General features: G+C 41.1%; 104 protein-coding genes and 1 tRNA gene (2 of these 105 only partly in view). 45 read left to right on the top strand and 60 right to left on the bottom strand.

Annotated elements, in window-relative coordinates; all coding sequences use genetic code 11:
• Positions 1–1,739: the 5' portion of a hypothetical protein gene (locus tag AC1EU0_RS04325; RefSeq protein ID WP_480300698.1), read on the bottom strand. Its footprint begins 1,273 nt before the window's first position; 1,739 of the gene's 3,012 nt are visible here — the first part of the coding sequence; the start codon lies at positions 1,737–1,739; the stop codon falls past the left edge of the window.
• 251 nt (positions 1,740–1,990) lie between these two features.
• Here AC1EU0_RS04325 and AC1EU0_RS04330 point away from each other — a divergent pair.
• Positions 1,991–2,075 (top strand) — tRNA-Leu (locus tag AC1EU0_RS04330).
• 97 nt (positions 2,076–2,172) lie between these two features.
• Here AC1EU0_RS04330 and AC1EU0_RS04335 read toward each other — a convergent pair.
• Complete coding sequence (locus AC1EU0_RS04335) at positions 2,173–2,421, bottom strand: DUF4282 domain-containing protein (RefSeq protein ID WP_480300699.1); 249 nt, start codon at positions 2,419–2,421, stop codon at positions 2,173–2,175.
• Between the two features lie 371 nt (positions 2,422–2,792).
• On the opposite strand from AC1EU0_RS04335, the gene AC1EU0_RS04340 reads away from it, so the two are divergent.
• Positions 2,793–3,776: a hypothetical protein gene (locus AC1EU0_RS04340; protein WP_480300700.1), complete on the top strand. Its 984-nt coding sequence runs from the start codon at positions 2,793–2,795 to the stop codon at positions 3,774–3,776.
• A gap of 13 nt (positions 3,777–3,789) precedes the next feature.
• The gene (locus AC1EU0_RS04345) at positions 3,790–4,350 is read left to right on the top strand and encodes a sigma-70 family RNA polymerase sigma factor (protein WP_480300701.1); all 561 of its coding nucleotides are present in this window, start codon (positions 3,790–3,792) and stop codon (positions 4,348–4,350) included.
• Between the two features lie 15 nt (positions 4,351–4,365).
• Here AC1EU0_RS04345 and AC1EU0_RS04350 read toward each other — a convergent pair whose 3' ends face one another.
• The 8 genes from AC1EU0_RS04350 to srmB all read right to left on the bottom strand — a co-directional run bounded on the left by AC1EU0_RS04350 (position 4,366) and on the right by srmB (position 15,299).
• Complete coding sequence (locus AC1EU0_RS04350) at positions 4,366–4,695, bottom strand: 5-carboxymethyl-2-hydroxymuconate Delta-isomerase (RefSeq protein ID WP_480300702.1); 330 nt, start codon at positions 4,693–4,695, stop codon at positions 4,366–4,368.
• A gap of 15 nt (positions 4,696–4,710) precedes the next feature.
• On the bottom strand, positions 4,711–5,826 hold the full coding sequence (locus tag AC1EU0_RS04355) for a site-2 protease family protein (protein ID WP_480300703.1): 1,116 nt from the start codon (positions 5,824–5,826) through the stop codon (positions 4,711–4,713).
• The gene (locus AC1EU0_RS04360) at positions 5,826–6,845 is read right to left on the bottom strand and encodes a methyltransferase (RefSeq protein ID WP_480300704.1); all 1,020 of its coding nucleotides are present in this window, start codon (positions 6,843–6,845) and stop codon (positions 5,826–5,828) included. The genes AC1EU0_RS04355 and AC1EU0_RS04360 overlap by 1 nt, the downstream gene beginning before the upstream one ends.
• 89 nt (positions 6,846–6,934) lie before the next feature.
• Positions 6,935–9,187 carry a PAS domain S-box protein gene (locus AC1EU0_RS04365; RefSeq protein ID WP_480300705.1) on the bottom strand — a complete coding sequence of 751 codons (2,253 nt, stop codon included), beginning with the start codon at positions 9,185–9,187 and terminating at the stop codon, positions 6,935–6,937.
• A 135-nt stretch (positions 9,188–9,322) separates the two neighbouring features.
• Positions 9,323–9,454 carry a hypothetical protein gene (locus tag AC1EU0_RS04370; RefSeq protein ID WP_480300706.1) on the bottom strand — a complete coding sequence of 44 codons (132 nt, stop codon included), beginning with the start codon at positions 9,452–9,454 and terminating at the stop codon, positions 9,323–9,325.
• 105 nt (positions 9,455–9,559) lie between these two features.
• Positions 9,560–12,691, bottom strand: a complete 3,132-nt coding sequence (locus tag AC1EU0_RS04375; RefSeq protein ID WP_480300958.1) for an efflux RND transporter permease subunit — start codon at positions 12,689–12,691, stop codon at positions 9,560–9,562.
• A gap of 2 nt (positions 12,692–12,693) precedes the next feature.
• Positions 12,694–13,854 carry an efflux RND transporter periplasmic adaptor subunit gene (locus AC1EU0_RS04380; protein ID WP_480300707.1) on the bottom strand — a complete coding sequence of 387 codons (1,161 nt, stop codon included), beginning with the start codon at positions 13,852–13,854 and terminating at the stop codon, positions 12,694–12,696.
• A 221-nt stretch (positions 13,855–14,075) separates the two neighbouring features.
• Positions 14,076–15,299, bottom strand: coding sequence for an ATP-dependent RNA helicase SrmB (gene srmB, locus AC1EU0_RS04385; protein ID WP_480300708.1), 1,224 nt, complete (start codon positions 15,297–15,299; stop codon positions 14,076–14,078).
• Positions 15,300–15,409: 110 nt separating this feature from the next.
• Between srmB and AC1EU0_RS04390 the strand changes: the two genes are divergently transcribed.
• Complete coding sequence (locus AC1EU0_RS04390; RefSeq protein WP_480300709.1) at positions 15,410–15,847, top strand: nuclear transport factor 2 family protein; 438 nt, start codon at positions 15,410–15,412, stop codon at positions 15,845–15,847.
• 59 nt (positions 15,848–15,906) lie between these two features.
• Here AC1EU0_RS04390 and AC1EU0_RS04395 read toward each other — a convergent pair whose 3' ends face one another.
• The 6 genes from AC1EU0_RS04395 to AC1EU0_RS04420 all read right to left on the bottom strand — a co-directional run bounded on the left by AC1EU0_RS04395 (position 15,907) and on the right by AC1EU0_RS04420 (position 24,633).
• Entirely contained in the window at positions 15,907–17,448 is a 1,542-nt protein-coding gene (locus tag AC1EU0_RS04395; protein WP_480300710.1) for an HD domain-containing phosphohydrolase, read from the bottom strand.
• 9 nt (positions 17,449–17,457) lie between these two features.
• Positions 17,458–19,071, bottom strand: a complete 1,614-nt coding sequence (locus AC1EU0_RS04400; RefSeq protein WP_480300711.1) for a sensor histidine kinase — start codon at positions 19,069–19,071, stop codon at positions 17,458–17,460.
• Between the two features lie 309 nt (positions 19,072–19,380).
• Positions 19,381–20,445: an efflux RND transporter periplasmic adaptor subunit gene (locus AC1EU0_RS04405; RefSeq protein ID WP_480300712.1), complete on the bottom strand. Its 1,065-nt coding sequence runs from the start codon at positions 20,443–20,445 to the stop codon at positions 19,381–19,383.
• The gene (locus AC1EU0_RS04410; protein WP_480300713.1) at positions 20,442–23,537 is read right to left on the bottom strand and encodes an efflux RND transporter permease subunit; all 3,096 of its coding nucleotides are present in this window, start codon (positions 23,535–23,537) and stop codon (positions 20,442–20,444) included. The genes AC1EU0_RS04405 and AC1EU0_RS04410 overlap by 4 nt, the downstream gene beginning before the upstream one ends.
• 124 nt (positions 23,538–23,661) lie before the next feature.
• Positions 23,662–23,919, bottom strand: coding sequence for a hypothetical protein (locus tag AC1EU0_RS04415; RefSeq protein ID WP_480300714.1), 258 nt, complete (start codon positions 23,917–23,919; stop codon positions 23,662–23,664).
• Between the two features lie 60 nt (positions 23,920–23,979).
• Positions 23,980–24,633 carry a tRNA1(Val) (adenine(37)-N6)-methyltransferase gene (locus AC1EU0_RS04420; protein WP_480300715.1) on the bottom strand — a complete coding sequence of 218 codons (654 nt, stop codon included), beginning with the start codon at positions 24,631–24,633 and terminating at the stop codon, positions 23,980–23,982.
• Positions 24,634–24,881: 248 nt separating this feature from the next.
• Between AC1EU0_RS04420 and brnQ the strand changes: the two genes are divergently transcribed.
• The 4 genes from brnQ to recJ all read left to right on the top strand — a co-directional run bounded on the left by brnQ (position 24,882) and on the right by recJ (position 29,802).
• Entirely contained in the window at positions 24,882–26,192 is a 1,311-nt protein-coding gene (gene brnQ / locus AC1EU0_RS04425; RefSeq protein ID WP_480300960.1) for a branched-chain amino acid transport system II carrier protein, read from the top strand.
• 62 nt (positions 26,193–26,254) lie between these two features.
• Positions 26,255–27,163, top strand: coding sequence for a site-specific tyrosine recombinase XerD (gene xerD, locus AC1EU0_RS04430; protein WP_480300716.1), 909 nt, complete (start codon positions 26,255–26,257; stop codon positions 27,161–27,163).
• Positions 27,164–27,251: 88 nt separating this feature from the next.
• Positions 27,252–27,977 (top strand): bifunctional protein-disulfide isomerase/oxidoreductase DsbC, encoded by a 726-nt coding sequence (gene dsbC / locus AC1EU0_RS04435; protein ID WP_480300717.1) that lies wholly within the window; start codon positions 27,252–27,254, stop codon positions 27,975–27,977.
• A gap of 100 nt (positions 27,978–28,077) precedes the next feature.
• Complete coding sequence (gene recJ / locus AC1EU0_RS04440; RefSeq protein ID WP_480300718.1) at positions 28,078–29,802, top strand: single-stranded-DNA-specific exonuclease RecJ; 1,725 nt, start codon at positions 28,078–28,080, stop codon at positions 29,800–29,802.
• Positions 29,803–29,834: 32 nt separating this feature from the next.
• Here recJ and AC1EU0_RS04445 read toward each other — a convergent pair whose 3' ends face one another.
• Entirely contained in the window at positions 29,835–31,184 is a 1,350-nt protein-coding gene (locus AC1EU0_RS04445) for a hypothetical protein (RefSeq protein ID WP_480300719.1), read from the bottom strand.
• Positions 31,185–31,357: 173 nt separating this feature from the next.
• Positions 31,358–33,442, bottom strand: coding sequence for an elongation factor G (gene fusA / locus AC1EU0_RS04450; RefSeq protein WP_480300720.1), 2,085 nt, complete (start codon positions 33,440–33,442; stop codon positions 31,358–31,360).
• A 630-nt stretch (positions 33,443–34,072) separates the two neighbouring features.
• On the opposite strand from fusA, the gene AC1EU0_RS04455 reads away from it, so the two are divergent.
• The 3 genes from AC1EU0_RS04455 to AC1EU0_RS04465 all read left to right on the top strand — a co-directional run bounded on the left by AC1EU0_RS04455 (position 34,073) and on the right by AC1EU0_RS04465 (position 36,296).
• The gene (locus tag AC1EU0_RS04455) at positions 34,073–34,489 is read left to right on the top strand and encodes a hypothetical protein (protein WP_480300721.1); all 417 of its coding nucleotides are present in this window, start codon (positions 34,073–34,075) and stop codon (positions 34,487–34,489) included.
• A 179-nt stretch (positions 34,490–34,668) separates the two neighbouring features.
• Positions 34,669–35,202, top strand: a complete 534-nt coding sequence (locus AC1EU0_RS04460) for a DUF2878 domain-containing protein (protein ID WP_480300722.1) — start codon at positions 34,669–34,671, stop codon at positions 35,200–35,202.
• Positions 35,203–35,405: 203 nt separating this feature from the next.
• A complete protein-coding gene (locus AC1EU0_RS04465; protein ID WP_480300723.1) occupies positions 35,406–36,296 on the top strand; it encodes a hypothetical protein in 891 nt (296 codons plus the stop codon).
• Between the two features lie 72 nt (positions 36,297–36,368).
• Here AC1EU0_RS04465 and AC1EU0_RS04470 read toward each other — a convergent pair whose 3' ends face one another.
• Positions 36,369–40,919 carry an ATP-binding protein gene (locus AC1EU0_RS04470; RefSeq protein WP_480300724.1) on the bottom strand — a complete coding sequence of 1,517 codons (4,551 nt, stop codon included), beginning with the start codon at positions 40,917–40,919 and terminating at the stop codon, positions 36,369–36,371.
• Positions 40,920–41,079: 160 nt separating this feature from the next.
• On the opposite strand from AC1EU0_RS04470, the gene AC1EU0_RS04475 reads away from it, so the two are divergent.
• Positions 41,080–41,991, top strand: coding sequence for a LysR substrate-binding domain-containing protein (locus tag AC1EU0_RS04475; protein ID WP_480300725.1), 912 nt, complete (start codon positions 41,080–41,082; stop codon positions 41,989–41,991).
• A gap of 9 nt (positions 41,992–42,000) precedes the next feature.
• On the top strand, positions 42,001–43,155 hold the full coding sequence (locus tag AC1EU0_RS04480; protein ID WP_480300726.1) for a hypothetical protein: 1,155 nt from the start codon (positions 42,001–42,003) through the stop codon (positions 43,153–43,155).
• A gap of 59 nt (positions 43,156–43,214) precedes the next feature.
• On the opposite strand, the gene AC1EU0_RS04485 is transcribed toward AC1EU0_RS04480, so the two are convergent.
• From AC1EU0_RS04485 to AC1EU0_RS04585, 21 genes are all read right to left on the bottom strand, one after another.
• Complete coding sequence (locus tag AC1EU0_RS04485) at positions 43,215–44,126, bottom strand: alpha/beta hydrolase (protein ID WP_480300727.1); 912 nt, start codon at positions 44,124–44,126, stop codon at positions 43,215–43,217.
• A gap of 107 nt (positions 44,127–44,233) precedes the next feature.
• Entirely contained in the window at positions 44,234–45,097 is an 864-nt protein-coding gene (locus AC1EU0_RS04490) for a hypothetical protein (protein WP_480300728.1), read from the bottom strand.
• A gap of 20 nt (positions 45,098–45,117) precedes the next feature.
• Entirely contained in the window at positions 45,118–45,579 is a 462-nt protein-coding gene (locus tag AC1EU0_RS04495; RefSeq protein ID WP_480300729.1) for a hypothetical protein, read from the bottom strand.
• Positions 45,572–45,973 carry a hypothetical protein gene (locus AC1EU0_RS04500; RefSeq protein ID WP_480300730.1) on the bottom strand — a complete coding sequence of 134 codons (402 nt, stop codon included), beginning with the start codon at positions 45,971–45,973 and terminating at the stop codon, positions 45,572–45,574. The genes AC1EU0_RS04495 and AC1EU0_RS04500 overlap by 8 nt, the downstream gene beginning before the upstream one ends.
• Before the next feature lie 13 nt (positions 45,974–45,986).
• A complete protein-coding gene (locus tag AC1EU0_RS04505; protein ID WP_480300731.1) occupies positions 45,987–47,324 on the bottom strand; it encodes an EscN/YscN/HrcN family type III secretion system ATPase in 1,338 nt (445 codons plus the stop codon).
• A 13-nt stretch (positions 47,325–47,337) separates the two neighbouring features.
• Positions 47,338–49,395, bottom strand: a complete 2,058-nt coding sequence (locus AC1EU0_RS04510; RefSeq protein ID WP_480300732.1) for an EscV/YscV/HrcV family type III secretion system export apparatus protein — start codon at positions 49,393–49,395, stop codon at positions 47,338–47,340.
• Positions 49,392–49,754, bottom strand: coding sequence for a type III secretion apparatus (locus tag AC1EU0_RS04515; RefSeq protein WP_480300733.1), 363 nt, complete (start codon positions 49,752–49,754; stop codon positions 49,392–49,394). The genes AC1EU0_RS04510 and AC1EU0_RS04515 overlap by 4 nt, the downstream gene beginning before the upstream one ends.
• Before the next feature lie 84 nt (positions 49,755–49,838).
• Complete coding sequence (locus tag AC1EU0_RS04520; protein ID WP_480300734.1) at positions 49,839–50,864, bottom strand: TyeA family type III secretion system gatekeeper subunit; 1,026 nt, start codon at positions 50,862–50,864, stop codon at positions 49,839–49,841.
• A 23-nt stretch (positions 50,865–50,887) separates the two neighbouring features.
• The gene (locus tag AC1EU0_RS04525) at positions 50,888–51,601 is read right to left on the bottom strand and encodes a type III secretion protein (RefSeq protein WP_480300735.1); all 714 of its coding nucleotides are present in this window, start codon (positions 51,599–51,601) and stop codon (positions 50,888–50,890) included.
• Complete coding sequence (locus AC1EU0_RS04530; RefSeq protein ID WP_480300736.1) at positions 51,598–52,257, bottom strand: type III secretion system domain-containing protein; 660 nt, start codon at positions 52,255–52,257, stop codon at positions 51,598–51,600. Before AC1EU0_RS04530 ends, AC1EU0_RS04525 begins: the two co-directional genes overlap by 4 nt.
• A gap of 29 nt (positions 52,258–52,286) precedes the next feature.
• Positions 52,287–53,012: a type III secretion system inner membrane ring lipoprotein SctJ gene (gene sctJ, locus AC1EU0_RS04535; RefSeq protein WP_480300737.1), complete on the bottom strand. Its 726-nt coding sequence runs from the start codon at positions 53,010–53,012 to the stop codon at positions 52,287–52,289.
• Positions 53,009–53,368 carry a type III secretion system inner rod subunit SctI gene (sctI, locus tag AC1EU0_RS04540; protein WP_480300738.1) on the bottom strand — a complete coding sequence of 120 codons (360 nt, stop codon included), beginning with the start codon at positions 53,366–53,368 and terminating at the stop codon, positions 53,009–53,011. The genes sctJ and sctI overlap by 4 nt, the downstream gene beginning before the upstream one ends.
• A gap of 12 nt (positions 53,369–53,380) precedes the next feature.
• Positions 53,381–53,686: an EscG/YscG/SsaH family type III secretion system needle protein co-chaperone gene (locus AC1EU0_RS04545; RefSeq protein WP_480300739.1), complete on the bottom strand. Its 306-nt coding sequence runs from the start codon at positions 53,684–53,686 to the stop codon at positions 53,381–53,383.
• A gap of 32 nt (positions 53,687–53,718) precedes the next feature.
• Positions 53,719–53,934: a type III secretion system needle filament subunit SctF gene (gene sctF / locus AC1EU0_RS04550; RefSeq protein ID WP_480300740.1), complete on the bottom strand. Its 216-nt coding sequence runs from the start codon at positions 53,932–53,934 to the stop codon at positions 53,719–53,721.
• A 12-nt stretch (positions 53,935–53,946) separates the two neighbouring features.
• The gene (locus tag AC1EU0_RS04555; RefSeq protein ID WP_480300741.1) at positions 53,947–54,645 is read right to left on the bottom strand and encodes a helix-turn-helix domain-containing protein; all 699 of its coding nucleotides are present in this window, start codon (positions 54,643–54,645) and stop codon (positions 53,947–53,949) included.
• A 102-nt stretch (positions 54,646–54,747) separates the two neighbouring features.
• Positions 54,748–55,323 (bottom strand): type III secretion system translocon protein SseB, encoded by a 576-nt coding sequence (gene sseB / locus AC1EU0_RS04560; RefSeq protein WP_480300742.1) that lies wholly within the window; start codon positions 55,321–55,323, stop codon positions 54,748–54,750.
• Between the two features lie 66 nt (positions 55,324–55,389).
• Entirely contained in the window at positions 55,390–55,800 is a 411-nt protein-coding gene (locus AC1EU0_RS04565) for a hypothetical protein (protein WP_480300743.1), read from the bottom strand.
• 2 nt (positions 55,801–55,802) lie between these two features.
• A complete protein-coding gene (locus AC1EU0_RS04570) occupies positions 55,803–56,027 on the bottom strand; it encodes a hypothetical protein (protein ID WP_480300744.1) in 225 nt (74 codons plus the stop codon).
• A gap of 10 nt (positions 56,028–56,037) precedes the next feature.
• Complete coding sequence (gene sctD / locus AC1EU0_RS04575; protein ID WP_480300745.1) at positions 56,038–57,246, bottom strand: type III secretion system inner membrane ring subunit SctD; 1,209 nt, start codon at positions 57,244–57,246, stop codon at positions 56,038–56,040.
• 7 nt (positions 57,247–57,253) lie between these two features.
• Positions 57,254–58,726 (bottom strand): EscC/YscC/HrcC family type III secretion system outer membrane ring protein, encoded by a 1,473-nt coding sequence (locus tag AC1EU0_RS04580; RefSeq protein WP_480300746.1) that lies wholly within the window; start codon positions 58,724–58,726, stop codon positions 57,254–57,256.
• Positions 58,723–59,121 carry a hypothetical protein gene (locus AC1EU0_RS04585; RefSeq protein ID WP_480300747.1) on the bottom strand — a complete coding sequence of 133 codons (399 nt, stop codon included), beginning with the start codon at positions 59,119–59,121 and terminating at the stop codon, positions 58,723–58,725. The genes AC1EU0_RS04580 and AC1EU0_RS04585 overlap by 4 nt, the downstream gene beginning before the upstream one ends.
• A gap of 278 nt (positions 59,122–59,399) precedes the next feature.
• On the opposite strand from AC1EU0_RS04585, the gene AC1EU0_RS04590 reads away from it, so the two are divergent.
• The gene (locus AC1EU0_RS04590; RefSeq protein ID WP_480300748.1) at positions 59,400–62,099 is read left to right on the top strand and encodes an ATP-binding protein; all 2,700 of its coding nucleotides are present in this window, start codon (positions 59,400–59,402) and stop codon (positions 62,097–62,099) included.
• Between the two features lie 4 nt (positions 62,100–62,103).
• Here the strand turns inward: AC1EU0_RS04590 and AC1EU0_RS04595 are convergent, their stop codons facing one another.
• The 4 genes from AC1EU0_RS04595 to AC1EU0_RS04610 all read right to left on the bottom strand — a co-directional run bounded on the left by AC1EU0_RS04595 (position 62,104) and on the right by AC1EU0_RS04610 (position 66,670).
• Positions 62,104–62,748, bottom strand: coding sequence for a two component system response regulator (locus tag AC1EU0_RS04595; protein ID WP_480300749.1), 645 nt, complete (start codon positions 62,746–62,748; stop codon positions 62,104–62,106).
• A 351-nt stretch (positions 62,749–63,099) separates the two neighbouring features.
• Complete coding sequence (locus tag AC1EU0_RS04600) at positions 63,100–63,960, bottom strand: MaoC/PaaZ C-terminal domain-containing protein (RefSeq protein WP_480300750.1); 861 nt, start codon at positions 63,958–63,960, stop codon at positions 63,100–63,102.
• A 110-nt stretch (positions 63,961–64,070) separates the two neighbouring features.
• Complete coding sequence (locus AC1EU0_RS04605) at positions 64,071–65,672, bottom strand: methyl-accepting chemotaxis protein (protein ID WP_480300751.1); 1,602 nt, start codon at positions 65,670–65,672, stop codon at positions 64,071–64,073.
• A 14-nt stretch (positions 65,673–65,686) separates the two neighbouring features.
• Positions 65,687–66,670, bottom strand: a complete 984-nt coding sequence (locus AC1EU0_RS04610; RefSeq protein WP_480300752.1) for a cytochrome-c peroxidase — start codon at positions 66,668–66,670, stop codon at positions 65,687–65,689.
• A gap of 457 nt (positions 66,671–67,127) precedes the next feature.
• On the opposite strand from AC1EU0_RS04610, the gene AC1EU0_RS04615 reads away from it, so the two are divergent.
• Together AC1EU0_RS04615 and AC1EU0_RS04620 are read left to right on the top strand one after the other, a co-directional pair.
• Positions 67,128–68,135 carry an NAD(P)H-quinone oxidoreductase gene (locus AC1EU0_RS04615; protein WP_480300962.1) on the top strand — a complete coding sequence of 336 codons (1,008 nt, stop codon included), beginning with the start codon at positions 67,128–67,130 and terminating at the stop codon, positions 68,133–68,135.
• A 304-nt stretch (positions 68,136–68,439) separates the two neighbouring features.
• Positions 68,440–68,850 carry a hypothetical protein gene (locus AC1EU0_RS04620; RefSeq protein ID WP_480300753.1) on the top strand — a complete coding sequence of 137 codons (411 nt, stop codon included), beginning with the start codon at positions 68,440–68,442 and terminating at the stop codon, positions 68,848–68,850.
• A gap of 4 nt (positions 68,851–68,854) precedes the next feature.
• On the opposite strand, the gene AC1EU0_RS04625 is transcribed toward AC1EU0_RS04620, so the two are convergent.
• The 5 genes from AC1EU0_RS04625 to AC1EU0_RS04645 form a co-directional block, all read right to left on the bottom strand.
• The gene (locus tag AC1EU0_RS04625; protein ID WP_480300754.1) at positions 68,855–69,886 is read right to left on the bottom strand and encodes an aldose epimerase family protein; all 1,032 of its coding nucleotides are present in this window, start codon (positions 69,884–69,886) and stop codon (positions 68,855–68,857) included.
• Between the two features lie 41 nt (positions 69,887–69,927).
• Complete coding sequence (galK, locus tag AC1EU0_RS04630; protein ID WP_480300755.1) at positions 69,928–71,085, bottom strand: galactokinase; 1,158 nt, start codon at positions 71,083–71,085, stop codon at positions 69,928–69,930.
• 146 nt (positions 71,086–71,231) lie between these two features.
• Positions 71,232–72,698 (bottom strand): solute:sodium symporter family transporter, encoded by a 1,467-nt coding sequence (locus AC1EU0_RS04635; protein WP_480300756.1) that lies wholly within the window; start codon positions 72,696–72,698, stop codon positions 71,232–71,234.
• An 84-nt stretch (positions 72,699–72,782) separates the two neighbouring features.
• A complete protein-coding gene (locus AC1EU0_RS04640) occupies positions 72,783–75,968 on the bottom strand; it encodes a glycoside hydrolase family 2 TIM barrel-domain containing protein (protein ID WP_480300757.1) in 3,186 nt (1,061 codons plus the stop codon).
• 53 nt (positions 75,969–76,021) lie between these two features.
• Positions 76,022–76,936 carry a TolB family protein gene (locus AC1EU0_RS04645; protein WP_480300758.1) on the bottom strand — a complete coding sequence of 305 codons (915 nt, stop codon included), beginning with the start codon at positions 76,934–76,936 and terminating at the stop codon, positions 76,022–76,024.
• Positions 76,937–77,109: 173 nt separating this feature from the next.
• On the opposite strand from AC1EU0_RS04645, the gene AC1EU0_RS04650 reads away from it, so the two are divergent.
• Positions 77,110–78,144: a hypothetical protein gene (locus AC1EU0_RS04650; protein ID WP_480300759.1), complete on the top strand. Its 1,035-nt coding sequence runs from the start codon at positions 77,110–77,112 to the stop codon at positions 78,142–78,144.
• A gap of 65 nt (positions 78,145–78,209) precedes the next feature.
• Here the strand turns inward: AC1EU0_RS04650 and AC1EU0_RS04655 are convergent, their stop codons facing one another.
• The gene (locus AC1EU0_RS04655) at positions 78,210–78,623 is read right to left on the bottom strand and encodes a GNAT family N-acetyltransferase (protein WP_480300760.1); all 414 of its coding nucleotides are present in this window, start codon (positions 78,621–78,623) and stop codon (positions 78,210–78,212) included.
• Between the two features lie 65 nt (positions 78,624–78,688).
• On the bottom strand, positions 78,689–79,783 hold the full coding sequence (locus tag AC1EU0_RS04660; protein ID WP_480300761.1) for a branched-chain amino acid aminotransferase: 1,095 nt from the start codon (positions 79,781–79,783) through the stop codon (positions 78,689–78,691).
• A 236-nt stretch (positions 79,784–80,019) separates the two neighbouring features.
• Between AC1EU0_RS04660 and AC1EU0_RS04665 the strand changes: the two genes are divergently transcribed.
• A complete protein-coding gene (locus tag AC1EU0_RS04665; protein WP_480300762.1) occupies positions 80,020–80,370 on the top strand; it encodes a hypothetical protein in 351 nt (116 codons plus the stop codon).
• Here AC1EU0_RS04665 and AC1EU0_RS04670 read toward each other — a convergent pair.
• On the bottom strand, positions 80,367–81,233 hold the full coding sequence (locus AC1EU0_RS04670; RefSeq protein WP_480300763.1) for a hypothetical protein: 867 nt from the start codon (positions 81,231–81,233) through the stop codon (positions 80,367–80,369). The two genes, AC1EU0_RS04665 and AC1EU0_RS04670, sit on opposite strands and share 4 nt — an antisense overlap.
• Positions 81,234–81,354: 121 nt before the next feature.
• On the opposite strand from AC1EU0_RS04670, the gene AC1EU0_RS04675 reads away from it, so the two are divergent.
• The 6 genes from AC1EU0_RS04675 to AC1EU0_RS04700 all read left to right on the top strand — a co-directional run bounded on the left by AC1EU0_RS04675 (position 81,355) and on the right by AC1EU0_RS04700 (position 85,127).
• The gene (locus AC1EU0_RS04675; RefSeq protein ID WP_480300764.1) at positions 81,355–81,954 is read left to right on the top strand and encodes a hypothetical protein; all 600 of its coding nucleotides are present in this window, start codon (positions 81,355–81,357) and stop codon (positions 81,952–81,954) included.
• 81 nt (positions 81,955–82,035) lie between these two features.
• Positions 82,036–82,380 carry a DUF3630 family protein gene (locus AC1EU0_RS04680; protein ID WP_480300765.1) on the top strand — a complete coding sequence of 115 codons (345 nt, stop codon included), beginning with the start codon at positions 82,036–82,038 and terminating at the stop codon, positions 82,378–82,380.
• Positions 82,370–83,410, top strand: coding sequence for a serine/threonine protein kinase (locus AC1EU0_RS04685; protein ID WP_480300766.1), 1,041 nt, complete (start codon positions 82,370–82,372; stop codon positions 83,408–83,410). Before AC1EU0_RS04680 ends, AC1EU0_RS04685 begins: the two co-directional genes overlap by 11 nt.
• Before the next feature lie 95 nt (positions 83,411–83,505).
• Positions 83,506–84,117, top strand: a complete 612-nt coding sequence (locus tag AC1EU0_RS04690) for a thiol:disulfide interchange protein DsbA/DsbL (protein ID WP_480300768.1) — start codon at positions 83,506–83,508, stop codon at positions 84,115–84,117.
• Between the two features lie 67 nt (positions 84,118–84,184).
• Positions 84,185–84,775 (top strand): thiol:disulfide interchange protein DsbA/DsbL, encoded by a 591-nt coding sequence (locus AC1EU0_RS04695; protein WP_480300770.1) that lies wholly within the window; start codon positions 84,185–84,187, stop codon positions 84,773–84,775.
• A gap of 127 nt (positions 84,776–84,902) precedes the next feature.
• Positions 84,903–85,127, top strand: coding sequence for a DUF1107 family protein (locus tag AC1EU0_RS04700; protein ID WP_480300771.1), 225 nt, complete (start codon positions 84,903–84,905; stop codon positions 85,125–85,127).
• Positions 85,128–85,198: 71 nt separating this feature from the next.
• On the opposite strand, the gene AC1EU0_RS04705 is transcribed toward AC1EU0_RS04700, so the two are convergent.
• On the bottom strand, positions 85,199–85,405 hold the full coding sequence (locus tag AC1EU0_RS04705) for a cell division protein ZapB (protein WP_480300773.1): 207 nt from the start codon (positions 85,403–85,405) through the stop codon (positions 85,199–85,201).
• Positions 85,406–85,556: 151 nt separating this feature from the next.
• Between AC1EU0_RS04705 and AC1EU0_RS04710 the strand changes: the two genes are divergently transcribed.
• The 3 genes from AC1EU0_RS04710 (at position 85,557) to aroQ (ending at position 88,226) form a co-directional block, all read left to right on the top strand.
• The gene (locus tag AC1EU0_RS04710; protein ID WP_480300774.1) at positions 85,557–87,044 is read left to right on the top strand and encodes a Na+/H+ antiporter NhaC family protein; all 1,488 of its coding nucleotides are present in this window, start codon (positions 85,557–85,559) and stop codon (positions 87,042–87,044) included.
• Between the two features lie 9 nt (positions 87,045–87,053).
• A complete protein-coding gene (arfB, locus tag AC1EU0_RS04715; protein WP_480300776.1) occupies positions 87,054–87,470 on the top strand; it encodes an alternative ribosome rescue aminoacyl-tRNA hydrolase ArfB in 417 nt (138 codons plus the stop codon).
• Positions 87,471–87,788: 318 nt separating this feature from the next.
• Positions 87,789–88,226, top strand: coding sequence for a type II 3-dehydroquinate dehydratase (gene aroQ / locus AC1EU0_RS04720; protein WP_480300778.1), 438 nt, complete (start codon positions 87,789–87,791; stop codon positions 88,224–88,226).
• A 13-nt stretch (positions 88,227–88,239) separates the two neighbouring features.
• On the opposite strand, the gene AC1EU0_RS04725 is transcribed toward aroQ, so the two are convergent.
• From AC1EU0_RS04725 to AC1EU0_RS04735, 3 genes are all read right to left on the bottom strand, one after another.
• Positions 88,240–89,280: an MJ1255/VC2487 family glycosyltransferase gene (locus AC1EU0_RS04725; RefSeq protein ID WP_480300780.1), complete on the bottom strand. Its 1,041-nt coding sequence runs from the start codon at positions 89,278–89,280 to the stop codon at positions 88,240–88,242.
• A gap of 16 nt (positions 89,281–89,296) precedes the next feature.
• Positions 89,297–89,812, bottom strand: coding sequence for a phosphatase PAP2 family protein (locus tag AC1EU0_RS04730; protein WP_480300782.1), 516 nt, complete (start codon positions 89,810–89,812; stop codon positions 89,297–89,299).
• A gap of 203 nt (positions 89,813–90,015) precedes the next feature.
• Positions 90,016–90,267 (bottom strand): YgjV family protein, encoded by a 252-nt coding sequence (locus tag AC1EU0_RS04735; RefSeq protein ID WP_121838178.1) that lies wholly within the window; start codon positions 90,265–90,267, stop codon positions 90,016–90,018.
• Between the two features lie 430 nt (positions 90,268–90,697).
• On the opposite strand from AC1EU0_RS04735, the gene rraA reads away from it, so the two are divergent.
• Positions 90,698–91,183, top strand: a complete 486-nt coding sequence (rraA, locus tag AC1EU0_RS04740) for a ribonuclease E activity regulator RraA (RefSeq protein WP_480300784.1) — start codon at positions 90,698–90,700, stop codon at positions 91,181–91,183.
• Between the two features lie 232 nt (positions 91,184–91,415).
• Here rraA and glnE read toward each other — a convergent pair whose 3' ends face one another.
• Positions 91,416–94,292: a bifunctional [glutamate--ammonia ligase]-adenylyl-L-tyrosine phosphorylase/[glutamate--ammonia-ligase] adenylyltransferase gene (gene glnE / locus AC1EU0_RS04745; protein WP_480300786.1), complete on the bottom strand. Its 2,877-nt coding sequence runs from the start codon at positions 94,290–94,292 to the stop codon at positions 91,416–91,418.
• A 158-nt stretch (positions 94,293–94,450) separates the two neighbouring features.
• On the opposite strand from glnE, the gene AC1EU0_RS04750 reads away from it, so the two are divergent.
• From AC1EU0_RS04750 to AC1EU0_RS04805, 12 genes are all read left to right on the top strand, one after another.
• Positions 94,451–95,401 (top strand): hypothetical protein, encoded by a 951-nt coding sequence (locus AC1EU0_RS04750; protein ID WP_480300787.1) that lies wholly within the window; start codon positions 94,451–94,453, stop codon positions 95,399–95,401.
• Between the two features lie 11 nt (positions 95,402–95,412).
• Positions 95,413–96,312: a DUF350 domain-containing protein gene (locus AC1EU0_RS04755; protein WP_480300788.1), complete on the top strand. Its 900-nt coding sequence runs from the start codon at positions 95,413–95,415 to the stop codon at positions 96,310–96,312.
• Between the two features lie 89 nt (positions 96,313–96,401).
• A complete protein-coding gene (locus AC1EU0_RS04760) occupies positions 96,402–98,135 on the top strand; it encodes a polyamine aminopropyltransferase (RefSeq protein ID WP_480300790.1) in 1,734 nt (577 codons plus the stop codon).
• A 75-nt stretch (positions 98,136–98,210) separates the two neighbouring features.
• Positions 98,211–98,624 (top strand): YjfI family protein, encoded by a 414-nt coding sequence (locus tag AC1EU0_RS04765; protein WP_121838173.1) that lies wholly within the window; start codon positions 98,211–98,213, stop codon positions 98,622–98,624.
• Positions 98,625–98,635: 11 nt separating this feature from the next.
• Positions 98,636–99,325 (top strand): PspA/IM30 family protein, encoded by a 690-nt coding sequence (locus AC1EU0_RS04770; protein ID WP_480300791.1) that lies wholly within the window; start codon positions 98,636–98,638, stop codon positions 99,323–99,325.
• A 125-nt stretch (positions 99,326–99,450) separates the two neighbouring features.
• A complete protein-coding gene (locus AC1EU0_RS04775; RefSeq protein WP_480300792.1) occupies positions 99,451–100,083 on the top strand; it encodes a hypothetical protein in 633 nt (210 codons plus the stop codon).
• A 71-nt stretch (positions 100,084–100,154) separates the two neighbouring features.
• Positions 100,155–100,496: a hypothetical protein gene (locus AC1EU0_RS04780; RefSeq protein WP_480300793.1), complete on the top strand. Its 342-nt coding sequence runs from the start codon at positions 100,155–100,157 to the stop codon at positions 100,494–100,496.
• A 21-nt stretch (positions 100,497–100,517) separates the two neighbouring features.
• Positions 100,518–101,342 (top strand): potassium channel family protein, encoded by an 825-nt coding sequence (locus AC1EU0_RS04785; RefSeq protein ID WP_480300795.1) that lies wholly within the window; start codon positions 100,518–100,520, stop codon positions 101,340–101,342.
• A gap of 165 nt (positions 101,343–101,507) precedes the next feature.
• Entirely contained in the window at positions 101,508–101,912 is a 405-nt protein-coding gene (locus AC1EU0_RS04790; protein ID WP_480300797.1) for a curli production assembly/transport protein CsgE, read from the top strand.
• Between the two features lie 15 nt (positions 101,913–101,927).
• Entirely contained in the window at positions 101,928–102,320 is a 393-nt protein-coding gene (locus tag AC1EU0_RS04795) for a curli assembly protein CsgF (RefSeq protein WP_480300798.1), read from the top strand.
• Between the two features lie 9 nt (positions 102,321–102,329).
• Complete coding sequence (locus AC1EU0_RS04800; protein WP_480300800.1) at positions 102,330–103,112, top strand: CsgG/HfaB family protein; 783 nt, start codon at positions 102,330–102,332, stop codon at positions 103,110–103,112.
• Between the two features lie 180 nt (positions 103,113–103,292).
• Positions 103,293–103,958, top strand: a complete 666-nt coding sequence (locus tag AC1EU0_RS04805; protein WP_480300801.1) for a helix-turn-helix transcriptional regulator — start codon at positions 103,293–103,295, stop codon at positions 103,956–103,958.
• Between the two features lie 677 nt (positions 103,959–104,635).
• On the opposite strand, the gene AC1EU0_RS04810 is transcribed toward AC1EU0_RS04805, so the two are convergent.
• Positions 104,636–106,165 (bottom strand): curlin, encoded by a 1,530-nt coding sequence (locus AC1EU0_RS04810; protein WP_480300803.1) that lies wholly within the window; start codon positions 106,163–106,165, stop codon positions 104,636–104,638.
• A gap of 14 nt (positions 106,166–106,179) precedes the next feature.
• Positions 106,180–106,566, bottom strand: a complete 387-nt coding sequence (locus AC1EU0_RS04815) for a curlin (protein WP_480300805.1) — start codon at positions 106,564–106,566, stop codon at positions 106,180–106,182.
• Positions 106,567–107,042: 476 nt separating this feature from the next.
• Between AC1EU0_RS04815 and AC1EU0_RS04820 the strand changes: the two genes are divergently transcribed.
• Entirely contained in the window at positions 107,043–109,568 is a 2,526-nt protein-coding gene (locus AC1EU0_RS04820; protein ID WP_480300807.1) for a S8 family serine peptidase, read from the top strand.
• Between the two features lie 60 nt (positions 109,569–109,628).
• Here the strand turns inward: AC1EU0_RS04820 and AC1EU0_RS04825 are convergent, their stop codons facing one another.
• Positions 109,629–110,249, bottom strand: a complete 621-nt coding sequence (locus AC1EU0_RS04825) for a CYTH domain-containing protein (protein ID WP_480300808.1) — start codon at positions 110,247–110,249, stop codon at positions 109,629–109,631.
• Positions 110,250–110,541: 292 nt separating this feature from the next.
• Here AC1EU0_RS04825 and AC1EU0_RS04830 point away from each other — a divergent pair, with 292 nt between their 5' ends.
• From AC1EU0_RS04830 to putA, 4 genes are all read left to right on the top strand, one after another.
• A complete protein-coding gene (locus tag AC1EU0_RS04830) occupies positions 110,542–111,222 on the top strand; it encodes a TIGR00153 family protein (RefSeq protein ID WP_480300810.1) in 681 nt (226 codons plus the stop codon).
• A 24-nt stretch (positions 111,223–111,246) separates the two neighbouring features.
• On the top strand, positions 111,247–112,515 hold the full coding sequence (locus tag AC1EU0_RS04835) for an inorganic phosphate transporter (RefSeq protein WP_480300812.1): 1,269 nt from the start codon (positions 111,247–111,249) through the stop codon (positions 112,513–112,515).
• Between the two features lie 114 nt (positions 112,516–112,629).
• A complete protein-coding gene (locus tag AC1EU0_RS04840; RefSeq protein ID WP_480300814.1) occupies positions 112,630–113,238 on the top strand; it encodes a TIGR04211 family SH3 domain-containing protein in 609 nt (202 codons plus the stop codon).
• 299 nt (positions 113,239–113,537) lie between these two features.
• A protein-coding gene (putA, locus tag AC1EU0_RS04845; RefSeq protein WP_480300815.1) for a bifunctional proline dehydrogenase/L-glutamate gamma-semialdehyde dehydrogenase PutA crosses the window boundary here: on the top strand, positions 113,538–115,343 show its 5' portion. The gene runs 1,374 nt beyond the window's last position; 1,806 of the gene's 3,180 nt are visible here — the first part of the coding sequence; its start codon is at positions 113,538–113,540; its stop codon lies off the right edge, out of view.

Here is a 115,343-nt window from a genome sequence, read left to right on the forward strand (position 1 = left end):
TTTTCTTGTTCAAGCTGAGGCAGTTGTCGGAACAGAATGTTGGCTAGGGGAGAAGGTATAAGCTCAAGAATAGCTTGCTGTTTTTGCGTATTAACTTGCTGAAGAAGTTGTATAGAGTATTCTTCAGATACCTCTTGAATCACTTTAGCTTGAGCCTCAACGGAAACCCTCTGAAATAATTTGTTTCCGAGTTTTGGCTTACTAATAAAATATTTATCAATCAATCTCGATATGTTTGGGGCATTAGTGACAAATACCCCTAGCATTGCCCTTTTGGACTCTGGATCGGTTTGTTTTTCGATACATGCCACTAACCCATTTGGTGACACTACCTGAGCAACAATAACCACAACTTCCAAATTTTTTAAGCTAGTTGCATATCGCTCAAGAAACTCAGGGTGATTACAAATAGTGAATTGGAATAAATCCTTGTTAGGTCGCTCCTCTTTTAAATACCCTAAAAATGCTTCTTTTGGCAGAAGGAACATAAGCCTTGGTAATTCTTCTTGGCTAATTTCATCCAGAGCATAACCAAGCACGGACTTATCTAAATTCAATAAAATAACTTTCGCTAGAGCTAAATCATTTTGAGCTAAACATTCTTGCAATAAGCTAGCAATGTGCGCACTAGAAATACCTTTTGTATTGATTAAGTAGATAGCAGCATTGCTATCAAGGCTACTAAGCAACTGATACAATTCAATCGTGGTCGCATGTTCGATAATTTGTTTTTTTACTATCTTAACTTCCTTAGGAAGTTGTGGTTGCCACTTAAAGCAGGCTAAAGTCAAACTTTTCAGCATATCTGACGTACATTGAGGGAGCATCACCGCACCTATGCAATTAATCTTTTCAGCAGCTTTTTCATCGTTTGGAAATAGCATTATCAACAAATAGAAAAACTCTGGGGATTGATGAGCAGACTCTAATAACAACAGTCGATCGACACAGTGTTTGGCAAATTGATTTTTGGTCTGAGTTGTGTCTTCTGCGTCTTCCACAAGCTTATCAATTAAGCTATCAAGCCATTGGCATTTTACTATCACGTTCGAGGACTCTTGAGCCAAAGTGAATCGACGCTCGACAGAGAAAAAAGAACTAAAAATTTCTCTTCTAGATTCGGCATATTTGAGTAGCGCATCAATTTTGTATTTCGATAACTGATGACATGCCGCTTCAAGTGCACGCTGCACCCGAGCTGTATCACTCGATCTACACATGCTGTCAAGCCCATATTGCCGAACTCGTTGTATGGTTTTTAACTGAACACTAAAAGGATCATGGCTTAAAGCTTCTATGCTTTCCCGACAATTGAAAAACTCACACAACATACTAATCAATCGTCTTTTTTCACAATAATGAAAAAGTAATGCGGTCTGCTCTACTTTCCCCCACGCCATACTCTTCACCGCCCACTTGAGTGGCACATACGAAGAACAACAAGCGGCCACGTGTACATGGGGCTCAAATTTACGAGCCTCATAAGCATCTCTGTCCGAGGGTGAAACCGGGAAAATCCAAGCAAGACGGAATTTACATATACTTGTTATCAGTTTTTCATCTGTTGATACGCACACTTTATAACCTGCATGCGAGCCATAAGGGAAATAGATATAGAATATTTGGTCGTTTTGCTTCAACTCTTTGAGTTGCGGCTCAAATTTCTGCCAAGCATCTAACGTCCTGAGCTGTAATTCATCAGCACTATAAGAATAACTAGGACTAGGTATATGAAACATAAATAACTAACACGATTAGTTTAAAATATGTTCTAATTATTTTAAGCACAGAAAAAACTTAACAAAAGTGAATCTTTATTTATCTGAAGAGCCTTTAAAGAATAACGACAGCGATTAAAAGTAAAGTTTATGAATAAATTTCGTGCACTTAACGGGCATTTTGATAAATCCACCTGTAAAGCACTTGCCATTCATTCATCTGTGGGTATAATTCGGTTCCACTGTTAAGGCAAAGCCTTAGTAGACATAATGCCAGAGTGATGGAATTGGTAGACATGACGGATTCAAAATCCGTTTCCTTCGGGAGTGTGGGTTCAAGTCCCACCTCTGGTACCATCATCTTTAAGATGATATAAACCGGCGCAAGTCGGTTTTTTTGTGTCTGAAATAAAAAAGCGCAGATGATTGTCTACGCCTTTGAGTTCAAAAAAAGCTATTCTGATTTATTAGCGATTTTGTTTAAATTTTCATGGATCTTAAACAGTACAATCAGCAATTCGCACCAAATCCTTGTGGCGATTACACCGCCTATCAATGCCATCAACCCGTAAAAGAAGCCACCACCGTATGACGCAAACATAATACCTAAACTAGAAATTACGGTTCCCAATAACATCAACCAATAAACAAAGGTGATGATCTTAGGGGTTAACATTGAGTCAAAAAAGAAGATTTCTCTCATTACAGTTCCTTGTTATTGTTAAACTACTCTTTTTATATATTCGTGATACTTAAAAATACTGAAACCCTGCATCTTTAGGAGTCACGAATACAGATGAAGCCCTATTGCTTCATTTGATGAAATTGATGTGTTGATAACAGATGACAACTTAGCACATAAGTACATAAAAAACATTGAAAATCAAGATGTAACGTTGGTATCAGTGACCATTGAATAAAGCCATTAAATAGTAAGCTAGAATTAGCTCAAATTACAATAAATCTAACAAATTGAACCAACTCTGAATAGAGTTTCATCATTAAAGATATCCGTTGAAGATAAAACCCAATTCTATTAACGTTAAATTAAGCAAGGTATTGGAGATAAACACTTTGATTGATACAAACACTCAAGTAGATTTGTCTATACCACATCGACAACTTTCCCCAATCACCTCCTATACATCACAAAATGGAACCTTTTTTGAAGGCATTTTCTCAATCAATAACTACCAATTTAAAATAACTTTTGCTCCAAACGGCACCGTAAAAAACATTCAGCCTAGTTATCTAAATCAAAATAACGATACCTCCTCAGCTCAACTACCTAGTTGTATGGGACGGCAAGCAAAGCATGTAAGAGACACATACCAAAGTTTTTTAGCAGGCTTATCGTTTTCAAAATACGTACAAGAAGCAACTAATAATACAGAGGTTCAAGCCGATCTCGAATTATTCCACGCTCAAGAACAAATAGATGGGCAAAACTGTCATCGGTATTTAGTAAGCTACACTAAGCCAAGCACACCTAGAGAAGAGTCAAATGAAAATGAACCCATAACAATTGGACTTAGCATTTCTCCTCCAGTTTCCCCCGAGCAAGTAAGCACATTAATACCGTCTAATGTTACAGGTATTGCAGAAATGCTTTCTAGACAAAACTCTAGGCAAAACAATGAGCCAAAAGATGAAGTCGTGATCAGTTGTTTACAAAATACAATGACGCCATTATCAGTTGAGACTACACCTTCTAATGTTGATGGTATAGCCCAACAGGAAGTTGAAATTGAATCCTTAACTCGTAACCTTCAAGAACTTAAAGAAAGACTAGAAAAAAAAGAACAAGAACTAAATGATGCATTTTTAAAACTTGAAGTTGAAAAAAATAAATTCGAAGCCAAAAGAAAGCAAGTTGATACTCAAATGCAAGTTAACGAGACAGAAAAACAAAGATTGATTATGCTCGCAAACGAGCTTTTAAGGCGTGAAAAAAAAGTAACAACAACAAATGCCAGTTTAGAGAGGATTAAATCACAACACGGTCAGTGTAAAGAAAAGCAATCTGCACAGCTCGGCTTCCAACGTACCATAGTGTAATGTATTACTAATAATGAAAGTAGAACAAATCTGGACACAGTATCGCGCCAGTCTATATCAATTCTTATTATCAAAAGTATCCTCGCCGGAGGACGCTCAAGACATTCTGCAAGAGGTGATAATAAAAAGTATTAAAACCATTGAGCAATTAGAGGACAGCACTAAAGTAAAAAGTTGGTTATATCAGATAGCGAAAAACAGCGTCATCGATCACTACCGAACTAAGGCTAAATTCAATAAAAAATTAGACTCTTTATCTGACTCAGAAGTCTTGCAAAAATGGAATCAAGATCAGAAAAATATCTATATTGAACTCGAAGCTTGTGTTGAGCCATTTATTCAAGCTTTGCCCCCAGCACAACAATTAATGCTTACCGAGATAGATATCAACGGTTTGTCTCAAAAAGCTTTCGCTGAGCGTCAACAGCTTCCATATTCCACACTGAAGTCCCAACTCAAACAAAGCCGCTTAGCCTTAAAGCAGCTTTATTCCCAATGCTGTCAGTTTGAAACCAATAACAAAGGTGAATTATTGGATTATATGCAGCATAAATCTGATTGTGGTCACTGCTAAGCTCATTATGGGCGATCAGCTTAATGCCTTAGAGTAACTCTCTCGATCGATATCCACCACTTCTGCCGTAATTGATACGGCATCATACCCAAGGCTCAAAAGCTGCTCTAACACCACCTCGGATAGACCCAACTTTTGCCCTTGAGTTCTTCCAGAGATAATTTTCAAGGTGACATGAATAAAAGCGGAGCGTTTAAAGCCTACTTGGTAGTATTGATAAGGTAAGGCTCGTATTTTAATCGCCTTGCTTTCAAACAGGCGTGAACTTAATGCACCTTTAAAAACGGCTTCCATCAATATGTCAGCATTAAACTCATTAGAGTGTTCAATAATAATATGAGGCACAGATATACCCTTTACTTACGATTGTAAAATTGTCATCGGCAAGGATAACAAAGTATCACCGCTTTTGGCTGTCAACCAAATTACAGCCATTAATCCTGCTACCGTTACCCCATACCATACAAAGGAAAAAATTTGCCCATAGCGATCTAAGGGTAATAGATGGGTGTGATGTCGGCTTCGCCACTCTAAAATGATTTCAATCGACCCTATGGCTAATAAAAAACCAAATAATGTCATGCCAAAGTAATAGCTGATCGCTACTCCAAAAACTGCACCCGCAATGCAGATAAGTAAACCGGCCACACTGTTCATTGAAAAACTAACGCTTTTTATGATGTGACCGCCATCAAGGGGAAGTATGGGCAGTAATTGAAAAAGGTTGATCAAGGCACTGAGCGATGCCAATCCGGCAAACAGCATATTATCGGTAACCCAATAGGCAATCAAACACAGCCACGCCATGATCATGCCAAATGTTGGTCCCATTATGGAAATCACAACATCTTGCCAGCGGGTATTAATTTTTTGATCCGTGAGTGCAAGACCTCCCATAAATGGGATCAAATAAAAACCTTTAGTCTTCATACCAAAGTATTTCATGGCCTTTACATGACCATATTCATGCACCACCAACACCGCAATCAAAGCAAGCGCAAACTGAAAAGAAAACAACCATGAATAGGCGGCTAAACTGGCTCCCGCTAACACTACTTTTATGACTTTGGCACTTTTTAATAATTTAAAGCCTAAAGACATTAAGCCTAATACTCCCGGCTTTCGTACTTCTTGTTTGGATGATTCTACAGGCGTTTGTTGCTCAATATCTTTTGTATTTCGCTGCCCATCTGCCAGCATCTGACCATCCACTTGCAGTTGGTAATCCAAATCAAACGGCTGCCACTTCAGATCAATATCCAACTTTACTTTAATGGTTTGTGGCTCAAGCTCTACCTCTGGCTCAGTTTGTGGCTGAGTGCTCAGTTCGAATTCATGGCAAAATTGCCCTTCATAGCGCTCACTGGCAGGGCAACCCGCTACCGGTGTGTTATCCCAATACAATTGTTGCCAACCCGCTAATGAGGCTTCCAAGCGGAGTTTTTTACCTAAACAATCAATGTTTAAAATTTCCATTAGTTTCGATAAACCTTGTATTTATTATTCTCAGCGGTGGTATTTACTTTACCAAAGTACGTTTGCAGAGCATCAGAGTATGGAAGATGACGATTAGCAACAATTTGAAATACGCCTTTGCCTGTTAAGGCATTAGCACTATCTTTTACGAATCGCTCTGCAATATCAGTAGTTGCCATTAAGCCGTCGTGAAAGGGCGGATTAGAAATGATTCCATCTAACTTACCTTCAACCTGCTCCAAACCATCAGAAGCATATACTTTAGCATTGAGTTCATTGGCTTTAAGGGTGAGTTCACAAGACAACAAAGCCATAGCATTAATGTCAACACATTCCATTTTCAGTTCCGGTTGTGCTTTTAATATCGCCGCAGAGATCACCCCTGCACCACATCCGAAATCCAGCACCCGCCCTTGAAATTCTTGCAAATGTTCAAGCAGTAACGCCGTTCCGAAATCTAATTGTTTTTGACTGAACACCCCAACCATATTACAAATAGTAACGTCCCCTTGTGGGGTTGGTAATACATATTGGCTGCACCAATCTGAAATCAATAATTCAGGAGCAGGCTCCAATAGCTCACTCGCAAACAATAAGCAGTGACGAGCATTGTCGAGCTTACTGGCTTTGGAAAAGTAATTGGGTAAAGTTTTAGGTGCCGATTTGATGCCACCTTTATTCTCACCGACGAGAAATACACTACCACCAACAGCTAAATACTGAGCGGCTAACTGATATAAATATCCTGCTAATGGCTTTGCTTTTGGAAAATAAATAACAACGCTATCAAACGTCTTTACTTGAGATAATTGATGACCAAACTGTACTGAAAGCTTATCACTCTGTAGCGGTTTAAGCTGCTGGTAATGGTTATAATCTAGTGCTAAAGCTGTTACCGATTGTGCTGAATCCAGCAACTCTTGTGCTAAGTGGTCGGCTTCGATATTTAGTAGCAATACTCGTTGTTGGGAAAAATAATCTTGATTACGAAGCACTAATTGCGATGGGTTCGTTAACACTGTCTATTCCATTTAATTATTCTAAAACTAGAAAAAGTATTGGGGGGCAAAGCATCGCTTTCCACCCACATTTCGATTCAAATATTGTATCAAGACTCTTCACTAGGCACATCAAAGCGAGTAAAAGCTTGGCAAATATTTTGGTCCGCATTTTGTTTAGCACGCTGCAAGGCAATTTCGGCATTATCCATGAACACTTTTAAGGATTGGCCTTGATGATATGACACTATGCCAACACTTATCCCCTCAGCTAGGCCAAAGTCATCAAGTCGATTATAAATATCAACAGCAAACTGGTGTGCTTCATCTGAACTGGTATTGGGCAGCATTACCATCAGCTTACCTAACTGACATTGAGCCAATTGATAGGCCTTCGGTAATTCAAGCAGTAACCGAATTTCAATGTCATGCTGTCTATTTTCTAATTTATCAATATCACTCATATGACTAAATACGCCAACAGGTGTGATATCCAAAAGCATCATACTTGCGTACAAACGTTTATCATCGTCAAGGCCGGAAAAGTAGTGTTCAACCTCATCGTACCCCATTAAAATTCGGCTACGATGTGGGATCATTTGTTGTTTTTTAGTCGCATAAGAGGTCGTCGGTGGTACCAAACTACACACAAACAAATCAGATTCACTCATTTCAGCATCGACATTATTGATCATCACCATAAAGTGAGTGTGCTGACCGCCATAATAATGTTGAATACATCCCTGCCACTGCCCTTGCAACGTCAGTTGCTGCTGAATGTGTCCCCATTGGTTTTCAATTTCCGGCCCTAACAAATAGGATAAACTCTCGGAGCTAGATTTAGTTTTAAATGTCTGCTCAAACTTACGATTCGATTGCTGAATTGTGCCTTTAAGATCAATTAAAGCCACAGGAATTGCCGATTCACTAGCCTGATAAAACATTGCCGCTTGCTCTTGTGCCTCCCTTAACTCTGTAATATCACTGATACTGAATAAGAGATATTCACCTTGAGTGTCACTGACTTGCTGAGTTAAAGGCAAAGGAGAAAGCGTTATTCTTAACAGCCCTTGACCTGCTTGACGAAAATCTAATTCGTGCAGATGATGACCGTTTTCGTGATACGACGTCATCATCTGTTGGTATTGCTGATGCTCCAATTGAAAAATCCGCATAACATTGCGATCAATCAACTCTTCTCGTGCTGTAGCTAACATCGAAGCGGCTGTTGAATTGGCAGCGATGACCCGTCCCTCGTCCGTAGCTATAAGCAAACCACGAGAATCATTAAATAACTGGTTCACTAACTCAACATTAAAAAATCTAGCTCGGCGTTCTAAAGTAAATCGATGCAATATCACAATAAAACTGGCAACAAGTATGGTCACCAATATAGAGAAGCTGACTAGAATTATCTGTCGATGTGCGAACTGCTTTTTAATCTCTTTGTCATGAATTTCCGATAAAAAGAAATAGGGGTAGTTACTGATGCTGCTTTCACCAAAGTCGACTTTTAAGAACACATAGGTTGAGTCATTTCCGTAAAACTCACCGAATTTTTTCAACGTAATCGCATTCCAAAGATCAGGAAACTGGTTACTCAACAGCATGCTACTATCATCATTTGCGCTTCTGGTAGCGCTAATGAATTTGTTGCCATCAAACACACTGCCTTTAGAATCCAATAACACCAGTGGTGTAGAGTTACTCCCCAGATGTGGCTTAATGGACTGTAAAGTTCGATTAATTGAATTAAAGGTGACAAAGAATCCAATTAATTGGTTTTGAGGGTTCACCACTTTGATGATTTGAAACTGATACGGCTCTAGAACGCCATTGATGGCTATCTTATGGATCTGCGAAGAATATACCTCATTTTCTTTTAGCAAATACAATTTAGCTAATAGAGATTGCGATAAGATTGGCATGATCTTTTGGTTTTCCGTCACCAATCTTCGATACCCACCAGCATCGTAAAAGGCAACCGATAACAACTCCGGAATGTCATCAGTGAGATCGGCCCAGTGTTTGATCAATTGTTGATGACGCGCTTTAGTTGGGCTTTGTAAAAAGTGAGTAAAGCTCTCACTCGAAGCAAAAGTTTGGATTCGAAAGTTTTGAAATGCCACCTGATCGGCAAGCAAAGTACTGAAAGTTTGCAGCTCACTGAATCTTTGCGTAGCCCATTCTCTTTTAATTTGCTTTTGACCCAAGCTGATTGCGATATTGGTCAGCAACACCATCGCGATTAATAGCATCAGCAATTGACTGGCTAAGCCAAGCTTTCTTTTATAGGACCAATGTATACCCTGAGCAGAAAATAACGGTGAGGTTAATTGAGAAAATAGGCTGAGTTTAAGCATGTAATCTTAGCGGCATAAAAACAAAAGCCAATGTTATACCATTAAGTTAGTGATTGGGAATTTATTACACCTGAAAGCATAGGGATCCATTTTCGGAGTGTTATTTTATTTGTCTAATGGTGTATCACTGGTATTCTAGGCAGCATCACCTATTGCATCTATTGTGGAGTCTAAGCTGTCTGATGGTAATTCTACATCAACATAATCTTTATCAGTAGACAGCAATAAGAAACCATAATCGACTATTTCATCTACCCCAAGTGTCACAATAAACCTAAAAAAATGGTGTTGTTTGTTAAGTTTAAAACTTACGCCATTTTATTACTGCTTTACAAATAAAAATTCATGATTTATTCATAAAGCAGCACGGTATTAAAAGGATGGCTTTGGCTGCCACCACCATTTAAATGCCTTTTGCAAATGACCACGAATATCCTCATGAATCACATACAATGCTGGCATTAATATCAAAGTGACCACTGTGGCAAAGGCAATGCCAAAGGCTAACGAAATTGCCATTGGGATCACAATTTTTGCTTGCAAGCTGGTTTCAAACATAATGGGGATCAAGCCAACGACCGTGGTTAATGAGGTCAACACAATCGCTCTGAAGCGACGACATCCAGCATTTATAGCCGAATCAATCACGGCAATACCTTGCTGGCGAGACTTGTTGATGTGATCCATCATAACCAATGCATCATTCACCACTACACCAAATAACGCCAAGATGCCGTATTGGCTAAGTACACTTAAAGGTACACCCAGCAGCCAATGTCCAAATACAGCACCGATTACTGAAAACGGGATCACAGCCATGATCAACAAAGGTTGAGTGTAAGACTTTAGCGGTATAGCTATCAAAGCAAAAATGACTAATGCGACAAATACCATGCCTTTTTTAAAAGCGGCATCGGCATCAGCGGCTTCTTGGCTTCTACCATCCAAAGATGTCGTTAACTCACGGTATTTTTGAGTAAGAGCAGGAATAAATTGACCATTAACCTCAGCAACAATTTTTCCGGGTTCAGCAATGGTTTTATCAACATTAGCCGTAACCGTAATGGCTCTGTGTCCATCTGTGCGGTTAATGGCTGACAAGGATTCACCAAACTCAATATTTGCCACTGAGCCAAACGGCACCATTTGTCCATCCTGAGTCCGGATCATCATCTGTTCAAGATGACCTAACGTTCGACGTTGCTCAGCAGGGTAACGCACCATAACTTTAACTTCTTCACGGTTACGTAAAATCCTTTGCGCCTCATAGCCGTAAAAACCATAACGCACCTGACGTGCTAAATCAGCTAAGGTTAACCCTAGCGCTTGAGCTTCAGGACGAATTTGTAATCGTACTTCTTTACTGCCTGACGAAAAGTTATCGCTGATCCCATATACCCCCTCATAACTCGCCAATTTTTGCTTTAACTCTTTGGCTGCATCAGTGAGTTCATCAAGGTTCGTTGCCATCAATCTAAAGGCAACATCGGATGAGGCTCCAGCTTGAGTGCTACCATCTACCGTGAGCTTTTTGACATCACTGAATGATGGGAGCTCTTCACGCCATGCTCGAGCAATAGCCGCGCCATCAATTTCTCGATCTTCACCCTTAGTCAATTCAGCAAAAATAAAACCTTTAGTACGATTAAGCACATCCAGTTGACTATTTTCTAAAATCGAATAACCGAGTTGCTGCTGCATTTTTGCATCAACACGATAGAGGGCTTGTTCAATTTCCAGCGTCGTTTCTAGCGTTTTTTGCTCCGAAACGCCTTTGTTCATCTCAAGGTTAACTTGTATAAAGTCCGATGGCACATTTGGGAAGAACACTTGCCTTACCGAGCCACCATCGACCATACCTTTCGATAATATGAGCAAACCTACAAAAACAGCCACCACAGCATAACGCCATGACACACAAGCTTTGATAAAAGGCTGGTAAAAGTTTTGGATAAAACTGTGCATGCCTTGATTGAACTTGGCTTTAAGCCCTAAAATCCCAGATTGTGGCTTGGTTTTAGGTTTTATTTTTAAGTGACGTAAATGCGCAGGTAAAATCCATTTAGATTCAACGAGAGAAAATATCAAACATAAAATCACTACCCAAGCGATGGATTTGAAGATCTCTCCAACAAAACCTTGAGCGGCATATAAGGATGGAATAAAGGCTACTATGGTGGTCAGCACCCCAAACGTCGCGGGCATAGCCACTCGCTTGGCTCCAGCAATGACGTTTTCAATACCAGAACCTTTCTCTTCGACTTCGGTATAGACACTTTCTCCGATAACAATAGCATCATCCACCACTATCCCAAGCACCAGTAAGAAACTGAACAAGGTGATCATATTGATAGACAATGAAAACGGCTCAAAAGGCATGATAAATAATGCGCCTAGGAATGAAATCGGGATCCCTAGCATCACCCAAAATGCCAGCTTTAAATCAAGGAAAAATGCCAATAACAAAAATACAAGCAGTGCACCTAACCACATATTCGATAGCATCATATTTAAACGACCATCGAGATAATGGGTTAAATCGCCCCAATAATTTACTGTAATTGACTGCGGCAATTGTGGCTGCTTGGTAGCAACATAATTACGAACTTGCTCACCAATCTTAATCGCATCTTCATCATCGATGCTTGAAACTTCAATAATTGCCGCTGGTTTGGCATTAAAGCGGGTGTAAAATAAGCCCTCTTGCAAACCGTCTTTTATATTAGCCAGTTGCGATAATAAAATTCGACTCCCATCTTGTGTGGTAGCCACAAGAATATTGCCGAACTCTTCAGCATTATAAGCTTGGCTTTGAGTACGCAATAATATATCACCATCACTGGCACGAATCGCACCACCGGGTAAGTCAAAAGACGAGTTTTGTACTGCTTGAGCGACATCATTGAAGCTCAAGCCATATTCTCTTAATTTATTTTCTGAAACTTCGATGGCGATTTCATTATCAGGTTGATCCCTCAATTTTACTTGGGTCACTCCTGACAAATTAGCGATATCTTCTCGCACTTCTTTGGCGATTTTTTTCAGTTCAAATTTCGATACGTCACCCGATACCGCCACCCAGATCACACTGTTAGGTACAGTAGGGTGAGTGATTATTGGCTTTTCTATGTTAGCCGGAAACGTCGAAATGGTATCAACCTGTAACTTCACCTTATCCAGAACATCTTGCGGATCATAACCAGACGCAATTTCTATGCTGACATTGCCAATACCATTCCCTGAATTGGAAGTGAGCTTTTTCACACCTCTGATATTTTTAACAGCTTCCTCAATTTTAATTACAATGCCTTCTTCAATCTCTTGCGGTGCAGCCCCTGGGTAAGCCACTATAACTTGAAGTGTGTTATTTTCCTCGGTGGGAAACATTTCCTTTTTGATGGAAAAAGCACTGAATATGCCGCCAATCAACAACACCCACATCAGCAAGTTGGCCGCCACCGAATTATGGGTAAACCACGCAATCAATCCTTTGGGTTTCTCCATCATTATTTACCTAGTGCCAGTTGAGTCGATATTGACTGTGTTACCTCAACCCCTTGGCCATTAGCCAAGCGTTCAAAACGTGTGAGAGATACACGCTCTTCATGATTGATACCACCATTGATATAAACCCAAGACTCATCTTTATAGATGACATGTAAATCACGAATATCCACTTTATCGTCGGTATCAATTAACGCGACAAATTCATCACGAACTAAGTGTCTAGGTAAACGGATCAGGTTTGAATATGCTCGACCTTGAATATCAGCATTGACGAAACTACCAAACTGTAATGGCATACCTTGCTCTGAATCTTGATAAGGTTTTTGGACTTCCGCAACCAGATAAACCATGCGATTCTTGGTATCTACTACACCTTCACTTCGAATAATTTTTGCAGGCCAGTGATAATGTTTACCACCAAGTTCAAGTGTCAGTTTTACCTTAGCAGTCGGATTGGTCATTGAGGTTAGGTGGATCAAATCATCACTTGCAACAGGTAGTCGCACTTCTGCACGACTGATATCTAGCACTTCGCCTACAACGTTACCTTTAGTAACAAACTGACCTAAATTAATTTCACGGCTTTTCACAATGGCATCATAAGGGGCTCGTATTACTGTGCGTTCAAGATTACGCTGAGCTCTTGATAACGTCGCTTTTGCCGATTTAACGTTGGCTTTTTCTTGTTCAAGTTGCGGAATACGCAAGCCTAGACTCGGTGCCTGACTGTGACCTTTAAATTCAACCTTTGCCACTTCTCCACGCGCTTTTTCAGCATCCAATTCTGCATTAGCTTTAGCAAGGTTGGCTTGTGCTTGTAATAGATCGGCTCGGTAATCAGCATCGTCAATTTTGGCTAATACTTGCCCTTGCTTGACCATACCACCACGCACAAATACATCTGCAAGCTCTACGAGTCGCCCACTCACTTCGGCCGCAAGTCGAGTTTGATTTTTGGGTTGTACGATTCCATACGAATCCAGCACAATCGCTTGAGACTGTGCTTCAACTGTCATGACCTCAACAATAGGTAAAACAGGAAGTGGTGGAGCTTGTTCTGAAACTGCTGGCTTTTGAGTTAATAAAAAATATAAGCCAATAAAACCTAAAATTATCATTGGTGGAGCCACACGTCTCACCAATACTGCACTGTCATTCATAGCGCCATGTTTTCCTTCTCAGGGCAAAATCTGGCACACATTAACAAATAATTTGTTAATTATAAACAACTAATGTAAATGAATTGTTAGTCAAAATTTTGACATTACTTATATAAATTCAATAAGTTACATATATCAACCGCTTTAAGCAAGTGCTCACTAACGCTAAATGACTTATAAAACAAAGGCCGCTTCCTGCGGCCTTTGTTTTATATAGAAAATTACTTCTTCTTTTTCTTCGCCTTAGCCTTGGCTTTCATCTTCACTTTATCTTTTTTCTTAGATGGCGCTTTGGCTTCTTTGTTTTTAGGACGCAAGCCTTCAATCACACGGCGTTTCAGCTTTTGCTCAGTAAAACGTTCAATCTTGCCAAGAATACGAACATCATGAGCTTCAACGAGTGAAATTGCCGTTCCTTTTGCACCAGCACGTCCGGTACGACCAATGCGATGAACATAAAGATCGGACGTGCGTGGCATATCATAGTTGATCACATGAGTGATACCTTCAACGTCAATACCACGAGCGGCTACATCAGTACAAAGCAATACATTCACTTCGCCTTTGGTGAATCTCCCCAGCGCTTGGAAACGTTGTTTTTGCTCCATGTCGCCACGTAAAAATGCGCTACGGATGCCTGCTTGTTGCAATAAGCCCTCAAGACTTGCTACCACTTCACGGGTTTTCACAAACACGATAGTGCGTTTTACATCTTCACTATTTAGTAATGCGCAAAGTAAATTGAATTTATGATTACTGTCATCCGCTAAGTGAACCCATTGATGAATTTTGGCTTTTTCTGAACGTGGTGCATCGTCAACATTGACCGTCAAAGGATCAGTGAGGAGTTCATTAGCAAATTTACGCACGCCACCAGTCTCTAACGTAGCTGAAAACAACATATTTTGTTTACGCCCTTGAGCCTCAGTCGCAATGCTCTTTACAACGGTAGCAAAGCCCATGTCTAACATACGGTCAGCTTCATCGATGATAAGCACTTCGACCATCACGGCTGAAAATTGCCCTTTATCGAGATATTCAAGCAAACGTCCCGGTGTCGCCACTAAAATGTCTACGTTTTCTTTTAGTGCAGCCTCTTGTGGTGCATACGGCACCCCACCGGTAATAATGTTGATGTTTAAATCTAATTCATTAGCAAGGTGTGAAGCATAACGATGGACTTGGCTGGCAAGTTCTCGAGTAGGGGTAAGAATAAGTACTCGTGCCGAACCTGAATAACGACGAGGAAAATCGATAAGATGCTGTAATGCAGGCAATAAAAATGCCGCTGTTTTCCCCGTTCCTGTAGGTGCCATCGCCAAGATATCGCGCTGCTCCATTGCCATTGGAATGGTCTGCTGCTGCACGCTGGTTGCCGCTTTATGCCCCATATTTTTTAAGGAGTTAAGTAAACTGGGATCTAAATCGAATTCTTCAAATAACATAGTGACACTCTAGGCAGGCGGGAATAGGACGCGAATTATACCCGTGATACTAATGGATGCAAATATTCGGTAAAATACATCACCGCCATTTACATTGAAACAGAGCTTTTATGTCCAAAAGTCAACTCATCGCACTTGCTAATGAATACATGCATCAGCATTCAGCAAAAAATGCTGAAGCTATTGCAAGCCTTTTCGTTCAACATGGTTCAATCCAATGTTGGGGAACCAGCTCAGATGAAGAAGTGCATTCATTAGCTGAACTAAAAACTATGGTCCAACTGGATTATGACGCTACACAAACCTTATCAATATCATGTGACGATTTAGAAGTATTCCATACTGAAGCTTCTGGTATTGCATTTGGTAATTGGAAAGCAGAGTACCAACTGATAGGGGAAAATATGACTCACGAGTTGATGCTTAGAACGACACTTTACGCCGAAAAGATCAATGATAAATGGCAAATCAAACATGCTCATTGGTCGGTAGCGGCGGATAATCAAACACTAGCAGCGGATCTGCCGATTGAAATAGATATTCAGTAACTTGAGCTTACCTGATATCAACATCAGGCGAACTCACTACTACTTGTAAAGATAAGAAATTATTGATCAGGATGCGCTTCTAAGATCCTTCTAAACTTATCAAAATGCTGCTCAAATACCGTCACTAGTTCAGGATCAAAATGAGTTCCGCGACAATTGATAATTTCCTGTTTTGCATCCTCTACAGTCCATGCAGGTTTATAGCAACGCTTACTGCACAAGGCATCAAAGACATCTGCTAATGCCGTAATGCGTCCTTCTATCGAAATATCGCTACCCACTTTGGCATTGGGATAACCCGTGCCATCCCAACGCTCATGATGATCTCTGGCCAGATTTGCCGCCATTTGAAACGTGGAGTTATGGTTCCCACTTAAGATATCCCAGCCTTTTTCAGCATGTTGTTGCATGGTTTGCCATTCTTCTCGAGTCAATTTTCCTGGCTTATTAAGCACACTATCAGGGATGCCAACCTTTCCGACGTCATGTAATTGCGCCGCCAGACGAATGGTTTCACAAAACGCTGTTGATTGACCACTGAGCTCAGCGAGAGTTTTAGCATACAAACCCACGCGAATAACGTGTTCTCCGGTTTCTTTTGAGCGTGATTCCATTGCTCCGCCCATCAATGAGATGCTCATTTCTTGGGCTTCTTTTAGCGAGTTATTTAACAGTAGATTCTCGTAACTGAGCATGACGTTTTTCAGGTAGAGATCGATCATTTCTATGCCCTGAAAATCAATCTCTTCTGAAGCAGAAAACGCAAATACGGTATCGTGTTCATTATCCGATTTGTGGTAATAAACGTAGTAATTATCTTCTCTAAAGCTTTCTTTAATCTCGAGGGCCTTTGAAAACAGCGCCTTGTATTTAAAGTTCAACTCTTCAACATTACTGCGGGTGATCACCTCAACCTGTGAGCCTTTACCCGAGAACATTTTTAAATGGCTGTCCATTTTGGAAATGCCAAAACTATCTGCAACGTCAATATACATTTTGGTATTAGTGATATTGAGAACTAATTTCAACTGCTCCAATACGGCCTCAGCAAAGGTGCGAAGATTGCTAAACTCGCAAACATTGGTGATCGAAGCGATCACTTGTTTAAGCACTTTGCGATGTTGCTGTAATAAGCAAATGTCACGATAAGCACGTAAAGAGATGAAAAAGGTGGTTTCCAAATCACTGCGACGAAGCTCAGTTTTCGCTTTGTAGCCATCAATATCATAGTCACGGATCACACTTTGCTCGGGGGCAATTCCCGGTTGCCCTGTACGCAAGATAATTCGAGAGTAACTATTGTTCAGCTGTTTGCGAATAAATTTGGCAAGATCCAGCCCCGCACTATCGCTTTCCATAACCACATCTAACAAAATTAAACTGAATTGTTGCCCTTGCTCCAAGATCACTTGTGCTTGCTCTCCCGAGTAGGCGCTGTGGAATTTAACCACCTTATTTTCAAATTCAAACCCACTCATAATGAGCTTTGTTGAAGCATGAACATCTTTATCATCATCAACAATGAGAACATTCCAAACAGCTTGTTCTTGTGCAGGTTCATTATTCGAAGTGTCTTCTCTATCGTCTTCTAACCAGTCCATTTTGAACTCCTAAACATTGTCTATTGCTAGCGGTAGCAAGATGGTGAATTGAGTACCTTGATTTAAGCTTGATTTACAGCGGATCTGCCCATTCATCTTATGGGTCACTAGGTTGTAAACGATGCTCATACCCAATCCACTGCCACCTTGTCCTCGCTTGGTCGTAAAGAAAGGTTCAAATATTTTGGCTTGCTGTTGTTCATTCATACCCACACCATCGTCAGCAAACATCAATACCAATTGCTGATTTTGTACCGAGACATTGATGGTGATTCGACCATGCTTGTTATCATCATCGTAAGCATGCATTAAGGCGTTCATTAATAAATTACTGATCACCTGTGAAAAAGCACCGGGATAGCTTTTGATGACAAGTCCCTGTTGAGAAACCTGAGTATCTATGGTGATAGAGGTGAGCTTAAATTTATGATGCAGGCTTCTAATGGTGTCAGTCAGATAAATATCGACGGTAAATTCTCGGAGTGCTTCACTGCTTTGATCGACAGCGATTTTCTTAAAGCTGGCGATAAGCTGTGCAGCACGCTCATTGTTGCTGAGTAATAATCGGCAATTCTCGGTTGATGAAGCTAAAAAGCTTTCTAATTGAGTACGCTTTAGGGTGCCATTTTCAACACTTTCATTAAGGACACCCACTTCTTGTTCTAAATGTGATGCCAAAGCCATACTGGTGCCTAGTGGCGTATTCACTTCATGGGCAACACCTGCCACTAAGTTACCCAAAGACGCCATTTTTTCTGACTCAACCAGCTGATCTTGGGTTAACTTGATTTGCTCAATATTACGGTTCAATTCATCATTTTTGTTATTGAGCTCAATGGTTTGCTTATCAACCTCTGTATGTAACATCTCAAGTAATTTTGATGATGATTTGAGACGAAAATACAAAATCAGGAAAATACAAACAACGAGACCTGCAAAGCCAAAGATTGCCAACGCTACGGTACGATTATGATAGGCACTAAGGCCACTGATCACAGCAGCGGTTCGCTCATCTTGAAGCTGATAAAACTCATTGATGTACGCCATGATTTTTACCTTAGTGTGAAAATACGCTTCGCTATAGAGGATCTTAACAGCCGTTAAATCATCAGAACTTGAATTTTTCGTTAACTCAAACGCCTGTAACTCTAGTTCTGCTAGGTTATCAGATTCAACTTTGGCTTTATCGAGCTGTAATAGCTCAGCTGATTCAATACCACTTTCTATCATCAACTGATGTAATGAGGTACTACTGCCAAGCTCAAAAGGCGGTATGCTGTTTTCTGGCATTAAAAAGTCCCAATACACGCGCTCATAGTTATTAGGTCTTGGAGACTGTCCATTTCGAATCGACATGATTTGCTCAAAGAATTCCAAGAACTTTGGGTTCTTAGTAACCGCATAGGCTCTTGCCATTAAGGTTAATTGATCTGAGCTCAACCTAAGTTGTTCGGTGAGTAGATAGGACTGATACCGATTTTCGTTGGCATCAAGCAAACTCTTGAATGAGCGATACGACAATACGGTAAATATCAGTGACACGATAAGAAAAACAACCGATAAAATGCTTAAGATTTTGGGAATAAAATCCAGTTTTTTGATACTTTTTTGATTTATTGACATTAAATAACCGAACAAATACAAGTAAATCTGTGAATAACAGACACCATCACTCTCTGAAGGTACGCCAAGGGAGTGATAAATATTTAGAAGAATTTAGAAGTATTAACTAAAGCGTAGCGTTCACTAATACAGCAGAAAGTGAACAACATACGCTCAATGTGAGAGAAGTAAATTATCGGGATGACTAAATGTGATCTAGAGCAAAAACACTAGCTATATTTGTGATATTTATCATACTAATGCAACTATAGAGCGGTAACATCAGAAATATACTGGTGATACCAAAACTGATGTATTACCGCTGATGGTCTAAGTTGATTGCTTACGGCCGACCTTTATATTGACTAACTGCCCGTCTTGCAATGTTTCAGCACCACGAATAACAACTCGGTCTTTATCATGGATATCACCTTTCACCGCTATCCAATCTCCATCGCCATCACCTAACTCAACTTTAACTTTTACGGCTTTATTCTGTTTATCGACCTTAAACACAAAAGCACCTCTGGAACGTAAAACTACCGCGTCTCTTGGTACTAATGTCATCAATTGCTTTGGAGCAATGGGTAAGGCTAATGAAATCAACTCTCCAACACTAAAATTATCTTCAATTCCCAATGGAAGGTTTAAACGTATTTCAAAGGTTTGTGAACGAATATCAGATACTGGAATCAAGCTTCTGATCGGAGCAGCAAACTCTCCTTCACTATGATAAACCTTAAGGACATCTCCTATCCCAACTCGTGTACTGTGCTTTAATGGCGCGTGAAGACGTATCTCTAAATGTTCAGGATCGGTGATTGCCACTATCGCTTTAGAACGTCCAATATCTTCGCCCTTTTGATGATAACGCTGAGTAATGATCCCAGAAAAAGGCGCTTTGACATCAGCACGGTTGAGCTCATCATTAATTTCTTTCAAACGCACTTCGGCCAGAGTTAGGTTCGCCTTAGCCAGATCTCGTTGCGATTGAGCTTCATCAATTTGAGCTTCAGACACATGCTTGCTTTTTCTCAAGGCTTTAAGTCGATTAAACTCTCGGATCAACCTTTGGTAAGACACCTTACTGTGTTGAATTTGCGCTTGTTGTTTCTCCTTTGCGAGTAATAAACGTGTCTTTTCAATGCGAGCGACTACCTCACCTTCTTTAACGTGAGTTCCTGCTTCTTGTACCCATTCTAAGCGTCCATCGACACCTGAAGTAAGTTCAGCACTTTGACGTGAATGTACTGAGCCAATCACATTCACTTTTGGTGATAATGGTCGGTTTTGAACTTCAACAACACTGACCAGACGTGACTCTTCGCTTGCGTATGAAGTCGAAACCGTTAAAGAAAAAAACAATGCAATGATTAAAGAGGTTAACACTTTCATACTTCATTCCTTGTTAAACCAACTGAAGAAACACGGTTGAATTCCAATCCATGAGTTAATCGCAATAAACTCGGCATTAAAATCAAGGTAAATAAGGCGCTAAAGGTCATGCCTCCTACGATCACCGCAGCTAATCCGCGATAAATTTCACTCCCCACACCGGGAACGAGCATTAGAGGTAACATGCCAAAAATCGAGGTTAAGGTACTCATATACACGGGTCTGGCTCGGGTACGAACCGCTTGTGAAATGGCGGCATCAATATCAAGTCCATTGCGAGTAGCTTGGCGAGTTTGATCTACCAACAAAATGGCATTATTCACCACTAAGCCCAGGAGGATAATAAAGCCTATCATGGTGAGTAAGTCGAGGCTTTGAAAACTCAATAGGTTTAATAAACGCAAACTGACCACGCCACCACATACCGCCAAAGGCATTGACAGTAACACCAGCAAACTGTCTTTTACCGATTTAAACATGGCTGCCATCAACAAAAATAAAATCATCACAGCAAGGGCAAAGTTAGTACTCATTTGTTCTATGGCTTGCTTTAATTTATCGGAACTTCCTCGAAATTGAACCGAGCTGTTTTCAGGTAAATCGGCTTTTATTTTGGGCAATGCTTTCGATGTAATTTGCTCTAACGCTTCATCAAGAGACATATCTGCTGGAGGGAAAATGAGTAGACTCACACTCCGATTACCGTTAACCCGTTGCAGCTGAGTCGGACCCACCGTTCTTTGAATATCCGTCAATTCACCGAGGGTTTGGATCCCTGCTTCATGTGTATAAATAGGGGTCGCCGCTAATTGTTCAGGCACTTGCCATTTAGGACCTTTGAGCAACACATCCATACGCTCATTGCCATCAAAGTATTCACCCACAAATAACCCTGATGTATAAGCGCGAACCGCATTGGCTAATTGACTCCTATCAATCCCCGCTTGCGCTAGTCGACGCTCATTTGGTACCAACTGTAACTCCGGTTGAGCTAACGAGAGTCCGGGAATCGGTCGAACTACCGCGCCCGGTAGCGCATCAGAAATATACTTCATGCCATTTCGAGCCGTCTCCATCAATGCTTCAGTATCGGCCCCCAATAAATCGACATTAATGGCTCGTCCGCCATTTATGCCAAATTGCAGCAATGTCCCTCGATTGGTAAAAGCTTGCGTATCGGGTAAGTCTTTCAACAGCTCGGTTTTCAGTAACTGCATCATTTCGTCAACGCGACTTGGATCTTCAAGATAAATGAATAGGGCGTTAAACGAGTTGAACACTGAAAAGTTATAACCCTTAATGTAGGGTTGTTGATTTTTCTCATAATAAGGCTTCAATCGCTCTGTCATGATTGAGCCAAACTCCTTTTCTAATACTTTGATATTGGCACCCGGAGGTAATGAGAAAAAGGTAGCAATGGCATCAGATTTGGCTTGCGGTAAAAAGTCCGGTCGCGGCATTAATACTGCCGTCAGGATACTTGCTCCTAGTATCAGAGCGGTACACCATAAGAACGCTAACTTTCGATTGCCTGTTATACGTTGAATAAACGCCGTTAATTTATCCCAAACGTTCGCCTGTGCTTGTGCCTGCTCTGTAGGTGCCAGCTTCAGCCAAAGTAAGCTAAAAACAGGCAATAAAGTGATAGAGCTAATAAAAGACGAAACCACCGCAACCGAAAGGGTTAAGGCTAAATCGGAAAACAGCTGCCCTTCGACGCCTGTCATAAATAAAATCGGTAAAAAGATGGCTACAGTGGTTGCTGTTGAAGCTAATAGTGCACCTTTGACTTGCCCTGTCCCTTCCAATACCGCTTGTTTGAGGGAGCGACCTTGTTGAAGTAAGCGCACAATGTTTTCTTGCACAATAATCGCGGCATCAAGTACCAAGCCGACCGCAAAGGCTAATCCCGCTAACGAAATTACGTTTAAGGTTCGCCCTAAACTCTCCAATGCAATAAAAGCAATCAACAAGGCAACTGGGATGGTGGATGCAATCATCAAAGTGGCAGGAAAGCTTCTTAAAAATCCGAACAAAATGACTAAGGCTAAGACGACCCCAATCACTATGTTACTCTGCACCAAAGCAATAGCACGTTTGATATGGATGGAGGCATCAAAAGATAAATCCATCACCAAACCAGCATCTTTCAACGCCCCAGAATTCAATTTGTTAATGGCTTTATTAACGCCTTCAAGCACATTTACAGTATTGGCATCAAACGTGCCCTCAAGTGTAATGTAATAGGCTGAATAGCCATTTCGCTTAGTAAAGCCTTGTTGTTCCGCGTTGGATATTTCAATATCTGCGACTTCATTTAAATAAATCGGGCGACCGTTGTTATAGCTTAAAATCAACTCTCCTAAGTTCTCAGGATGATATTGACCGATAAACCTAACAGTGTATTGCCTGCGCCCAACATTTGCCGTCCCACCAGATACATCAGAAGCACGTAGTAAAACACTTCGAAATTGATCCAGCGTTATCCCTAACGCCGCTGCTCGGTATGGGTCAAAATTGATGTGTAACTCTTTTGGCAAGCGTCCTGCTAAATTTACATTGGCAATACCATTGATTTGCCTGAGTCTAGGCTCAACCACATCATCAATGAGTTTTTGATAATGGGTAAAATCTTGATTGGGGTTATCAGGGGCTGTTCGGATCAGCAACGACGCCATCCCCGGTAAACCACCACCTCCGCCACCGACATTAATGAACGGTTCCATGGCATCCAATGGTCTGGGGGGCGTTTGATTTAAGGCATTAATCACATTGATCATGGCCTCTTGCATATTGGTACCCACTTCAAAAGTGAGGGTCACCATACCAAAACCTTGAGAGATATGTGAGTTAACTTCAATAACACCAGTAACACGTTTGAGCACATTTTCTTGAGGCTCAATAATGTTCGATTCCATCTCTTGCGGCGCAGCCGATCGCCAATTATTCATCACCGAAATTTGCGGTTGCTGAATATTAGGTAATAACTGAATGGGAAGTTTAGAGATGGCAATAAAACCAAATACGGCTATGAGTAATACTGCGACAACTGTTCCCGCAATATTCTCAGTACTGACTTTGGTAAGACTCATCGCGATTCCTTGCGAAGGGTTACAACAATTAGCCCAGAATCCTACCAGCTACAGTTAATAAGTGAAGAGTGAAACAAACATTTTTGTTACAAGTTGTAACAAAAATGAAATCTAAATATACGAATCAATCTCCACCACCTCCGCAGCCACCACTGTCACCACCATCTCCCCAACTTGAGCCACCACCGTCTGCACCACTGGAGCTTGATTTTTTTGAGCTAGAAGACCAATTAAATGAACCTGAGATAACTAACAAGATGTAAGCAATGGAAAAAACGATAAAGAGTTTGCGAAAATTAAGAGTAGCATCGCCAGCAATATAAACATCGTAGCCCAGTACGCCAAGGGCAATTAAAAAACTGAGTAGTAATTTAGTTTTCATAATAACCTTCCTTGTTTTAATCACCACCACAAGCTACTGATATTTTCAGATAAATGCAATTTATAGATTCAGATAGAACGCCTTTGTAAGGGCTATCATTTCCTCGGTGTAAGTATTATCACGCTCTCTTAATATCAAGCATTCTTCTAATACCGAACTAGCTGCAAAGTTGAGCTCAAGTAATAACCGCCTTGAAGTCTTTCCTCTTACAGGAATGACTTGTACGCGTTTACTGACCTTTAATTGGCTTAGTGATAGTGCCTTTAAAAAACTGTCTTCAGCTTCACAGGGCAAGATCAAGCTTGCACTGCCGTTTTTGCTTAGCAATTGTTGAATACTTTCAATCAAATGTTCAAACGTGAGGGTATTGGTATGACGAGCATTCGCTCTTGAAGCATCAGCCGTTTGAGGTCCAGTTAAAAAATAAGGAGGGTTGCAAATGATATGCTCAAATTTTTTCTCTGAACATGCCACATAATCTCTAATACAATTGTGTTCAACAGTGATCCGTTCAGGCCAAGGGCTTGCGTCAATATTCTTTTTTGCCACATCGCAGCTTGCTTGATCATACTCCACCGCCACAATTGAAGCATTTGAGCGTTGTGCCGCCATTAACGCTAACACACCACTGCCTGTGCCGATATCTAGAATAGTGCTCGAACTTGAAAGGTTTGCCCATGCGCCTAGGATAACAGCATCAGTGCTAACAGGCATTCCACAACCTGTGTCATCAATATGAAATTGTTTAAAACTAAATGGCATAACTAAATAGATGAAAAAAGATATCTGTGTGATCTTGGTAGCTATTGTGCCCCAAAGCAGATGTTACAGCTAACATTCTTTTGTCGACTTTTCTATAAACAGTAGCCAACTGGCTCAATTTCGAATAAGTTATCAGTAAAAACAATTATTAAATCAAAAAATCTTGTAAATAACAGAGGTCTGCTGTGCAAAATAATCAAATGAGTGTCGCTGACACATTTGGGCTTGGCTTTATGACATTCGCCTTTTTTTTAGGAGCGGGTAACCTAATTTTCCCTCCATTCGCGGGTATGTTAGCTGGCGAAAACATGAGCTGGGCCATGATTGGCTTTCTTATTACTGCCGTTGGTTTACCACTCTCAGGCTTGATTGCCGTTGCTCGTTCCAAAGGTAATGTCATGGGCATGCTGCCACCATTTGCAGCTACAGCCTTAGCCGTCGCCATTTACATCATCATCGGCCCTGCTTTTGCGGCGCCTCGTACAGGCCTTGTAGCTTATGAAATTGGTGTTCGACCATTTTTAGAGCATACTTCAGCGGTTTATCACATTGCAGGCTTAGATCTGAATGCATCTCAAATGTGGTCGACGCTCAGTTTCTTTATCATTGCCATGGTATTGGCATTATTCCCTGGAAAATTATTAGATAACGTAGGTAAAGTGCTTACTCCTTTGCTTTTGACATTATTGGTTGTATTGGCCGTTTCAGTCATCATGTTCACAGGCTCTGCACCAGCCGCACCACAGGGTGATTATGCAACTCAGCCTTTGGCTAAAGGTATTCTTGAAGGCTACAACACCATGGATACCTTAGCGTCATTGATGTTTGGTATGCTGATCATTGATGTACTGAAAAAGAAAGGCGTCAGCGATCCTAAAGCACAAACCCGCTATTTAGTCAGAGCAGCGCTCATTGCAGCATCTGGTTTGGCTTTTGTATATGTATCTTTATTCTTTTTGGGCACCAGTGCTGGAGATTTAGCTAAAGGTACGACAAATGGCGGTCAGATCTTAACAAACTTTGTTGATTTCCAGTTTGGCAGTTTAGGCACAATTTTATTATCAACAGTGGTATCTCTGGCCTGTTTGACCACCGCAGTTGGCTTAATTGTGGCCTGTTCTGAATTTTTCGAAGAGCTGATCCCAGCATTTAGCTACCGTCCTTTAGTGGTTTTCTTCAGTGCGATTTGTGCACTAGTGGCAAACGTGGGACTGAGCCAGTTAATTTCCATCAGCATTCCAGTTCTTGTCACTATTTATCCTGTTGCTATTGCGTTGGTAGCCATCACCTTTGTTACCACTAAACTAGCTCGCCCTGAGTTTTCCCATCGCCTAGTGTTAAGCGTAGCATTGGTGTTTGGTATCGTGGATGGGCTTAAAGCAGCTGGTATAGATATGAGCGCATTAAAATTCCTACCTTTATTTGATGATGGTATGGCATGGGTTATCCCAACTTTCTTCACCATCATTGCATGTGTAGCAATCCCAAGACATAAAACACAGCAAGCCTAAGCTTGCTAGTGGGCTTACCTGTTCGTACAATTGAATAACATTGTTTTCATATTTTTGTATTTATGGTAAGCCCTACTTCCTATCAAGCCGACCCCATTATCGAACAATTTTTAGATGAAACGTGGTCTATTCATGGCTTAAGCGATAATACACTTTGCGCTTACCGCACTGATTTACGTCATCTTGATAAATTTCTTCAGCAGCGTCAGTCATCATTAACCAAAACTCAGCTTAATGACTTGCAAGACTTCATTGCTTTTAAAGCTGAAACAGGAATCTCAAAAAGCAGCCAAGCCAGAATGCGCAGTTCAATGCGACGCTTTTTCTTATTCTTATTACAGAAAAAATTAATTGGTAAAGACCCGACCGCATTATTAGGCAAAACTAAGCTCGATGCTCGTATCCCAAAAAGTTTGACTGAACAGGAGGTGGAGAAACTGCTTTCCGCACCAAGCGATGATGACGTTATTGAAGCACGAGATAAAGCCATGCTGGAATTGCTTTATGCAACAGGCTTGCGTGTTACCGAATTAGTATCGTTAACTATAGAGCAAGTCAGCTTACGTCAAGGCGTTATCCGTATCGTAGGTAAAGGTGGTAAAGAACGTTTAGTTCCACTTGGAGAAATCGCATCTGAGCAGCTTGAGCATTATTTAAAGTTTGTACGACATGAGCTCAGTGCTTCGGCCAGTTCTGATGTTTTGTTCCCGTCAAAGCGGGGGCGACAGATGACCCGCCAAACATTTTGGCATCGTATTAAACATTATGCTGTTAAAGCCAATATTCAATCTGAGCTTTCGCCTCATACACTTCGCCACGCCTTTGCCACTCATTTGTTGAACCATGGCGCCGATCTGCGAGTTGTGCAGCTATTATTAGGACACAGTGATTTATCTACCACTCAAATTTATACTCATGTAGCTAAAGCAAGATTACAAGAATTGCATGCAGAACATCACCCTAGAGGCTAAAATTTGATTTAACCGTCATTTAACGGTAACTTTTAGCCCACAATTCCGGTCTAAAAAAGACGAAGCACTTAATCCAATAGGAACCCTCATGAAGTTTGCCCGTATTATGTCACTGTTTACCGCATTAATGGTGACCTCGGCATTTGCCGCAGCACAATCCCCCCAATTACCTGACGACAATGCCATTAAAGCAAAAGTTGAAGGGGCACTTGGCTTGAAAGTATTATCCATGCAAGATTCTCCTGTTCATGGTTTATACCTAACCATGACCAACCGTGGTGTACTTTATATAAGTAATGATGGTTCTAAAGTTATCCATGGCAATATGTACGATTTAGATAATCGTATGAAAAACCTTACCGAAGCGGCTCTAGCTAAACCTCGTGTTCAGCAGCTAAAGAAGTTTGAAAAAGACATGCTGGTGTATAAAGCCAAAGACGAAAAGCATGTGATCACCGTTTTCACCGATATCACCTGTGGTTATTGCCGTCGCATGCACAACCAAATGAAAGAATACAATGATTTAGGAATAACTGTTCGCTACTTGGCCTTCCCTCGTGCAGGCGAAAACTCGTCAGTTGCCAAAGAAATGAAATCAATTTGGTGCTCTAAAGATCCATTAAAAGCGATGGACGATGCTAAAGCCGGCAAAGATATAGCAAATAAAACCTGCCATGCCAATATTGCTGCTCAATATGAGCTTGGGCAAAGCTTTGGTGTAAACGGTACTCCAGCGGTTGTATTAGATGACGGTACGCTTATCCCAGGTTATCAACCACCTGAGCGCATGCTTCAAACGATTGAGCATCATTAATTTAACGCTAAAGAGACTTCTTAAAAAGCCACTGACTCAAACAGTGGCTTTTTTGTTACACTCAGTTCAATTTCATAATCCATAATAAGAGATGAACCCTGTGATAAAACCCATTGTTCGCCGCCCAACTGTCGATGATTCACACCTACCAAACTCTTTATCACCGCTTTTAAAACAGCTTTATGCTCGTCGTGGTATGTTGGCTGAACAGTGTCAAATAGGATTATCCGGCCTATTAAGACCAGAAACATTAAAAGACTTACCTAAAGCCGCGAGTATTATCAGTGACGCTATCGAAGCTGATAAATTGATCACCATTATTGGTGATTTTGATGCTGACGGCGCAACCTCTACTTCTGTGTGTATGCTGGCATTACGCTCTATGGGTGCCTATAAAGTTAACTTTCTTATTCCTAACCGTTTTGATTATGGTTATGGATTAAGCCCAGAAATTGTCGACCTCGCCCATCAGCAAGGTTCAGAGTTGCTGTTAACGGTTGATAATGGTATTTCATCCATATCAGGAATTGATCATGCGAATAAGTTAGATATTCCTGTTGTTGTAACCGATCATCACCTCGCTGGCGAAGAACTACCTCACGCAGCAGCCATTGTGAACCCTAACCAACCAGACTGTCCATTCGCAAGTAAAGCCATTGCAGGTGTCGGTGTGGCATTTTATTTAATGACGGCGATTAAAGCTGAGTTAGTCCGCCGTCAATGGTTTGAGAAACACAATATTGTTCCACCAAACTTGACCTTTTTATTGGACATTGTGGCATTAGGCACGGTAGCCGATGTGGTGCCATTAGATTCCAACAATCGAATATTGGTTGAAGCTGGCCTAAGACGGGTACGTTCAGGTCAATGTCGCCCCGGAATTACAGCTTTATTGGATATTGCCAAACGCGATCCAAGTAAAGCCGTAGCCTCCGATTTTGGATTTGCAGTTGGACCACGTTTAAATGCCGCTGGTCGTTTAGACGAAATGTCCTTGGGCGTTGAATTATTGATGTGTAATGACATGAATAAAGCACGGCAAATGGCTTATGAGCTAGACTCACTCAATCAAGAAAGACGTGAATTAGAAGCAGGTATGCAACATGAAGCGATGCAAAAACTGGCTTCATTAAACCTTAACGATGATGACTTACCTTCAGGACTCGCTATCTATCAAGAAGACTGGCATCAAGGCGTGATTGGCATTTTAGCGTCACGAATAAAAGATCGTTATCATCGCCCAGTGATTGCCTTTGCCAAAGCTGAAAACGGTGAAATTAAAGGCTCCGCTCGTTCTATTAAAGGCTTACACATGAGAGATCTGTTAGCCGATATCAATAACCTAGCTCCCGATCTTATTATCAAATTTGGTGGTCATGCCATGGCAGCCGGTTTATCTCTTAAAGCCGATGCTTTTCCTCGCTTTGCTAAACTGTTTGAACAATTATCCAGCGAGCGCCTCACTCAAGCACAACTTACTGGAGAAATTTTCACTGATGGCGAATTACCTCTGCAATTAATGGAAATGGAAACCGCGAATTTGATCCGCTATGCGGGACCGTGGGGACAAGAGTTTGAAGAGCCCTGTTTTGATGGGCAGTTTCAAATCATCCAACAACGTCTAGTTGGCGAAAAACACTTAAAGTTAGTATTAGAGTCTGTATGCGGCACCATGATGTTCGATGCGATTGCCTTTAATGTGGATCTGAAGCTTTGGCCGGATATGCAAGCTAAGACGGTTGAGTTGGTGTATACCCTAGATGTGAATGAATTTAGAGGTAATCAATCGTTGCAACTCATGGTAAAACAAATAAAAGCAGCTTGAGCGAGCACTGATGGTTAGAGGCTTTTCTGCCTCTAACTTCTGATATCAAGCAATCGCGCTTGTAACTCTTGGTTACGGCGATCCTCCATGCTAGAAGTAAGTTCTTCATCATTAGAATCTACTGTTCTTATTTGGGGAGGACGATTATCTGTCGTTGTACGGCGGTTGTTTTCTGCTTGTGCATCTTCTTCCATTACTTCATTAAACCAATCATCTAAGGATTGTCCTGGCTGTGGTCTTAGGTGCTCCATTGATGTGTGGCGTGAAATGGATGGAGAAGAAGGTGGCGTAGAATTAGGTGTAGAAGATTGACTAGAGTCATCATCACTTTCTTCTAAAGCCTGCCTTGCGGCTCGATGTCTTCTTAGACCCTGCCTTAATAGTTCATCATTGTTATTGTTCTCGGTTTCAAGTTCTAACCCTTCTCTTTCATGCAACTCGACATTTTGATTCCTTGCCCACTGTTCCATTTGGTGTTTTTCTAATGGCGTTAATGATTTTTTCTCCATCAGCCCTGGAATATAAGGTTTATCAGTATCTGCTAATAGCGTTATTCCTCCTAAGGCTATCCGAATCCCTGCCGCAACTTTATCCGCCCACTTTAAACGTGTTTCCTCATCCTTGATATCTAACTTAGTAAAGATTTTATGCAATAATGTTCCAAGTGAATCCCCATGTAATGCTGCGCCATCTTTTCCTTTATGGCGACCAACAACATCATAGGTAGTGCAAGCGGTATCACTGATAGCCACCACTAAGTTACCCGCTGCAATGAGCAGTAATGGTGAAGCTAAGCCAGCACTTAATACCGTTATGGGAACTGCTACCACTGTTAATCCTATAGTCAATGCTAACGTACCGATTCGATATCCAGTTTCTGTTTTTGATAAATCCTTACGAAACTCGTCAATGCTTCGTTTATGCTGAGTTGTAATAAACTCGCTATGTCTTCTGAGGTTTTCAAGCTCTCTATTGTCTTCATCTGCCGCGGGGTCAGGCGTAGGAGGAACGGCATCTTGATGGGTTAAATGAACAAAAGAATTCTCTAATTCATCAGGGGGTACAGCATCTTGATGGCTTACCCTAACAAAAGAATTTTCTAAACTATCATCAGTAGCATTAGTTGCTGTACTAGCGTTACTCGATGAGCGGTTAGAACGCGTTAAATTGCCATTTACACTAGACGCACGTGAACGAGAAAGTTCGGGGTGTGATAATGGGTGAGGCACAGAAGTAGGCTCGGGTAAATCAAGCTGAGAGGGATCAAATGAGCCTGATGATTCTAATCGCTCAGCGCGAGTTGGTTGAGTATTACTAGGAGTAATCTCGTTATCAAATTCATCATATAAAGGGACACCATTTGGTCCTAATTCTACAGCCATAATTATTCCTCTATGATTATCCCCCAATGTCCTATTGAATAATAATAGTAGGCGTAATTTAGCTAAGCAATTGAATTAGATTAGACTTTGATTAATTTTGATTCATAAAAAAACCGCTGAATCCAATATGGAACAGCGGTTTTTATCGTTAAAGTACTAGAGCTTTAAAACAATTACTTGTTTGCTTCTCTTTCTTTAACGTCAGCGATAACTTTTTCAGAAACGCTTGCTGGACATGGTGCGTAGTGTGAGAACTCCATAGAGAACTGACCACGACCAGAAGTCATAGTACGTAGTGAACCGATGTAACCGAACATTTCTGAAAGCGGTACGTCAGCCTTAATACGAACACCTGTTACGCCAGCCATTTGGTCTTTGATCATACCACGACGACGGTTAAGGTCACCAATTACGTCACCTACGTTGTCTTCTGGGCTGAATACGTCAACGTGCATCACAGGCTCAAGAAGCTGTGCGCCAGCTTTTGGCATAGATTGACGGAATGCACCTTTAGCAGCGATTTCGAATGCGATAGCTGAAGAGTCAACGGCGTGGAATGCACCATCAGTTAGCTCTAACTCAACGTCAAGCACAGGGAAGCCAGCGACAGTACCAGTTTGCATCATAGATGCGAAACCTTTCTCAACTGCAGGCCAGAATTCTTTCGGTACGTTACCACCCACTACTGAAGAGCTGAACGTGAAGCCAGTGTTAGGCTCACCTGGACGGACAACATAATCAATCTTACCAAATTGACCAGAACCACCAGACTGCTTCTTATGAGTATAAGAATCTTCAATGATTTTAGTGATAGTTTCACGGTATGCTACTTGTGGCTCACCAACGATTAGGTCAACGCCGTAAGTACGCTTCAAGATATCAACTTTAATATCTAAGTGAAGTTCACCCATACCTTTAAGGATGGTTTCACCTGAATCTTCGTCAGTTTCAACGCGGAAAGATGGATCTTCTGCAACCATTTTACCGATTGCGATACCCATTTTCTCACTACCACCTTTATCTTTTGGAGATACAGCGATAGAGATTACTGGCTCTGGGAATACCATAGCTTCTAGAGTACATGGGTGCTTAGGATCACATAGAGTGTGACCAGTTTGCACGTTCTTCATACCCACGATAGCGATGATGTCACCCGCTTGAGCTGAATCTAATTCGTTACGCTCGTCTGCTTGCATCTCAACCATACGGCCAACACGCTCAGTTTTACCTGTAGCAGAGTTAAGGATGGTGTCACCCTTCTTGATGCGACCTGAGTAGATACGTACGAAAGTAAGTGCACCGAAACGGTCATCCATAATTTTGAATGCAAGCGCTTTTAGTGGCTCATCAGCAGAAACGATAGCGTGTTCGCCAGTTTCGTTACCTTCTTCGTCAGTTAGAGGCTGTGGATCAACTTCTTGAGGAGCTGGTAGGTAATCAACAACAGCATCTAGAAGTAACTGCATACCTTTGTTCTTGAACGCAGAACCACAGTATGTAGGGAAGAAGTCTAACTTTCTTGTACCTTGACGGATACAACGCTTGATGTCTTCCATAGAAGGTTCTTCACCTTCCATGTAAGCTTCCATTAGATCGTCATCTTGCTCAACAGCTGTTTCGATCAGTTGCTCACGGTATTCTTCAACCATGTCAACCATATCGGCTGGAACGTCTTCGATGGTGTAGTTTTCAGCTTGTCCTGTTTCATCCCATACCCATGCTTTACGAGTAAGAAGATCAACAACACCTTTAAATTCGTCTTCGATACCAATTGGTAAAACCATTACCAATGGGTTAGCGGCTAGAACGTCTTTAGTTTGCTTAACAACGCGTAAGAAGTCAGCACCCATACGGTCTAACTTGTTTACGAAGATGATACGAGCAACTTCTGATTCGTTCGCATAGCGCCAGTTAGTTTCTGATTGTGGCTCAACACCACCAGAACCACAGAATACACCAACACCACCATCAAGAACTTTAAGAGAACGATATACTTCAACGGTGAAGTCAACGTGTCCTGGAGTATCAATAACGTTTAGACGGTGTTTGTTCCACTCACAAGTAACAGCTGCTGACTGAATGGTAATACCACGCTCAGCTTCTTGCTCCATGAAGTCAGTTGTTGATTCACCATCGTGAACCTCACCAATCTTATGAATTTTACCGGTAAGCTTTAGAATACGCTCAGTGGTAGTAGTTTTACCCGCATCAACGTGAGCAAAAATACCAATGTTTCTGTATTTTGATAAGTCAGCCATGATTCAACTTTTATCTAGTTAGGTTAAAAAGTAGACGGAGTATGCGAATAACCGACACACCACACATCAGAATAAAGGGATCGTTTCGAAATAATTTGCCAATTTGTTACTGCTGAAAATTGACAAAATCAAGGCACGAATCATGAAGCTTAGTAAACTAAGCGATTGATGAGTAACGCCGAGTGTGTCAATTTTAAGCGTAACCCTTTGGGCTGCGTTCATTTTCAGCTGATGCTGCGTTGTCGAGCGCTCATGTAGAATAACTACACGTCACACTCTCCGCCTTGCAACACCAGAAAATGCACTGCAGCAAATGGGTAAATTATTTCGACACGATCCCTAGGGCGCATATTGTAAAGTGGAACGAGCACAGGCGCAATTAGCTAGTGCAAATTTTAGCGTTTCAAATAATCATTACATCAGACAACAAAAAATACCTCATATTAAACAATGCGTTACAGGTAACTATTTTTTCTGTTTTTTTTAGTTAAAAAACAGAAATACAGAGATAACGCTGTTTTTAGATAAAAGTCGTATTCGTCACGTTGGTTAATCTTTATTTATCAACTCTGGTGATAATGAGGTCGAGGGAGTAAAAAGAACAGGATTGATTTTATTTAGGAGTTCAACATGGGAACACGTTCTAAAGTTTTATACGCTCCACTGCTACTTTCCCTAACTTCATTAGTTACTTTTAATGCCTTGGCTTTTCCTGTCTCACAAATGAAATCTGGAAACTATCAAGCGTTTTTCCAGCATGGGCTACCTGGTGATATGAAAATATGTAATCAAACATTGAGTATCGGTAACACCAATAACTCTCCAATCAATATTAATATTGAGTACACACCACCAAAGGACATGCCTCCATGTTCATTAAGCCATACAGACTTAATTTGTAATGCCAACGGCTTATGTGCTGGTGAAGAAAATGATGAACAAATTGTTGTCAAATTCATCCACAATAATACATACCAATGGGAAGATATAACCAGAGGGTTTGGTGGTGAGCTGTTACTGAGCAAACCTCAAAAACCAAGCGAGTAAGCTTAAAATCGAAGGTTTTATCAAAAAATGTTTGATAGCTACGGGCGTGACATTAGTCATATATAACTTTAAAAATTAAGCATGATCCAACCATTAAATAATGGAAAAAGAATAAGTGATCCATTGTTCATATGGTTGCGTATTGCATATAACCCCACAATTAAGGATGAGGTGTGGTTATGTTGTACAACCTAGTAATTTTCAGTATTTTGTGGCTGGCTTGTGTACTTTTCGGCAATATGGCAGTCCCTTTCGTCGCTTTGTTCTCCGTCTTGTATTTTTTAAAATACAAATCCATTTCTGATCTAAACCTAATTTTATTCATCGTAGCATTAGGTGGATTAGCTGATACCATTTTGATGCACTTTGACATCATTGAATACCGTCACCATAACGAATTTCAGCACAACAGCTCTGTTGCTCCACTGTGGATGTGGGCTATTTGGTTAAGCTTCGCCATAAGTGTGAAACCTTTTCTTCAGTGGCTGGCGCAGTCAGTATGGTTACAATTGCTTTTTGCCGTTACGGCTCCAGCATCCGCCTACTTTATAGCCCAGCAGCTCGGTGCAATGAAGTTTACCTTACCCAATAGCGAAATATTTATGCTACTCGGCATGATAAGTGCGGTTCTGTTCCCATTGTTCACGGCAATACAGAAGTGGACTGATGAAGATAAAATGTCTACTCACAAGCCAAGGCTTATTAAGAGTTAATGACTCTCCGGTCAAATTCCCCTTTTTAAAATTAAAAGGGGATTTTTTTATAAAAAATACCCATATATGATAGAAGCAGACAATCATCTTTAAAATCTGTACGTTACTGTACACAAGATGATTAATTTGTATTTATCTTTCATTCCGAATACGAACTATGCCAAGCATAATAATGACTCTTGAAACCACCAGAGATCACCACTATGGTTGCAACAGTAACTTCTATAGAGCAAGTGCCGAGTAGTCCGGAGCAAGAAACTCTTATTGAGTGCTTTGATCCTCAAAAGATGAGTATGCAGCAGTTTGCTCAGCAGAATGAATTTAAAACCATAAAAAATGAGTTACATGCACACTTAACCGAATTATCATCCGCACTTACTCAGCAACACATAAGTCCAGATAAAATACAGCAACTAGATCAATTAGTTCAATTTGTAGAAAATGCACCTGCTAACCTAACACAAGAAAAATTTGAACGACTCTTTTGTGAATTTTGTGTTGAAATGAAAACTTTTCATAGACTTTTCCATAGTGGCACTTATGTGGACCACAAAGGAGTAAGTAAACTACAGATAGTCAAAGGGCAACACCAAGACTTGGATATCGATAACCCAGATTTACCCAGCGATCTAAAAAGGATAAATCAACAGCTCAAAGAAATAGAAAGTGAACAGCAGCAATATCAATTAAAATCAGAAAAAGTTTTTGACTTAATTCAACAATCAGCAAAATTTCAGGGGATTATTTCTCGCGATTTAGAAACACTTCCATCTTTATCGTCATTAGAGCCTGTTCATCCGAGAGCTCCATCAGAGGTTTTCCAGCCTGATGATGCCTTAGATATTAATGAACAATTATCACACAGTCTTGATTTGACCGACTCAGCCGTAAGCCAATCTGAAGAACCCGAAGCACAACAGGGTGATGCACGAAAGCTAAGGTACCACCAAAGTCACTTAACCTTTCTTCTATGTTCTAGAGTAGGTTATCCCCAATCAGATGAACCGGATTCTCCTGCCCCAAACTACAATGAAGCGTTCATTCGCGAACTTCTAGACTGCGTGAAAACGACAATCCTCCCTGAAGTTAAGTAAATCCAAGCTAAAACATTTTATAAAAAAATCCCCAGACTAAGCTGGGGATTTCTCTTTATTAAAGGCTTGTGGTTATTCGTCTACTGGCGATACCACAAACATTAGGTCACCTTGTGAAATTTGCTGTCCATTAGTATTCAAAATACGCTCGATACGGTATTTTTTATCTTCTGGATACAACACGGCATCTTTACGGTTGAAGCCTGCAAGATTCACCTGCGAGAACATCTTCATCGCTTCTGTCAGTGCCAGTGTTTGGTCTGTTGTAACAATGTCACCTTCTTCAACAAAGTTTGGCTCACCCGGCGCTGGAGAGGTATAGAAGATACCTGCACCTTGTGACAATACCTTCAGCTCGTTGCTGTCACCAACACGTAGTGATTCAGTCGATACACCAGCGGTTTCAGATGCCGCCTCCATTTCTTCGATTAGAGCAGGAATATCAAGCTCAGCCATCAAGCGAGGTAGATAGTTGGTATCGTACACACCTTGACGGAAGGTGTTATCTTTCAGGATACGCTTCAACAATGGAATGTTAGTTGCGATGCCTTTGATCACCACTTGATCTAGATACTCAACAAACTGATCAATCACTTGCTCACGGCTCTCACCACGCATGATCACCTGAGCAATCAAGCTGTCGTAGTAGGGTGATACTTCTTTATCGGTTGCCGCAATTGAGATGATTTCAATATCGTCACGCTCAGGGAAGTTACATTCAGTGATCATACCTGGGTTTGGTAGCAACTGAAGGATGCCTTCGCTATCTAATGCCGCTTTCTCTGCCGTGATACGAAGCTCCATCGCATAGCCCACTTCTTTTGGCTCTAGCTCAGCGATTGATTCACCCGCTGCAACACCAAATTGTGCGCTTACGATATCGATACAAGACGTTGCTTCAGTAACTGGATGCTCAACCTGTAGACGCGTGTTCATTTCCATGAAGTACACTTCGTTGGCATCTAGGTTATAGATAAACTCAACCGTACCTGCGCCCATGTAGTCCGTCGCTTCACCCAGTGCACGAGTGTATTCCATCACTTTCTGCTTAAGCTCAGCAGGTAACATGGTTGACTCAGACTCTTCAATCACTTTCTGGTTGTTACGCTGTACAGAACAATCACGAATACCCAGTACTTTCGTGTTACCGAACTTATCACGTAGAAGCTGGACTTCGATGTGACGTAGCGAAGTTACGTATTTCTCTAGGTATAAGTCACCGTTACCAAAGGCTGCTGCTGCTTCGGTAGAGGTTTTTTGGAACAAGAAGATCATGTCTTCTGGCTTCTCAACAACCTGAATACCTTTACCGCCACCGCCTTGTACCGCTTTAAGCAACACAGGGTAACCGATTTCGTTAGCCACGTTCACCGCTTGCTCAGCGTTGTTCAAAATACCGTGCGAACCCGGAACGACTGGAACATTTTGCGCTTGTGAAGTCTTAATCGCGTTCGACTTGTTACCCATAGTCGTCATCGACAATACACTTGGACCAACAAAGTTAACGCCGTTGTTTACACACAATGCCGCAAACTGTGGGCTTTCCGATAAGAAACCGATACCAGGGTGAAGTGCATCTACCTGCTCGTATTCAGCTACTTTAAGAACTGAGTAAGCGTTTAGATATGATTCATCAGACGTGTTACCACCGATACAAACCAGCTTATCGTTCTCTTTCAGCATTTCTGCTGGAACGGCTGTCATATCCGGATCTGACGCCACCAATACCACATTGATATCGTTGTCGTGGGCTTTACGAATAAGCTTAACCGCCGTACAGCCACGAGCATGGATAAGCACTTTATCCATTGGTTTCATCAAGGCACGAGGATCGTCTTGCTCAATAATTTCTTCTTCTGCTTGAACTTCTGGAACAAGCGTAGAGAATGCACTTGCAATCACATCATTGATTTCTTGGCTAGGAAGCGGCATCAATGGGTCGATACTTGTTAGCTGTGCATCTAGCGTATTGCTGAATGGGTTGTTCACTAAACCGTTCATCGCACCCGGTACTTTTGACAAGTAGTTCGAAAGCGTTGACGTTGATGGCAAGTAAGCTGGAACCACCATTTGACCCGCAAACGGCATGTTCGTACCAGATAGGTAGTAAGTTTGCACAAGTGGGTGAGTTACAAAACTTGCCTGTGCACCACCCGTACAGTCACCATAACCGAACATCATTACTGGTAATTCGTTATCACGAATAAAACGAGTAATACGGTCGTTCACTACCGCCATTGAGAATAGCGCTGCCGCACCTTCTTTGGTTTGCATACCACCTGAACTGATAAAGCACACAACAGGTAGCTTACGCTTAGCACATTCAATCAATAGTGAACTGAATTTCTCAGCACTCGCCATATCAAACGCACCCGCTTGGAATGCCGTGTTAGAAACGGCAACACCTACACGTTGCTTTTGACCATTATTGTCAAAGTCAGCCAAACCTGTGATCAAGCCACAAGGGCGAATGCCTTTATCTAACGCATCTTCAATCGATAAACGGAAACCAGGGAAGTTCAGCTGGTTTGCGGTCATCTTATCGGCATCAAGCTCATCAAACTGAGTAAAGAACTTACCAATGATGTTTTCCCAGCTCATCTTGCCAGAGCGTTTCTCATCACGAAGCACTTTCTGGATCAACAAGTCTTGGTAACCCATGGTTAGACGGTTCCAGAAGTCTTTACGACGACCGATACGCACTGGATTAATCGCACCTGTATAAGCACTTTGATCGTTTTCACTGTCAAAGTATTCAGGCAATAGACGCTCGAAGAAGTAAGTCAAAATTACGAACAAGCTGTCGTTCAATTGTGGGAAACCAACACTCTTCCAAGATTCAACGCGAGTCAGAAGTTCAGCGCGGTTAGACTGAGACATAAAGTACTTCAGCCACTTGTAGAACTTGCTCTTATCGTTGGCAATATCTTGAGTCGAAATCGCTTTATCAATCGACGTGTGCAATAGGTTATCTACTGACGCACGAGACAAGCTCTTCGACATCATGGCTTCTTTCGCGATAGACGCTAAATTAACCACAACATTGTCATACAAAGAGTTGAAGATCAGAATGTTGTAGCATTGCCAGATGAAGTCTTCACGTAGCTCATCATTCACGACTACATCAAGAACGGTTAACTGATTTAGCTCAGGCCAATCTTTTTGAGTGACATCGGCTGGTAGGTTTTCTAGGTGCGCAATCAAGCCTTTAAAGTTGTTTGCCGCATTGCCTTTCCAACGATGGTATAGCGACCAACCGATGTTGAACAATAGCGCCTTACGTGCTTTTTTGTAGTTCTCTTTTGGCTCACCCAAAATCAAACGAGTGATCATGTTACGCTCTTCAGAGACCTCTTCACGCTTAGAAGTAAAGGTTCCCCAAAGCTTATTTAGCTCGTCGTCATAAACGATTTTATCTGGGCTAGATAACCAAGTTTGGAAAACTTTATCTTGCTCTTGCTGAATACGCGCCAGCAAATCACCTTCAGGTACACTTACTTTAGATAAGCGACCATATTCCCCTTCAGGAATTGAATGAATACGGCTACGGAGCGTTAAGTAACGCAGGTAACGGTATGCACTACCAAACAGGTTAAGGTGCATGGTCGGGTTACTTGCAACTTCAAGCTCAGCATTGTGCTCAAGTGACTGTAGGCTGTCAGAAGGATTTAAGAAACGGCTTAGTGAACGGTCATAGTGCGCACGTAAATCATCAGAGTCACGAACAAATTCAATCGCAGCTTTCTCTACCGCTTCAATCGAGCTGATAATAGCGCGACGCAAATTATGTTGACGCTCATCTTTATCAAATGGAGTGAAGTCAATGATGCCGTCAATACAGCCGTGGCTGTATAACTCTTCAGGAGATACACCTACCGATTTAGCACATTCTTGCCAAGACAAATTGTACTTACGAGCGATGCTTTGCAAACCTTGAGGCTGAATAGTATTGAAAATACCATCGCGCAGAGATAAAAGAATGTTTGCTGCAGCTAATGGGATCGCCCCGCCAGAGTACCCAGCGCCGATAACGATACCAACCGTTGGTACGTCAACGTTAGCACTTTCTGCAATCGCTTTAGAGATTGAGTGCGCTTGGTTTTGGCTGTTTGCCGCTTCACCCGCATCCGCTCCGGGAGTGTCAATCAGATATACGATTGGCATTGACAGCTCAGCAAAATGGCGGATTGCTTTACACGCTTCTAAATGATGCTCAGGCATCCAAGCGCCATTTGACGTTGTGCGCTCTTGAGCAATAAAACCAATACGGCGAGTGCGAGCACCAAAATGCAATTCTACTTCAGCACTATAAAAAGGCCCTACTGATTTTTCAGTAACGATTTTACCCTTTAGATCCGCAATCATGCGCTTGGCGCCGGGGCGGTTTTTATCTTGGGTCGGTTGAATGACTTTACTGACGTAACCATCGACATCAAGTAAAGATAAACTTTTTAAATTTGCCTGAATGCTGTCTTCATCCAGTAAACCTTTCACTTCGTCCGACAAGCTTTGCTTGCTGTGTTTGGGAAATAATGAAAAGTCATTGGCTAATTGTTCAGCTTTTAAAAAGAGTACATCAGCACCATCATTGTGGGTAGTTGCTGGCTGTTTCTTGCTGGTCATCCTAAGATCCTCTGCTTATCCTAGCCTCTAGGCCTTAACTATTTTATGTCTAGCTAACTAGCCTGATTTTTTATTAGAGTAAATATAACTTTTATCTATCTCAAATTGCCATTAAACTGACTTAGACACTTTGTTCCATATTTGAGACAGTGGTAAAAACATGCCTGATTTGAATGGGATGATGCTCTTTGCTGCCGTTGTTCGCGCTAAGGGTTTCTCACAAGCCGCCCGAGATACTGGGCTACCAAAATCGACCATTAGTCGTAAAGTTGCTCAGCTTGAAGAGCAACTTGGAGTACGATTATTACAGCGAGATACTCGCAATTTGAGCCTGACTCAAGTTGGGGCCTTGTTCTATCAACACTGTGACAGTATCAGTCACGAAATCGAAGCAGCCAAAGCGACCATCGAAAACACCCATAATGATGTGTCAGGATCATTGCGAATTGCCATCCCAGTTTCCTTTAGTCAGGAACTGATTGCCAACTTGGCAAGCGGATTTATGCGACTTTATCCTAATGTCACCCTAGATATCCAGTTTACTGACAACGATGTTGGACTGGTCGGAGAAGGTTACGATATCGCCATCAAGTATGGTCCTCTACAATCTTCAGACCTCGTTGCGCGACTTTTGTTCGAAAGACAACCCATTCTAGTTGCCAGCCCCGGTTATTTAAAAGCCAATGGGACACCCGCAACACCGACCGAACTATCTGTACACAAAGGAATTATGCTAGGTAGTTCTCGCTCAGTACCAATATGGCCGTTAGGTAAAGGCTCACGCAAGACCATGGTGAACTTTCAAAAAAAAGTTAGCGTAAACAGTGCCACTATGGTGAAAAAACTTGCTCTAGATGACTTTGGTATCGCCATGGTATCTAATATGAGTTGCAAAAAAGAACTCGCTAACGGTACCTTAATACCGATTTTGCAAGAATGGCCGATTGAAGCCACCAAGATTTATGGCGTCTATTCCAGCCGTCGACAGCTTGCTACCAATATTAGTACTTTTTTGGATTTCTTTGCCAAACGCTTTTCAAGCCAAGAGTCATTACAAATATTAATGAACTAAGGAATAGACATGCTACGCCATTTTTCATCGAATTTAGCACTTATCGCTTGCATAAGTTGCTTCTCGCTTCATGCCGCACAACTTGATGTAGAAGAGTCACGTTTAGTAAAGGCTGATGAACAAATGCCAACCGTCGTTGAGCGTTATCAATCTAACTTACATACACTAGGTACTCAATTAAGTGAAAATAATGAGCAGACCTTAACGCATAGAGTGACTCAACAAGCCAAAACACTATGGCAACGAGCCGTCTCAGATGTTCAAGCAGGCCATCAAGATGATCGTAGCTTATATTGGGCACGCCTTGCGATGCGTAAACAGCTTAAGCAATACCAAACACAAGCTAAGTGGCCGAAGTGGCAACTCAAGGTGATGCTAAACGGCATCGAATCAGCTTCAAGAGGAATCAGTGATGTTCATTTTGATGATGACGTCGATATCAAAATTCTACTTACTGGCTTTGATCCCTTCTTTCTTGATAGAAATATTGCCCAAAGCAACCCCTCGGGATTAAGCGCACTTGCCCTTGATGGTTTCCGGTTTAAAGTCCACGGCAAAAAAGCCCAAATTGAAACCATGATGATCCCTGTTCGGTTTGCTGATTTTGACGCTGGAATGATCGAGTCCATTTTTACACCAGCATTCAGAGATAAAAAAGCAGACATGATTTTCACGGTCAGCATGGGGCGAGAACATTTTGATTTAGAGCGTTTCCCAGGGTTAAACCGCAGTTCAAAAGCCCCTGGTAATTTAAATGTTTATACAGGCGCAACCAAAAGCAAGCCAATCGCCCCACGCCTCAAAAACCAAGTATTACATGGCGCACAATTTGTTGAATTTACTCTACCTGTAAAAGCCATGCAGTCAGTGAAAGGAAAATGGAAAGTCATAGACAACCATAAAGTTACTACTTTAGAGCGGGGTGAACATGAAGCGAAATCTTTGCATGCACTCCAACAACAAACATCTGTTGAGGGCTCTGGCGGCGGTTACCTCTCTAATGAGATCTCATACCGCACAATTCGATTAATGGAGCAGTTTGACCATATCATCCCTGTCGGCCACATTCATACGCCACGTATTAAAGGCTATGAAGCTCAAACTGAAAAGCAAATCGTAGATCAAATTCGTAACATGATTAAAGCTGCAGCTGGCACGTTATAATAATTTTTAGAGCTAACTGATACCCAGAATACACTAAACTCTGGGTATTACTTTTACTTTCACAGTTTATTTAGCCAATCTTGAATTGCAGAGATAACCCTTAGGCTTTGTGTATTTCCATTTATGTCTTTAAATTGGTGATCAAGACCTTCAAAAACCAAGTATTCTATTCCAATATTATTGTTTTTCAGTATCTCAGCCTGCTTTTCTGATTCAATAGGAGATACATTAAGATCTAATTCAGATTGAATAACGAGTAATGGAATTTTTAGATTAGAAAGAAGCTCTGTCTGGTCTAGCGTTAACATATCTTGCCACCACTTAATACCATGGCCACTCATTTCAGTTCTTAGCATTTCCCCTGTCAGCACTGCTTTTGTAAAAGATTGAAAACCTTTTTTAGCAGCGATTAATCCTTGTTCAGGTATCGTTTGCTCCATATTATATAGAACATCATTAATAAAAAACCGTCCACCTCCATTCAAGCTGATTACAGCTGAGACATCTTCTCGTTGTGCTGCAAGCATACCCGCTACAATTGCTCCTTCGCTACCACCTAATACAACAACTTTTTGATAGTTATGGCTTTTAGATATATGTTCCAACACCTGTATATAATCTTTAACTCTTTGATTAGGAGAATCATTCTCGATAAACTCGGTTGGACAGGTGACCCTTTCACCTAATCTTAAGGTAGGGCTTATACCATACTTCTCAACAATCAAAATATCTGCATCAGGCAGTACTTTTGTAAACGTTGAATTTAAATTCTTATTATGAATGATACTTTTACATTCTGAACCTTGTATTAGAAGCAGTAGTGCCTGCCCCGATCTAGTTTTCAAGACATAACTAATATTGGTTCCATCGGTTCGCTTTAACGAACTTAATTCATTTGAAAGGCTAAATTTTGAAAAAAGCGAAGATATAAAAAATACGGGTACCAAAAGAAGAATATGCATCCCTTTCATTAAATTTCCTATTATTTGAGTTCTACAATCAACTCAATCTGACAACAGAATTTTTAAAAGTTCAGGAAATTCAGACAAATCTGCAGGAATTAGATTAACTCAGGCATCTACAACAACTTAGCAATTAGACCGTCAGTACTTCTTAGCAAGGATATATATCCAAAATTCTCTTTATGAGACGCATCGGTTTGACGACATAAGCTTACTTGTCCATGATTAACGAATTTAACAGGGGTACTTTCACCTTCAGTCATGGTTCCTACATCTGCGAGGCTTAAAGATACACTCGCGAGTTCTGCAAGCAAAGGCGAGTAGTGAAAATCAATTTCGGTAAGCACTTCTTCCACCAGCATAACTTTGTCACCTGTTTCGGGGTCATCATGGATACGAACTTTAGCAAGAGGACGTTGCCACCATAAGATAGCTTGACCTTGTTCAATATCAGCTTCAGCATCCAACCAAAGGCCATTTCCCGCTTCGGGTAACTCTGGCTGTGATTGAGTTTGCGGGATATAGCCAGCAATCAAGCTCAGTGAAACACTAGGTGAATCAGTCACACAAGGCGCCCAATGAGACACCATAGGTTGCCATTCATTAACAGGCCACTCTACTAGCACACAGCGAATACCATTTAAGGTTAATACGGGATAAACATCTTGCTCTAGAGTGTGGTTACGAGGGGCTTCCGACACCGATTCAACCAACCATTGGCCTACAACTTCAAAAATAGCAGCGCTCATACAAGGAACAAAATCTTCAGGTAACTTATCTAGAACCGATATTCCAGTATGATCGACAACAGCTTTTTTCCAATCAGAAAGTGGCACCCATATGCCGATGCCTTCTGCCATACTTTGGTGCTGCCAAAAAAAACCATCTCCACCTATGGACTTGATTTCTAATCGGCAATTTTGAGCTTCTAAGCCCTTACCTATCACTCGGCTAACTTCTAACAGTACGCTGCTTTCCATCAGGGTTCCTATTCTTGTTGCTACTCTCTAGCTGCCTGAACGTTGATATGAACTTCGTGCTTTCGGCCTTTCAGATTATCTAATATTTTAGGCATGGCATTATTTATGGCTTTGGCTTGACGTTCATTTTTAGGGTGTAAACTAAGCCTTATTCCCCGTCTATCATAATTCGCTTGTATGATTAATCCCGTCATTGGACCATTTAACATGCGATAACATAGCATGTCGCCTTGCCTAGAGACCTCGGCACTACCTAACTTACAGACACCACCATCTCGACTTAAAATCGATTTTGTCGTGTTATTGACGCCCTTACTCTTTTTATTCTCCATTTCAAATTCATCTTGTTTGTGATGAAATGGATTAAACAGCTCTTTAAAGTGTTTTACTTCCCGTGACTGCGGGTCGGCTTTTTTGTCTTTGTTTTCATGTTCGCTTGAGGTGACATGCTGTGAACGATTTACGTTAATCGAATTACTCATCAAACACCGCCTGCAATTTTTCCTGATCCTTAACTAACTGTAGTACTTCTCGATTAAGTTGCTCGATGGTATTGTCCGTTTCATGAATTTCATGTTGAATACTAACCACCTTTTCTGCCAATTCTCGCTCTTTCTGATATTGCTGTGATTGCAGCAACTTAAACTCAGATAATTCGTTATGACCTAACGATTCGCTAGGTACCGTACCATTTCTAATTTGTTCTATCAGTTGATGACGTTCACGTATTGTTTGCTGACGTTGATCTTTGAGCGCTTGTTTTTGTTTTTTTACCTCGCTGATTTTACGCCTAAGTTTATCCTCTTTTTGCGAGCGAATTTTTAAGATTTGTTTTAATGTTTTTTTATCTTTAATATCCAGCTGCGACTCTTTCATAGCATCGCCTCAATTAACGAGATACCGCACGGGCAAGCTGACTTTGAGTTTCATCGTAGGAACTATATTCATTCATATCCTGTTTTAAGAAACTCATGATCCCAGTATGCAAGGCGATGGCTTCGTCTGTCTCTGGATCTTGCCCTGACTCATATTCGCCGACTCGTATAAGTAACTGCACCTCTTCATATTTGGCGAGCATATCACGCAATTTAGCAGCAGCTTGCCGTTGTTCAGGACTGACGATTTGATCCATGACACGACTCACACTGGCATTGATATCGATTGCGGGGTAATGCCCTGAACCAGCCAACTTACGTGACAACACAATATGGCCATCAAGTAATGAACGCACTTCGTCAGCGATGGGTTCATTCATGTCATCGCCTTCCACCAATACAGTGTATATTCCAGTAATGCTTCCTATTTTGGCAGGGCCTGCACGCTCAACTAATGAAGAAAGTTTTACAAATACACTCGGAGGAAACCCATTTGAAACCGCAGGTTCGCCAGCAGCTAGGCCAATTTCACGCGCACTTCGAGCAAAGCGTGTTAATGAGTCCACCATTAACAATACGTCTTTGCCTTGATCGCGGAAATACTCAGCAATCGTGGTTGCGGTGATTGTGGCTTTCATTCGCTCAAGAGGTGGTCTATCTGACGTAGATACCACCATCACAGTACGTTTTCGCGCTTCTTCGGATAGGTTATATTCCATAAACTCACGAACTTCACGTCCCCGCTCTCCTACTAGAGCTAAGACGATAACTTCAGCTTCACAGTTTGATGCGATCATGCCCAGTAAAGTCGACTTACCACCACCTGCGGCCGCAAAAATACCAATACGTTGACCCACACCACAGGCTAATGCACTGTCTATGGCTCTTATTCCCATCGGCATTACATCTTTTATTAAGCTTCGACTTAAAGGATCGGGTGCCTTGCCTTGATTGTCGCGAATTTCGGAAGCCGCAATATCACCATATTCATCAATGGGTCTACCCAGTCCGTCTACGACTCTACCTAATAAGCTATCACCTAAAGCTATTTGATGACCATGGCCCAATAGCTCAACGGGTTCATCAGTCTGTAGCCCTGTAGTAGCATCAAAAGGGGATAGAATCGCTTCATCTTCTTTAACAGCGATTACTTCAGCATGCAGTTTGCCGGCAATTTCACAAAGATCCCCTTGGTGGGCTCCGGCCAATGTTGAACGTACCAAAGTAGAGCCGACCTCTTGTACTCGACCAAAAAAACGTACGGGAGGCGCCATACTCTCTATTTGATATGGCTTAAAAAATACTGCCTTATCTATGGCTTTTACAAGAATCGACTTTTTAGGTAACTGCATCACTTTCCTCTCATTAAGCATTCATGGCTTCATCGAGGGCTTCACCAACAAGATCAACGTGATCAAGAACTTTAATCTCAACGTCATCACCCAGTTCTTGGTATGACAATACAGGTGTATTGAACATATCCCTCTCAACAATTTTTCTAAGATAACGGCGAACATCAAGTGAAGTTAGTAATGCACATTGTTGATTATCAGGAAGTAATTCTTTAATAGCATTTAAAATCATCTGAGTTTGAGCACTATTTAACACAGAATACGAACCAGCCGTAGATTGACGAATAGACTCTCGAATTAAGTTTTCAATACCTTCACCAACCATAAGAGCTGAAATCCACCCTTGTTGATTAGAAAATTTACGGCGAATGTGACGTCTAAGCGCAATACGAACATATTCAGTGAGCATGATGACGTCTTTTTCTTTTGGGACCCATTCGACTAAGGTTTCAAAAATAGTCCGTAAATCTCGAATCGAAATTCCTTCTTCTACTAAGCGCTGTAAGATCTCCGCGACTTTACCTACCGACAGCAATCGCTGTAATTCACGGATAAGTTCGCCATATTTGTTTTCCATCGCATCCATTAAGAAGCGAGTTTCTTGCACACCAATAAATTCGCCTATGTAGCGATCCACTACCTTATTAATTAAACAAGTAGGGATGGCTTCACCTTCAACCACAGTGAGATTTTGCTGCTTAGCCTCTGCAATTTGTGATTCTTTTATCCAAAAGAGATTTTGCCCATTAAAAGCCATGGTTTCTTGTCGCGACTCTATGTCGGTAAATGGCGCGTCCAATAACGCTTCTTCAGGTTTAAGCTGCACTTGCAGAACAGGCTCTTGATACAAATGAATATCACATTGACCCGGAATGTCTTTTTTCACTACCTGTAACTGTATTTCAGGTAAAGGAACACCGAGCTTTTCGAATAATGACCATCGCAATCGGTGAAGGTTTTCTTTCATACCTTGATGCGGCGTATCTGAACCTAAATACAACATCAATGGCACAGCACCCGGTTGCATTTTTGCATCATCAGAGGCTTCTTCGCCCCCTTCAGCAAAGGGGATGGGTTCTTCTCCAGCTTCACTTTGCTTCTGCTGTTTTCGTCCTAACCACCATGTTGTAAATAATGTCAAAAATCCAAGAGAACCAAATACCCACAATGGAAAACCAGGGATCACAGCGAAAGTGATCATCACTATACCAGCCATTTGCAGCGAAGACGGCTGCTTTGTAATTTGGCTAACTACTTCTTTACCTAAGTTTTGTCTTGTTTCACCCGGTACTCGAGTAACAATCAAACCTGCTGTAATAGAAATGAGTAGTGAAGGAATTTGCGCAATCAAACCATCACCGACGGATAGAATTGAATAGGTGCTTACGGCTTCCGAAGCTGTCATGCCTTTTTGTAAAACACCAATTGAGATACCACCAATAATGTTAGTAAAAATCACAATAATACTTGCGATGGCATCCCCTTTAACAAACTTCATGGCACCATCCATCGCACCGTAAAGCTGACTTTCTTTTTGTACTTTTGCTCTGAGCCTTTTCGCTTCTTTAGCGTCAATCATTCCAGCACGCATATCACCATCGATACTCATTTGCTTACCCGGCATTCCGTCGAGTGAGAAACGAGCTGATACTTCGGCCACACGTTCTGAACCTTTGGTGATAACGATAAACTGAACAATGGTGATAATGGCAAAAATGATGATACCAACAGCTAAATTCCCACCCACCACAAAGTTACCGAACGTAAATACGATTTCACCAGCATCATGCTGTAATAAGATCAAACGGCTGGTACTAATGGTCAACGCCAAACGGTATAACGTGGTCACCAATAAGACTGAGGGAAACACTGAAAATTCTAATGGATCACGGATATAGATAGCGATCATCAATAGCATGACTGATAAAGCCAAGTTAATGGCAATCAATAAATCGATCAGTGGCGTAGGCAACGGAATGATCATCATGAACACTGCCACCATCAGCATGACAGCTAAAATAATGTCATGTCGCCCTGATATTTTATGAAGCCAATTGGTGATCATATTCATGATTCAGCTCCGTAACCTACCCTGTCTAAAAACTTTTGTTGTAACTTCAACATTTGAAACCAGTCTCTTCCTTCGCTACTTGTGGGACACAAACAGCTGATCATCAATTTTTGCTTAATGGTAAATAGTCGCTGAGGCACTCCCATGAATATTTGTGGATGCCAGCGTGCTAAACAAGGCTTTAAATCCAGTACTTGACTTTCCAATAACCAAGATGTCATAAGCAGGCGTTCTTCTTTAACTTCTAACATCACCCCGTATGGTGCCCAGTGGTATTCCATTTGCTCATCAATGGCTACCGGCCACTTCTCAAGTAGTTGAAACAATTCTTCTAGTTTTCGGGATGAGCGCAGATCCATGTTTTATCGGCACCTTACTCTATAGAAATTAGACACTTTCATAAGCTTAGGACTTCTATGAAAAAAAGATAAATATTTCATCGATTATTCTTCATCAGCCCATTTATCCATTAGGCCCAGCATGGCATCAGCCACATGAGATTGCTGTTCAGTGTCACGAAAGCAGGTATTTGGAATTTGTAGAAGTAAATCGCGCCAGCGGCGGAGAAAGCTATTTTGCCTGTCTTCATCTGTTATCAAAGGCTTGATTTTGCCCTCTAGCCATTCAGGGTAAACCCAAGATTGCTCGATCAATTCCAAACTTATCGCTAACACATCGGCTGATTTCACCTCATAAGCTCGTGCGAGAGCATTACAGTGTTCTTCAATACTCATAAAGATCATTAACCGCCTTAAATCATCTATTACGGTAACTATTTTCACCATATCAGTACTGGTACTGTCTTCATTTAATGAGTTTGAAAGTGCTCTTAGTAATACTCGAATACGTTTGCGCCTATCAGGCATATCTTTCAAATGATTGAACCATTTAGCTAATCCTGCCTCGCCGTGTTCTGCACGCTGATAGAGATTTTTTAAGGTCTCCAGTCCACCTTGATCGAGTGGCAGGCCTTCCATAGCAGCAATTAATGCTAGTTCGGCTCCTTCTTCGGACAATAATTCTTGGAGTTTCTTTCTAAGCTTTTCCTTTACTTGATCACTCATTTGCCCTGACGATATAACGGTTGCTAGAAGCAACATTACCTCGCCAGAATCCATGTTCATCTGTCCGACCTTGGCCAAGATGGCATCACCGTCATTTAAAGCTGACAACTCGCTGGCTAATGCCCCCATGCTTTCGGCTTGCTCGCCTTCTAGGCTAGCAGCTAACTCTTCTAGTGAAGTAAGGCGTGTTTCATCCTTTTGATTTTTACTCGACAGTTTTTTGAGAAAATTACTGGCACCTAGCCCGATATCTTCCATAGCTTCTTGCATGGATTCGTTTTGCACTTCGGCAAATTCAGCCGCCGCGAGAGCAGCGGTATTATGAGCAGGGTGCACTTGACCGTTAACCGATTGGTTTTCAGTTTGAGTGTTTAAATTTACGGTATTGGCACCATCAACTCTCATAGAAACGTTTTCCTGAATTCTACTTAGGGTTCAATTTGAGTTTCATTCTCTTGTGATTGCGCTTCATCTTCTATCGTTGGTATTTCATGCTCTTCAACAGCCGGTTTACTAATAAATACATCTAATAGCGTAGTTAAATGCTGCTCTAAATCGATACGTGCGGTTAACGCTTTTGAATGCAATTCAGCACTACCAGACGCCAACTGTGGCTCTACTTTTATGGTAAATTTTTCACCCAATAGCTCAGTTAATTTAGCCTCATCGTCGGCGGCCACAGATAAGGTCAACACACCTTCACCAACTTTTTCTACGACTTCTTCACTTAACCGTTGTGCTATCAATGCTGCTTTATCTTGCTCACCAGCCCACTGAGTGATCACCCTTTGCACTTGTTCAGCAATTTTAGGTTGGAGATCGCCTAATAATCGCTCAGTGAATTCAGCTTCATCTTTTACCCACTGCACAACTTCAGATATCACCGACTCTTCAGCCTGTTGCTGCCATTGCACTAAGTTTTCTTGTGCTTGAATTTCAGCTTGCTGCAATAGTTGCTCTGATTCTTCTCGATAGTGTTCACGTTGCTGATGTGCCTGTTGAAGTGCTTCTTGGATGCGATGCTTAACCTTTGCTTCCATATCCTGAAGTTCAAGCGATTGCTGCAGTAATTCAGCTTCCACAAGACGAGCTTCACCTCGTAAAACTTCACAAGATTCAACATTAATCATAAAAGCACTCATAAAAGACGCTCCAATCGAGTTAACCAGCGAGACATACTGATAGACTGCTTATCCAACGCCTTTAAATGCGCCACTAATGGCTTTGGCAATTCGTCGTTTTCAGCTGCAGGAAATGTCATTAACAACGCTTTCCAAACAATACTGTCATTCAATTCTTTTGAAAATTGGATTACAGCTAGTTTCAAGGCTGTATCCACAATATCCTTTTCAGCAACATCATTGATTAATGGCTTTAATTTAGACGTAGGTCTCTGAGGCCACAAAGCCCATACTTGCTGAATTTGGTCCGAAGTTAAAACTGTTTCCAGTTCCTCTCGGTAGGGTTTAAGGGATAAATAATCAGGACAATTTAAACAATACACACCATAAACCAACAACAACTCGATAAGCTTATCTTTACGTTGGATTAATGAATTATCTTGTTCAGTGAGTTTAGTTGGTAAGGGCTCATCAATCAGCCCTGCTCGGCTGACCACCATAGTTTCAATGCGGCGACCAAGTTCTGAGTGTGCATCATACTTTCCTTGCCACGCTTGTAGTCCAAGTTTTTTCCACCAACTGGGATGCATTTTTGCCATAGGACGCCAAATTAGCTCAAAGCTTTGACGTAAGGCTAATCCAGTATCGCTTGTAGACGAAAAGAAATCCTCACTCATTACGCACCCTTAAATTTACAGTACGGCCGTTATGACCGTCTCCGTAACCATACAACTCCAACCAAACTCAGTAAGAAGATTAATGACAAACCAATAATGGCTGGCATTTTGTTTTCTTCTATTACAGCGACGACTTCTGACCACATATCTTCGTCTTTAAGTGGAGGAGCAGATTGATAACCATAGTTTGCAGCTTGCAAGAACAAGGTTATGCGATCGTAGCTTAAACCCGGTACTGCATTTTGAACTAGGCTCTTAATTTCATTTTCTCGAGTTGATAAATTAGCCTGTGGTGAATACTTAATATATACCGAAGCAGATTTTTGTTGCTCTGTTTGAAATTGATCTTCTTGAGTCGGCTCAGCTATTGAAACTCTTGCGCTGATCACACCCTCAATATTGGATAAGGTACGCTCTAATTGTTGCTCTTTCAAAAATGCAATTTTGGCTTCTTCTTGCGCAGGAGATGTAACTAATTGGCCTGATGGAAACAAATCTTCAATATTGGCATACTTAGGCTTTGGCAACCCGTTTTGCCTTAACAAGGCCACGGCATTAATGAACTTATGCTCATCAATCATCAGAGTTGCCATCCCCGTTTTGTCATCAACCTTAGTTGTCGCACCTATATCATTCAATCTCAACAATGCCACCATTTGGTTAGCTTCTTCTTGAGATAAATTGCGATAGAGCTCAACTTTACAGCCAGCCAAAACAAGAATAAGTGGTAGAAGTAGTAAAAATCGAATTCTCATTGCATGCTCGCCAGCTTGTTGATGGATTGAGATAGTGAGCCAGCTATCTTGGCAAAAAGATCTACTTCGATAACAGCTTTAGTGATGTGACGCTGCCCTTCTAGAGCGGCAAGAGGCGACATGCTATGCCCAAGTTTGTGAGCCTGCAAGGGGTCAAGATTATCCAGTTTTTTTATCAACTGGTTATCATTTCCCGTTGATTCTAATTGTGCAGCTTTGTTGAGATCTCCAGCTCCAAGATTCAAGAGTTCCTGAAATTTTGCAGCAAGGTTATGATTGGCTTCTGGTTCGTCCTTGGTAAGCTGTTTATTTTTATTAATTTCAGCCAGTTGTCGTATCGTTTCTAAGTTAGGCATGCTGTTCTCCTATCACTCAGATAAAGTCGTAATTTGCTGATTCAATGCAACGTCTTTAGCTGAATTATTCATCCTTGCGCCAGAGAAGATAACGTATAAGGCTTTCGCTGAATCACTGGTACATGCATTTAATTGCTCTAACGCGCCATTTACGTCGTTAATTGCAAAATAAATAATACTGGTACAAATCCGCCTATCTTCTTCATCTTCGATAAGATCGGGAAACACATTAATAATGGCATGAGACTCTTTTTCTAAGCCATGATTAGCGGCAGCAAGCGCAGCTTCTACCAATAATTTTTTATGTTCACTTTCCATAATCAACTGTAATTCCTGACTATTAATTAAAATCAAATTTTGGCAATAATGCCTTGGATCATGTCTTTAATAGATTTGATAATGGCACTTTCATAGCCGACAAAATTAGAGTATTGCTGGATGGCAAACTGAGCTTTCAGCATTTTATCTGGATCGTTAATGTCTCCAGACTGCATGTTGCCTTGAATGTCTTTTGCTGATTTAGCTGACATCTCAGACAACTGACTAACGACTGTACTTAAATCCATTCTAGTACTCCTTTAATTCACGCTACTTCTAAGTGTAGTTGGACAACAGGAATATCGCCTTTTAAATGCATCAGTAAAATGAGAGCTATTGCTAAAGCCACTTTCATAAGCAATATCAATCACTTTCTTATCCGTACCTAGCAATTGCTGCCGAGCAAAACTCAGTCTTTTATCTAGCAACCATTTTTTGGCTGATACGCCGTAATTTTTATAAAAAATAAAATTTAGTTTTCTCACATCAACATTCAGATCGTCTGCAAAACGATTAACAGGCCAAGGCTTCATGAAGTTAGTTTCTATATATCGCAGTACTTCATCGTTATAAGCCAAAAAGTATTTGAATAGATTAGAAAAATAGACTTTATCCATACTAAGACAGTAAATGAATACGAATTTCATCAACATTTCTCGATTGGATATCAGCTGTTCAAACACCTTAACCAAATTTTGGTACACTGAAATCGCTTTTATTTCATCGATTCTAAAGTGATTCAGCCCTGAATGACTCTCTATCAATTCGGATATTTCGTTATAAAGAGCGTGCAATTCTCCTGGGTAGCAATAAATGCTTATCCAGCAATCACGGCTAATTGCTGACGCCGTTACATCTTCAGAAGTGACGATGAGTTGATTCGCTTCAATCTCGAACACTTCATCTCCACGATGCAGTTTCCCAGGCTGTTTAAATAACAATATTTGAATTGCACTCATGTACAGACCTTTTTCAATCCCAGTGAAAATACCTTATCCCTGATTGTAATAGAGCTGAGTTAGCGCAGTAATCAGGTGAACCCCTGATTTTAGTTTTAAGAATTAACGTATGTTTTGGGCAATATTCTTATTCATTTCTGACAGCAGAGTTTGAAGATGGTTGATCAAACTCACTAATACATTGTAGGTCTGCAAGATTTTTTGTAGTTGCAACTGCTGCTGAGAGACGAAATCAGACGCTTTATTTGAAGAGGTATCCAGCGAATTTTTTATTGCCGTCATCTCAGTGGAGTTTAGCTTTCCACCGTGTTTTTTTATGTAATCATCGATACCCATACCGTCGACGGTCAGGCTCGCTTGGTGGGCAAAATCTAAAATATTAGGCGGCAAAGAAGCAGTAGCATCTGGACCTTGATGATTAAGGTTGGCGATTTGCTCATCTACCTCATTAGACATATTGTGGGCATCACGGGAAAAGTTCTGTTTTTCAGTGAGCATGTTAAATTTATCATTTGCCTGCTCTGAAAACATATTCATATTGTTGTATAGGGTATTTATTCCATTAGAGAATACGGAATTGCCTTTAACAATATCTGAACCGTCAAATTTATCTGGTTGTGCGTCAGAAAACGTCGTCGATAACGTACTTCCTAAGCCTCTAATGTTATTCGATCCCATATCCCATCCTTGGTAATGTCGAAACTCGACTTTAAATATCCATTGAAACCCGACTTTAAGTAACCATTATAGATAACTTCTGACTTTTTTCTTTTTCACTTTAGGCTTATCAGCTTCTTCAGCCACTTCCGGTGCTTTAGAGTCAGTTTCATTTGAAGTATCAATAACATTTGATGCTGCAGCTTCATCACTGCCAATTTCTGTAAATTGCTGCTCAAGCTTTTTAAAATTTTGCCCAAGCTCATTCACTTTAGACATAACTTTTTGCTGTTGTTGATCAAAGCCTTCTGGAAAGGCTTGCTGCAAACGCATCAATTTTTCTCTCGCTTCAGGGTCCGTCTTTGCACGTTGCATTAAAGAACGTATTTCGGACTGCAGCGATTGAAACTCCTGTATTTGGTGGTTAATCGCTTCTTTGCGTTGCTGAATATCATTCATCACCGCTTTCAAATCTTGTAATACATCTACGTTATTCATAACTAGCCTCTTTTATCTGATTTCTTTTTAGAAACACGCTTTTTAAAACGCTTAAATAAAACATTCACTACTTTTTCTGCTGCATCAACAGCTTCAAGCAATGCCGCTTTATTGTCTTCTTTAGAATTTAGTAAGGCCTGTCTCATATCATCAATTTGAGTCTGATAGTGTTCTTTTGGATAGGTTCTGGATCGAATGTTGTCTTCTAGCTTAGTAATTCTTGGCATTTTCTGCTCCTTATAGCAGCAGTGGGATATGGATAACCTGCCCACTCTTACTTAAATCAATTCCGTTGATGTCGATAAATTTGATCACATATCCATTAGCAATCTCACTCCCCTGTGATAATCGCACTCCATTCTCAAGCTCAATAAAGGGATCATCACGACCTCCACCAAAGCTCACGATGGCCGACGTTAAAATACGGTTTACCTCATTCCTCACCGGAATATTCTGAAACACTAGCTTAATCCCACTTTGCTGAATTGGCTTGAGCGCTCTAGCCGCTTTCATCACCTTATCTTCCACTTTTCGGTCTACTTCTCCGGTGATTACAATTGCTTCATCCAGCTGTGTTAACATTAAATTAGCCAACAAATCTTTTTTTCGGAGTTCATCAATGAGAGTTTGTAATTGCACACCTGATTGATTCAAGACATGCCAGCTCATTAATCCTGATACTCCTTTGAGCATTTTAACGGCTTTATCCCACTCTTCACCGGCTTGTATAGCGCCAGTAATGGTGACGCTGCCAGGAGTTGGATCTTGAGTCACTGAGACATTTTTAAAACCATTTTGACCAAGAACTTGCCTTACATCTGTCACCAACTGATCGGTGCATTCGGCATGTTCGACGAATAAAATCCCGTGATTTTTCACTTCTTCGATAAACTGTGCCAACTTACGTGAATCATCACAGAAGCCATTAAAGGTAACCACACCATTGTCCGACCAAATTGCTTTTATGCCATCTAATTCATTTAAAGTGAGTCGTTGTGATACCCACTCTTGAGGGGTCACTTCATGTTGAGGGGCTTCTACAGGATCGACAAGTAATGCTAAAATAAGTAACGCTGAAAAAAACGAGAGTCCTATCAATAATAAGTTTGAAGCTCGTTTTTTAGTGATTTTACGTTTGGGAATGACTTTCTTTTCTATTTCTTCTGAGACAAGGCCTAAGATAAAAGCCATGCCTTCAATCTCAATTACTGAGCCTAAAGGGATTTCTGTAATAGCCTCATCTGGTTTAATCCCATCAATCCATACGGAAGCTTGAGTGACAAGTTCAACCTTGTCTTCACCCACACTAAACTCTACGAGTTTTAATTTTTCCAATACCGCAAGCACATCACCGTCTTCACCGACCGTGAATGTACCTTCTGGAATTGCTAATTGTCGCCCTGAAAGTGGACCGTTTAACCACAATATTTTAAATTTTGACGGCATACTCGACTCATTGATTTACCGGTTCAGCTTTTATTAAAAATAACCTCATGACACGTTGGCGTTGATGTCCTGTTGATCTAAACAAACCACCAACTAAAGGTAGGTCACCCAATAAGGGTAGCTTGTTTTTTGTTTCTTCGTCTTTATCTTGTACAAATCCACCAATAAGCAGACTTTCACCTGACTTCAATGTCGCTTGAGTCGAGATCTCTGAATTCTGAACCTGAGGCAAACCATCAACTCCCTCTACAGGTGCACCTTGCTGACCATCTTGAATGTTCAACACCAAATTAACGGCTTTATGTCCATGATCCATGATCATTCTTGGGGTAACTCTGAGCAAAGATCCCGTTGTCACCGACTTTAAATCAGCCACTTTTTCACCAGATACTTTGGTGTAAAAGGTAACGTTTTTATCCAATACAGCTTGCACGTTGTTAAGAGTTACAACAGATGGACGAGACAATACTTTCGCCTTTGAGTTTCTCTGTAAGGCGTTTAGCTTGATTTCAAAGCTACCAGTATTACCTATCACGGATGAGAAATTTCCACTTGGAGCACGTCCACCAGCAGAACCAGTATCTGAATTAAAACTAATGTTACCGCCTCCCAGTTTTGCAGCAGCTGACCACTCCACCCCTAATTGATTAAAGTTAGAAGCATCCACATCAAAAATAGATACTGAGATTTCTACCATGATTGGTTTAACATCAAGCTGTCTTATGATGGAAGAATAGGTTTTCTGCTCTTGTGTACTGCCTTTTATAATAATTGCATTTTGTCTGGGATCGGCTGCGAATGTAGGACCAGCAGCGGCATTAGATGAGCCTTTTAAATTTTTACTCATTTCTTGCAGTACGGTTACTAAACCAGGCACTACAACATCTTGAGTACGATAACTGTATTTTGAATCTCCAGCTGATGCGTAATTAAGCTTATAAACTTTTACTTCTTCATGGTTTACAGCCGCTTGCTGAGCACTAGCATCTAATTTTTCGGTTAATTTACTCACTGTAGTAATACAAACAGGTACGCCAACTAATTGGATACTAGCGATGTCGATAGCTGGGCGAACATTACAAGCTCGTTTATCTAGCACTCCCGCATTTCTTAGGTAACTTGTAAGATCAACAGTGGAAATGTTATTTAACGGTATGACTTCATTTTGCAGCTCACTGGTTTTATAAACATATAAAACGTCAGTGTTGTAGTACCAAATCAGCCCATATTGACGACTCAACAGATTGATCACCTGTAAGGGGGATTTATTTTGAATTCGCCCGTTGAATTGATCAGTGATCTTACTACTGATCACAATAGGAATTCCGTAGTTGCTACCAAACTCCTGCAATACTGCGGCTAATGGTGTTCCTCGACTGATCATGACAAATGGATCACCTTGCCATTGAATTTCCTTCAATGGTGCGGCAATTCCTCCTGCCATAAAACATAAGAAAAACAGTCCTATCAGTGATCTCATGTTCGCATTCTCATCTCAAATTTAGGTTTTTTTTCAACTTTAGTTTTAAAGCCTTTTTCAAGGTACTGAACAATTGCAAGTTGTATCGCTACGGTTTTATTTAACGCTTTGTCATCTAACGATTCATCGAAATGGCACCAAAGTTTCCATACTTCATTATCCAACTGTAAACCACAATCTTGTCCACCATCAAAAGCTGCAAGCACTAATGTAGCTTTATGAACCCACAAGCTTTCCTCATGCTGCTCGTAATTAGGTTCAACATCCAAGGCAATCAATAACAAGGAATTGTGCTCTAACACTGTGGCTTTACGGTCCGATAACAGCCACTGATCTGATTTCGGGTTTGATACTTGGGACTTTAGTAACCCCAGTTTGATCAATTGTTGCAACATAGCGTCATCACACCCATTAAGTCATTAAATGTATAGAAAAGTATTCCACTGAACTATCAGGTATTAACCCGACTTTTCTAAACTGAAAAATCCCTTAAATAACCAAAGACTTCGCACCAAAACTCGTCATTAATTCAGCTAGCTTTCATTTAGTATATGTGAAAATAAAAAACTTGAAGGACTATTCCAATTTCTTTGGTTCTGAATAGCTACATGAAGATTAAATTTGTTCTAAGCTCTAAGGGCTATTTTTAGATTAAAGGCGAAGCCAACGATTAATGAAAAACCTGTCTGTGATATCGAAATTGACAATAAGTATTGTCATCTTGTGTTGCCTTTGGTGGTTACTAAATGAATATCAGATATATCGCCAAATCTTGCAGCAACAACAGAGCCAGACGTTAAGCCGACATGAATTAACCCAACGCTTAGATGCCGAATTAGCCAGCCGCTTTCTGCAAAACACCGCAATAGACCTCAAAAATTACCGCGATACTTTACCTTACATAAGCTATCAGACCACTGAACCCAATAGTAAGCACAATTATGTGACTGGCAATCATTCACCTTTGGAACTCAAAAATCATCGAATTTTCTTTCAACAAAGAGTTGTTAATCGCTATTCGACTTTTTTGATCAAATCTCCAAAGGGCATGGAAATTATGAGCCGTGCTGCATTAACTGAACCCCAGCAGCTTTTATTAACTAAACACTTTATTCAAACTAACCAAGCGAACACCACAAAAATACAGTGGCAAAGTTTGAATAGTGCTCAATCAACTTTATTCTTGGCTACCTTATTTGATATTAAAACAGGCTACACCTATGGAGTAACGGTAGACTTCTCTTCATTAATAGCAAAGCTAAATAAAGATTCGCCTCACCAACATATGATGCTGTTGACATCCCAACAGCAATTTATTCCCTCGTTACCTCATAAGTTACAACAAAGATTATTTGAGCAGCTGCCTCCTCAACAAAAGTCACCTCATGTAATAGCAGATGAGGAGTCATATTTTTTTATCTCAAAATTACAAGATAATGATTGGGTGCTGGTCACTCGCTTTCCCAAACAAGAAGCCAGTTATGCCGCTAAGGATATTTTCATCAGTAAACTACCGCAAGCTATAACCTTGTTGATTGGGCTTAGCTTGCTATTGATTTCGGTGTTTTATCGACTATTAAAGCGGCCATTAGACAATTACATACATACGATTCGAAATCATAAAACACCGATTTTGCAACGACGATTACCCACATGTTTCAGCGCTGAATTTACAGAAATTGCCAACGCCTATAATGACCTGCTAGATAAAATACAGTTACACCAACAAAAGCTTGAGTTCATAGTAGAACAACGAACACACGACTTGCTTGCGGCATCCAAAAAAGCCGAATTAGCGAACCAACGTAAAACTGAACATTTAACCAGCATTAGCCATGAAATTAGAACGCCCTTGAATGGAATCATGGGAGTACAAGAATTACTGTTAAGTAGCCACACCTCAGAGCGGCAAAAGAAACTCATTGGTACCGCCATTGACTGTGGCTATTCGTTATTATCTCTGGTGAATAATTTACTGGATTTTTCTCGTATAGAAGCCAACCAGATTCAACTTAAGCCTTGCCGATATTCAACATTAAAAGTCGTTGATGAAGCCATGTCCAGTATTGCTTCTCAAGCTCAAAGTAAAGGTATTCTGCTTGTTACAGTCATTCACGACAGCGTTCCTGAGTTTGCCGTATTTGATCCTGAAAGAGTACGGCAAGTGTTAATTAACTTATTGGGTAATGCTATTAAATTTACTGATACAGGATATATTTCTATCGGTGTTAGTTTTTCTCATCAACAACTTAAATATCGAGTGAAAGATACGGGAGGTGGCATTAAGGAAAATGATCTTATTGCTATTTTTGAACCTTATGTGCAGAAGCATAATCAGAAAATAGGTTCAGGCTTGGGGTTACCTATCGCTCGAACACTAGCGAGATTGATGGGAGGTGACATTATCGCCCGCAGCCGTTTTGGACATGGAGCCTCATTTTCATTAAAAATTCCGCTGCAATCTCCAGAATCCATGATTAGCTTGTTGAATACTCATATTCCAGCCCCAAGTCATTTACACCCACAGCTAGTCGCGTGGGGCGCTCATCCAACACCTCCAATAGAAAACCAACTTTCGGCGCCTGAGTTACGATATTTACCCGATAAGCTGTTGCAGTATTGTCGTGAGATTCAGCATGATGTGCCTCACTTTGCTCAAAGCACTTTACCACCATTATTACCATGGAAATTGAAAGTGTTAATCGTGGACGATGTTGATATCAACCTTGATATTATGTCTCAGATGTTATTTGAATTAGGGCAAAGCGCTTATACCGCTTCGGGAGCTAATGCTGCCTTAGACATGGGGCGCAAGCACATTTTTGACTTAATATTAATGGACATTCGTATGCCAGATATAGATGGATATCAAGCCACAGCTATGTGGCGTAGTGATAAGCACGTATTGGATAATGCTTGTCCTATTTTCGCACTTACAGCCAATGCGGAGTCATTCACCAATGAACAGCTTAACGCGGCTGGTATTAATCACTATTTAGTTAAACCTATCTCATTACGGAGTTTAAATAATGCACTTGAACTCGCCGCCGAATTCCAAATAGAAAGAGAGGTCCAGCCCACGATAAATTCTGAAGCTGATACCCCTCTAATTGATGTGTTACAAACCGATTTAAATCAAAAGCTTTACAGCCAGCTTACTGAAATACTGTTGTCGCTAAAAGCTTCAATTGAAAGCCAAAACTGGCAATTAACAAGCCATTGGCTTCACACTTTAAAAGGTACTTCTGGACTGGCTGCATTAAAAGATATTGAGCGGGAAGTGACTCATTTAGAACAGTTGCTTGAGCAAGAGCAAAGCCTAAGGCTTCAACAACTCAAGCAACTAAATCAACTGATCAAGGCTATTGAGTAACCCCTTACCTTAAGCCTAACCTATCAGCTCGAGAGAGCAGCTCCGCAACATTATGTGCATTGAGCTTGCGCATTAGATTAGTACGGTGACTTTCCACGGTTTTTAAACTGATCACTAAAGCTTCAGCGATATCACGATTTCTCAACCCTTCACAAATCAAACCTAGCACCTGCTTTTCTCGATGAGTCAACGTTGGAAGATCGCTAGTTTCTGTGTCAAAGGCATGAATTTGTTGTTCATCTAAACCAGGATCAATAAACGTTTTACCTCTGATCACGGTTTTGATAGCCGCAAACAATGTAGACTTAGGGCTATTTTTTAGCAAGTAGCCATTGGCCCCAATATCTAATGCTTCACGGGCAGTTTTCTCTTCTGCAACAGCGGTAAGCATGATGATCATGATGTCTGGCCAGCGGCTTTTTAGCTGCCTAACGACTTCAATACCATTCATTTTAGGCAGTTTTAAATCCATGAAGACAAGATCTGGTTTTAAAGAAAGGCATTGCTGATAAACAGAAAGCCCGTCTTCTACGAAGCCAACCAATTGCATATCGGGATAAGGGGCTAAACAACTGCTAAGCCCATCGTATATGAGGGAGTGATCGTCTACGACTAAGATTTTTAACGATTTTGTGGATTCAAAAGACATTCTTGCTTCTCCTAGAACCCCGCAATGATGCCCATCGAATTACTTTATTGAGCTTTACGGGTACTTCTAGAGTAGCAAACTCCCTATCATCAAGCGGTTAATTTTTATCCACGAAGTGTTAATTTAACCTCAGCTCCGTATAACGAAATCTGTAACATTATGATTTACGATATAAGCTTTAACATTGTTATCTACAGTACTGCTAATGGTGTGTAGTTCAAGGCAGAACAGTTCGTAATAGCTGGTATCGACAAACACAACTGTCGTTACTGCGTTCTATTACGGGCTGTTCTAACACAGAAATACGCATAAGTAGCTGTGCTGTAGAGGTTGGCTTATGCAGAGCTGAGGTTAATTTAGATAAGTCAAACTACCCGTAAGATGTGGTCGTTTACCCTTTTTATCTCGCAATTCAAAGCTCAAACCGTTCTCTTGAGCTTCGTAATTAAAAGTAATGGAACCTGGCATAAACACTGGAAGCTTAAAGGCGACATCAATACTAAAAGCCGAACTTTCTAATTTTGACATCAATTGAGACAAGCAATACGCCTTGGACCACATACCATGTACTAAGACTTTATCAAAGCCAAATCGTTTCGATAAAAACGGATATAAGTGGATCAAGTTATAATCACCTGATGCTTTTGCATAACGTCGTCCTAGATCTTCATCGATTTGCGTCGTTACCGCATTTTCCCAAGCAATATTATTGGCTCTAGGTGGACGAGAGCGTCGTTTTTCATCATTTCGGTATAAATAGGTGGAACGTGACTCCCATACTAGCTCATCTAACACTTCCGCTTTTGAATAAAATACAAACTCAATGCCTTTATCAGTGACTTCGCTTTCCACTAATTCACAACTGCAATTTATAGGCTCATCAATGGTGACATTACGATAATGAGTAATTTGATTTCCAAGATGAATCATACCTAACAGCGGAAATGTAATAGCTTCATGAGTGAACAAAGTCGCATGAAGGCGAAACATGACGATATGCAAATAAGTTGGCGGTAAGGTTTTACCGTCAAACTCAAAGCCACAAACTTCAGAGTAACGTTTAGCACGACGATGAGAAACCTGAACGCTTTTTTGAGTAACAAGAATCGAAGGTAGATCTTTACCATCCCACCCCGGTTTTTTAACAAAAAAGATTTTACGATATAAAGATAAAAGCGATGGTTTGCCCGTTAACTCAACCTTGTACTGCATCTGAAATTGTTATCCTTTAATTTCTAACCAATCGCTTATTATACCTACAAATCACCCTCTTGTGCATCATTCGTATTTTTACTCAGGCTTGGTTAAGTAAGTTGAACCTCTTATAGCTTAAACTGCTTGAGAGCATGCTCAACATCTTGCATGGTTTCCATGGCCTTTTCGCCTGCCTTTTGTAACGTTTCACTACCTTGAGCCGTTTGCTCAGCAATAACTACGATATTACACAAGTTAGTTGAAACACTATCTGACACCTCAACTTGATGTTTACTTTGTTCGCTAATGCTTTCACTGGTTTGTTGAATATTTTCAACTCGACCTAATACATCGTTTAACGAATTAGATAGCACTTTATTGTTGCTCATACATTGCCGTGTTCCGGCTTGTCCTACCTCCATCATATTCCTAGCTTGCTCGGCACGTTGTTGGATTTGAACAATGGTACTATTTATATCGGTGATAGATTCTTGAGTTTTCATCGCCAAAGAGCGCACTTCATCGGCAACGACAGAAAAACCACGGCCCGCTTCCCCAGCTCTAGCGGCTTCAATTGCGGCATTTAACGCCAATAAATTGGTCTGTTCGGCAATATTTTCGATAACCTCGAGTACATTGCCAATCGCTTTACTTGAATCACTAAGAGAGTGAATGACCTCTGCCGTTTCATCCACATTGATATTGAGATCATGAAGTGCTTTTGTGGCTTGCTCTAATAACAAAGAGCTATTTTGAGTACCAGATAAAATATTGCCGGCTTGCTCTGTTGCAATCGACACATTTTCTCCAATCGTCGTCACCGAACAAACAACGGTATCGATTGATTGACTTATCTGGTTAATTTCCACTTTTTGCTTTGATGTGCCCTGCTGAGTTTGCTCACTGATGAGTTTAAACTCACTGAGCTGACGTTCCATCACTAACACTGAATCAGCAATATTTTTAACGGCATTTTGGATTTTCTCAATAAAGCCATTAAATTCAGATGACAACTGACCGATTTCATCTTTTCGAGAGGTATCTAGCCTTCTTGTTAAGTCACCATCACCACGCGTTAATTCCACGACAGCAGAAGATAAAGCTCTAATGGGCGTTAAAATATGGCGGGTAACCCATAATGCCCAAGCAATCGCAACGGCTGCAATAACCATCAACAAGATACTCATTTGTACTAACTGAGCATCGATGCGTTTCTCTACATTCATGGCCATCTTTGACGACTCATACAAAGTGTCTTCAATCAAGATCCTTAACTGATCTTCCACTTGATGCATTTGTTTTTCTAGAACACGAATATCAATGAGCTGCGTTTGATTACCGGCCAGCAAGTGTGCTTTCATGCCTTTAAACCACACTCCAGCCGCTCGTTGAATCGCAACTGATTGATCTTGTATGTCGTCGGTTAAGCTACTTTTTGCCGCTTGAGCCACTTGCTGCTCAAAACGATTTACTAGTGATTCAAAATGCTGCTGTACCTCACGCTCTGGTTTTGGCTCAGTCATCGCCAAGACTCGATCTGCATAAGCTTCCAACTCTAAAAAAGTTTCCCATGCTGCTCGGCTACTATTTACGGCGTTTACTGGCTGATTAAACGCCAACACTGTTTGTTGTCCCTGTTCATTTAATTGCTCTAACAGAAACAAACTTAATAAGCTGAATACAAGTATTAACCCACCAAAGCTCAATAATATTTTTTGTTTAATTTTCATATTCAGTTATCTAATCAGTAAGGTAACAAAGGCAAAGTGATCACTTTATCTTCACCTGTGAGCGTCTTTAAAAAAGCAGTTAATTGTTCAATTTCTAATTCTGAAAGTTGAACGGGCTGCATCAAGGGAGACAAGCTTGGGCGGGGTGGGGCTTTTTTAACATAGTGTCGAATAACGGTATCTAAATCATTCATTGAGCCATCATGCATATAAGGTGCACGCTGGCTTATATTTCTTAAGCTTGGCGTTTTAAAAGCAAATTTATCTTTAGGGTTCTTGCTGATAACAAAACGACCTTCATCATTGGAGCTCAGTCCAATATCATGGAACTGATTATCGGTAAAATTCCAGCCAGCATGACAAGCTACACATTGTGCTTTACCGGTGAATAGCTCAAACCCTCGTTTAGCTTTTGAACTAATGGCTGCTTCATCACCTTCTACCCAAAGATCAAATGGGGCTTCCCCAGAAACTATGGTACGTTCAAAGGTGGCAATGGCCTTTAAAATGTTTTGCTCATTAATTCCAGATTGGCCGAAGACTTCGCGAAATAGTTGTCGGTAACCTGCAACGTTTTGAAGCCGAGCTACCACTTCTGGCAAAGTAATGTTCATTTCAACTGCGGCTTCTATAGGACCTTTGGCTTGAGCTTCAAGATCTTGTGCTCGACCATCCCAGAAAAATGATTGTCCCCAAGCGGCATTAATAATTGACGGGGAATGGCGACCTAACTGAGTATTTAAGCTGCCAACCGCTCGAGGAGTCGCATCCTCCCACCCAAAACTCGGGTTATGACACGACGCACAAGTTAGGTTCCGGTTTCGGCTCAACCTTGGGTCAAAGAACAACATCTTACCTAATGCCGCTTTAGGCGCACTGTATGGATTTGCTGCGGGGAATGGAATGAGATCAGGTCGCTTAAATGCATCTTTTGGATTAGCGAGTACTTGCCCTGAAACCAATAATGCACTCAGTAAAAAAATAATACGGCTTTTCATATGTGGTCTCTGAATGTGAGATTCTTATATACTCGTGATACCTGAAGATGCAGGATTTCAGCGAGAATTAATTGCCATTTAGACAAGGCACTTATCCGCAGTAATAGTTGCTCTATTTCAAGGGTAAGTAACACAGTCTAAATGGCAATTAAACTCGCACTGTGTGGGCTTTTCAGCGTTGATTCTTCTTTGTTGTAAAAGCTTAAATTAGCCCGCTAGTTCTTCACTTTCACGCCTCGAATAATTCAACGCTGAAAAAGCCCTGAAAGTTGCATCTTCAAGTATCACGAGTATAGTTATGGCGGTTCTAACTTTATTTGGGAACACCCTCTAGTTAGGAACGCCCTCTATTTTATCGAATAAGAAGGTGAAACCTTTAAGGGTATTTGCTGTAACTAAGGCTAATAGGTTATAACTTGCTCATAACACACTAATAATGATGTCCCATTTTACCTGTATGGATTCACTACCCGACAATTTCACTCATATCGCCGTACCTGAACATAAAAGTTCGCCTTTAACTCTTACCCAGTCACCGCTACCAAAGCTTGGTTCCCATCAAGTATTAATTAAAGTCATAGCCGCTGGTGTTAATGGACCTGATTTAGCTCAACGTCAGGGGATTTATCCTCCTCCCAGAAACGCTTCCCCCATCTTAGGGCTAGAAGTTGCAGGAGAAATTTGTGCTGTCGGCACCGATGTCACAGAGTGGCAAATAGGCGATAAAGTATGCGCTTTAGTCGCTGGTGGGGGGTATGCTGAGTACGTTAACGCTCACCAAGATCATTGTCTGGCTCTACCAGATTCTATTTCTATGACCCAAGCTGCCGCTTTACCTGAGACTTTGTTCACGGTATGGGGGAACTTATTTCAACGTGCGAAATTAACCCATTCTGACACGCTATTAATTCATGGTGCATCAGGTGGTTTAGGTAATTGTGCAATCCAGCTAGCTAAAGCGTTTGGCGCTAAAGTAATAGTAACGGCTGGAAGTCACGAAAAGTGCCAACATTGCCTATCACTAGGGGCTGATTATGCCTTTGAATATTCGTCTCCTACTCTGCATCAAAATATTCTGGATGTTACTGAACAACAAGGCGTCTCTGTAGTGTTCGATATGGCAGCAGGCGACTTCGTTAACTTGAACCTCAAATTACTTAAAAATGATGGCCGTATGGTAACGGTGGCCTTACAAAGAGGAATAAAAGCCGAAGTTGACGTATTTCGGTTAATGAGTAAACGCATTACTTGGACTGGTTCCACCCTGCGCCCTCAATCCGATGCTATGAAGTCCAGTATCGCTTCTGAGCTAAAGCAGAATGTCATGCCATTAATTCAGCAAGGTTTATTTTTTCCTCATATTCATCAAACATTTGAGTTATCTGAAGCAGAACAAGCTCACCAACTCATGGCTTCCAAAACTCATACTGGAAAAATTATCCTTACCATCAGCCATGTAAGATGATTGTCATATTCGAGATTAATAATGGGATCTGGAGTGAATGGACTGTCAAAATTGCGTTGTGGTGCAAAAAAATAACATTAAACCCTCACAAAAAACTTGAACCCTAAAATTTTTTGACTAAATTCGTATAAAGCCGATGATGTGGGGATTTCCATGAAATAGGCTCACTGAACGGTATTGATTGAATCGTAGTTTTGCATTCGGTACTTCATTCTTCGAATGCAAAGCATTGTCGTTGGGCGGATTGAACCTGACTTAGCAATCCTCCCTGAGTGTATGTGTTGAATGAAGGGTATTAGCATATATGAACAGCATGGACAAACAGCAGCTTTGGTATGGCGAGCTTAAAACTCCCCGTGGAAATACGGTAGTCATCCACGATCAGGCACTGCCCGAGGCTAGCCCTGGGCGTATTTATCTATACAACTCAGCTCGTGAATCCATCATCGAGTATGTCAAAGACATTGTTGAAAATAACTTACATGACTTGGACAGTGAAAGCCTTACACAAGCACAAGCAAATTATGCTGAAGCATGGAAACAGGCAAAAACTGAGTTTATGAGTAAGCAAAAAGGCAACTTAGACTTAAACCCTGAGACTGCGCCAGTGTCTGCTAAATCTGATGAGTCTATAGAGTTAGAGGAAGAGCCAGAGATCACCGTTGATGTCGATGATCTCCAAAACGAATGGACTGATGAAGAATACGAAGAGTAATTCTTTATTTTTCTATCGTTCCAAACTCATATCGGCTGAGGTGATGATACTGCTCTCCCACCTCTAGCCATGATTTACCTAACATATCAGGCTGGTTGGGAGCATCTGGGCATAATTGAGGTTCTAAACAGATGCCATGAAATTGATTAAGCTCTTGGCCTTGCTCACCTTTAGTACCTTGCAAGAAGTTCGCGGTATACACTTGAACCCCAGGTTGATTAGTATACAAAGTCATTATACGGCCGCTTTTAGCGCTGCTGATGTGACCAAAACGCACCAAGGTGTCTCTGTCATTTTCCATTAAATAACAATGATCAAGTCCACGGGTTGAAGCCAAGCTTGGATCAACCAAACGCTCAGCCAATACACTCTCGGTATTAAAATTCAACGTTGCCGTTACAGGTTCAATAGCAATGGGAATGCCTTGTTCATCGGTACGCAAGTATTGAATACTATCGGTTTGCATTCGATGTTGAGCAATGGTGTTTGAGCCATCAAGGTTAAAATAACTATGCTGAGTTAAGTTAACTGGGCATGGCTTATCTGTCTTAGCAATAATTTCAACCAACAAGCTATTGCCATCTAAACGATAATCTAATTGCACTTGGCAATTACCCGGAAAGCCCATATCACCATCAGAGCTAACTAAGGAAAGCCTGACACCGTCCTCTAAGGTTTCTAGCTGCCATTGCTTCTGATTAAATCCCTGACTGCCACCATGCAGACAATTTTGTTGGTTATTGGTATCAAGCTGATACTCTTGCCCTTGATAACTCAGTTTTCCGCCTTTAATTCGATTGGCAAAACGACCAGCAATAGCTCCTAAGTGCGCATCTTGAGCAAGATAACCTTCGGCACTGTCACAACCAAGTACGATATTTTGCCTTTCACCATGACGATCTGGAACCCGTAATTGGCGAATAATACCGCCAAGACTTAACACTTCCATTGAGATGATGCCGTTATCAATCACGACACGCTTGATTTCTCCGCCACGTGGATCCTTCCAAGCTGTCTTAGTTGTTATTGTTAACACTGAAGTTTCCTGTTTACTTATACTTTTTTGAGGGAGTGCGATTATTCATCAATTTTTGCAGCAGCGGCGGCGGCGCTACACAAATACACTTGCGCTTCGATGCCAGTTTGTGACAAGTATTGAGTTTCAACGGCTGTCACAACATCATCTGTCAACTCGTGCTCGACTAAAGCAATGACACTGCCGCCAAAACCACTACCAGTCAATCGGACACCACCTCGCTCACCGACTTGCTCTTTAATAATATCCACAAGCAAATCAATCTCAGGAATACTCATTTCAAAATCATCCCGCATAGATTGATGAGATTGTGCCATTAACTGGCCGAGTTTTTTGACATTCCCTTGTTCTAGAGCCCTTGCGGCACTTTGAGTACGAGTGTTTTCGGTGATCACATGGCGCGCTCTGTGATATAAATGCTCAGACAGCTGGTTTTGATGCTGCTTTAATTGAAACTCAGAGATATGGCGTAAACTCTCTAAACCAAAATGCTCCGCGACTTGTTGGCATTCATCCTTGCGCAATTGGAACTTTTTCTGAATATCTTTAGCGTACTTACCTGAATGAACAATAATCAGACTTAAATTATCTGGAATGGAGACCGCTTCGTAATCTAAATCTAAGCAATCAATCAACAATGCTTGATCGGCTTCGGCCAAGGCACTGATCATCTGATCTTTCATGCCACAAGTGCGAGCCATAAACTGATGCTCTCCTCGTTGAGCGATTTGGGCAATGGCTACTGGAGATAAAAATAACTGACTGGCATCATTCACTGCTGTGCCAAAGGCAATTTGCAATGCTGCCGATGAAGAAAACCCACTTTCTATCGGAATATCGCTAATAATGGCCACATCTACACCGGTGGACTCTAAACCACTCATCGCAAGAGCTGCTGTGAAACTTTGTAAGTAATGACTCCAGTGAAAATCAGTACTTTCAAGAGACTCTTTACCAAAACGCCACTCTACAAAACTTTCTGGCTCAACATCAGTAACTACTCGAAACAGATCATCATCTCGATGTTTAACCGCAATAACCACTCTGAAATTGATCGCTGCCGGTAACACAAACCCTTCATTATAGTCTGTGTGTTCACCCATTAAATTGATGCGACCGGGGGCTTGAAAACAAGCGTCGGGACTAGTGCCAAATGTTCTAACGAATAATTTATTCGCTCGTTGCGCTGGGGAGAGCATATAACTACAGATTTCCCATGATGTTGATAGTTTAAAGAGGCCTTGTACCTCTCATCAAAGAATAAAGCCATTAGCTCCACTAACGGCTTTGTTATCATATTATTGACCTGAGTTATATCATGCTTCAAACAGTTATGTCACTAGTATTAATCACCGATGGAAAGTTGCTCCTGCATCGCTAGTGTTTCAGGTCTGGATGCAACTGACTTTGAAGCTGAATTTTCCAACCAAAAACGACTTAATATCAAGGTAAAAGCCACGGTGACTGCCAAGGTAATGGCCATAAGATGAATATAATGTAATCCCCAAGGTTGCCACATAAAAGTAAACACTGAATACAGTGCCACACCAAATACTAAGCCAATTTTAATCGCTGTTGCATGCACATTTTTAAACATCAAAGCACAGATGAATGCTGCCAGTACAGGCATTGAGTAAAGGCCATTGAGCTGCTGTAAAAACGCGATAATGCTTGAAGCCTTGGCAAATATGGGAACTAAACATAAAGACAGAATAGTGAACAATAGTGCAACGCGAGTACCAATTTTTCTAGGATCGGCTTTAGCATTGAAATAATTCTGATGGATGTCACAAGTATAAAGGGCTGCAGCTGAATTTAAGCATGAATTGAATGAACTGAGCACAGCACCAGCAATGACGGCAGCAAAAGCACCTGACAGCCAGTGAGGTAAAATATCCCCTACTAGCTTCCCATAAGCGATGTCCCCCACATCACCGTATAGTTTCAATGCCACAATACCAGGAAGCACTACAATTAATGGGGTTAAAAATTTAGTAAATACCGCGCCATATAAGCCTTTCTGCGCTTCTTTTACTGACTTAGCAGCTAAAGCTCGTTGGGTGATTACCATATTGGTTCCCCAATAAAAAATTTGAATAAAGATCATTCCAGTAAACAAGGTAGGCCATGGAATATCAGACGCATTATCACCAATTAACGTTAAACTGCTTTGCGGTAGACCTGATAGATCCCAGTGGATCGCATTCATTGCCAAATATGAAACGATAAGTCCCATGACAATCAAACCAATCCCATTAAGGGTATCTGAAATGGCAATGGCTCTAAGTCCACCAAAAATGGCATACAAAGCGCCAGCGGCGGCAAATAGGATAGCAATCACTATGATTGGAATGTGAAGCCCAAACATAGACTTCATAAATAAGGAGCCTGTATAAAGCACCACTGGTAATAGGATGAAAGCGTAGCCGAGCATAAACAGCACTGACACCATAGCTCGAATGCCTTTATCGTTATACTTGCGTTCAAGTAACTCTGTGGTTGTTGTGCAGTTATATTTGTAATAAATAGGGATCAACCATTTTGCTAAGATTACCAACCCAATGGCTGCTGCAATTTCCCACCATGCAACCAATAAAGTTTGCGCTCCGTTCATTCCCACTATTTGTTCGGCACTGATATTGGTCATCATTAATGAACCTGCGACCACAACCCAATTTAACCCGCCACCAGCTAAGAAATAGTCTTTGGTGTCATTGGGATCACGCTTTACTTTATTGCATCGAATAAAAGTAATGAGTGCGACTAACAAGGTTAAGCCTAAAAATACGCTTACTTGGATTAATTCATCCATTGTTAACTCCTACTTTGTTAACCTCAGAGCTGTATCAAGAAAGCTATATCCTTAAGCATAATCACACTATCTACAGCGCTGAGGTTAGTTAGGCTGCCATATTTCCCTCGCAAGTTGTTGGATATCCTGCTCACTGGTAATTGGCAGTAAACTAAAACGAAATATCATTGTTTTAGCAGGGAGCCGATAAGCATCATGCACTGGTCGTCCCCACGAAGTATCGCCACCCACGCCCATTTGTTTGGCATCGATGTTCCAAGTCACGAACTCCCTATATGGGACCTCGCCACCATGATTTTGAGTAACAGGCACTAATCCCGAAGCTGAACTTGAGGCGTCTCCGGTTCTAAAGTCGATGTCTGATAATGCGAATGGCCATAAACTGGTTTGTAATTCTTGACTCGCCACTGCCATAAGCCCAGCTTGCTTATGATCAGTTACCGCTACATATCGAACCTCAGTTCGCTGTCCCGTTTCTTGTGGACGAGAATAGCGATGAAAAGCATCTTCAACAGGCAAGTGATACCAACCTAATGGATTACCCGAATATCTATCCGCATAGGTTTCTTCTGGGCCACGGCCAAAATAATGTAAGAACCGCTGACTGAATGGCAGCTGAGTATTAAAGCCAAACTTGGGTAAATCGGGTAAATCTTTTACTGAAGGAATGAATTTACTCTCAATCAGCAACGATCCCTTTGCTCCTACTTGGTAATGTGTAACTAACTCGAACTGGTTTGATGGATGAAGATGGCGAGTCACCACTCCATTAGCACCTTTGTGTTCAACACCTTTCAGCTCTAATTCTTCACCAGCATCTTGCCAAAAGTCCGCCCACTTAGGCATACCATTGCCCAGATCATTATCGGTTGGCGCACGCCAAAAATTGGCGCGTAACGGCTGCTGTAATTGTGGCTTACCTAGATAAATCACTTGCTCTAGCCAGCCTGATTTCCGGTTAAACTGATAACGCGTGTTGGTTTGTTTAACGAACAACTCGATCAAATGTTCTGAAGTTGTTAGCTCGGCTTTATACACTAAGCTGTTTTGTGGCTGCGCACTACTCAACTGAAACTGCTCAAATGCCACTAAATGATCGCTGGCTAGTAATGGCTGCGGCTGATTGACTCTGGCTTCCAATAACAGGTGATATTCGGCATGTTCATCAAATTGAATATTAATGGGTAACGTTATTTTGTGCTGCTGATGTGGGGCTAGTTTCGGCATTGGTTGACGCTGGGTATTAACTGTCACCCCGTCTTTTTGTATATGCCAAACTAAATCAAATTGACTTAACTTTTTAAAGTCATATCGATTATCAATTATGACGCTAGCTACTCCATTCTTTAAACGAAAATCAGTAAATTGAATGGGCTGATAGACTTTCTTTACTTCCGATAAATGCGGATGCGGATTACGATTTGGATCGACCAATCCATTATTCAAAAAGTTACCATCGGTAGGCATTGTTGGGTGATAATCGTTACCGTATGCCCAGTACTTTTGTCCATTCGAATTGATTTGCTCAAGAGATTGATCCACCCAATCCCAAATAAAGCCACCTTGTAAATTGGGATAACGCTCAATGACATTCCAATAGTCTTGCAAATTCCCCACTGAGTTTCCCATCGCATGGGCATACTCAATCATGATTAATGGTCTGTCTTTATGTTTTTTAGCGTAGTTCTCGATTTTTTGAATCGATGGGTACATTGGCGCATAAATATCAACATATTCAGCTAAACCAGCAGGCTCATATTGCACTGGGCGGCTGGGATCGCGTTGTTTGATCCAATTCGCTAAGGATTTGAAAACCGTGCCCTCCCCCGCTTCATTGCCTAATGACCAAATAATGATTGAAGGATGATTTTTATCACGCTCAACCATACGCTTCACTCTGGCTAAATGAGCGGGTAGCCAGCTCATCTCATTACCTATTTGAGTTTCATCATCTATTGCGAGTGGGTGAGATTCTATGTTGGCTTCATCGATAACGTATAAACCATATTTATCGGTGAGTTTGAGCCAATAGGGATCATTTGGGTAATGACTAGAGCGAACAGCATTAATGTTGTTTTGCTTCATTAAGCGAATATCTTGAAGCATCCGCTCTTTACTCACAACATGAGCGGTTTGGGGATCGGTTTCGTGTCGATCAACACCGCGAACACGAATAGGCTGATGATTGACTCGCAATTGACCATTGTGAATATCGACTTTTCTAAATCCAATAGCGACATGGCTAGTTTGTAATAACTCACCTTCTTGAGTATATAAATTAACAAGTAATGAGTGAAGATTAGGAGTTTCAGCTGTCCACAATGCAGGATTTTTTAACTGAGCAGTAAAACGAACATCACTTTGAGATGATAATGTTAAAGGCTGACGTTCACTCACAACAAGCTTGCCAAGCTCAGAAAATAACTGGTACTCCAACTCCAGCTTTTTTGGGGCGGCATGGTTAATCAAATTGATATTCAACGCCAATTCAGCCACGTCAAGTTTGTCATTCAACTGATAATTAGCATCGATATCAGCAATCCGCTGCTTTTCAGTTGCATACAAATATACATCACGCTCAATCCCCGATAAACGCAGCATATCTTGGCTTTCAAGGTAGCTAGCATCACTCCAACGAATAAGCTGCATACCAATAACGTTCTCTCCCACATTGAGTGCATCAGTAACATCAAACTCGGCAGGCGTTTTTGCGCCTTCACTATATCCAATATATTGCTCATTCAGATACACACTTAATGCTGATCGTGCAGCGCCAATATGTAAAAAGACTTGCTTATCTTTCCAGCTTTGGGGCAGCGTCATTACTTTGCGATAACTGCCCGTAGGATTATGCTTTATGGGCGCTTCAGGCCACTTGGTCTCAAACGGGTAACGCTCATCTAAATAAATGGCATGACCATAGCCTTGCGCCTCCCAATTAGCTGGCACCTGAATGGACGACCACAGCTTAGTCTCGAAATCTTTTCGAGTGAAGTTTTTTGGAGCTTGAAAAGGATTATTAGCAAAATGAAACTGCCAACGGCCGTTTAAATCTAGATAATTGGGACTTAATCGAGGTTCATCTTTAAGTGCGAATAAAGAGGAAGAATAAGGAAAGAAACTCGCATGAGGCGGCAATTTGTTATCCTCAAAGCGTAAATGATCACGCCAAGGCTCTTTGGCGACAGTCTCTTTGCCACACACATCGGTTGCTACAAAACTCGCTACGAGCCAAATACTGGATAGCAGATTATTTTGAAATTTCCCCATGCTTTCCTCTTTTTTTTATGCAAAAAACCTCTATGAATAGTGCATGTTTGGCACTATTTGCGATTCCAAACTATTGTGAGATACCGATTATCAGGGCTCACAGCGATGCGATACGGACTGTGATGTCGTGGTGAAGGGGGCGTGATAACTGAAATAGCCTGCCAACTCACTGGTATCGCAGAAGAAGGCTTCTGCTCTAATCGCCAAGCCCTTAATTGCTCACCATCTAGATTAAATAACCAAGTGGATTGAGTTAACGCTTGACCGCTCCAAGCATAATCCTCGTTTCCTGAACCTAAACTGACTATCTCTTGGTGACTCCGTAGCATTGGATCAAATATTGTAACGACTTGATCACCATTCATTTTCTTTTTTACATAACTAAAACGTGCTTGATTTGGCACAACATGGATGCTGCGCCCCACATTATCGGTTACAAAATGACGCTCATCAGCGCGCTCACCTTTAGGCTCAAAGTAAAGTGCATGAGCATAACGCGCCCACAATAGAGTCCCAAGCTTCGAGTGAGCCGCATAGTAACCAGATGGGATCAAACTATTAATAGCCCGTTCTCTAGGTTTTCCCTCTTTTTGAAGCCAAACGCTCTGATGCGGAACTCCTTGCTCTACGACATATTTCAAGCCTTCGGAGGATTCATTCGGGGAAAACTCACTTTCATCTGGTGTATTTGTTACTTGGTAAATGTCACCATTAAAGAATTGATATTGATAAATATCAGTATGAGCACCGCTTCGATTAGAAGAAAAGAAGATGGATTTACCATCTAAGGAAAAACTGGCTTGGTTATCATAACCATCGCGGTTAGTAATGACTTTTCCTTTGCCAATAGACCATTGCTGACTCTGACTATCATAGTTCAAAGGATAAAGAGAAATATCAGTGCCTGATGCCATTGCACCTTGTGCAACCCAAAAACTTGCAAGCGCTAAACTTAGTTTTATTTTCATATTATTGCTCTTGTTTTTTTACAACAGTAACGGAACAATAACTAAGTTTTATAGGATTGTATACAACTCACACAAAAGCTAAATTGAACGTTAGCGATTATTAATTCGATGAAAAGCTTCTATTAATTTGAATAATGTACAATGAAATAAAGCATTTTGACTGGCACGTAGTTATGGCAGCAGGAACGACTTTAACCGCTCCCTCATCAACAGACTCCTCTGCAGCAACATCTCCGATAGAAGGTGTTACACGACAGCTGACTGCTGAATTGATAAAAAGTGCTGTTAGCATTATAGCTGGACATAGTGTCACCTTAAACGTTACGGATATAGCAGCTAATAAGTTTCATGCTGCCCCCGAAAATGCAACTGCCAATAATGACAAGCCACATGAACCACACTCAACATCAGCATCAACTTCTACACCAGCCCACCCACTAAGTGGACGTAAACGAATGTTAGCTTTCTCTAAGGCTAATAATTTATCGCTTAATTTAAACACAGTAGAACAAACTAACCCTCTTTATGAAATAAGTGTTTCTTCACAAAAGCCTGTAGGTGTTGATCTGCAAATATGGGATCTATCCCAACTTGAGTCTTTAGCTTTTCGAATTGTTGGTGATAATTCAAAAGTTGGTTACATTGCGTGGGATCTGGACGATGTGATGATCCAAGTTGATCCAAAGACCTTAGAGCAGCAGTACACTGAAAAGGGAAAATTTGCGGAAACGTTAACATCAATGACGTTAACGTTTCCCAACGCAAAATTTATTCTTGTTACCCACACTAGAGGTCAAGCAAATCTCGACGATAAGTTAAAAAAACTACAACCTGAATTCCCTCGCGATAAATTCGAATCATTTGAAGCAATGAAACAGTTTGATCCTTCAAATAAAGGTGAATTGTTAGCTCTAAAGCTGAATTCACTTAAGGGTGAGCAATCCAATCAATTCATTATCTTTATTGATAATAACTCGAGTAATTTGCAAGATGTTAAAAAGTACTATGGAAATAGAGTACTAACGATTCAATATTTAGGTGCTACGGAAAATATGGTAGAAGCTGAGATGTCTCGAAAAGACTGTACGAAAGTAGCAGCATTATGGGAGAGTTGCTTAGGAAAAGACAAATTAAGTCAAATTTTTAGAGAACTCGAACCTATTTATCGACAATATCATGAAAATATGCATGCATTACAACAAAGATAATAGCGAACTTCTTTCCGCGATCAAGCTACCAATATAGCTCTCATATAGGCTGTATTATTAAGCTCTTAATAGCTTTTCTTCAAAAAATACCTATCGTGATCTTGAGTGATGCCTGAAGCAATGCCTGTTATATCAAAGCCAAGTTTTTGATAAAAATTAGGCGCTTGCACGGTTAACGTATCCACTTGAGCCGCAACACAACCACGATTTATCGCTTCTGCTTCAGCCTGCTGCATCAAGCGGCGACCTAGACCTTGACCTCTAGCGACATCATCAACCCACAATACTTCGATAAAAAAGGTTTTATAGATGGTGCGCCCTGCAACACCACCAATAAGTTGTTGATTATCATCACGGATCACAACTGAAAGAGGAATGGAAACTTCACCGGCCAGTTTTTGTTTGTTGTACTCTCTCACGCCTGATACCAGTGCATCAAAGGTATTGGCATCATGTTCATTAATGACTTCGATCTTCATGTCGATTATGTCCTTATCATTACAAAAAAGTGGGCATTAGCCCACTTATTCAGTATCTTTTACTTCTACGACTGATGCTCTCGTTCTACTTTGCGCAACCAGCCCTCTGGAGCTTCTCGTAAGCCATTTTGAATGTCGGTATACACCTGATAAATACGCTTAATATGTGGCCCAACCTTACCGTCACCCACAATCACTTCACGGCCGTCTTCAAACACATATGAACCAACAGGAGAAACTACCGCAGCGGTACCAAACCCACCCGCTTCAACAATTTCACCAGCTTCAATATCGGCAATAAAGTCTTCCAATAAAATGGTTTCTTGTCTCACATCACACCCAAGTACATCGCCTAAAGCCAAGATAGATTCAGAGGTAATCGATTTTAAAATGGTATCGGTGAATTCAGGGATCACAATGCTGCCATCTTTGCGAACATGAAAGTGATTCATCGCCCCGACTTCTTCTAGCTTGGTATTAGTAGAATCAAGATACAATACCTGCGCAGCACCGTGCTCTGCGGCTGATTGAGTAGCACGTAAAGAAGCAGCATAGTTACCCGCTGCTTTAGAAGCTCCCGTACCACCAGAAACCGCACGGTGATAAGTTTTGCTGATCAATAAACGTAACGCATTATTGAAACCATTAGCATAGTAGGCACCGCTTGGGCTTAACATGACACAGAAAGTATATTTGTTACTGATCCCTAACGATAAACGATCTTCAGTAGCAAAAATAAATGGACGAATATAGAAGCATGCTCCTTCTTGTTGAGGGAACCATAAGCGTTCAACATCAATCAAAGCGTGCACAGCTTGCTCTTGGATGCTTTCATCTAAATTCGGGATACACACAATGTCGCCAGAACGGTTTAATCGCTTAGCATTTTTATCGATGCGGTAAGTGTAAATTTCGCCATCAGCATGCTGAAAAGCTTTAGCACCTTCAAAGATAGATTGCCCATAGTGAATACACATGGCGCCTGGCATCATGTCCATCGCACCATAAGGCACAATACGAGGGTTAAGCCATTCGCCATTATCATAATCCATCAGGAACATATGATCGGTTCTCAGTACACCAAAACCAACATTTTCTTGTGGGATAAATGGCGTAGAGCGGCGCTCTGAGTCAGGTCTTAATTGGTAATCTATCTTCATTATTTTTGTGCATCTATTCAAAAAACGAGGGAATTGAAAGCAGACTAGAAATCTGCGTGAGCAAAGTCAAGAAAACCAGCAAATTCGTGAGCCGCATAAACGCCATTTTTTATTCAATTTCTTTACACCTCAAAGCATCTACTTTATGAGCGACCACTCTGAAATCTAAGCTACACTTAACATTCAGTACGGATACAGTCACTGATTGATAGGATAAGTGGAAACAAGGAGTCTCTATGAAACACACTATGATTTTACTGCTGGCACTGAGCTTACCTAGCTTAGCTTTCGCCCAAACCAAAGATCAACAAATCGAGCAACTGAAACAGGAAGTCAAAAGCTTAAAACATGAACTGAGAAAACTGAAAAAACGTATCAGCCAAAATACAGATTCAACCCAAACTCTCAACGTTAACCGTAACGCTAACCGCACTCAATGGGGCTGCTATTTAAATGATGTAAAAGCAGGAAACTTCTACGGAACAGGAAGTACAGAAGCAGAAGCAAGAGGTAAGGCTTTACAAAAGTGCAGCGCGAAAGGCGGAGCTTGCTTTGATATTGATGTGAAGTGCAGCCAGTCGAATTAATCTCTCTGCTTCATAACTGTATCAATAAAATCACGTTCTTCATCATTTAGCAGTGGCGTCGCTTTCTTAGGTACCTCTACAAAAGTTTTCTGCCTTATTTGTATATGCATCAGTTGTTGTAACCGATAAAGAGTGAGTAAATATAACGAAAGTAACCAAGTAAAATTCATGATGACTTCGACGATATTTTCTAGGTCTTCGTTTAATAACTGAACTAATACCATCCCAGCAGTCGCCACTAGCCAATTGAGCAAAATGACTCCAGTAACGACAAACAGCCAATGACAGTCATTATCGGTAATGGTCGGTGACCCTGTTACTTGTATACGATGGCGGTATCCATAAAGCAGGCGGTATAAAAGCAACAAATAAATGCCAACCTGAACCAAAAGTATCATTGGTAAAGTTTCAGAAACGTTTTCTAAACCGATAAACCAAACAGGTGGCTCAGGAGAATGATAGGAATGAATGACTATGCTCGGATCAACAATATAGGTGAACAAAACAAATAAAACGATGATCCCAGCTGAAATATAATGAGGGTGTTTACGCTCTGTAGCACTCTGTTGAGGATACAAACTGACCACACCATACTGATAACACAGAGGGAGGACATAAAAACTCACACAAGCCGTGAACACCTCCATCAAGGCTCGCCATGGCTCAATCAGTACCTCACTGAACACTCCATTAGTAAAAAATACAAATAACAGACCGAATATTGCCCCAAGGATCATCAACTGACTATTAGGCGTGCGTAAATTTCGACCTATAAATATCAGGCTCAATATTAAGCAGTGTAATCCACCGAGTAGCGATGACCACCAATAAGCTTGTTCGATAGTAGGGAGTGTAAAAGTCACCAATAGCTCCTAGCAGATCTTGTTACTCAGCTATTACAGCGTTTAAATTCTGTACATTCCGTGGTCTTCAGTATTACTATATCCGGCATAAGGAACTGCTTCCCTCATGGAGAAAACAATAATGCTGGCAAAACTAAGTGTAGTCATATTCCTCGTTGCGTTAGGAATTTATTTGTATTCACGTAATAAGAACACTCCTCCAGCCTCTCCTAACTTTGACACCGAACCAAATTCAGAACCAACTGACATCATTAACGCTGAACCCGAAGCCCATACTACAGCAAACTCTGATTCTGTAATCGAAGAAAAGCCAAAGGTGAAAGTTGAACTTGATTGGGGCAGTGATCCATTAAAAATCGCCATCAGTGAATGGCAACAGGCTCAAGACTCTGAACAGCAGCTTTTTTATCTAAACCAAGTAATAACCGAATGTTATAAGCAGCGTAAATTGCCTCAGTATTGCGTTTATGTGCAATCACTACATCACCCATTTTTAGCGCTTACCCAAACGCTCGTCAGTTCGCTTTCGGACAAACAAGCTAAACACGCCGGAATCAGCTTTATGCAACTGGCGGCTTTATCTCAAGAGTCTGGACATTTTGAACAAGCGATTTCACTATGTGAGCAAGCACTAACATACAACTTGACAGATGGAACTGTAACAGGCTTTGAGGGGCGCATTACTCGAATACGACGAGCACAGGAAAAGGCCAATTGTTAGGGCACGCCCTAATCTCCCTCTGCACTTTAATTCACTTTACGTATAAACTAGGGGCAATAACCAATCGCTTCGGGATATGTTGTGCCCCATCCTCTAAACATTTATCAACTGACACTCGATAAACCCAATCTGTGTTTGCATTTTCGCTCAGACATCGAATTTGATCATTTTGATGTGTTCGCCGCTACTTTTTGCTCAGCCATCGACAGCCGAGTAATTCAAAAACATTGGGGCGCAGACCGCCAACAATGGCAACTGGATTTTGAAGGCTGCTTACTCAATCTCAATTATGAATTTTACTCAGATAGCTGCTGGCTTAGTATTGAACACAATAAAGATTTGGATACCTTGATTTATCTACAACAATTATTAGATCATCATAATCAATCAGAACAACATGAGGTGGAGGCTAACAATGGTCAATGATACAGTGTCTCAACCCAACCATGACAATGATGAGCGCTACCCTACTGGAGCAGAATTTCATTATCAATCCCTTACACCAGATCATATTTTAGATGCCATTGAAAGCATTGGTATCTATCCTGAAAGTGGCTTGCTCGCATTAAACAGTTACGAAAATCGCGTTTATCAATTTCGCTGCGACCAAGGTGAAAAGTATGTGGTTAAGTTCTACCGACCAGAACGTTGGAGCAAGGAGCAAATTCTCGAAGAGCACGAGTTTTCATACGAACTTGATGACGCCGAGGTTCCTCTCGCCTTACCGCTAACTGTTAATGGCAACACATTACACCATTACCAAGGGTTCGATTTTGCATTATTTAAATCCATTGGTGGTCGTGGGTTTGAAGTTGATAATTTAGAGCAGCTAGAAATGGTTGGCCATTTTATTGGTCGCATCCATCAGTGTAGCCGTCGTAGCCAGTTTCTACACCGCCCCGGTTGTAGCCCTGAACTCCTCGGTGTTGAACCTATGCAATGGTTAGCTCAGTCCGGTCATATACCGGATTCTCTGCAAGAAGCCTTTTTTACCATTGCTCATCAAGTACTGGATACCGCTAACGAAATCTGGCAAACCGTTCCAACCAAACATATCCGCTTACATGGTGATTTGCATCCGAGCAATATTTTATGGACACCTGATGGCCCAGGTTTTGTGGACTTGGATGACGCTCGCAGTGGCCCTGCTGTACAAGATTTATGGATGATGCTGACTGGGGACCGCCAACAACGCACCATGCAGTTGGACATTCTGCTTGAAGCCTACGGGGAGTTTAGTGACTTTGATATGAAAGAACTAAAGCTTATCGAGCCACTAAGAGCATTAAGAATGCTCAACTATAACGCTTGGATAAGTCGCCGCTGGGATGATCCCGCCTTTCCAATGCACTTCCCTTGGTTTAACACTCATAAGTATTGGGAAGGACAAATTCTTGCTTTTAAAGAACAGCTATCAGCGTTAAATGAACCTGCTTTAAGCTTAACGCCCTATTAATTTGTAACAAATTACGCATAATTATTGAATACACCGTACATCCATATTATGTTTGTACTCCTTATAACTCTAGATGTTTGTTTATAGGTCTAAAAATGAAAAAATTTCTATTAATCGCGGCCGCATTATTAATGTTCCCGCTATTATCTCAAGCGGCGCAATATAAAGAAGGTGTCCACTACAGCGTCATCAAAGGTCAACAAGAAACCGACAAACCAGAAATTACCGAATACTTCTCGTTTTTTTGCCCTCACTGCTATCAGTTTTCACTGAATGTTATTCCTAAACTTGAAAAAGGATTACCTGCAGGGGTTACGTTCAAACAAAGCCACGTTGACTTTATTGGTCGTGAAATGGGACCAGAGCTAAGCCGTGCATTTGCTGTTGCCGATCAACTTGGCGTGCTAAAAAAAATGGAAAGAGCTTTATTTAGAGCGATTCATGTTCAGCGCCAACAATTAACTAGCCGCGACGATGTTCGTAAGATCTTCATCGCTAACGGTGTATCAGGCAAAGATTTCGATTCAGCCATTAACTCATTCATGGTGAGTGCCAAAGTTGCTCAAATGCGTCGTGCGGCTCAAGATGCCAAAATCAATGGTGTACCTGATCTTGTCGTCAATGGTATCTACAAAGTGGAAAAAGGTGCCATTAAGTCTTGGGACGAATACCTAGCTATCGCTTTCTGGTTAGCTAAAAACAAATAATTTTAAGAACACGTTTTAGGGAGCTACGGCTCCCTTTTTAATTGAACAAACAAAAATAATAAGGACGTTGAAATTAATTCTAATACTGACGGCAATATGCTCTTTCTCAAGCTTTGCCGACAATTTCAAGCAAGGCACGCACTACACTAAACTAGACAATCCCGCTCCTACAGCCCAACCTACAGTAACCGAATATTTCTCGTTTTACTGCGGTCACTGCTATCGTTGGTCTAAAACCATAGTTCCAGCAATTAAACAGACCTTACCTTCCTCTGTTACCTTTAGACAAGTCCACACCTTTACAGACCCAGTCACCGAGCAACTCAGCAAAACCTTTGTATTATCTGAGCAACTAGGAAAAGCACCTCAAGTCGAGGCCGCTATTTTTGATGCCATTCACAAACAAAAACATCGACCAAAAACTAAAGAAGAGGTTAAAAATCTGGTAATCGACTCTGGAATAACAGCTCAAAGCTATGCGCAAACCGACTCATTTATGGTCGCAACTAGAGTAAAAAAACTTGGTCGAGAATTGAAACAATTTGATATTCAAGTCATACCGACCCTTGTTATCAACGGTCAATACAAAATCAATTTGCAATCTGTGAAATCTGATCAAGAATTATTGGCATTAGTGAAATATTTGACCACTATTTGACATCAAACTTTAACAATAAAATGTGAAACTTTTTCCGCCGCTACAGGTCTATATAACCGTGACTTTCATAAAGCCGTAGAGCGTCACAACAAGTATTCTAAAGACATGAATGTCGTGAGGTTTCAAAATGAGAAGATTTCCTGTTTACGCACCTAAATTGATAGCTAAACACGTTCGTATTTTTGCAAAGGGCGTTATTTGGGTTAAAGACTTAGGAGTGATCTACTTTGATGGTGGTAAGCTGTTGATTCCTCGTTGGTGCCGCCCCAAGGTTAAACAAGCCATCAGCGAAATGAATGACTTAATTTCAGCAGAGAAACTATCTATTCAAATGTGCGAAGCGAATGGCTAATTAAAGCTTAATCTGCACAGTATCGATGCCTTAGTACAGCATAACCACTACCAAGGCATCGTTTAAATGAATTAAGACTCAATGTCTTCGTTTAATAATCCAACTAAACCACTCACTTTATCGTTCCATGAGTTTAACTCACTTTGTAGCTGCTCAACTTTCGCGGTCAATTCAGCATTCTTTTGTTTTTCTTCATCAAGCTCCATCTTTTGCAGCTCAATGGTTTCTACAGTGGTTTTTATTTTTACTTCCAGTTTTGACAATAACTCTATGCTCATGGAATTCTCTTCAATGACTAAATGATGTGATGATTTTATCAGTGCTAATAGTTAGTTGAGAAGTGATTTCAATGACAATTGGTAATTTTTCTTGGTACCTTGTACTACAAATCGAGTAACCTAACTTTCTAATCAAACTTTTAATGACAATATGACCAATAATTTGCTTGCTATTGCACCTTTACTGCTAACCTTGATTTTGGCTTTAACGCTAAGAAATACCCTGCTCGCACTAGGCGTAGGTATTGTCTCTGGAAGTATTATCCTCAACCATTTTTCCATCTTTGCTTCAGTTAACCATTTAAGTCAGCTACTGGTTGAGCAGTTTTATCAGCAAGGGCAATGGCAGGCTTGGCATCTTGACGTGCTTGCTACCATGGTATTACTTGGGATCATGACCAAATTACTCTCAAGAAGTCACGCCGTTGATGAGTTTAGCCATTGGGTACACAGTAAAATACGCACCCCAAGGCAAGCTCGAGTAGGCATGGTCTTTTTGGGTTGGTTTGTCTTTATTGACGGCTTATTTAGTTGTTTAGCGGTGGGAAATATTTGCCAGCCTTTAGCCAAAAAATACGGCGTTAAATCGGAACAGCTCGCCTATTTTGTTGATTCTAATGCATCTCCTGTCACTTCCTTGATGCCGTTTTCCAGTTGGGGGCCTTATGTTATTGCCATTCTGGCTAGCATGACATTTTTATCTGGTTCCGCATTCGGTAATTTCGTTGATATTGCTCAAATGAATTTCTACGCCTTGAGTACCTTGCTAATTTCGTTACTGGTCGCATGGTTTGGCCTAGGTTTTAACAGTGCATCACCTGTAAATTTTGATGAAAAAACAAATGACGGCAAGCAAGGTTCGCCTTGGTTATTACTCACCCCGATGCTGGTTTTGCTCGTTGGCTCTCTTGGTTTGATGCTCATATCAGGCGCTGAAGCATCTAACAGCCACAATCTCGCAGAATGGTTAGCTAATGCTGACATAGGTAGTAGTATGCGCAATGCCAGTTTACTGGCTGTAGCCATAACGTTGGGATTATTAAAGCTAAGTGGTCGCAAAGGCTCAATACTGTTAAAGGATATGTTGTTTGGTATTCAAACCATGTGGTTTGCTTGCACGATTTTACTCTTTACATGGCTGATCGGCAGCATAGTTAAAGAGCTCTCAATTGCTAGTATCCTTGCCGATTGGGCACAACAACATTTGTCCAGTCAATTCTTGCTTAGTGGACTATTCCTACTTTGCGCCACCATGGCTTTTGCTACCGGCTCAAGCTGGGGAACATTCGCCATTATGCTACCCATTGGTGGGGAAATCGCCCATATCATCGAGCCACAATTATTATTGCCTGCCTTAAGTGCTGTAATGGCTGGATCCGTATTTGGCGATCATTGCTCACCAATATCAGACACCAGTGTACTTAGTGCCACCAGCAGTGGCTGCACTCCACATCAACATGTTACCACCCAACTTCCTTTTGCTTTAGCGGGTGCATGTTCAACATTGGTTGGTTTTCAACTGCTGAACTGGTCAATGGGATATGCAACTGCATTATCTGCCGTATTATGTTCTTGTTTGTTGTTGCTACTAGGTATGCAAAAATATAAACAATTCAGCTCACAACAAGTTGTTTCATAAAGTAACTACATGATAAAAATCTCAGCAAGAGTTCATATTCCAGAGTCAGAAATCGAATGGCAGTTTGTGCGTGCTAGTGGTTCAGGCGGCCAGCACGTTAATAAAGTTTCTACCGCAGCCGTGCTTATTTTTGATATAAAAGCATCCAGTTTGCCTGATTATTATCAACAACGGCTACTTTCAAAATCCGATCATCGTATTACTAAAAGCGGCAAAATCATCATTAAGGTTCAAGCTACTCGTAGCCAAGATGATAACCGTCAACAAGCGTTAATTCAGTTTATCGAGTTGGTAAGGTCTGTAACCATTACTCAAAAGAAGCGCATTGCTACTAAGCCCACTCGCTCTAGCCAAACAAAACGAATGGATAAAAAGAAGCAACGTGGGCAAACCAAAAATTTACGCAGTAAGAAAATTTCTTTGTGATTTATAGGGTCTGTCGATTTTTCGTGCTTGTTTTTGCATCGATAAATTGGTTATCTTATGCAAGGCAGAGTTTGTGAAGTGTGGTTGGCCCACATAAACAAACGATAACGCAGCAGAAGAGACTAATTTACGCTATCTTCGATGCTTTTGAGCACTCCCTGTTCTTTGTTGTGAGCAGCTTACTTAGATAGCTAAGCTTCACTGCTCACGCCTTGAACAGAAAAGTGCTCAAACAGCACAAAATTCAACCACAAAAGATCAGCAGACCCTAATTAATGATTAATCTGTACAGAGTACAATGAGCAAAAAGTGACTGTGATGAAAAACGTATTACTGATAAACGGCCCGAACTTAAATTTATTAGGTCGACGTGAACCTGATATTTATGGCTCCGAAACGCTTGAGCAATTGGTGCAGTCTCTACAAAATCAAGCGACTCAACTGTCTATTACACTTGATCATATTCAATCTAATGCTGAGCACGAATTGATTGATGCCATTCACCAAACTCAAGCTGAATTCATTATTATAAATCCAGCGGCTTTCACCCATACATCAGTCGCACTAAGAGATGCACTTTTAGGCGTTGGAATTCCGTTTGTTGAAGTACATTTGTCTAACATTCACTCTCGTGAGCCATTTAGGCAACACTCTTATTTTTCAGACAAAGCCATCGGTATTATTTGCGGTTTCGGGAGCCAAGGCTACACCATGGCTCTTCATGCAGTTGCTGCACGACTTAGAGGCACTGACTAAAACCTCAGCTTTATTAACGCCAACTGTCGGGTAATTTTACCTGTTGCCACAATTGATTTGACAAGGTTTCATGATTATCCCAGTCGCCTTGTTGTAACCATTCTACTAATGCATCCGCGACTTGTGGATATTGAACCGCTTGAGGGTTAGCCTTTCTCAACCAACGGCTAACGGCTTTCTTATCCAATGTCATCATGGCATCTGCGGCGGCTAATAACTCTAATGCCGCCACATTGCAATGCTGCTCAAATTGCCCTAACAAAGGTTTTACCAAGATTTTTTTACCTAAGGTTAGTGCTTCGCTCACCAATTCAAATCCAGCATTACACATCACTCCTCCACAACTGGCTAAATGACGTTTAAAGCCTATGCGGTCAAATCCATGCCAAGTAATGTGGCTAGGTAACTCTTGATCTGTGGCATCCCTGTGATAGACCAAAAAGTGGTAATCGGTAAAAGGCTTTAGTAGCTCAAGAACATCATTTGCCGACTCAAAGGGCAGATAAACTAAAATTTGATGCGGGTATAACTCTTCAACGTCTGTGACATCAACGAAAGGAGGCAAAATAGAAAAGCCGAAATGATGCCAATGACAACCAAGAGCCACATCGACAGGGGCAAAATACTTAAGCAATAAATCGCTGAACCATTGAGTTCCAGCCTTAGGTACATCATGAAGTAAAGAGGCTTGGTGACTAATTCCTATGGTGGGTATTCCTTGCTGTTTAGCCGCCCATGCCGAAACAGGTTCATAGTCATTCAGCACCACATCATAATTGGTTAAATCAATACTGGCGATGTCTTTAAATATTGAGCGCGACAGGTTTTGCTTGACGGTTTTACCGATCTGCAATTTGCCAGCTGCGCTAGAAAAGGTCATGCCTTTCACACATCGAAAATCACCAAAAGCTTCCATATCAAAAAACTGCTCTCGAGGACGCCCCGAAAACAAATAATCAACGTGTAACCCTTGCTCCTCTAATGCGGTTGCCATTACTCTAGCGCGGCTCAGGTGTCCATTACCTGTGCCTTGTACTCCATACAAAATACGCATCAATATCCTACTTTTATTAGCTAATATAACTTAGTGCTAGCATTACGGAACCAGAGCCGAGAATGATTCCGGCGATAATATCGGTAGGGTAATGTACCATTAAGGCCACCCTTGAAAGGCCAATGAGCAGCGCCCATACCACCAGAACAATCCCTAAAACAGGTAATACAACACAAGTAGCGGTCGCCATTACCGTTGCAGCAGCAGTATGCCCTGAGGGTAAACTGAATTTATCAGAGGGTTCAAAACCGAGCTCAATCCCTTGAAAACAATGACAAGGGCGAGTTCGTCGAATACTATTTTTTAGCAGTACGTATAACGGCAACTCAATGGCAAAGCTGGTCAATAATAAATTGAACAGGTGCTGCCCCTTACTATGAAACAACAACAAAACCACAGCCAATAACACATAATAGTGTCCATCACCCGACGCAGATGTCCGTTTAGCAATAGGTTGGAGTTGATACCTTTTGACGATATCAGCAACAGAGTAAAAACCTTGAACATCAAACCGACTAATCATCTTTAGCATTGACAGAACCTGAACTATACACAAGTACCGATGCTGTAAAAGTAGACAATCTCTATGACTGTTAGGTTACTTTTGCGCGAATGTTTTGTGACAAATCATGAACAAAACTTTATGTTAATAAAATATAAAATGTAAGGAAGGAAATTTATGAATGCGGGCTTTTGCCAAACAAAAGCCCTGAAGTCGAACGATATTACGAGATCTTAAGCTTTCGCTTCAACGCCAGCTTTGCTCTCCATATACATTTTCGTTAGGTAATAAACGTTAATGCATGCAATAAAGGCATTCATGCCTGCTACTGGCCATGCTTCAATTAATGCGCCATAAGAAGAAAAGAGGGCACAGCCTACAAAGTTTAGACATCTTAATTTAACAATGTCTTTCATCATTAGAGAAATCGCCACCATGACTGATGCCATGTATCCTAAAATCTCAACCCAGTTTAATGCTTCCATCAGTCACCTCATTCTGCACTTTAGAGTTTGATCACTCATGGCACAGGAATATTGTTTTAAATTCGAAATAGTTTGTTCTGCATATACTAACAAAGCCTTTAGCATCTTCGAAACAGAAAAATCTAAATAGATGACATAGCTCATACTTTGTGAACGCATTGTTATCTTGACAACAATTTCAGGTGATTATTTAATCTCAAAATCGTCGATTATGTGATCTAATGAAAAATTTAGGCTGATATTTTGCTGTAAATCAAAGAGGAAGAAAACATCCTCCCCTTACTATTTCAGTAAAGGTATACTTGAAATACAACAACCTATGACTACTTTATTTATTGGTTGTTATTTTTGAGTTTTCTATCCGCTCAGCAAGTGCTATAACTCACTTATTGCTGATTTTTAGACACTATGACTCTTCAGGAGTATCAATATGGAATACAACACTTCAGAACTTTGCGATATGTATGTAGACGTTGTCGACGTTGTGGAACCGATGTTCAGTAACTTTGGAGGCTGTAGTTCATTTGGGGGCTCTATCGTTACCATTAAATGTTTTGAAGACAATGGGCTTATCACCACGACACTGGCTGAAGATGGGACTGGGCAGGTTCTGTTAGTTGATGGCGGAGGCTCACTTCGCCGTGCTTTGGTTGATGCCAAAATCGCTGAACTGGCTGTTGAAAATAAATGGGAAGGCATTGTTGTATTCGGTGCAGTTCGTGATGTTGATAACTTAGAAGAGTTAGATATAGGTATTCAAGCCTTAGCTCCGATCCCAATTGGTGCTGATGATGTCGGCCATGGTGAAAGCGACATGCCGGTGAATTTTGGTGGAGTAACATTTTTACCAGGCGATCACATTTATGCAGATAACACGGGGATTATCTTATCTCCTGAGCCACTCGATATTGAATAAATACGACACTTTTTCTTTTTTGTAAAGGGCAGCCTGACTGCCCTTTTCTATTTAACCTCAGCTCTGTATAACGAAATCTATAACATTCTGATTTACGATACAAACCTTAAATTTTAATCTACAGCATTGCTAATTTTGTGGAGTTCAAGGCAGAACAGTTCGTAATAGCAAGTCTATTACGGGCTGTTCTAACACAGAAATACGCATAAGTAGCTGTGCTGTAGAGGTTGGCTTATACAGAGCTGAGGTTATTTCCTTTCACAATACGCTGATAAGATTCAGTCACAAACTCGGCGTACTTTTCTATTTCAGTGTTAAGCTCAACTTTGGCACTCAGTCCCATCAGCGCACTGTGATGACCTGCTTTTCGATAATATTGATACCCTTCTAGCAACAATTTTGCCTCGAGCTTTGTTAATAACTCCAGTTTGATTAATGTTTTTAGCACTCGCATATTATCCGAATACTTGGCTAATTCAGGATATTGATGTGAAAAAGCGAGCACCCAATACTGAGTCATAAACTCAATGTCAACGATGCCACCACGAGAATGTTTTAAATCAAATTGCTCAGATGATACCGATAATAAATGTGCCATCATTTTTGATCGCATTGCATCGATTTCAGCCTTCAACTGCGCTTGATCTCGGAACATAGTCAACACTGACTGCCTATATCCCTCAAACTGCTTATAAAGCTCATGGCTACCGTCAATCATTCTTGCACGCACTAATGCTTGATGCTCCCATGTTTTAGCCTGTTGTTGGTATTCACCAAAGCGGCTAATTTCACTCACCAATAACCCTGATGCGCCCGAAGGTCTCAACCTCATATCCACTTCATAAAGTTCACCAGTGCTAGTTCGAGTAGAAAATAAGTGAATGATCCTCTGAGCTAACTTGGCATAAAAGCGCGTGCTTTCAATCTGTTTTTCACCCGTGGTTACGCTCGCCTTATCTTGGCAATTATGCAAAAACACTAAGTCTAGATCCGAACCATAACCAAGCTCTCGACCACCTAACTTGCCATAACCGACCACAGCAAATCCGGTTTCGTTGATCTCTAAATGTTGAGGCGACCCATGACGTAGCGTCGTTTGATACCAAGCGTATTGCACCACTTGTTTGATAAGAGTTTCAGCTAGACGAGTTAAATGCTCACTGACTTCATCCACATCCAACAACCCCGTGATGTCAGCAGCTGCAATTCGTAATTGGTGAGATAACTTAAACTGACGCAAGGTTTCCATTTGGAGCTCTAAATCATCTTCAGGGATCCGCAAACAATATTGCCTTAGCTCTTGTTGATAATCGTCAAGTTTGGTGATTTGATAAAGCTGAGCCGGATCGATGAGTTCATCCAACAACATTGGGAACTTCGCTAATTGTTCACCAATCCACGGACTGGCCTGACACAATAAAATCAATTGATTGCGAGCACCGGGGTTTTCACATAATAAATCAAGGTAAGTGGTTCGTCCTAGTACTCGATTTAATACCAATGCAATCGCCGAAAAAGCCTGTGCCGATTTAGGCTGCTGACATAACTCTGCTATCAAATAAGCCATGAGCTTATCAAGGGCATCTCTCCCTTTCGGCCCTATGGGCTTTTTAAGAATATCCGCCCGCCAAGAAAACACTTTAGTCAGTAATTCACTGGCTTCAAATTCCTGCTTTTCGGCAAGACTTTCCGCGACAGCAAGTTCTTGCTCATGCCAAATTTGCTCTGCCCAATCAAAGCTTTCATCCTCTTGGTGTGCTTCACCAATACACGCTTGAAAATGCTGATGAATCCTATCCATGTGCTCAACGATTTGTTTTTGCAACGCATCAGTGCTGCTCTCTCCCATTGCCCAAGTTAAGCGCTGCCAATCCAAATCATTATTAGGCAAAGTCTGGGTTTGCTGATCATCAATCGCTTGCAGCAAATTCTCAACTCTTCTTAAATATAGATAACCCGCTTTCAGTTCCACTTTGTCATTAAAGCCGATATAGCCATGATGAAACACATTATCCAGCGCTAATAACAAATTCTGCTTTCGGAGATCGGGTTGACGCCCACCATGGATCAATTGAAAATTTTGTACGATAAACTCAGCTTCACGGATCCCCCCCGCACCTAGCTTAATATTATTATCAAGCTGGCGACGACGTACCTCTTGGTTGATCATACGCTTCATTTTTCGCAGCGAATCGATAGCGGTATAGTCGATATAACGCCGATACTTAAAAGGACGTAAAAGCTCTTTCAGCTCACGTTTATGCTGACAAAAAGGCCCTAAGACTCTGGCTTTTATCATCGCATAGCGTTCCCACTCGCGACCTTGCACTTGATAATAATGCTCAAGGGCACTGTAACTGCACACTAACGGACCACTTTCTCCATAAGGACGCAAACGCATATCCACTCGATAAGCAAAGCCATCAATGGTAACTTGATCTAACAAGCTGATCAGCTTTTGTCCCATACGAGTAAAAAACTCTTGGTTATCTCTTGTTTTTCGCCCTCCTACCGTTTCTCCCGCTTCAGGGTAGGCAAATATCAAATCCACATCAGACGAAAAATTCAGTTCACCGCCGCCTAGCTTACCCATGCCCATGATCATTAATGGCTGAGGCTCGCCTTGAGCATTAACGGGTGTGCCATATAAGTGACATAAGCCTTTATAGAGCCAGTCACGAGTACCAATAATTGTCGCTTCCGCTAATTTAGATAAATCATAGAAGGATTGTTCAGTCGTGCAGTAACCTAAGAAGTCACGCCAAGCTATCGTTACCATTTGACGTTGTCTGAATAAACGAATGATCCGTTTTGCATCAGCGTCGTCTTTTACCTCATCCAACTGCCTGAGCAAGCGGCTGCGATAAAATTCACTTAGGCTATCTTCATGCAATTCTTCAAGGATATTAGCGATCCATTGAGGGTTGCGTAACAATTGTCGATACACAAAGTCACTTAGCCCACAAATTTGTTTCAATTCTTGTTGTTGCTCAGAACTAAGTTGTTGATATATTTCAGGGAAGCGATCACTCAATTGCTGTACGCTTTGGGACGCAATTTTTTCAATATCAATATTAAAAGGCTTGTTAGTCTGCTTATCCATAGTCATAATCATTTACAAAGCGCACACATTCGACATATTATGTCAATTTATGCTATACAGTTAGAGTCTCTATTGGTAAGTATACCAATTAGATGAATCCTAAGGCTGTTGATCTTTCGTGTTTTTTTAACGATCAACACAAACAAATTCACATGGGAGTGCATATGGCAGGAATGCTACGCCAAGCCATATTAATAATGAGTATTGGACTGAGTTTGCTCGTGTTAACGGGTTGCGGTGATGATCGCCCAGAACAAATCCAACACTACCAAAAATTAACCGATAACCGTTTAGCGACCCTAGCACAAGAGTTGAGAAACGGCCAATTACGCAATGCCGAACTGCTGAAACAATATTCGGCCATTCTCGCCAAGCAGAAGCCGCAGTATACCGCGCTATTACAACAGCTTGCGAAAGATGCGACCGATCAGGGACCGATTTTTAAAGGGCTAACAAGACGATTTTCAGAGTCAAAAGACTCTGCTAATTTCATCGATCTCGATGCACAGCTTGCTGAAGTCGAAAACTTATACCAAGCCGCAACTCCATCCTTATACAATGATATGCTTTCCGATCCAGTAAACGTCATTGCAGATATGTCTGGTGGAACGCTTGCGAGAGTCAACTCCATAAGCAGACAAGCCGATTTAATGGCAAATAACGCTTCGGACTTTGGTGCAGGTAGCCAATTAGTGGGCAATCCTAGCTATGGTCAATGGCAAACAGGCAGCAATGGCATATCGTTTTGGGAGTGGTACGGTATGTATGCTTTGTTTTCTAACTTAGCGTCTCCGGTTCGTTATGATTCTTGGTCACGCCATCGAGGATACAGTTATTATGGCGATGTAGGACGCTATCGATACACTTCCCCTAAACAGATGAAAAAGCAGCAATCTGTTTATCAAAAAACACAAAGCAAATTTAAGCGCCAAGGTAAGAGCTTTAGCAGTCCTTACGCCAAAACTCGCACAGGCTCTACCAGTTTGAGCCGTGCTAGCCAAGTGAGTGCATCAACCAAATCATCGCGCAGTAAATTTCGCTCTAATTACTCTAAGAGTAGTAATTTTCGTAACTCTTCTAGTCGAACGTCACGCGGTATCAGTCGTGGGAAATAAAAGGATATATCATGTCATTTTTTGAGGATTTCGGCCTAAGCCAACATTTACTGATCATCTTATTGATCGATCTAGGTATAGCCACCTTACTGCTGACGTTAATGCGTTTCATTTTGGGCTGGAGTGCTAACGTAAACACTCAGAAAGAGTTAGCAGAAAAGGATAATTTTGCCTTTGGTATCAGCACGGCAGGAGCCGTAGCCGCTTTAGGTATTGTACTCACTGGTGCCATCACAGGTGAAGCCGCTAGCAGTTACACCGCTGAAGCAATAGGTTTACTCAGCTATGGTATTGTCGGCATTGTGCTTATTAAACTTGGCCGTTTTATTCATGATAAAATTGCCCTAAACCAATTTAATAAAAATGAGCAAATTATTAGTGGTAACCTTTCGGTAGCCATTGTTGATGCCGGTGCCGTGATTGCAACTGCCATCATTATTCGTGCGACTTTATTGTGGGTTGAAGATTTATCCCTCAATACATTTATTGCCATTTTTAGTAGCTTTATTATTGCTCAGTTGATGTTGGTTTTATTAACTCGCTGGCGTGAAAATCGCTATCAAAAACGCAATCAAGGGCAAGGTCTTCAACAAGCCTTAGTTCAAGGAAATACGGCCTTAGCTTTGCGTCATGCGGGTTATATGATAGCCATGGGCTTGAGCTTTAATGCAGCCAGTCATTTTATTGAATATGTACCTGATGCGTATGTGAGTAACTTGCTGGCTTGGTTGGTATTTTCAATCATCATGTTGATTGCGCTCTCAATCGTGCAATTTATTGTGAAAGCAACGGTACTTGCTAAAATCAATCGCAGCGCCGAGGTTGAGTTACAACATAATGTTGGTTTGGCCGCTATTGAAGTAGCGATTAGTTTTTCGGTAGCCATGATTTTAACCGCCTTGATGGCATAAGCAAATCAAGCTGTGAAGTAAAGCATCTCTCATATCCCTGAGTTCGAGAGATGCTTATTCAATTTCCAAATTCTTTTAAGGGATGTTCGATGACCATCGCCGCCCAAACATCATCTTCATCAAATCGCTCACTCACCAAATGGGATGATGCTCTGCTACTCATAACCATGGCTCTATTAGCTGGCTGTGGCTTAATTTATGAGTACTTGCTCTCTCATTACGCTGGTCGCATACTCGGAGCGCTTGAAGCTGCCATTTATACCATGATTGGCATCATGATTGTGTCAATGGGAATTGGTGCCTTTGCTGCCAGAAAAATCCGCTGCCCTTTTACTGGCTTTGCGGTATTAGAATTGATTGTAGCGATTTGTGGCGCGAGTGCCATTATGATCACAGCAGCAATTATTGGATTTACAGCAGGATTTCCGGAATATTTGTCACAAACATTCGCACTACCGCCAGATACCTTACCCGATGGTGGTGCTATCCACCAACTGCAAACCATCAGTAAATACTTACCCTACTTATGGGGAACACTGCTTGGATTAATGATAGGGATGGAGATCCCGTTGATAGCCAGAGTTCGACAAGCGCTCTCTGATGAACATCTTTTACATAATGCAGGAACGATTTACGGCGCCGATTATATTGGTGCAGGTATCGGCGCGGCTATTTGGGTCAGTGTTATGCTCGCCATGGATATTGAGCTCGCAGCTTCCTTAACCGCTAGTGTTAATTTGTTTGCTGGATTTGTGTTCTTATTTCGGTTTCGCAAAAGAATTCGTCACTTTCCTTGGTTACTCACAGGACATATCCTCGCCGCAATTTTATTAGTGATGCTGGCACGTTTTGGCCCAGACTGGCAGCAAGGGTTCAATAATTTACTCTACAAAGATAAAGTCGTGTACGCCAAGTCCACTCGTTTTCAGCAACTCACCTTTACTCAACGCCTGAGAGGTAATGGCTTACCGGCTGTCGATTCTTTATATATTAATGGTCGTTTACAGTTTTCCAGTGAAGATGAGCACATCTATCATGCTTTTTTAGTTCACCCCACAATGTCGGCCAGCGCTCGCCACGATAAGGTGCTGATTGTAGGTGGCGGTGATGGCTTAGCACTCAAGCAAGTTTTTAAGTGGCACCCTAAACATGTCGTGTTGATGGATTTAGACAAAGGCTTGATCGATGCATTTACAGGGAAAGACCCTAAAATGCCTCACTTTTTGAATCAACAGCTGTTAACCCTCAATGGTAATTCGCTTAATGATCCGAGAGTATCGATTAGATATAACGATGCCTTTAACGGTGTCGATGAATTAATTCGAGAGCAACAAAAATTTGATGTCATTATTGTGGACTTACCCGACCCTAGCCACCCCGATCTTAATAAACTGTATTCAGACATTTTTTATTTGAAGTTAAAGCAATTATTAAGCGGTGATGGCGCAATCACCATTCAGTCCACGTCTCCTTATCATGCTAAGAATGCGTTTATCTCTGTAGGAAAAACATTACAGTTAGCAGGGTTCAAGGTAGAACAATACCATCATAATGTCCCCAGCTTTGGTGAGTGGGGATGGACTATTGGTACCATTATGGGTAAAGATGCGTTAACCAGATTACAAAGTGTTCAACAGTTTCCGATTGACGAACACTGGCTAACCCCCGCGTTGACACGGGCAGCATTTGAGTTTCCTGGGAATTTTTATGATGAACGCAATAGAATAAAAGCTAATGTGCTGGGATCGCTACAACTATACCGATACCATTTAGCGGCATGGAAGGACGAAATTGGTGTTGCTCCTTCGATTGCGAATAACTAACCAAAAAAACGCTTGACATATTATGTCTTGATGCTATTGTTTGACTCAAGACATAATATGTCAATAAGGATAATTATGAACATTCACGCAATTGCAAACTATCTCAATGAATTGGGCGATAAGGGTGAAACAGGCTTTAATTTTGACTGTTATCCCATTGATGGCGAAGTGGAAGTGCTACAAGTTAATGTCATTGATCGTGAAGAAATTCCGGTATTTATCTCTGTTACCGATAATCAAATACTGTGCATCAGTTATTTATGGGATGAGAACGAGGTAAATCCAGACAAACGAACAGAAATGTTCGAAACCATGCTAGAACTTAATATTCCAATGCCGCTATCGGCTTTTGCCAAAGTCGATAACAAGTATGTGGTTTATGGTGCTCTGTCACTGAACTCTAGCATGAATGAAATTGAGCAAGAAATCGCCGTATTGTCAGATAACTGTCTCGAAGTTATCGACGAAATGGTTGCCTACTTGAAATAAGGAGACAGGATATGGGCATTTTAAGCAAAATTCTAACCGCATTTCGTGGTGGTGCTACCGAAATCGGTGAAAGCATTGTAGATGCGAACTCAACACGAATTTTTGAACAAGAAATTCGTGATGCGAAAAAGCATCTAACCAACGCCAAGCGCGAGCTAACCGACGTCATGTCTAAAGAAATGCAAGCCAGTCGTGAAATTGACCGACTAAAGCGCAGCATTGAAGAGCATGAGGGCTACGCAACACAAGCACTTGAAAAAGGTAATGAAGCCCTAGCCTTAGAAGTGGCAGAGAAGATTGCGACTCTTGACCAAGAGCTTACTGAGCAGCAATCAGCACTCGATAGTTTCAGCGCACACGTTGCTCGCCTTAAAGAATTAGTGAAAAAGACTGAACGCCAGCTTTCTGACTATCAGCGTCAACTCAGCATGGTTAAAACCACTGAAAGTGTACAAAAGGCCACGGCGACCATTTCTGATTCGTTTGCAACCAGCAACTCTAAGCTAATGAATGCCAAAGAGTCACTAGAGCGTATTAAAGCGAAGCAACAACAGTTTGATGACAAACTGAAAGCTGCGGAAACGCTTGAAGACGAAAACAGTGATAACTCATTGCAAGCGAAATTAGCTGAAGCGGGAATTGGCGAAAAAACATCAGACGCCAATGCTGTGCTGGAACGTTTAAAAGCACGTAAAGGTTAAACAAACCCACCTTTGCCCATCTATGTGAATGGATTTGAGGCTCAGCGACTCATCGGCAGTTCCCAATTTCTGCCATTGAGTCGCTTTCTTGTTTAAAGAAATGATCGATTTATGGAGGAAAGTAAATGAGTTTTTTCAGTTCTCTTTTTAAAAAGGAAACCCCAACACGTCAGTTGAATCATCCTGAACAATTGATCATTGGTGATATGATCACTCTTGATGACAGTTTTGCACTTCCCTCTCATTTGCGTGGCCAGCAGTTAAAAGTCGAATCAATCAATACCTATGAATATGAACGTTCACAGCAAACCGAATGGCATTTAAAAGGCACAGGCAACCAAAACTTATACCTAACCTTAGATAAAGACGAAGAGGTATATCTCGCCTTCTCATTGAAAATCACTCGCAATGAAGTTGAACAGCTGTTTGACTTAGAAGCATTCAGCGAAATTTTCGAAGAGTCGTCACAAACCGCAATTGCGGTCAACTCAGAGCATCAATGTAGTGACTTAAGTCAATGGCTTGGTGAAACATACCGACGAATTCGTTTTGCACAGCAAGGTTTTTTCCACGACCAAGATTATAGAAATCAGAAACCACCCAGTGATCGTGGTGATGAATTCGAAAATTACTTTTTAATCGATGACGCCGAAGACCATGCCATTGATATTGAAGTCTATGATGGTGGTGAAACAGATGTTAGCTTGATTTTATACCGCCCAATATCAGACATTCGTCAATATTGGCCGATATCTTAACAATTGCCGCTAGGCAATTTTGAAATATTTGGTAACATTGACCGAAGAAAGGATCAGGAGGTCGCTTAATTTTGAGTAACAATAAAACCAAATTACCGGAAAAATGGCAACAGAGCCAGAAAGCGGCTAAAGCCACCCAAGTTGCTTTTGATTTGGATGAAAAATTTCAATACTCAATCCGTAAAGCTGCACTTGATTCAGGTGTAAGCCCTTCTGATCAAATTCGAACCATTTTAGGTTTAGAAGTCTCTAAACGCCCAAAACGTCCACGCCTTACTGTTTCTTTGAGCTTAGATGATTATCAAATTCTCGCAGATAAGTATGGTCTTGACTCTGAAGAGCAACTCGAAATAAAAAAACGAGTATTAGATGATCTCGTTAATTATGTAACAGACGAATTGATCGACAGATAACCTTTTCAGCAAGGACGAAGCATGACTCAACGTAGACGGTTACTTGACCAATTAGACGGCCCAAAACCTTTTGAGTTGGCAATGATGGTACTTTCATTGATCGCCGTTACTATCATGCTATTTCTTGCTTTTGCTGATTTATCTGATCAGACTCATAAGTTATTATTTTTTATCGATACTTCTATTTGTTTAGTATTTCTTGGGCATTTTTTTTACTGCTTGTTTCGCTCTACACATAAACTCCAATACTTAAGACATCACTGGATTGATTTTGTCGCCAGCATTCCTGCTATTGAACCACTCAGGGCAGCCCGCATTTTTCAGGTATTACGAGTCTTACGCTTGATCCGTACCAGTCGTTCATTACTAGTTCCGTTGCTCAAACAAAAGAAAGAAGCAACGTTTGCCAGTTTATTAGTCGCCATTGTTACCATTTTAGCTTTATCATCTGTTTTGATATTGATCGTAGAAAGCGGTGTTGAGAGTGCCAATATTCATACGGCTGAGGAGGCGATTTGGTGGGCCTTAGTAACGATTTCCACTGTCGGATATGGTGATTATTATCCCGTTACTACCGTTGGTCACATTATCGGTGGCTTAGTGATCATCTCTGGCGTCAGCTTCTTTGGAGTGGTTTCTGGCTATATGGCTTCAATCTTTGTCGCTCCAGACGAAGATGAAATCAAAGAAACCCAACGAGAACACAGAGAACAAATAAAGTTTGAACTCCAGCAGGCTCTTGCTCGAATGGAAGCCAATCAAAAGCAGATGGAGCAAAACCAACAGCAGTTATTAAACGAAGTTAAAAAGTTAAGCCAACAAATTAACGGTAAAAATTCGCAGTAATTGTTACCTTATATATCACATTTAAATAGCACTATTCGCTTTCACATAGAGCAAAGGTACTAGTACTTTAGTGCTATATTTCACAAACCATTAACATTGTAGGTGTGGTTTATAAAATAAACTGATAGCTTAGACTTTCGTTGGGGTTTATATGCAACAAAAGTCATGGTTTATAAATTAAAAAAAATCACGCTACTTTTATTTTCAATAGTCCTTTTTTCTACTCAAAACACCTTAGCCAATGAGATAGAACTCAGTGGACTGGTAATCGATAGAACTCTCACTCGTTTTGGAAAGGATTTTACTTTCTATTATTCAGGATACTGGCGTGAATTACCCTATACACAGGGCCACAACGTCACTATTAGCGAAACGGTTTTTCCTCAAGCCGGAACACTTCTTGTTGTAAAGCTTAATGACAAAAAAATTTATCAGACTCATTTTGGACGACGCATGCTAGCCGTGGATAAAAGAGCTGAACAAGCCATGCTAGCGACCATTGATTATTTGGCATACCTTCAGGCTCAACAATATGACAATAATTTTAATGATCAAATAGATGGATATTAATGTTAAGGGACTATCATGAATAAAATAAAAACAACGACAGCCATAATTGCGCTCATCGCCACTTCAGGCCTCAGTGCCTCAGAGTTAGTGTATGAACACATCAACCCAACGTTTGGTGGAAACCCACTCAATGGCTCTTACTTTTTCACAAAAGCGAAAGCACAAAATAACCACTCTGAAAGCGATGCCAGAGATTTTGTTACTCGTTTTAAACAGTCATTAGAAAGAAACATAATGAGCAAAATCACTCGTGATTTTGCGAATAAAGAGTTAAAAGAAGGCACATTCGATGCGGGTGACTATACCATCACAGTAGCAGATCTAGGGGGTGGCCGATTTCAAGTTTCAATCTTGAACGAGCTAACAGGTGAAACCACTGTCATTGACATGATCAATCCTGGTTATTAGGAGCCAATCATGAAAAAAACGCTTTTACTTACCAGCAGTTTATTATTGAGTGGCTGTGGTCTTTTAACTCATCCAGCTCTAAATATTACTCCTGCAAAAATCAATGCTCCTAGTGAGTTATTGGTACAGATGCAGCAAAAACCAAAGCCTAAGTATCGAATACCTGTTGCCGTTTATTCATTCAGAGACCAAACAGGGCAATACAAACCTCAACAAAAAACCAGTACTTTTTCTACTGCTGTGACACAAGGGGCTACCCCGATATTAGTTCAAACCCTTTTGGATAGTGAGTGGTTTACACCAGTTGAACGAGAAGGCTTACAGAACTTATTGACTGAGCGAAAAATATTACAAAAGAATCAAATTAAAATTGATAAGAAAAACAGTGACCTTCCAAATCTAACCAATGCCCGGCTATTACTTGAAGGTGGGATCATTGGCTATGAGACCAATACTACAACCGGTGGTAAAGGTGCAGGATATTTTGGTATCACAGCATCAGATTTATACCGAGAAGATCAAGTAACCGTTTATTTACGTGCGATAGACGTTCATAGCGGCAAAGTTTTATTATCGGTTAATACAACTAAGAAAATATATTCACAACAAGTTCGCGCAGGTCTAAATCGATTCACTAGTTTAAATCGTTTGGCTGAAGCTGAGTTTGGTTACAGTACCAATGAACCTGTTCAATACTGTGTTAAACAGGCTATTGAGCTCGCAGTCTTTGAATTAATTGAACAAGGTAAAAAGAATAAACTATGGACAGCTCAGTCAGCTACCAAAGGATAACTTATAACAAACTAGCAAGGTTCAATAAGAGTTTTTACTTTCGTTACAGTTAACAGATTGTTAAATTAATCAGGTGCAATTGGATCTAAATATAAAAGCTAATAAAGAAGTCTTGTAAAACGGGTCGCTTAGTTATTAAAACAATATTCGCTACAAGATAAAATTTAGGGAGAAGCTTTAATGCAAAAAGTAAAGGATTTACTGTTTATTCATGAGCTCAGCTCACCTTGCCATTTAGCCGTACTGGCAGAATCTATCGGTATATCGACTCAGGTTGTTTCCAGCACAGAGGAAGCACTGAACTGTAATAGTGATGGACGTTATCTCTGTTTGCTCCCACAAACGGGGTTATCTCTAGATGCAAAAGGTTTGCCGCTACAACTCACAAAGCTTGTTGCAGACATGCCTGTTGCTCTATTTCAAGTACAACCGAAAAGCATTGACGAAAAAGCGTGTATTTTACTTGGCGTTCAAGGCATTTTATACAATAACCTCAGCATGGATTTACTACTCACAGGCCTCAAAAAAATGCTTGAGGGAGAACTTTGGTATGATCGAACGACTCTCAGTAAAGTTATATCTGAACTAGTTCATAGTAATGAGCCTGCCGGTTCACATATTAGCAATGAAAACAGACTCTCGATTTGGCGTATGCTAACGCTAAGAGAGAAGACCATCATTCAATTAGTATCCAGTGGAGCAAGGAACAAAGAGATCGCTAATCGATTGTGTATCAGTGAGCATACGGTAAAAACTCATATTTCTTCCATTTTTCGAAAAACGCAATCTCGAAATCGAGTGGAATTATTACGATGGTCTAATCATCATCATGCAAAATTGGCTTAAGCAGTTTAATTGTATTTTATAGACTTTAAAACCAAATGAGAGTTGCCTCTGCTAAAACAGAGAGTTATATCGATGATAAGGCAACTCCTCCTTTTACTCATAAGCTCCCTCCCAACAAACCACTCTATTGAATTTAAATAGCGATTAGGGCATGAAATTCCAATTATAAAAATCTTCTTACCTTCCAAGCTGACTTCTAAAATCGTTCGCATCAATTAACTGTGTTTATGCTCTAAAAAGGTAGCATTTGCTAGAGGCCGTTCCCAATTAGATTTTTGATTTGCTGCTGTTAATTTTTTAGGTTAAACAAGGCGGAAAATGTGAAGTGTAGTATTCTACACGAATATTAGACAACGCAGTTTAAACAAAAAAGAAACGCAGCCCTTCGGGTTACGCCTAAAATTTGCAAACTCTGCGTTACTCATCTTTCCTTTAGTTCACTAAACTTCATTCTTCGTGCCTTGATTTTTCAAATTTTAAGATGTAACAAATCAAAAAATCTTTAATTGGGAACGGCCTTTAGGGAATACAAGGGCCAACGAAGGGTCATAGCTTTAGGAAAATGAAACGATTTCATTGCAAAGTAAAGGCTTTTTTATGAAAAAGTTAGTTGTATCCTTGGTAAACCAACAAAAAAAGGGAGGCGATTGCCTCCCATCTTTATCTTGTAGGTTATATTAGTTTTGACCTACAATCGCTGTATTTAAGCTACCAGTTTGAGTTACTTCGATAGTGTTACCGTTACCAATGCTATAACCTTCAACAGTATTTTCTTCACCAGACTGTACGATAGTAATGTTGTTATCATTACCTTGTACTTTAAATGCATCACCATGGGGCTCATGGCCTAAGATGTCATTTGAATCACCATCTTGATCAAGTGAGATTTCATTGTTGTTACCCGCAACGAGCAAATCAAGCAGGTTTAATTCACCATCTTGCATCGCTTCGATGTCATTACCTTCACCTTCAGCTGTGACGATAGCTTCATTCTCAAGACCAGCTTGCTCAGTATCGACTTCGTTATCGTTACCACGAACCACTGCCCATGCTATATTGTCGCCTGAATCATCACCTGTTTGACGAATTTCAACATCGTTGTCATCACCGAAGATGGCCGCTCTCGCGTCATTGTCATTTCCATCAGAACCAACGTAAAGGTCATTGTCATTACCTTCTACACGCATAAAGGCATAGTTGTTATCACCTTCCTGATCTAAATCTAGGTCGTTTTCGTCACCAATAACGATTAAATTTAGTCGGTTTACATCGCCTTCTTGTTCAAGGTCAATGGTATTATCATCACCATCAAGCTTAGCAATATGATCGCCACCATCAAAATCATCACCAATCAGGTTTCCATTGCCTTCTTGGTCAATTTCAACATCATTTTGATCGCCTTTAGCGAGATCAACAAAGGCTTTGTTACCATCGCCTTCTTGAGTAATTTCAAACTCGTTTTCATTACCAATCAAGCCAAAAACAAAGCCTTTGTTATCATTGCCTGTTTGCTCAATAATAAAGTCATTGTTATCGCCCGCAACTCCTTTAACAGCACCAAGGTTGTCATTACCAACTTGTGTTACTCTTAAATCATTATCGTTACCGACATTAGGCGTAATGTCTAAAGACACAAAACCAGCTGTATTAGAAACACCATTTTGGGAAATATTTCCGTCGTTTAATTCACCTTCAACACGAAACGTTGCAAAGTTATCACGACCTAGTTGATCAACTTCAGCAGTGTTTTCATCACCCGTGAATTCAGTCACATTTCGGTTATTAAAACCAAATTGGTTAATGTTAAATTCGTTCAAATTACCTGTTACGTCAATATTTGAAGCATTCTCTATAAAGCGCTGTTCTACTGTTCCCGTATTGTCATCACCAGAAGTAACCGTATCACTTTTGTTTCCAAGGCCCGCTTGAAAAACAGTCAATGTATTAGCAAGGCCTTCAGACAAAACTATAGATTCGTTTTCTGCACCAAATTGACTAACAGTTGCTTCTTGATCATCACCTCGTTGAGTAATGTTACTTTTATGATTATTACCAGTCTGAAGAGACTTCGCAGTCTGACCAACAGCATTAGCAACAGTATCATTAACCTGAGTAATTTTTATTTCACTTGTATCTGCAAAAGCTGGCACACTGATAAGTGATGTGACAGCTAAAGCAATAAGTGTTTTTTTTGAGCGCAAGAACATGTGTCTCTCCCTAACTATTGTTGTGTAATCCTAAGAACTGCATTATCCGAGGCTTGAAGTATGAGCAATTCAGTGCCGCCTACCTGATCTAACTGGATCAGGTTATTGTCACCAAATTGAGTAAAATCACTTACATTATCATTCCCAAGCTGGTTCAAACTGACATCATTGTTATTACCGACTTGAGTAATATTGGCTCTATTCTTTGAGCCATACTGTGCGAGATCAATACCGTTAAAACTTCCATTTTGTATTAAGGTCGCACTATTATTTGTACCTTGCTGAAGCAAAGAAATAACATTTTCGCGATTTGCACTGGTTAATAGACTTTGTAGAGTCAATGACAATTTTACCGCTTTAATATCGTCTTCATTGTCAGCGGCAACGGAATTCGAACTCATTGCGAGGAACATCAAGACGATGAGACATAAGCTCCTAAAGCTTTGAACGATCATTTCAGCACTCCTTTGATTAGGCTGTTATCCATGTATTGCAAATACAATCCTTTGCAACATTACAGCTTGAGCAGCAACATGAATATCAGCAAAAAGTATTGTTTTTCTCGACAAGAGACAAACTTTAAAATGACCACACCCCCCCATCTAACAGTCTGTTTTTAAAGCACAAATGACAAACCGGAATATTAAAGCATCAGTTTATCCCCCTAAATCGCTAGTACAAAAGCACTAAATATGGTGCTAATTCTTCAAATCCCTCTCAGCCTATGACAACAATGTTGAAGCAAATCAGTGTTGCAATTCAGTGGTTCTGCTTTTGTTGAAATAAATATGATAAAAAAATTATCAACTTACTTAATCAATCAGTTACTCAGTTGTGAAGTTGATAAATTCTTAAATGGACTATAGGAAACTGGGAAATGTTTAACAAAATAACCCCTCTAGCTATGGCAGTAGCTGGTGTGCTCTCCCTTACGGCGCATACAGTTGAAGCGAAGCTCCAACCAACGCATGAATATGTTAAGAATTCAGTTTTAATAAAATTTAAAGAAGGTACAACCAAAAAAGAAAGACTGGCTGTTCAATCACTAATCAATGCAAAAATGGCTGATAAAAATTCAGATGGTATTGATGACAAGTTTGCTCAACTTATGGATGGGAATCTTGCACAACTCTCACTATCAGGTGACATGGATGTGATGGCTGCAATCAAAAAGTTAAGCTTAAATCCAGCCGTTGAATATGCAGAACCTGATTATATCGTTAAAGCGATTGCTACGCCTGACGATCCTCGATTTGGTGACCTTTGGGGTCTACACAACACGGGTCAAAACAGCGGTACTGCAGATGCTGACATCGATGCACTAGAGGCATGGGACACTACGACAGGTAGTAGTGATGTGGTTATTGGTGTAATTGATACAGGTGTTGATTACAACCACCCTGATTTACGTCCAAACATGTGGGTGAACCCAGGTGAAATTGCTGGAAACGGCATCGATGATGACAATAACGGTGTCGTTGACGATATCCACGGTTTTAACGCCATCGCTAACAGTGGTGACCCAATGGATGGCAATGGTCACGGTACACATGTATCTGGCACCATTGGTGCAAAAGGTAATGATGGTACAGGTGTCGTTGGTGTGAACTGGGATGTCAAGATTATAGGTTGTCAGTTTTTAGACGCTGGCGGCAGTGGTAGTACTTCAAATGCCATTAAATGTATTAACTACATGACGGATCTTAAAACAAACCGTGGTGTTGAAGTTAAAGCAACCAACAACTCTTGGGGCGGTGGTGGCTTTAGCCAAACACTGAAAGATGCTATCGACTCAGGTATAGAAGCAGGCATTTTGTTTGTTGCAGCTGCTGGTAATAGTGGGTCAGATAATGATGCCACTCCAAGCTATCCAGCATCTTATGACAGCGATGGTGTATTAGCTGTTGCCTCAACCGATAGACGTGATGCACTTTCAGTATTCAGTGTTGGTTCTTCTAGCTACGGTGCAACGAGTGTTGATTTAGCCGCTCCTGGCTCTGCGATTTTATCAACAACACCAAATAATAATTACTCTGTATTTTCAGGCACCTCAATGGCTACACCACATGTTGCTGGTGCAGCTGCCTTGGTTTGGTCTATCGCTCCAGATCTAAGTCCTGTTGAGATGAAGCAAATTCTGATGAATTCAGGTGATTCTTTAGAGTCATTAACAGACAAAGTTGCATCTGGGAAACGCTTGAATGTTGCCAATGCATTGGCGGAAGCTGATCCTGATCCAGGCTTTAAACTAAACGTAACTCCTGGCTCGCAAACCATTAATGCAGGTCAAAGTGCCTCTTATACCTATTCTGTTGGTAGTGTTGCAGGTTGGAATGGTGATGTGGACGTTAGTGTTGAGGTTTCACCGGCTCTGGAAGGTGTTAGCTTATCTGCATCTACCGTCAGCACTGGAGGTGAGTTTACACTTGATGTGACTACTACCGAAGATACTCAGTGGGGTGATTATTCATTAACCGTTACAGGTATGGGTAATGACATTGAAAAGTCGAAGGCGGTATCTCTGAAGATTCAACCAGCCGGTTTACGCGATTTTGATTACTCCAATGACAACCCAACAGCAATACCTGATAATACTCCTGAAGGTATTACAAGCACCATCGAGATTGCTGATGACTTACAAGTATTTGGTGTTACCGCACACGTTGATATTTCCCATACTTGGATTGGCGACCTCATTGTTAAGCTAGTTTCTGCAGAAGGTACTGAAGTAACACTGCATGAAAGAACGGGTGGTAGTGCAGATGATATAGACAGAAGTTTTACTGTTACTGACTTTAATACAGAAATGGCTAAAGGTACTTGGACACTTAAAGTATCCGACAATGTAAGATTAGATACTGGTACTTTAAACAGCTGGGGATTGACTATTTCAGCAACAGGCGAAGCAGCACCTGCAGCACCAGTAGCGGACTTCACAGCTGATATTGAGTTCTTAACTGTCACCTTTACTAACTCAAGCTCGGATGCTAACGAAGATATTACTTCATATAGCTGGAACTTCGGTGATGATAGTACTTCAACTGAAACAAACCCTGTTCATAGCTATGCTGCACCTGGTCTTTACAACGTAATGTTAACCGTTACAGATGAGACGGGTAGAGAAGATACTAAGAGCATGGAAATTGAAGTATTCGAACATAGTATTGATGCTAGCATCAGCCGAACTCGAGTTTCTCGCTCAGGCACTGCAAGTATCGATCTACGTTGGAGCGATGCAATGGGAGATAACGTCAACATCTATCGTAACGGTGAACTACTGAAGAACACTCGTAACGACGGACGTCACCGTGACCGTATCCGCCGTGCCGCTGGTACTTACGAATATAAAGTTTGTGAAACAGATTCAAGCTTATGTTCAGACCCTGTATCGGTAAGCTTCTAAATTTATTATTTAAATAAAAACGCCAGTATTTCACTGGCGTTTTTTTATCTGCATTCAAAGCTACATTTCAAGTAACCCATACCCTCGCTGCGCTTTACTGATCTCACTTTTTTCTAGTTTAAATCGATCAATCAGTGGCTGAGCAAACTTCGCTAATACACTTGTGTCCCCTGAAATCATTTCTAACTCTACTTCGCTTATCGGCAATTTACGCTTCATACCAGAAAACTCCGATACGACTTCACCATCATCAAGAACAACTTCGAATTGGCTGCCTTCCCACTCTACTTTCCAAGTACTTCGAGTAAAATGAGTGCTAAATAAGCACATTAAATCCAGCTGTATTTGTTCAACATTACAGTCCTTAGGCCATAGTGTTTTGGGAAACAGATCAAGCTTTGGAATGTTCGTTTCAATTGGGTAATTATATTCTTGGCGTACGTGTACTCCGTTGCTCACTTCTCCTGCAGTTTTGATGGTTTGCTCTTTATATGTATCAGCTTGCCTAATTCTTAGTCCCATCTTCAAATGGCTAAGTTTCAAATCTCTGTTATCAAAATAGTCATTTTTTAATGTTTCACGCTTTATAAATACCGCACACTCAGCTAACTGCATGAATTCTTTAAATTCATCATGTTTATCCTTCTCTATGGACAGCTTAAGCTCGACCTCTTTATTCATAAAAACTTCATCCAAATTTCATTAAATAGAATTGTAAGCACATTAAATAATCGCAATGTAACATTACTGTCACACAAAGTATTCACAATCGGCCACAACCTCACTTTGATGGGGTGAAAAAAATTTGAAAGCACTTATAATTTGAATCAACTGGTGGTTTTTACATCAAAACAGGTGCAAAATACGACCTAAAGATCGATTTTCATAGTGATAAGCTGTTTCAAAAAGCGGGTGCATAAGTTAACATTCGCCCGATTTTTCCATAAGGAATAACAGAAATAGGTACACGGCAATGCCAGTAAACTCTATTTTAGGCGTGTTTGCAAAATCGCCAATAAAACCATTGCAAGAACACATCGATAAAGTACATGAATGTGCTTCTATCCTTGTGCCATTTTTTGAAGCTACTGTAAAGCAAGATTGGGATGAAGCTGTAGCGCTTCGTAAAAAAATCCGTCAAGCTGAACAGGAAGCCGACATTCAGAAGAGAGATATTCGTCTTCAGCTTCCAGGTGGGCTGTTTATGCCTGTTGAGCGAACTGATCTCTTAGAGTTAGTCACTCAACAAGATAAGATAGCGAACAAAGCCAAAGACATCTCTGGTCGTGTCATTGGCCGCAATATCGTTATTCCCTCTGAATTACAAGAACTCTTCTTTGCTTACCTCACTCGCTGTTTAGATGCAGTGTACATGGCTAAGGAAGCCGTGAATGAGCTTGATGATCTTCTAGAAACCGGATTTCGTGGACGAGAACTCGATCTTGTGGAAAAAATGATCCACAAACTCGATAACATCGAAGCTGACACCGACGACATACAAATCCAAATTCGACGCCAGTTATTTGCACTGGAATCAGAATTGAATCCTGTTGACGTCATGTTTTTATATAAAATCATCGAATGGGTAGGTGATCTTGCTGACTTAGCAGAGCGCGCTGGTTCCCGTTTAGAGCTGATGTTAGCTCGCGTTTAATTCACAAATTTCAAGGTTGTAACAATGGTTGATGTATTAGTCACCAACGGTCCCTGGCTTATTGCCTTTGCGGCCGCATTTGGATTTTTAATGGCATGGGGTATTGGTGCCAACGACGTTGCTAATGCAATGGGTACCTCTGTAGGCTCTAACGCCATCACAATTAAACAAGCCATCGTCATCGCGATGATTTTCGAGTTCGCAGGCGCGTACTTGGCAGGTGGTGAAGTAACAAGCACTATTCGTAAAGGCATTATCGACAGCTCTTACTTTGTTGATGTCCCTGAACTCCTTGTTTACGGTATGATCGGCTCTCTATTAGCAGCTGGTATTTGGTTAGTAGTAGCGTCAGCTTTGGGCTGGCCTGTATCTACCACTCACTCCATCATCGGTGCCATTGTTGGTTTCGCAGCAGTAGGTGTGGGTACTGATGCTGTTGCTTGGGGCAAAGTTGCCGGTATTGTTGGCTCTTGGATTGTCACACCAGCCATTTCAGGTTTTATTGCTTACTTGCTATTCCAAAGTGTTCAAAAGTTGATTTTTGATACTGAAGACCCATTGGCTAATGCAAAACGCTTTGTGCCGTTCTATATGGCGCTGGCTGGCTTTATCATGTCGCTAGTAACCATCACTAAAGGTTTAAAGCACGTTGGTGTTAAGTTTGATACCCACGAAGCGTACATTCTATCTTTAGCGATTGCTGCTATTGTTGGCGTGATTGGTAAGCTTGTGATTGGCCGTATAAAAATGAGTGAAAGTGCTGATAAAAGTACTCACTTTGGTAATGTTGAACGCGTCTTTGCGGTACTGATGGTTGTAACAGCTTGTTGTATGGCATTTGCTCACGGTTCAAACGACGTTGCAAACGCAATTGGCCCACTAGCGGCGGTTGTATCAGTCGTACAACATGGCGGTGAAATTACTAAAAAAGCTGAGCTAGTTTGGTGGATTTTACCATTAGGTGCTGTTGGTATCGTATTGGGTCTAGCTATCTTTGGTAAGCGAGTAATGCAAACCATTGGTAAAAACATTACTCATCTTACTCCAAGCCGTGGTTTTGCAGCTGAATTGGCTGCGGCAACAACGGTTGTAATTGCATCAGGTACAGGTCTTCCTATCTCTACGACTCAAACACTGGTTGGCGCAGTTTTAGGTGTGGGTATGGCTCGTGGTATCGCTGCAATCAACTTAGGTGTAGTTCGTAATATCGTAGTATCTTGGGTGGTAACACTACCTGCTGGTGCGGCATTATCGATTATCTTCTTCTACATCATTAAAGGCATTATGAGCTAACGCTCGCTTTTACAAAAAAGTCGATTAAAAGAGGGGAGCAATTATGCTCCCCTCTTGCATTCCAGTTTATAAATTCATAGCATTAACAACATAACAACTAATAGGAAACCCCTAGTGCTACGACTATTCACTTTTGTTTTTTGTATCTTGCTTTCGGGACTGACAACGGCTCAAGAAGACACCCGTTATATCTCTGAAAACATCTACATTTATCTGCATGCAGGACCAGGATCTCAATTCAAAATTTTGGGAAGTGTTGCAGCGGGTAAAACGGTTTCGTCGTTAAACGAAACCGAAAATGGTTATGCAAAGATCATTGACGACAAAGGCCGAGAGGGCTGGGTTCAAGCCAATATGATCACTAGCAAACCCACTTTCCGTATTACTCAACCACAACTTGAACAGCAACTTGCCGAAATTAAACAAAGCTTGAGTCAAAATGGCAGTAAAGAAGCTCAATTAACCGCACAACTACAACAAGCTACAGATAAGTTATCGTTAGCTGAACAAGCAAAAAAGAAAGCGGAGCAAGAGCTTTTAAAAGTGCAAAAGCAAGCAAAAGACGAAGTGGCTCGTTTGCAAACTCAAGTTATTGAACTAAATGATGACGCTAAGTACCAGTTCTGGCGTGAAGGCGGCATGATTGCTGGTATGGGCTTATTAATTGGATTAGTACTCGCCTACTTGCCTAGGCCAAGTCGCAAGCGTAAAACTCGCTGGTAAATTATTATTTCTTCAAAGATGGCTCAGTCGCGCACAAAAGCGCGATTGGGTATTTCTCAAATTCACATTTTCTGACACCCATTAGAGTGTAAATAAACCTCTCATTTACGAACGTAAAATTTACCTAAAATTTACAATCTGAGTAAAGGAAAGAAATCTGAACAAATAAATCGTCATTTACCGCAAATTTGCTTGATCTTAACTAGTGTTCTAAATCACATTTATGGGTATAATCGCCGAAATTTCGTAATTGTATACAAAATAAAACCCCAATAATGGGTCGGAATGGAAACACGATTATGTTCAAAGCGAGTGAAGTACTGGCTGGTCGCTACGACAACGCCCCCCTACCAGAACTGTTCCAAATCATTACTAATAATTATGCAGTAGATGAAGAGCAGTACTTGTCTGAGCTAATTAAGCTTGTGCCTTCTTCGAAAGAAGAAATTCAACGCGTCACCCAGCGTGCCCATGATATGGTGAACAAAGTTCGCCAGTATGAAAAGAAAGGGTTAATGGTTGGTATTGATGCGTTCTTACAACAATACAGCCTAGAGACACAAGAAGGCATTATTTTAATGTGTCTGGCGGAAGCTCTGCTACGTATTCCTGATGCCGCTACCGCTGATGCCTTAATTGAAGATAAGTTGTCCGGCGCTAAGTGGGATAAGCACATGAGTCAAAGTGACTCTACGCTGGTCAATGCCTCAACCTGGGGATTAATGCTAACGGGAAAAATCGTTAAACTTGATCAAAACATTGATGGTAAGCCAAGCAGTTTGTTAGGCAAACTGGTAAACAAAATGGGCGAACCCGTGATCCGTCAAGCCATGCTGGCTGCCATGAAGATCATGGGTAAACAGTTTGTTTTGGGTCGCACCATTGAAGAAGGCTTAAAGAACAGTGCCGATAAGCGTAAGCTGGGTTACACCCACAGCTATGACATGCTGGGCGAAGCGGCTCTAACACAAAAAGACGCCAAGAAGTATTTCAAAGACTACGCCGATGCTATTCGTGCCTTAGGCGCTCAAAGCTATAACGAATCAGAAGCGCCACGCCCAACGGTTTCCATCAAGCTTACTGCACTGCACCCGCGTTATGAAGTAGCAAATACAGAACGCACTTTAACTGAACTTTACGATCGCGTAATTGAGCTTATTACCTTAGCTCGTAGTGTGAATGTGGGTATTTCGATTGATGCTGAAGAAGCCGACCGTCTTGAGCTTTCTTTAAAACTGTTCCAAAAGCTGTATCAATCTGAAGCCGCTCAAGGTTGGGGACTGCTTGGTATTGTAGTTCAAGCCTACTCTAAGCGAGCACTGCCAGTATTAATGTGGTTAACTCGTCTTGCTAAAGATCAAGGTGATGAAATTCCACTTCGTTTGGTCAAAGGTGCTTATTGGGACAGTGAACTCAAATGGGCACAAGAAAACGGTGAACACGGCTATCCACTGTACACACGCAAAGCTGGAACCGATGTTGCCTATCTTGCTTGTGCGCGTTACCTGTTATCCGAAGCCACCCGTGACGCGATTTACCCACAGTTTGCTACCCATAACGCCCAAACTGTTGCCAGTGTGACAGATATGGCGGGCGATCGTCAGTACGAATTCCAACGCTTACACGGCATGGGCGAAGAGCTCTACGATACGCTGTTAGCTGAAGCAGGCGTTAAAACCGTTCGCATTTATGCGCCAATTGGCGCTCACAAAGATCTGCTTCCATACCTTGTACGTCGCTTATTGGAAAATGGGGCTAACACCTCTTTCGTACATAAGTTGGTTGATCCGAAAACCCCTATCGAATCACTTGTGGTACACCCTTTAGTGACCTTGAAGAAATTTAAGACCCTAGCTAATAACAAGATTGTTCTTCCAATTGATATTTTTGGTGAAGAGCGTAAGAACTCAATGGGAGTCAATATGAATATTACCTCTGAATCTGAGCCATTTTTCAAAGCCCTAGACGAATATAAAGAAACCCAGTGGACGGCGGGTCCATTAGTCGATGGTGAAACCATTACCGATAATGGCATTGATGTACTCAGTCCATTCGATACTCGCCAAGTTGTTGGTAAAGTGTCTTTTGCGACTACACCGGTGATT

The organism is Parashewanella sp. 2210YD4-3, assembly GCF_056591735.1.

Coding starts and splice junctions, on each gene's coding strand:
- AC1EU0_RS04610 (WP_480300752.1), bottom strand. CDS start 66,670: ATGAAAAGCCGTATTATTTTTTTACTGAGTGCATTATTGGTTTCAGGG.
- AC1EU0_RS04615 (WP_480300962.1), top strand. CDS start 67,128: ATGGATTCACTACCCGACAATTTCACTCATATCGCCGTACCTGAACAT.
- glnE (WP_480300786.1), bottom strand. CDS start 94,292: ATGACTATGGATAAGCAGACTAACAAGCCTTTTAATATTGATATTGAA.
- AC1EU0_RS04355 (WP_480300703.1), bottom strand. CDS start 5,826: ATGGAAATTTTAAACATTGATTGTTTAGGTAAAAAACTCCGCTTGGAA.
- AC1EU0_RS04500 (WP_480300730.1), bottom strand. CDS start 45,973: ATGAAAGAGTCGCAGCTGGATATTAAAGATAAAAAAACATTAAAACAA.
- AC1EU0_RS04790 (WP_480300797.1), top strand. CDS start 101,508: ATGGTTTATAAATTAAAAAAAATCACGCTACTTTTATTTTCAATAGTC.
- AC1EU0_RS04600 (WP_480300750.1), bottom strand. CDS start 63,960: ATGCAGTACAAGGTTGAGTTAACGGGCAAACCATCGCTTTTATCTTTA.
- AC1EU0_RS04570 (WP_480300744.1), bottom strand. CDS start 56,027: ATGCCAAGAATTACTAAGCTAGAAGACAACATTCGATCCAGAACCTAT.
- AC1EU0_RS04810 (WP_480300803.1), bottom strand. CDS start 106,165: ATGTTCTTGCGCTCAAAAAAAACACTTATTGCTTTAGCTGTCACATCA.
- AC1EU0_RS04525 (WP_480300735.1), bottom strand. CDS start 51,601: ATGAGTGCTTTTATGATTAATGTTGAATCTTGTGAAGTTTTACGAGGT.
- sctD (WP_480300745.1), bottom strand. CDS start 57,246: ATGCCGTCAAAATTTAAAATATTGTGGTTAAACGGTCCACTTTCAGGG.
- AC1EU0_RS04485 (WP_480300727.1), bottom strand. CDS start 44,126: ATGAAAGGGATGCATATTCTTCTTTTGGTACCCGTATTTTTTATATCT.
- AC1EU0_RS04725 (WP_480300780.1), bottom strand. CDS start 89,280: ATGCGTATTTTGTATGGAGTACAAGGCACAGGTAATGGACACCTGAGC.
- AC1EU0_RS04655 (WP_480300760.1), bottom strand. CDS start 78,623: ATGAAGATCGAAGTCATTAATGAACATGATGCCAATACCTTTGATGCA.
- xerD (WP_480300716.1), top strand. CDS start 26,255: ATGGTAAGCCCTACTTCCTATCAAGCCGACCCCATTATCGAACAATTT.
- AC1EU0_RS04515 (WP_480300733.1), bottom strand. CDS start 49,754: ATGGATCTGCGCTCATCCCGAAAACTAGAAGAATTGTTTCAACTACTT.
- AC1EU0_RS04685 (WP_480300766.1), top strand. CDS start 82,370: ATGGTCAATGATACAGTGTCTCAACCCAACCATGACAATGATGAGCGC.
- srmB (WP_480300708.1), bottom strand. CDS start 15,299: ATGTTATTTGAAGAATTCGATTTAGATCCCAGTTTACTTAACTCCTTA.
- AC1EU0_RS04395 (WP_480300710.1), bottom strand. CDS start 17,448: ATGGACTGGTTAGAAGACGATAGAGAAGACACTTCGAATAATGAACCT.
- AC1EU0_RS04530 (WP_480300736.1), bottom strand. CDS start 52,257: ATGAGTGAGGATTTCTTTTCGTCTACAAGCGATACTGGATTAGCCTTA.
- arfB (WP_480300776.1), top strand. CDS start 87,054: ATGATAAAAATCTCAGCAAGAGTTCATATTCCAGAGTCAGAAATCGAA.
- AC1EU0_RS04345 (WP_480300701.1), top strand. CDS start 3,790: ATGAAAGTAGAACAAATCTGGACACAGTATCGCGCCAGTCTATATCAA.
- AC1EU0_RS04755 (WP_480300788.1), top strand. CDS start 95,413: ATGTCATTTTTTGAGGATTTCGGCCTAAGCCAACATTTACTGATCATC.
- dsbC (WP_480300717.1), top strand. CDS start 27,252: ATGAAGTTTGCCCGTATTATGTCACTGTTTACCGCATTAATGGTGACC.
- AC1EU0_RS04815 (WP_480300805.1), bottom strand. CDS start 106,566: ATGAGTTCGAATTCCGTTGCCGCTGACAATGAAGACGATATTAAAGCG.
- AC1EU0_RS04565 (WP_480300743.1), bottom strand. CDS start 55,800: ATGAATAACGTAGATGTATTACAAGATTTGAAAGCGGTGATGAATGAT.
- AC1EU0_RS04800 (WP_480300800.1), top strand. CDS start 102,330: ATGAAAAAAACGCTTTTACTTACCAGCAGTTTATTATTGAGTGGCTGT.
- AC1EU0_RS04465 (WP_480300723.1), top strand. CDS start 35,406: ATGGTTGCAACAGTAACTTCTATAGAGCAAGTGCCGAGTAGTCCGGAG.
- AC1EU0_RS04675 (WP_480300764.1), top strand. CDS start 81,355: ATGCTGGCAAAACTAAGTGTAGTCATATTCCTCGTTGCGTTAGGAATT.
- AC1EU0_RS04380 (WP_480300707.1), bottom strand. CDS start 13,854: ATGAATGACAGTGCAGTATTGGTGAGACGTGTGGCTCCACCAATGATA.
- AC1EU0_RS04785 (WP_480300795.1), top strand. CDS start 100,518: ATGACTCAACGTAGACGGTTACTTGACCAATTAGACGGCCCAAAACCT.
- AC1EU0_RS04455 (WP_480300721.1), top strand. CDS start 34,073: ATGGGAACACGTTCTAAAGTTTTATACGCTCCACTGCTACTTTCCCTA.
- sctI (WP_480300738.1), bottom strand. CDS start 53,368: ATGCCTAACTTAGAAACGATACGACAACTGGCTGAAATTAATAAAAAT.
- AC1EU0_RS04620 (WP_480300753.1), top strand. CDS start 68,440: ATGAACAGCATGGACAAACAGCAGCTTTGGTATGGCGAGCTTAAAACT.
- AC1EU0_RS04830 (WP_480300810.1), top strand. CDS start 110,542: ATGCCAGTAAACTCTATTTTAGGCGTGTTTGCAAAATCGCCAATAAAA.
- AC1EU0_RS04635 (WP_480300756.1), bottom strand. CDS start 72,698: ATGGATGAATTAATCCAAGTAAGCGTATTTTTAGGCTTAACCTTGTTA.
- AC1EU0_RS04420 (WP_480300715.1), bottom strand. CDS start 24,633: ATGCCTGTTAGCACTGATGCTGTTATCCTAGGCGCATGGGCAAACCTT.
- AC1EU0_RS04650 (WP_480300759.1), top strand. CDS start 77,110: ATGGCAGCAGGAACGACTTTAACCGCTCCCTCATCAACAGACTCCTCT.
- AC1EU0_RS04605 (WP_480300751.1), bottom strand. CDS start 65,672: ATGAAAATTAAACAAAAAATATTATTGAGCTTTGGTGGGTTAATACTT.
- sctJ (WP_480300737.1), bottom strand. CDS start 53,012: ATGAGAATTCGATTTTTACTACTTCTACCACTTATTCTTGTTTTGGCT.
- AC1EU0_RS04475 (WP_480300725.1), top strand. CDS start 41,080: ATGCCTGATTTGAATGGGATGATGCTCTTTGCTGCCGTTGTTCGCGCT.
- AC1EU0_RS04545 (WP_480300739.1), bottom strand. CDS start 53,686: ATGGAAAGTGAACATAAAAAATTATTGGTAGAAGCTGCGCTTGCTGCC.
- AC1EU0_RS04640 (WP_480300757.1), bottom strand. CDS start 75,968: ATGGGGAAATTTCAAAATAATCTGCTATCCAGTATTTGGCTCGTAGCG.
- AC1EU0_RS04405 (WP_480300712.1), bottom strand. CDS start 20,445: ATGAAAGTGTTAACCTCTTTAATCATTGCATTGTTTTTTTCTTTAACG.
- AC1EU0_RS04750 (WP_480300787.1), top strand. CDS start 94,451: ATGGCAGGAATGCTACGCCAAGCCATATTAATAATGAGTATTGGACTG.
- AC1EU0_RS04805 (WP_480300801.1), top strand. CDS start 103,293: ATGCAAAAAGTAAAGGATTTACTGTTTATTCATGAGCTCAGCTCACCT.
- AC1EU0_RS04700 (WP_480300771.1), top strand. CDS start 84,903: ATGAGAAGATTTCCTGTTTACGCACCTAAATTGATAGCTAAACACGTT.
- AC1EU0_RS04585 (WP_480300747.1), bottom strand. CDS start 59,121: ATGTTGCAACAATTGATCAAACTGGGGTTACTAAAGTCCCAAGTATCA.
- AC1EU0_RS04595 (WP_480300749.1), bottom strand. CDS start 62,748: ATGTCTTTTGAATCCACAAAATCGTTAAAAATCTTAGTCGTAGACGAT.
- AC1EU0_RS04365 (WP_480300705.1), bottom strand. CDS start 9,187: ATGCTTAAACTCAGCCTATTTTCTCAATTAACCTCACCGTTATTTTCT.
- fusA (WP_480300720.1), bottom strand. CDS start 33,442: ATGGCTGACTTATCAAAATACAGAAACATTGGTATTTTTGCTCACGTT.
- AC1EU0_RS04375 (WP_480300958.1), bottom strand. CDS start 12,691: ATGGAGAAACCCAAAGGATTGATTGCGTGGTTTACCCATAATTCGGTG.
- AC1EU0_RS04835 (WP_480300812.1), top strand. CDS start 111,247: ATGGTTGATGTATTAGTCACCAACGGTCCCTGGCTTATTGCCTTTGCG.
- AC1EU0_RS04470 (WP_480300724.1), bottom strand. CDS start 40,919: ATGACCAGCAAGAAACAGCCAGCAACTACCCACAATGATGGTGCTGAT.
- AC1EU0_RS04480 (WP_480300726.1), top strand. CDS start 42,001: ATGCTACGCCATTTTTCATCGAATTTAGCACTTATCGCTTGCATAAGT.
- AC1EU0_RS04400 (WP_480300711.1), bottom strand. CDS start 19,071: ATGTCAATAAATCAAAAAAGTATCAAAAAACTGGATTTTATTCCCAAA.
- AC1EU0_RS04410 (WP_480300713.1), bottom strand. CDS start 23,537: ATGAGTCTTACCAAAGTCAGTACTGAGAATATTGCGGGAACAGTTGTC.
- AC1EU0_RS04710 (WP_480300774.1), top strand. CDS start 85,557: ATGACCAATAATTTGCTTGCTATTGCACCTTTACTGCTAACCTTGATT.
- sseB (WP_480300742.1), bottom strand. CDS start 55,323: ATGGGATCGAATAACATTAGAGGCTTAGGAAGTACGTTATCGACGACG.
- AC1EU0_RS04730 (WP_480300782.1), bottom strand. CDS start 89,812: ATGCTAAAGATGATTAGTCGGTTTGATGTTCAAGGTTTTTACTCTGTT.
- AC1EU0_RS04665 (WP_480300762.1), top strand. CDS start 80,020: ATGAAACACACTATGATTTTACTGCTGGCACTGAGCTTACCTAGCTTA.
- AC1EU0_RS04555 (WP_480300741.1), bottom strand. CDS start 54,645: ATGAGTGCAATTCAAATATTGTTATTTAAACAGCCTGGGAAACTGCAT.
- AC1EU0_RS04415 (WP_480300714.1), bottom strand. CDS start 23,919: ATGAAAACTAAATTACTACTCAGTTTTTTAATTGCCCTTGGCGTACTG.
- AC1EU0_RS04775 (WP_480300792.1), top strand. CDS start 99,451: ATGAGTTTTTTCAGTTCTCTTTTTAAAAAGGAAACCCCAACACGTCAG.
- AC1EU0_RS04495 (WP_480300729.1), bottom strand. CDS start 45,579: ATGAGTAATTCGATTAACGTAAATCGTTCACAGCATGTCACCTCAAGC.
- AC1EU0_RS04820 (WP_480300807.1), top strand. CDS start 107,043: ATGTTTAACAAAATAACCCCTCTAGCTATGGCAGTAGCTGGTGTGCTC.
- galK (WP_480300755.1), bottom strand. CDS start 71,085: ATGCTCTCCCCAGCGCAACGAGCGAATAAATTATTCGTTAGAACATTT.
- brnQ (WP_480300960.1), top strand. CDS start 24,882: ATGAGTGTCGCTGACACATTTGGGCTTGGCTTTATGACATTCGCCTTT.
- AC1EU0_RS04795 (WP_480300798.1), top strand. CDS start 101,928: ATGAATAAAATAAAAACAACGACAGCCATAATTGCGCTCATCGCCACT.
- AC1EU0_RS04520 (WP_480300734.1), bottom strand. CDS start 50,864: ATGAGAGTTGATGGTGCCAATACCGTAAATTTAAACACTCAAACTGAA.
- AC1EU0_RS04770 (WP_480300791.1), top strand. CDS start 98,636: ATGGGCATTTTAAGCAAAATTCTAACCGCATTTCGTGGTGGTGCTACC.
- AC1EU0_RS04705 (WP_480300773.1), bottom strand. CDS start 85,405: ATGAGCATAGAGTTATTGTCAAAACTGGAAGTAAAAATAAAAACCACT.
- AC1EU0_RS04645 (WP_480300758.1), bottom strand. CDS start 76,936: ATGAAAATAAAACTAAGTTTAGCGCTTGCAAGTTTTTGGGTTGCACAA.
- AC1EU0_RS04445 (WP_480300719.1), bottom strand. CDS start 31,184: ATGGCTGTAGAATTAGGACCAAATGGTGTCCCTTTATATGATGAATTT.
- AC1EU0_RS04390 (WP_480300709.1), top strand. CDS start 15,410: ATGTCCAAAAGTCAACTCATCGCACTTGCTAATGAATACATGCATCAG.
- AC1EU0_RS04765 (WP_121838173.1), top strand. CDS start 98,211: ATGAACATTCACGCAATTGCAAACTATCTCAATGAATTGGGCGATAAG.
- AC1EU0_RS04510 (WP_480300732.1), bottom strand. CDS start 49,395: ATGAATATGATCACCAATTGGCTTCATAAAATATCAGGGCGACATGAC.
- sctF (WP_480300740.1), bottom strand. CDS start 53,934: ATGGATTTAAGTACAGTCGTTAGTCAGTTGTCTGAGATGTCAGCTAAA.
- AC1EU0_RS04590 (WP_480300748.1), top strand. CDS start 59,400: ATGAAAAACCTGTCTGTGATATCGAAATTGACAATAAGTATTGTCATC.
- aroQ (WP_480300778.1), top strand. CDS start 87,789: ATGAAAAACGTATTACTGATAAACGGCCCGAACTTAAATTTATTAGGT.
- AC1EU0_RS04760 (WP_480300790.1), top strand. CDS start 96,402: ATGACCATCGCCGCCCAAACATCATCTTCATCAAATCGCTCACTCACC.
- rraA (WP_480300784.1), top strand. CDS start 90,698: ATGGAATACAACACTTCAGAACTTTGCGATATGTATGTAGACGTTGTC.
- AC1EU0_RS04825 (WP_480300808.1), bottom strand. CDS start 110,249: ATGAATAAAGAGGTCGAGCTTAAGCTGTCCATAGAGAAGGATAAACAT.
- AC1EU0_RS04690 (WP_480300768.1), top strand. CDS start 83,506: ATGAAAAAATTTCTATTAATCGCGGCCGCATTATTAATGTTCCCGCTA.
- AC1EU0_RS04580 (WP_480300746.1), bottom strand. CDS start 58,726: ATGAGATCACTGATAGGACTGTTTTTCTTATGTTTTATGGCAGGAGGA.
- AC1EU0_RS04505 (WP_480300731.1), bottom strand. CDS start 47,324: ATGCAGTTACCTAAAAAGTCGATTCTTGTAAAAGCCATAGATAAGGCA.
- AC1EU0_RS04490 (WP_480300728.1), bottom strand. CDS start 45,097: ATGGAAAGCAGCGTACTGTTAGAAGTTAGCCGAGTGATAGGTAAGGGC.
- AC1EU0_RS04335 (WP_480300699.1), bottom strand. CDS start 2,421: ATGAGAGAAATCTTCTTTTTTGACTCAATGTTAACCCCTAAGATCATC.
- AC1EU0_RS04460 (WP_480300722.1), top strand. CDS start 34,669: ATGTTGTACAACCTAGTAATTTTCAGTATTTTGTGGCTGGCTTGTGTA.
- AC1EU0_RS04660 (WP_480300761.1), bottom strand. CDS start 79,783: ATGAAGATAGATTACCAATTAAGACCTGACTCAGAGCGCCGCTCTACG.
- AC1EU0_RS04735 (WP_121838178.1), bottom strand. CDS start 90,267: ATGGAAGCATTAAACTGGGTTGAGATTTTAGGATACATGGCATCAGTC.